This window comes from Lyngbya sp. PCC 8106 (assembly GCF_000169095.1).
Taxonomy (GTDB): Bacteria; Cyanobacteriota; Cyanobacteriia; order Cyanobacteriales; family Microcoleaceae; genus Capilliphycus.
The window spans coordinates 1-115,343 of the sequence record NZ_AAVU01000020.1 but is presented as its reverse complement, the minus strand read 5'-3'; the positions used below and the strand labels follow the sequence as shown (position 1 = coordinate 115,343).

At 40.7% G+C, this 115,343-nt stretch carries 98 protein-coding genes, 2 tRNA genes, 3 pseudogenes and 2 CRISPR repeat arrays (1 of these 105 running past the window's edge); of the genes and pseudogenes, 44 read left to right on the top strand and 59 right to left on the bottom strand.

Going from position 1 to position 115,343, the window contains the following annotated elements:
* On the top strand, positions 1-177 hold the 3' portion of the coding sequence (locus tag L8106_RS15100) for a hypothetical protein (RefSeq protein ID WP_039896392.1). The gene continues 60 nt to the left of window position 1, outside the view; the window shows 177 of its 237 coding nt (coding positions 61-237); its start codon lies beyond the left edge, outside the window; its stop codon occupies positions 175-177.
* On the top strand, positions 170-361 hold the full coding sequence (locus tag L8106_RS15095) for a PilT protein-like protein (RefSeq protein WP_009785205.1): 192 nt from the start codon (positions 170-172) through the stop codon (positions 359-361). The genes L8106_RS15100 and L8106_RS15095 overlap by 8 nt, the downstream gene beginning before the upstream one ends.
* An 11-nt stretch (positions 362-372) precedes the next feature.
* Here the strand turns inward: L8106_RS15095 and eno are convergent, their stop codons facing one another.
* On the bottom strand, positions 373-1,671 hold the full coding sequence (eno, locus tag L8106_RS15090; protein WP_009785204.1) for a phosphopyruvate hydratase: 1,299 nt from the start codon (positions 1,669-1,671) through the stop codon (positions 373-375).
* 355 nt (positions 1,672-2,026) lie between these two features.
* Positions 2,027-4,441 (bottom strand): phosphoketolase, encoded by a 2,415-nt coding sequence (locus L8106_RS15080; RefSeq protein WP_009785202.1) that lies wholly within the window; start codon positions 4,439-4,441, stop codon positions 2,027-2,029.
* A 381-nt stretch (positions 4,442-4,822) separates the two neighbouring features.
* Here L8106_RS15080 and L8106_RS15070 point away from each other — a divergent pair, with 381 nt between their 5' ends.
* The 7 genes from L8106_RS15070 to L8106_RS15045 all read left to right on the top strand — a co-directional run bounded on the left by L8106_RS15070 (position 4,823) and on the right by L8106_RS15045 (position 16,602).
* Positions 4,823-5,146: a histidine phosphatase family protein gene (locus L8106_RS15070; protein WP_009785200.1), complete on the top strand. Its 324-nt coding sequence runs from the start codon at positions 4,823-4,825 to the stop codon at positions 5,144-5,146.
* Positions 5,097-5,240, top strand: a complete 144-nt coding sequence (locus tag L8106_RS33715; protein WP_009785199.1) for a hypothetical protein — start codon at positions 5,097-5,099, stop codon at positions 5,238-5,240. The genes L8106_RS15070 and L8106_RS33715 overlap by 50 nt, the downstream gene beginning before the upstream one ends.
* 151 nt (positions 5,241-5,391) lie before the next feature.
* Positions 5,392-5,718 carry a hypothetical protein gene (locus L8106_RS15065; RefSeq protein WP_009785198.1) on the top strand — a complete coding sequence of 109 codons (327 nt, stop codon included), beginning with the start codon at positions 5,392-5,394 and terminating at the stop codon, positions 5,716-5,718.
* On the top strand, positions 5,715-6,926 hold the full coding sequence (locus L8106_RS15060; protein WP_009785197.1) for an acetate kinase: 1,212 nt from the start codon (positions 5,715-5,717) through the stop codon (positions 6,924-6,926). The genes L8106_RS15065 and L8106_RS15060 overlap by 4 nt, the downstream gene beginning before the upstream one ends.
* Positions 6,927-7,685: 759 nt before the next feature.
* Complete coding sequence (locus L8106_RS32225; protein WP_009785196.1) at positions 7,686-11,081, top strand: Ig-like domain-containing protein; 3,396 nt, start codon at positions 7,686-7,688, stop codon at positions 11,079-11,081.
* A gap of 57 nt (positions 11,082-11,138) precedes the next feature.
* Positions 11,139-13,961 carry an S-layer family protein gene (locus L8106_RS15050; RefSeq protein ID WP_009785195.1) on the top strand — a complete coding sequence of 941 codons (2,823 nt, stop codon included), beginning with the start codon at positions 11,139-11,141 and terminating at the stop codon, positions 13,959-13,961.
* Positions 13,962-14,250: 289 nt separating this feature from the next.
* The gene (locus L8106_RS15045) at positions 14,251-16,602 is read left to right on the top strand and encodes a CHASE2 domain-containing protein (RefSeq protein ID WP_009785194.1); all 2,352 of its coding nucleotides are present in this window, start codon (positions 14,251-14,253) and stop codon (positions 16,600-16,602) included.
* Here the strand turns inward: L8106_RS15045 and L8106_RS15040 are convergent.
* Positions 16,599-16,796, bottom strand: coding sequence for a hypothetical protein (locus L8106_RS15040; RefSeq protein WP_009785193.1), 198 nt, complete (start codon positions 16,794-16,796; stop codon positions 16,599-16,601). The genes L8106_RS15045 and L8106_RS15040 overlap by 4 nt on opposite strands.
* A 612-nt stretch (positions 16,797-17,408) precedes the next feature.
* On the opposite strand from L8106_RS15040, the gene L8106_RS15035 reads away from it, so the two are divergent.
* Complete coding sequence (locus tag L8106_RS15035; protein WP_009785192.1) at positions 17,409-17,981, top strand: DUF928 domain-containing protein; 573 nt, start codon at positions 17,409-17,411, stop codon at positions 17,979-17,981.
* Positions 17,982-18,107: 126 nt separating this feature from the next.
* On the opposite strand, the gene L8106_RS29655 is transcribed toward L8106_RS15035, so the two are convergent.
* From L8106_RS29655 to L8106_RS15025, 3 genes are all read right to left on the bottom strand, one after another.
* Positions 18,108-18,311, bottom strand: a complete 204-nt coding sequence (locus L8106_RS29655; RefSeq protein ID WP_009785191.1) for a hypothetical protein — start codon at positions 18,309-18,311, stop codon at positions 18,108-18,110.
* Positions 18,312-18,323: 12 nt separating this feature from the next.
* A complete protein-coding gene (locus L8106_RS15030; RefSeq protein ID WP_009785190.1) occupies positions 18,324-19,847 on the bottom strand; it encodes a ShlB/FhaC/HecB family hemolysin secretion/activation protein in 1,524 nt (507 codons plus the stop codon).
* 204 nt (positions 19,848-20,051) lie between these two features.
* Complete coding sequence (locus tag L8106_RS15025) at positions 20,052-20,276, bottom strand: hypothetical protein (protein WP_009785189.1); 225 nt, start codon at positions 20,274-20,276, stop codon at positions 20,052-20,054.
* A 255-nt stretch (positions 20,277-20,531) separates the two neighbouring features.
* Between L8106_RS15025 and L8106_RS15020 the strand changes: the two genes are divergently transcribed.
* Positions 20,532-21,581, top strand: a complete 1,050-nt coding sequence (locus tag L8106_RS15020; RefSeq protein ID WP_009785188.1) for a mannose-1-phosphate guanylyltransferase — start codon at positions 20,532-20,534, stop codon at positions 21,579-21,581.
* Positions 21,582-21,873: 292 nt separating this feature from the next.
* Here L8106_RS15020 and L8106_RS15015 read toward each other — a convergent pair whose 3' ends face one another.
* The 6 genes from L8106_RS15015 to L8106_RS14990 all read right to left on the bottom strand — a co-directional run bounded on the left by L8106_RS15015 (position 21,874) and on the right by L8106_RS14990 (position 26,708).
* Entirely contained in the window at positions 21,874-22,650 is a 777-nt protein-coding gene (locus L8106_RS15015) for a BMC domain-containing protein (RefSeq protein ID WP_009785186.1), read from the bottom strand.
* A 214-nt stretch (positions 22,651-22,864) separates the two neighbouring features.
* A complete protein-coding gene (locus L8106_RS15010) occupies positions 22,865-23,539 on the bottom strand; it encodes a carbon dioxide concentrating mechanism protein (RefSeq protein ID WP_009785185.1) in 675 nt (224 codons plus the stop codon).
* 38 nt (positions 23,540-23,577) lie between these two features.
* A complete protein-coding gene (locus L8106_RS15005; protein ID WP_009785184.1) occupies positions 23,578-25,242 on the bottom strand; it encodes a ribulose bisphosphate carboxylase small subunit in 1,665 nt (554 codons plus the stop codon).
* A gap of 86 nt (positions 25,243-25,328) precedes the next feature.
* Entirely contained in the window at positions 25,329-25,631 is a 303-nt protein-coding gene (locus tag L8106_RS15000; RefSeq protein ID WP_009785183.1) for a EutN/CcmL family microcompartment protein, read from the bottom strand.
* A 235-nt stretch (positions 25,632-25,866) separates the two neighbouring features.
* A complete protein-coding gene (locus L8106_RS14995; RefSeq protein WP_009785182.1) occupies positions 25,867-26,211 on the bottom strand; it encodes a carbon dioxide-concentrating mechanism protein CcmK in 345 nt (114 codons plus the stop codon).
* A gap of 185 nt (positions 26,212-26,396) precedes the next feature.
* The gene (locus L8106_RS14990; RefSeq protein WP_009785181.1) at positions 26,397-26,708 is read right to left on the bottom strand and encodes a carbon dioxide-concentrating mechanism protein CcmK; all 312 of its coding nucleotides are present in this window, start codon (positions 26,706-26,708) and stop codon (positions 26,397-26,399) included.
* Between the two features lie 1,057 nt (positions 26,709-27,765).
* Between L8106_RS14990 and L8106_RS14985 the strand changes: the two genes are divergently transcribed.
* Positions 27,766-28,740: a sodium-dependent bicarbonate transport family permease gene (locus tag L8106_RS14985; protein ID WP_009785179.1), complete on the top strand. Its 975-nt coding sequence runs from the start codon at positions 27,766-27,768 to the stop codon at positions 28,738-28,740.
* A 79-nt stretch (positions 28,741-28,819) separates the two neighbouring features.
* Here the strand turns inward: L8106_RS14985 and L8106_RS14980 are convergent, their stop codons facing one another.
* On the bottom strand, positions 28,820-29,134 hold the full coding sequence (locus L8106_RS14980) for a P-II family nitrogen regulator (RefSeq protein WP_009785178.1): 315 nt from the start codon (positions 29,132-29,134) through the stop codon (positions 28,820-28,822).
* 369 nt (positions 29,135-29,503) lie between these two features.
* On the opposite strand from L8106_RS14980, the gene L8106_RS14975 reads away from it, so the two are divergent.
* From L8106_RS14975 to L8106_RS14960, 4 genes are all read left to right on the top strand, one after another.
* The gene (locus tag L8106_RS14975; RefSeq protein ID WP_039896387.1) at positions 29,504-31,375 is read left to right on the top strand and encodes an NAD(P)H-quinone oxidoreductase subunit F; all 1,872 of its coding nucleotides are present in this window, start codon (positions 29,504-29,506) and stop codon (positions 31,373-31,375) included.
* Between the two features lie 103 nt (positions 31,376-31,478).
* Positions 31,479-32,996 carry an NADH-quinone oxidoreductase subunit M gene (locus tag L8106_RS14970; protein ID WP_009785176.1) on the top strand — a complete coding sequence of 506 codons (1,518 nt, stop codon included), beginning with the start codon at positions 31,479-31,481 and terminating at the stop codon, positions 32,994-32,996.
* A 96-nt stretch (positions 32,997-33,092) separates the two neighbouring features.
* Positions 33,093-34,298 (top strand): CO2 hydration protein, encoded by a 1,206-nt coding sequence (locus tag L8106_RS14965; RefSeq protein WP_009785175.1) that lies wholly within the window; start codon positions 33,093-33,095, stop codon positions 34,296-34,298.
* A gap of 89 nt (positions 34,299-34,387) precedes the next feature.
* Positions 34,388-36,133, top strand: a complete 1,746-nt coding sequence (locus L8106_RS14960) for an ABC transporter ATP-binding protein (RefSeq protein ID WP_009785174.1) — start codon at positions 34,388-34,390, stop codon at positions 36,131-36,133.
* A 54-nt stretch (positions 36,134-36,187) separates the two neighbouring features.
* On the opposite strand, the gene L8106_RS14955 is transcribed toward L8106_RS14960, so the two are convergent.
* The 3 genes from L8106_RS14955 to L8106_RS32220 all read right to left on the bottom strand — a co-directional run bounded on the left by L8106_RS14955 (position 36,188) and on the right by L8106_RS32220 (position 37,522).
* Positions 36,188-36,592, bottom strand: a complete 405-nt coding sequence (locus L8106_RS14955) for an alr0857 family protein (RefSeq protein ID WP_009785173.1) — start codon at positions 36,590-36,592, stop codon at positions 36,188-36,190.
* A 106-nt stretch (positions 36,593-36,698) separates the two neighbouring features.
* A complete protein-coding gene (locus L8106_RS14950) occupies positions 36,699-37,214 on the bottom strand; it encodes an HNH endonuclease (protein WP_039896385.1) in 516 nt (171 codons plus the stop codon).
* Between the two features lie 98 nt (positions 37,215-37,312).
* Positions 37,313-37,522: a hypothetical protein gene (locus L8106_RS32220; RefSeq protein WP_156803685.1), complete on the bottom strand. Its 210-nt coding sequence runs from the start codon at positions 37,520-37,522 to the stop codon at positions 37,313-37,315.
* Positions 37,523-37,693: 171 nt separating this feature from the next.
* Here L8106_RS32220 and L8106_RS14945 point away from each other — a divergent pair, with 171 nt between their 5' ends.
* The 6 genes from L8106_RS14945 (at position 37,694) to L8106_RS14915 (ending at position 43,638) form a co-directional block, all read left to right on the top strand.
* Positions 37,694-38,029 carry a hypothetical protein gene (locus tag L8106_RS14945; protein ID WP_039896383.1) on the top strand — a complete coding sequence of 112 codons (336 nt, stop codon included), beginning with the start codon at positions 37,694-37,696 and terminating at the stop codon, positions 38,027-38,029.
* A gap of 327 nt (positions 38,030-38,356) precedes the next feature.
* On the top strand, positions 38,357-39,829 hold the full coding sequence (locus L8106_RS14940; protein WP_009785170.1) for an ion transporter: 1,473 nt from the start codon (positions 38,357-38,359) through the stop codon (positions 39,827-39,829).
* Positions 39,830-40,308: 479 nt separating this feature from the next.
* Positions 40,309-42,135 (top strand): ABC transporter ATP-binding protein, encoded by a 1,827-nt coding sequence (locus tag L8106_RS14930; protein WP_009785168.1) that lies wholly within the window; start codon positions 40,309-40,311, stop codon positions 42,133-42,135.
* 59 nt (positions 42,136-42,194) lie between these two features.
* The gene (locus L8106_RS14925) at positions 42,195-43,391 is read left to right on the top strand and encodes a hemolysin family protein (protein WP_009785167.1); all 1,197 of its coding nucleotides are present in this window, start codon (positions 42,195-42,197) and stop codon (positions 43,389-43,391) included.
* Positions 43,392-43,465: 74 nt separating this feature from the next.
* Positions 43,466-43,547: transfer RNA gene (locus L8106_RS14920), tRNA-Tyr, on the top strand.
* Between the two features lie 19 nt (positions 43,548-43,566).
* A tRNA-Thr gene (locus L8106_RS14915) sits at positions 43,567-43,638 on the top strand.
* Positions 43,639-44,463: 825 nt separating this feature from the next.
* Here the strand turns inward: L8106_RS14915 and L8106_RS14910 are convergent.
* Entirely contained in the window at positions 44,464-45,597 is a 1,134-nt protein-coding gene (locus L8106_RS14910; protein WP_009785166.1) for an esterase-like activity of phytase family protein, read from the bottom strand.
* A complete protein-coding gene (locus tag L8106_RS14905) occupies positions 45,594-47,162 on the bottom strand; it encodes a TM0106 family RecB-like putative nuclease (RefSeq protein WP_009785165.1) in 1,569 nt (522 codons plus the stop codon). The genes L8106_RS14910 and L8106_RS14905 overlap by 4 nt, the downstream gene beginning before the upstream one ends.
* Before the next feature lie 199 nt (positions 47,163-47,361).
* Here L8106_RS14905 and L8106_RS14900 point away from each other — a divergent pair, with 199 nt between their 5' ends.
* The gene (locus L8106_RS14900; protein WP_009785164.1) at positions 47,362-48,555 is read left to right on the top strand and encodes an aminotransferase class V-fold PLP-dependent enzyme; all 1,194 of its coding nucleotides are present in this window, start codon (positions 47,362-47,364) and stop codon (positions 48,553-48,555) included.
* 230 nt (positions 48,556-48,785) lie between these two features.
* Here L8106_RS14900 and L8106_RS33710 read toward each other — a convergent pair whose 3' ends face one another.
* The 5 genes from L8106_RS33710 to L8106_RS31465 all read right to left on the bottom strand — a co-directional run bounded on the left by L8106_RS33710 (position 48,786) and on the right by L8106_RS31465 (position 52,117).
* A complete protein-coding gene (locus L8106_RS33710) occupies positions 48,786-49,193 on the bottom strand; it encodes a tyrosine-type recombinase/integrase (protein WP_009785163.1) in 408 nt (135 codons plus the stop codon).
* A 30-nt stretch (positions 49,194-49,223) separates the two neighbouring features.
* Entirely contained in the window at positions 49,224-49,961 is a 738-nt protein-coding gene (locus tag L8106_RS33705) for an Arm DNA-binding domain-containing protein (protein WP_009785162.1), read from the bottom strand.
* Positions 49,962-50,127: 166 nt separating this feature from the next.
* Entirely contained in the window at positions 50,128-50,589 is a 462-nt protein-coding gene (locus L8106_RS33700) for a transposase (RefSeq protein ID WP_232228491.1), read from the bottom strand.
* Between the two features lie 340 nt (positions 50,590-50,929).
* Positions 50,930-51,388 carry a transposase gene (locus tag L8106_RS33695; protein WP_009786392.1) on the bottom strand — a complete coding sequence of 153 codons (459 nt, stop codon included), beginning with the start codon at positions 51,386-51,388 and terminating at the stop codon, positions 50,930-50,932.
* 390 nt (positions 51,389-51,778) lie between these two features.
* On the bottom strand, positions 51,779-52,117 hold the full coding sequence (locus tag L8106_RS31465; RefSeq protein ID WP_083798416.1) for a hypothetical protein: 339 nt from the start codon (positions 52,115-52,117) through the stop codon (positions 51,779-51,781).
* Between the two features lie 1,611 nt (positions 52,118-53,728).
* Here L8106_RS31465 and L8106_RS14875 point away from each other — a divergent pair.
* From L8106_RS14875 to L8106_RS14865, 3 genes are read left to right on the top strand one after another with little or no spacing between them, the layout of a single operon-like run.
* Complete coding sequence (locus tag L8106_RS14875; protein WP_009785159.1) at positions 53,729-54,355, top strand: recombinase family protein; 627 nt, start codon at positions 53,729-53,731, stop codon at positions 54,353-54,355.
* Positions 54,356-54,385: 30 nt separating this feature from the next.
* Positions 54,386-56,017, top strand: a complete 1,632-nt coding sequence (locus tag L8106_RS14870) for a DDE-type integrase/transposase/recombinase (protein ID WP_156803688.1) — start codon at positions 54,386-54,388, stop codon at positions 56,015-56,017.
* A complete protein-coding gene (locus tag L8106_RS14865) occupies positions 56,007-56,258 on the top strand; it encodes a GTP-binding protein (protein WP_009785157.1) in 252 nt (83 codons plus the stop codon). Before L8106_RS14870 ends, L8106_RS14865 begins: the two co-directional genes overlap by 11 nt.
* A 28-nt stretch (positions 56,259-56,286) precedes the next feature.
* Here the strand turns inward: L8106_RS14865 and L8106_RS14860 are convergent, their stop codons facing one another.
* On the bottom strand, positions 56,287-56,661 hold the full coding sequence (locus tag L8106_RS14860; protein WP_009785156.1) for a four helix bundle protein: 375 nt from the start codon (positions 56,659-56,661) through the stop codon (positions 56,287-56,289).
* Between the two features lie 111 nt (positions 56,662-56,772).
* On the opposite strand from L8106_RS14860, the gene L8106_RS14855 reads away from it, so the two are divergent.
* On the top strand, positions 56,773-57,189 hold the full coding sequence (locus L8106_RS14855) for a hypothetical protein (protein ID WP_009785155.1): 417 nt from the start codon (positions 56,773-56,775) through the stop codon (positions 57,187-57,189).
* A 459-nt stretch (positions 57,190-57,648) separates the two neighbouring features.
* Here the strand turns inward: L8106_RS14855 and L8106_RS14850 are convergent, their stop codons facing one another.
* From L8106_RS14850 to L8106_RS14770, 13 genes and pseudogenes are all read right to left on the bottom strand, one after another.
* Entirely contained in the window at positions 57,649-57,885 is a 237-nt protein-coding gene (locus L8106_RS14850; RefSeq protein ID WP_009785154.1) for a hypothetical protein, read from the bottom strand.
* A gap of 325 nt (positions 57,886-58,210) precedes the next feature.
* A complete protein-coding gene (locus tag L8106_RS14845) occupies positions 58,211-58,498 on the bottom strand; it encodes a hypothetical protein (protein WP_156803684.1) in 288 nt (95 codons plus the stop codon).
* A 68-nt stretch (positions 58,499-58,566) separates the two neighbouring features.
* Positions 58,567-58,992: a hypothetical protein gene (locus tag L8106_RS14840; RefSeq protein WP_009785152.1), complete on the bottom strand. Its 426-nt coding sequence runs from the start codon at positions 58,990-58,992 to the stop codon at positions 58,567-58,569.
* Positions 58,993-59,138: 146 nt separating this feature from the next.
* Positions 59,139-62,150 (bottom strand): annotated as a pseudogene (locus L8106_RS31460) (Tn3 family transposase).
* A 60-nt stretch (positions 62,151-62,210) separates the two neighbouring features.
* Positions 62,211-62,792, bottom strand: coding sequence for a tyrosine-type recombinase/integrase (locus tag L8106_RS14810; protein ID WP_009785146.1), 582 nt, complete (start codon positions 62,790-62,792; stop codon positions 62,211-62,213).
* A 488-nt stretch (positions 62,793-63,280) separates the two neighbouring features.
* Positions 63,281-63,706: an ATP-binding cassette domain-containing protein gene (locus tag L8106_RS34240; RefSeq protein WP_255348891.1), complete on the bottom strand. Its 426-nt coding sequence runs from the start codon at positions 63,704-63,706 to the stop codon at positions 63,281-63,283.
* 258 nt (positions 63,707-63,964) lie between these two features.
* A complete protein-coding gene (locus L8106_RS14800) occupies positions 63,965-64,840 on the bottom strand; it encodes a class I SAM-dependent methyltransferase (protein ID WP_009785144.1) in 876 nt (291 codons plus the stop codon).
* Between the two features lie 53 nt (positions 64,841-64,893).
* The gene (locus L8106_RS14795; protein WP_009785143.1) at positions 64,894-66,660 is read right to left on the bottom strand and encodes an ABC transporter ATP-binding protein; all 1,767 of its coding nucleotides are present in this window, start codon (positions 66,658-66,660) and stop codon (positions 64,894-64,896) included.
* A 709-nt stretch (positions 66,661-67,369) separates the two neighbouring features.
* Entirely contained in the window at positions 67,370-68,500 is a 1,131-nt protein-coding gene (locus L8106_RS14790) for a patatin-like phospholipase family protein (protein ID WP_009785140.1), read from the bottom strand.
* 166 nt (positions 68,501-68,666) lie between these two features.
* Positions 68,667-70,049: a hypothetical protein gene (locus L8106_RS14785; protein ID WP_009785139.1), complete on the bottom strand. Its 1,383-nt coding sequence runs from the start codon at positions 70,047-70,049 to the stop codon at positions 68,667-68,669.
* Between the two features lie 18 nt (positions 70,050-70,067).
* Positions 70,068-70,754: a hypothetical protein gene (locus L8106_RS14780; RefSeq protein WP_039896417.1), complete on the bottom strand. Its 687-nt coding sequence runs from the start codon at positions 70,752-70,754 to the stop codon at positions 70,068-70,070.
* Between the two features lie 33 nt (positions 70,755-70,787).
* Positions 70,788-71,660 (bottom strand): hypothetical protein, encoded by an 873-nt coding sequence (locus tag L8106_RS14775; protein ID WP_009785137.1) that lies wholly within the window; start codon positions 71,658-71,660, stop codon positions 70,788-70,790.
* Positions 71,661-71,791: 131 nt separating this feature from the next.
* On the bottom strand, positions 71,792-72,232 hold the full coding sequence (locus tag L8106_RS14770; RefSeq protein WP_009785136.1) for a hypothetical protein: 441 nt from the start codon (positions 72,230-72,232) through the stop codon (positions 71,792-71,794).
* Positions 72,233-72,901: 669 nt separating this feature from the next.
* Between L8106_RS14770 and L8106_RS14765 the strand changes: the two genes are divergently transcribed.
* Positions 72,902-73,504, top strand: coding sequence for a Uma2 family endonuclease (locus L8106_RS14765; RefSeq protein ID WP_009785135.1), 603 nt, complete (start codon positions 72,902-72,904; stop codon positions 73,502-73,504).
* Here L8106_RS14765 and L8106_RS29650 read toward each other — a convergent pair.
* From L8106_RS29650 to L8106_RS14745, 4 genes are all read right to left on the bottom strand, one after another.
* Positions 73,476-74,681: an RNA polymerase sigma factor gene (locus L8106_RS29650; RefSeq protein WP_050779128.1), complete on the bottom strand. Its 1,206-nt coding sequence runs from the start codon at positions 74,679-74,681 to the stop codon at positions 73,476-73,478. The two genes, L8106_RS14765 and L8106_RS29650, sit on opposite strands and share 29 nt — an antisense overlap.
* Before the next feature lie 65 nt (positions 74,682-74,746).
* Positions 74,747-76,639, bottom strand: a complete 1,893-nt coding sequence (locus L8106_RS29645; protein WP_255348890.1) for a transporter substrate-binding domain-containing protein — start codon at positions 76,637-76,639, stop codon at positions 74,747-74,749.
* A gap of 18 nt (positions 76,640-76,657) precedes the next feature.
* Positions 76,658-76,960: a hypothetical protein gene (locus tag L8106_RS14750; protein ID WP_009785132.1), complete on the bottom strand. Its 303-nt coding sequence runs from the start codon at positions 76,958-76,960 to the stop codon at positions 76,658-76,660.
* A gap of 1,007 nt (positions 76,961-77,967) precedes the next feature.
* The gene (locus L8106_RS14745; RefSeq protein ID WP_009785131.1) at positions 77,968-78,873 is read right to left on the bottom strand and encodes a site-specific integrase; all 906 of its coding nucleotides are present in this window, start codon (positions 78,871-78,873) and stop codon (positions 77,968-77,970) included.
* An 86-nt stretch (positions 78,874-78,959) separates the two neighbouring features.
* Between L8106_RS14745 and L8106_RS14740 the strand changes: the two genes are divergently transcribed.
* The 3 genes and pseudogenes from L8106_RS14740 (at position 78,960) to L8106_RS14725 (ending at position 83,313) form a co-directional block, all read left to right on the top strand.
* Positions 78,960-79,442 (top strand): zinc ribbon domain-containing protein, encoded by a 483-nt coding sequence (locus tag L8106_RS14740; RefSeq protein ID WP_009785130.1) that lies wholly within the window; start codon positions 78,960-78,962, stop codon positions 79,440-79,442.
* 89 nt (positions 79,443-79,531) lie between these two features.
* A pseudogene (locus tag L8106_RS30575) lies at positions 79,532-82,511 on the top strand (Tn3 family transposase).
* A 43-nt stretch (positions 82,512-82,554) separates the two neighbouring features.
* Positions 82,555-83,313 (top strand): LamG domain-containing protein, encoded by a 759-nt coding sequence (locus L8106_RS14725; RefSeq protein ID WP_009785127.1) that lies wholly within the window; start codon positions 82,555-82,557, stop codon positions 83,311-83,313.
* 8 nt (positions 83,314-83,321) lie between these two features.
* On the opposite strand, the gene L8106_RS29640 is transcribed toward L8106_RS14725, so the two are convergent.
* Positions 83,322-84,383, bottom strand: coding sequence for a type IV pilin-like G/H family protein (locus L8106_RS29640; protein WP_009785126.1), 1,062 nt, complete (start codon positions 84,381-84,383; stop codon positions 83,322-83,324).
* Positions 84,384-84,487: 104 nt separating this feature from the next.
* Complete coding sequence (locus L8106_RS14710; RefSeq protein WP_009785125.1) at positions 84,488-84,739, bottom strand: hypothetical protein; 252 nt, start codon at positions 84,737-84,739, stop codon at positions 84,488-84,490.
* A 183-nt stretch (positions 84,740-84,922) separates the two neighbouring features.
* Here L8106_RS14710 and L8106_RS14705 point away from each other — a divergent pair, with 183 nt between their 5' ends.
* Both L8106_RS14705 and L8106_RS29635 read left to right on the top strand, forming a co-directional pair.
* The gene (locus tag L8106_RS14705; protein WP_009785124.1) at positions 84,923-85,372 is read left to right on the top strand and encodes an Hsp20/alpha crystallin family protein; all 450 of its coding nucleotides are present in this window, start codon (positions 84,923-84,925) and stop codon (positions 85,370-85,372) included.
* Positions 85,373-85,674: 302 nt separating this feature from the next.
* On the top strand, positions 85,675-86,493 hold the full coding sequence (locus L8106_RS29635; RefSeq protein ID WP_009785123.1) for a hypothetical protein: 819 nt from the start codon (positions 85,675-85,677) through the stop codon (positions 86,491-86,493).
* 111 nt (positions 86,494-86,604) lie between these two features.
* Here the strand turns inward: L8106_RS29635 and L8106_RS14695 are convergent, their stop codons facing one another.
* From L8106_RS14695 to L8106_RS14660, 8 genes are all read right to left on the bottom strand, one after another.
* The gene (locus L8106_RS14695; RefSeq protein ID WP_039896375.1) at positions 86,605-86,826 is read right to left on the bottom strand and encodes a hypothetical protein; all 222 of its coding nucleotides are present in this window, start codon (positions 86,824-86,826) and stop codon (positions 86,605-86,607) included.
* A gap of 45 nt (positions 86,827-86,871) precedes the next feature.
* Positions 86,872-87,093, bottom strand: coding sequence for a hypothetical protein (locus L8106_RS14690; protein WP_009785122.1), 222 nt, complete (start codon positions 87,091-87,093; stop codon positions 86,872-86,874).
* A 166-nt stretch (positions 87,094-87,259) separates the two neighbouring features.
* Positions 87,260-87,823: direct repeats of the CRISPR family, unit length 36 nt; unit sequence GTTTCCATTCAATTAGATTTCCCAGCGAGTGGGAAG.
* Positions 87,824-88,313: 490 nt separating this feature from the next.
* The gene (locus L8106_RS14685; RefSeq protein ID WP_009785121.1) at positions 88,314-89,816 is read right to left on the bottom strand and encodes a hypothetical protein; all 1,503 of its coding nucleotides are present in this window, start codon (positions 89,814-89,816) and stop codon (positions 88,314-88,316) included.
* A gap of 2 nt (positions 89,817-89,818) precedes the next feature.
* Complete coding sequence (locus tag L8106_RS14680) at positions 89,819-91,555, bottom strand: hypothetical protein (protein ID WP_232228489.1); 1,737 nt, start codon at positions 91,553-91,555, stop codon at positions 89,819-89,821.
* Positions 91,539-91,967 (bottom strand): hypothetical protein, encoded by a 429-nt coding sequence (locus tag L8106_RS14675; RefSeq protein ID WP_009785119.1) that lies wholly within the window; start codon positions 91,965-91,967, stop codon positions 91,539-91,541. Before L8106_RS14675 ends, L8106_RS14680 begins: the two co-directional genes overlap by 17 nt.
* Positions 91,968-91,970: 3 nt before the next feature.
* Positions 91,971-92,804: a type III-B CRISPR module RAMP protein Cmr4 gene (cmr4, locus tag L8106_RS14670; protein ID WP_009785118.1), complete on the bottom strand. Its 834-nt coding sequence runs from the start codon at positions 92,802-92,804 to the stop codon at positions 91,971-91,973.
* Between the two features lie 11 nt (positions 92,805-92,815).
* Positions 92,816-93,790, bottom strand: coding sequence for a hypothetical protein (locus L8106_RS14665; protein WP_009785117.1), 975 nt, complete (start codon positions 93,788-93,790; stop codon positions 92,816-92,818).
* Positions 93,766-95,373, bottom strand: coding sequence for a type III-B CRISPR-associated protein Cas10/Cmr2 (locus L8106_RS14660; RefSeq protein ID WP_009785116.1), 1,608 nt, complete (start codon positions 95,371-95,373; stop codon positions 93,766-93,768). The genes L8106_RS14665 and L8106_RS14660 overlap by 25 nt, the downstream gene beginning before the upstream one ends.
* A 390-nt stretch (positions 95,374-95,763) precedes the next feature.
* Here L8106_RS14660 and L8106_RS32215 point away from each other — a divergent pair, with 390 nt between their 5' ends.
* Positions 95,764-95,907, top strand: a complete 144-nt coding sequence (locus L8106_RS32215) for a hypothetical protein (RefSeq protein WP_156803683.1) — start codon at positions 95,764-95,766, stop codon at positions 95,905-95,907.
* Positions 95,908-96,094: 187 nt separating this feature from the next.
* Here the strand turns inward: L8106_RS32215 and L8106_RS33680 are convergent, their stop codons facing one another.
* Complete coding sequence (locus tag L8106_RS33680) at positions 96,095-96,277, bottom strand: hypothetical protein (protein WP_232228487.1); 183 nt, start codon at positions 96,275-96,277, stop codon at positions 96,095-96,097.
* 98 nt (positions 96,278-96,375) lie between these two features.
* On the opposite strand from L8106_RS33680, the pseudogene L8106_RS34460 reads away from it, so the two are divergent.
* Positions 96,376-97,242, top strand: a pseudogene (locus L8106_RS34460) (helix-turn-helix transcriptional regulator); the annotation flags it as partial.
* A 29-nt stretch (positions 97,243-97,271) separates the two neighbouring features.
* Positions 97,272-99,399: direct repeats of the CRISPR family, unit length 35 nt; unit sequence GTTTCCATTCAATTAGTTTCCCTAGCGAGTAGGGA.
* Between the two features lie 178 nt (positions 99,400-99,577).
* Here the strand turns inward: L8106_RS34460 and cas2 are convergent.
* Together cas2 and cas1 are read right to left on the bottom strand one after the other, a co-directional pair.
* Entirely contained in the window at positions 99,578-99,856 is a 279-nt protein-coding gene (cas2, locus tag L8106_RS14650) for a CRISPR-associated endonuclease Cas2 (protein WP_009785114.1), read from the bottom strand.
* 3 nt (positions 99,857-99,859) lie between these two features.
* A complete protein-coding gene (gene cas1 / locus L8106_RS14645; RefSeq protein WP_009785113.1) occupies positions 99,860-100,570 on the bottom strand; it encodes a CRISPR-associated endonuclease Cas1 in 711 nt (236 codons plus the stop codon).
* A gap of 61 nt (positions 100,571-100,631) precedes the next feature.
* Between cas1 and L8106_RS14640 the strand changes: the two genes are divergently transcribed.
* Complete coding sequence (locus tag L8106_RS14640; RefSeq protein ID WP_009785112.1) at positions 100,632-101,036, top strand: GIY-YIG nuclease family protein; 405 nt, start codon at positions 100,632-100,634, stop codon at positions 101,034-101,036.
* A gap of 493 nt (positions 101,037-101,529) precedes the next feature.
* Here the strand turns inward: L8106_RS14640 and L8106_RS14630 are convergent, their stop codons facing one another.
* Positions 101,530-102,180: a nuclease-related domain-containing protein gene (locus tag L8106_RS14630; protein WP_009785110.1), complete on the bottom strand. Its 651-nt coding sequence runs from the start codon at positions 102,178-102,180 to the stop codon at positions 101,530-101,532.
* A gap of 854 nt (positions 102,181-103,034) precedes the next feature.
* Between L8106_RS14630 and L8106_RS29630 the strand changes: the two genes are divergently transcribed.
* The 3 genes from L8106_RS29630 to L8106_RS14610 all read left to right on the top strand — a co-directional run bounded on the left by L8106_RS29630 (position 103,035) and on the right by L8106_RS14610 (position 111,000).
* Positions 103,035-104,129 (top strand): peptidoglycan-binding protein, encoded by a 1,095-nt coding sequence (locus tag L8106_RS29630; RefSeq protein WP_009785109.1) that lies wholly within the window; start codon positions 103,035-103,037, stop codon positions 104,127-104,129.
* 131 nt (positions 104,130-104,260) lie between these two features.
* The gene (locus L8106_RS14615; protein WP_083798414.1) at positions 104,261-107,260 is read left to right on the top strand and encodes a S8 family serine peptidase; all 3,000 of its coding nucleotides are present in this window, start codon (positions 104,261-104,263) and stop codon (positions 107,258-107,260) included.
* Between the two features lie 251 nt (positions 107,261-107,511).
* Positions 107,512-111,000 (top strand): AAA-like domain-containing protein, encoded by a 3,489-nt coding sequence (locus tag L8106_RS14610; protein ID WP_009785106.1) that lies wholly within the window; start codon positions 107,512-107,514, stop codon positions 110,998-111,000.
* A gap of 254 nt (positions 111,001-111,254) precedes the next feature.
* Here the strand turns inward: L8106_RS14610 and L8106_RS14605 are convergent, their stop codons facing one another.
* On the bottom strand, positions 111,255-111,485 hold the full coding sequence (locus tag L8106_RS14605) for a hypothetical protein (protein WP_009785105.1): 231 nt from the start codon (positions 111,483-111,485) through the stop codon (positions 111,255-111,257).
* A 231-nt stretch (positions 111,486-111,716) separates the two neighbouring features.
* Here L8106_RS14605 and L8106_RS32210 point away from each other — a divergent pair, with 231 nt between their 5' ends.
* The 4 genes from L8106_RS32210 (at position 111,717) to L8106_RS14590 (ending at position 113,860) form a co-directional block, all read left to right on the top strand.
* Positions 111,717-111,905 (top strand): hypothetical protein, encoded by a 189-nt coding sequence (locus tag L8106_RS32210; RefSeq protein WP_009785104.1) that lies wholly within the window; start codon positions 111,717-111,719, stop codon positions 111,903-111,905.
* Positions 111,906-112,302: 397 nt separating this feature from the next.
* On the top strand, positions 112,303-112,449 hold the full coding sequence (locus L8106_RS32205; RefSeq protein WP_009785102.1) for a hypothetical protein: 147 nt from the start codon (positions 112,303-112,305) through the stop codon (positions 112,447-112,449).
* Positions 112,450-112,583: 134 nt separating this feature from the next.
* Positions 112,584-113,132 (top strand): GUN4 domain-containing protein, encoded by a 549-nt coding sequence (locus tag L8106_RS14595; protein WP_009785101.1) that lies wholly within the window; start codon positions 112,584-112,586, stop codon positions 113,130-113,132.
* A 287-nt stretch (positions 113,133-113,419) separates the two neighbouring features.
* Positions 113,420-113,860 carry a hypothetical protein gene (locus L8106_RS14590; protein ID WP_009785100.1) on the top strand — a complete coding sequence of 147 codons (441 nt, stop codon included), beginning with the start codon at positions 113,420-113,422 and terminating at the stop codon, positions 113,858-113,860.
* Between the two features lie 16 nt (positions 113,861-113,876).
* Here L8106_RS14590 and L8106_RS32200 read toward each other — a convergent pair whose 3' ends face one another.
* From L8106_RS32200 to tnpA, 3 genes are all read right to left on the bottom strand, one after another.
* Complete coding sequence (locus L8106_RS32200) at positions 113,877-114,083, bottom strand: hypothetical protein (RefSeq protein ID WP_156803681.1); 207 nt, start codon at positions 114,081-114,083, stop codon at positions 113,877-113,879.
* A 125-nt stretch (positions 114,084-114,208) separates the two neighbouring features.
* Positions 114,209-114,379 carry a hypothetical protein gene (locus L8106_RS30565; RefSeq protein ID WP_009785099.1) on the bottom strand — a complete coding sequence of 57 codons (171 nt, stop codon included), beginning with the start codon at positions 114,377-114,379 and terminating at the stop codon, positions 114,209-114,211.
* Positions 114,380-114,485: 106 nt separating this feature from the next.
* A complete protein-coding gene (gene tnpA, locus L8106_RS14580; RefSeq protein WP_009782306.1) occupies positions 114,486-114,890 on the bottom strand; it encodes an IS200/IS605 family transposase in 405 nt (134 codons plus the stop codon).
* 54 nt (positions 114,891-114,944) lie between these two features.
* On the opposite strand from tnpA, the gene L8106_RS14575 reads away from it, so the two are divergent.
* Positions 114,945-115,316, top strand: a complete 372-nt coding sequence (locus L8106_RS14575) for a helix-turn-helix domain-containing protein (RefSeq protein WP_009785098.1) — start codon at positions 114,945-114,947, stop codon at positions 115,314-115,316.
* Positions 115,317-115,343 lie beyond the last annotated feature (27 nt).

Sequence of the window (115,343 nt, the reverse complement as noted above, 5' to 3'; positions counted from 1 at the left end):
ATGATAGAAACCTTTAAAACTATTAATCAACAGCAGAAACAAGACGATCGCCCACTAATAACTGACGCCACCAACCCCCTCACCCACGCTCAAAAAATAGTCAAAAAATATGCTAAAAATCGCAACCTAACAGAGGAACTCATTCAAGAACGCCGTCACGAGTCTATCCATGAGTAATGTGATTATGGATGCCTCTGCAATATTAGCATTTCTCAATCAAGAAAGCGGTAGTGAAAAAATAACAGACTTGATTGAAAATGCAAGCATTAGCACCATTAATTTATCGGAAGTGATTGCTGAGGAATTCTCCTCAAAAATAGAGGATGAGCATTGCCCATCCTACAACTTTAAGCCTGACTAAACTCTTAAAAATTAAGCGGTTACGGGGCGAGAAAAAGCTGTTTTTCCAGCATATTTGGCTTTGCTTCCCAACTCTTCTTCGATGCGAAGTAGCTGGTTATATTTTGCTAAACGTTCACCGCGACAAGGAGCGCCTGTTTTGATTTGTCCTGAAGCCGTAGCGACGGATAAATCAGCGATAAAATCATCCGGTGTTTCCCCAGAACGATGACTGACCATAAAGGTATAACCCGCAGCGCGAGAGTCACTAATTGCGGCTAAAGTTTCGGTAATAGAACCAATTTGATTGACTTTAACCAGGGTACTATTTCCGACACCATCGGCGATCGCTTTTTTGATAATTGCCGGGTTGGTCACAAAGGCATCATCACCGACAAGCTGCACCCGACTCCCCAATTTTTGGGTCATTTGTTGCCAACCTTCCCAGTCTTGTTCACCTAAACCATCTTCAATGGAAATAATCGGAAATTGATTCATCCAACTTTCCCAGATTTCGATCATTTCGGTGGAACTTTTCTTGCTATTATCCGATTTGTAGAATAAATAACTGCCGTCTTCTCGGTATAATTCACTGGTAGCCGGATCAAGTGCGATCGCCACATCATCGCCGGGTTTGAGTCCTGCTTTTTCTATTCCGGCTAAAATGACTTCAATCGCTTCAATATTGGCTTTTAAATTCGGCGCAAAACCGCCTTCATCCCCAACGTTGCTGTTGTAGCCTTTTTGCTTAAGAATAGACTTGAGCGCGTGATAAACTTCCGCCCCCATCCGTAAAGATTCGCGGAATGTTGGCGCACCCACAGGCACGATCATATATTCTTGAAAGTCTACGCTGTTATCAGCATGAGCGCCCCCGTTAATAATATTGAAGCAAGGAGCGGGTAATAGGTGAGCATCGTCACCGCCCAAATATTGATAGAGAGGGAGTCCTTTAGCGTTTGCTGCCGCCCGTGCAACAGCCATGGATACCCCTAAAATCGCATTGGCGCCCAGTGTAGATTTATTCTCAGTGCCATCGAGTTCCAGCATTTTATGGTCAATTGCGGCTTGATCGGCGCCATCCATGCCTTTGAGAGCCTTAGCGATAGTAGTATTGACATTCTCAACCGCTTTGAGAACCCCTTTACCGCCATAACGTTGTTTGTCACCATCACGCAATTCAATCGCTTCTCGAATCCCTGTCGAAGCCCCAGAAGGTACACCTGCTCGACCTTTGCTGCCATCGGCTAAGGTAACATCAACTTCTACAGTCGGGTTTCCGCGAGAGTCTAGAATCTCTCTAGCGTGAATGGTTTGAAGGGTGGTATCCATAATTTTAATTTTTTCCTCTATGTCAACTAAGAACGTTGAATTTTCCAGTTCAGAAGCTTTATTTTAGGGCTGAAACTCTCAATACTCCGGTTCATCAAGGCAATTTTAAGGTTTCCAACCCCAATAATGAGGCTGGAAACAACAGAAGTCAGGAGTTGGGAGGTGGGGAGGTGGGGAGGTGGGGAGGTGGGGAGGTGGGGAGGTGGGGAGAAGTCAGAAGTTGGGAGTCAGAAGTCAGAAGTCAGAAGTCAGAAGTCAGAAGTCAGAAGTCAGAAGTCAGAAGTCAGAAGTTTAGAATTCCCTTTTGCCTCTTGCCTATTCCCTGTTCCCTGTTCCCTGTTTCCTGTTTCCTAAATTAATAGGGCCATTTCCAGTTATCGACATCTTCCTTGTCTTTGCCGTTTTCAAAGGCATAGTTGAGGTTTTCGATAATGGCGTTTTTCATCCGTTCTTTGACGTGGGCCGCAGCAGAACCCAGTTTGGGAACCCGATCAATCACATCAATCACTAGGTTAAAGCGGTCAATTTGGTTTTTAATCGCCAGTTCCAGGGGAGTATTGATGTTACCTTTTTCTTTGTAACCCCGAACATGAATCCGTTCTTGCTTCGTGCGACGATAAGCCAATTTATGGATTAACCAGGGATAGCCGTGGAAGTTAAAGATTACGGGTTTGTCGGCAGTAAACAGAGTGTCAAAATCCCGATTTGATAAACCGTGAGGGTGTTCTGACTCCGACTGAAGTTTGAACAGATCTACAACGTTAATAAAGCGAACCCGCAGTTCTGGAAACTCCTCGCGCATGATGGCGGTTGCGGCTAACGCTTCGCGGGTGGTGATATCTCCACAACTAGCCATGACGACATCGGGAATATCGGGTTCTACGCCTCGATCATCGTTACTGGCCCAATCCCAAATCCCAATTCCTTTCGTGCAGTGTTTGACAGCATCCTCCATCGTCAAGTATTGCAGGTGCTTTTGTTTGTCTGCCACAATCACGTTGACATAATCTTTACTGCGGAGACAGTGATTTGCAACTGAGAGTAAACAGTTAACATCGGGTGGGAAGTAAATCCGAGTCACACTGGCACTCTTATTGGTAACGAGATCAACAAAACCCGGATCTTGGTGAGAGAAGCCGTTATGGTCTTGACGCCAAACCGTCGAAGATAACAAAATATTCCAAGAAGAAATCGGCGCTCGCCAAGGTACTTCTTTGGAAATATCCAACCATTTGGCGTGTTGGTTGAACATGGAGTCGATCACATGAGCAAAGGCTTCGTAGGTGTGGAAGAAGCCATGACGTCCGGTAAGGATATAGCCTTCTAACCAACCGATGAGGGTATGTTCACTCAACATCTCCATAACACGACCATCGGGAGACAGTTCGCTCCCATCGAGATCTTCTTCTTTGAAGTCTGCTAACCAGGTTTTTTTACTGACTTCGTAGATGGCTTGTAGACGGTTGGAAGCCGTTTCATCGGGGCCAAAGACTCGGAAATTGGTCATGTTGTTCCGCATGACATCCCGGAGGAATTCACCTAAAATTTGGGTGTTTCCCGCTTCTGACCGTCCGGGATCGCGCACTTCTACGCCATATTTCCGGAAATCTGGCATTTTGAGGTCTTTCCGCAACATCCCGCCATTGGCATGAAGGTTAGCACTAATTCGGCGGTGTCCAGTGGGAGGAAGTTCTCGGAGTTCGGGAATCAGTTTACCGTTGTCATCAAAGAGTTGATCGGGTTTGTAGCTGAGTAACCAATCTTCTAAAATCCGCAGATGATCGGGGTTTTTGCCGACATCGGACATGGGAACTTGGTGCGCCCGCCAGAAGCCTTCGACTTTATGACCATCAATTTTTTTGGGAGCTGTCCAACCTTTGGGAGTGCGGAGAATAATCATCGGCCAACGCGGGCGTTTGGCTTCTCCGGTGCGACGGGCTTCTTCTTGGATAGAACGAATTTGGTTAACGCAATGTTCCATTGTGGCGGCCATTTTTTGATGGGTGATACTGGCATCATCTCCATCAACGTGTTCAACCACGTAGGGCGTGTAACCATAACCGACAAACAGGCTTTCGAGTTCTTCTGGGGAAATCCGAGCCAAAATAGTCGGGTTGGCGATTTTGTATCCGTTTAGGTTGAGAATGGGGAGAACTGCACCATCACGGACAGGGTTGAGGAATTTGTTGGAGTGCCAAGCGGTTGCCAGTGGCCCGGTTTCAGCTTCTCCATCTCCGACAACTGCCGTAACAATCAAGTCAGGGTTATCAAAAGCAGCCCCGTAAGCATGGGAAAGGCTATAGCCTAGCTCTCCGCCTTCGTGAATGGAACCGGGTGTTTCTGGGGTGCAGTGGCTGCCAATGTGGCCGGGGAAGGAAAACTGCTTGAAGAATTTTCGCAGTCCTTCATAGTCTTCACTTTTGTCGGGATAGACCTCAGAATAGGTTCCTTCTAAGTAGGTTGGAGCTAATATTCCGGGCGCACCATGACCGGGGCCTGCCATTAAAATCACATCGAGATCGTATTTTTTGATCAGGCGGTTGAGATGGATATAGATGAAGCTCAGAGCGGTACTGGCGCCCCAGTGACCTAATAAACGCGGTTTGGTATGTTCGGGTCTCAGAGGTTCCTTTAGCAGAGGATTATCCATCAAATAGATCATCCCCAATGCGAGGTAATGACAAGCATTCCAGTAAGCCTGGGTCTTGCGTAACTCATCATCGTTGAGTGGATTGGTGATTTCTGTAGGAATGTTTGGTGCTGTTACCATAATGTCCTTATTCCTTGAGTTGTTGATTTTTTAGATGGATTTTACTGATCGAGGAAACTTGGGCGTCGTAGAATATCATTGTTTCAAATTGCTATTTGTAGATCATCAGTTGAAAGTTAGATATCCCACAGCACCAGCATTAAGGTTGTTGATTGATTCAACTGGTATTTGGACTGTGATCGCCTTATATGGGTCAATTAAAGTTCAATTTGTAACAAATCGCAAGGTTTTCTGATTTTCTTTATGTTTTAGCAAGAGATTATCAATGTTTAACCTCGATTTAATACTTTTTTAAAAATTAATTCTCTAAATCTTGCTATCTTTAAGCGTGTAGTCTAGTCTATCGCAGTTGTCTAGATCAATTTCAGCATCCATTTAAAGATGGAATTGCGAGACGGACTCAAAGAATTATACTATGGTAAATGGGAAGGTGAATGTCCAGAAACAGTTAACGAAAAATATCACGATGACTATGTTCGCTGGTTAACTGATCCGGGTTGGAATGCACCCACGGGCGGCGAAAAGGGAATTGATGTGTCTCGACGATCTTCTATCGTCATTCAGGAAATTGAAGCCCAGCACTCCACCGGGAATGTTTTGGTTGTTGCTCACAAAGCCACCATTCGCATTATGTTGTGTCGCGCACTGGGAATTGATGTTGGCCGTTTTCGCGATCGCCGAAGCCCTACCTGTCGGGGGAGTTAGCATCATTGAAATGGCAACACACGGGCCATTAATGCACTGTTTAGCGGATCGTTCTCACTTAGATCCTCATCTGCGTTCTGTCGTAGGCGGTTAAAATCAGTTGACAGTAATCAGTGATCACTCACCAGTTAATCGGGAACAAGAAATAGTTTTTTTCCAACCTCACGACTTCTAACTTAGCTTCCCCTACTCGATTAGGTCTGTTATAGTATTAGGCGCGAACCTTTTATTGAACGTCCGAATCAATGGCAGATAGTAAACCCCAACTTAATATTGATAGCTATTCTCCTTCTCTATTAGTTGCTAAGTTACATACCTATTTTAGAGATTTCTTAGATTATTATGAAATCGAGAAAGGCAGAGTTTTGAGTTCGATGGAAATGGTCGAAGATGAACGAAAACTCGAAAAACTGAGAGAAAAATTGCAGCAATTGAGTGAACAAGCCGCTTATATGGGAACTTTAAGTGATTCTTTATCAGCAGCCAATCGATTGTTACACGCAAAAGGAGTCGTTGTTGATCTAGAGTTGGACGATGAAATTTATAAGATCTATCATTCAACAGAACCATGAAAATCCTCGTACTCAATGCAGGTTCTAGTTCTCAAAAAAGTAGTTTATATAATATTGAGGGAAATCTACTTCCTCAGCAACACCCTGAACCGATCTGGGAAGCTAATATTGATTGGACAGCATCGAATGATTTCGGCACATTGAAAGTCAAAGCGAATAATACTAAACAGGAAATCACGTTAGACCCCAATAAACGAGTTGAAGGGATTTCTCAAATGTTGGAAACTTTGACTCAAGGGGAAACTCAAGTTATTGAGCAATTGTCGGAAATTGATGTTGTAGGTCATCGGGTTGTACATGGAGGTTCAGACTATTGTGAAGCCACCCGAATTACTTCAGAAGTTAAAGCCGAAATTGAGCGTTTAATTACCCTTGCGCCCAATCATAATCCGGCTCATTTAGAAGGAATAGAAGCGATTGAACAGGTGTTAGCAGATGTTCCCCAAGTGGCAGTGTTTGACACAGCTTTTCATCGTAAAATGCCCCAATCTTCTGCCGTTTATCCCATTCCCTATGAATGGTTTGAACAAGGAATTCGTCGCTATGGATTTCATGGAACCAGTCATAAATATTGCGCTCAACGGGCTGCACAGTTGTTAGATAAACCCTTAGAGTCACTACAGCTTATTACTTGTCATTTAGGCAATGGTTGTTCTTTAGCAGCGATTCGAGATGGAATCAGTGTAGATACCACAATGGGATTTACTCCGTTAGAAGGATTAATGATGGGAACTCGTAGCGGTTCAATTGATCCAGCAATTTTAATTTATTTGATGCGAAATCAGGGGTTTAATGCCGAGCAATTAGATCAATTATTAAATAAAAAATCAGGTATAAAAGGAATTACTGGAAAGTCGGGCGATATGCGTTATGTACTAGAACAGATAAAAAAAGGAGATGAACAAGCAAATCTGGCTTTTGAGATGTTTATTCATTATCTAAAAAGATCTATTGGTTCAATGTTAGGAAATCTGACCCATTTAGATGCACTCGTGTTTTCAGCCGGAATTGGAGAACATTCTGCCCCCGTGCGAGAAGCAGCCTGTGCAGGATTTGAATTTTTGGGCTTTAAAATTGATGTCGAAAAAGATGCAAAATCTCCCATTGATACCGATATTGCGACAGAAGATTCTCAAGTCAGAGTATTTGTAATTCACACCGAAGAAGATTGGGCAATAGCTTCTGAGTGTTGGCAAATGATGCAATAAAAATCTAATAAAAACAAATCTTTAACGCTAAATTTTCATACATTACCGAAGAAAAGTATTTGTGTGTTTTTACCGAGCCATGCTAACCATAATAGCTTAGTATTTTTTTTAGTTATTCAGTTCTAACAATATTATTTTGATCGCAATTTTATTAATATATAACAAACTACATTTGTAATTGCTAATAGGAGCTTAGTACATCTATATTGACCGTCAAAATAAAGGTTGTAGAAATCTTTAATTCTTGCATCTGGATGCACTGGAAGTCTTGAGAACCTATATAGAGTTTAAACTCCAGTTCGACCGCAAGTCAACCTCTATTCAAAAAAAATCTCGAATTTCCGAAAAAAAGTCGAGCAAGTTCAGAAAACGATATAGAACGCAGTTGACAAGGTTCACACACCGATAGCTAATTTCATGGAGGGATGACTTCAATGCAGTTGGGACAAATCTTGATTCGGAAACAGTTAATTTCGTTGAAAACTGAGTCTCCATAAGTCAACTTGACAGAACACCCGTTGTTTTAATTAATATTTATTAAGACTGTAAATTTTCTGTAACTTTTGTTGACTTCTTGATAACAGATTAGTATCCTATAGGGGCATTAAACAGATGACATTTTATAAGTTTTCCGCTCAAAATTAATTGGCAATTTACTCAAAAATCTTGAACTCATTATTCTAATAGCTACTCCGAATAGCCAAGGAGAAAGCTATTCAAAGTTTATCGTTATTTCAACTACTGGGGAGTTATGACTAAATGATAGAGATTAACGGGACACCAGGTAATGATAATCTACTGGGAACGGGTGAAGCTGATGTCATTTTTGCACTAACGGGGGATGACATTATCTCGGGTTTGGGTGGAGGTGATTCTCTATTTGGGTTTCGGGGTAATGACACTATAAATGGTAATGAAGGTAATGATACTTTATTTGGTAATCAAAATCTCGATCTTTTAATCGGAGATAGTGGAGATGATTGGTTGTTTGGGGGAAAAGAAGCTGACATAATCGAGGATGGTGAAGGAGAAGATCAACTCTTTGGTAATCTGGGAGATGATTTACTTCGAGGGGGTGCAGGTAACGATCAAAGATATGGTGGAAAAGCCAACGATACAGTAATTGGCGGTACAGGAAATGATCAAGTATTTGGCGATCGCGGTAATGATATTTTGTGGGGAATTGATGTCGATGCTATCAACCCAGGAATAGATGAAATAGATACTTTAACTGGCGGTTCAGAACCGGATATATTTGTTCTCGGCGATCAATCTCGGTTGTATTATATCGGTTCGGGAAATAATGATTTTGCCCTAATTACGGACTTTAATGTTTTAGAAGATCAAATTTCTGTTGGTAATAATCAAGTTATTTATACTGAAACTGTCCTAAATGAATTGGGGTTGGGAGTTGCAATTTCCAGTCAAAGTGGCGATTTAATTGCTTTTGTTCAAAATGCAACTGTTAATCAATTTATCACGGGTTCAAATGTAGTAGAACCTCCTCTAACTGAAGAAGCAATTCCTCGTCAAACGGAAGAACCACAGTTTCCTGAAGCTGTTCTCTCACCCGACCCTATAGTTACCCCAACTCCGACACCTGTTGTAATTACTCCAACACCAACACCTGTTGTAATTACTCCAACACCAACGCCAGACCCAATTACCCCAACTCCAACACCTGTTGTAATTACCCCAACTCCCACACCCGACCCAGTTACCCCAACTCCAACACCTGTTGTAATTACTCCAACACCAACACCTGTTGTAATTACTCCAACTCCAACACCTGTTGTAATTACCCCAACTCCCACACCCGACCCAGTTACCCCAACTCCCACACCTGTTGTAATTACCCCAACTCCAACACCTGTTGTAATTACTCCAACTCCAACACCCGACCCAGTTACCCCAACTCCAACACCTGTTGTAATTACTCCAACTCCAACACCCGACCCAGTTACCCCAACTCCCACACCCGATCCCGTTACCCCAACACCAACGCCAGACCCAATTACTCCAACACCAACACCTGTTGTAATTACTCCAACACCTGTTGTAATTACCCCAACTCCAACACCTGTTGTAATTACCCCAACTCCAACACCTGTTGTAATTACCCCAACTCCAACACCTGTTGTAATTACCCCAACTCCAACACCTGTTGTAATTACCCCAACTCCAACACCTGTTGTAATTACCCCAACTCCGACACCTGTTGTAATTACCCCAACTCCCACACCTGTTGTAATTACCCCAACTCCAACACCTGTTGTAATTACCCCAACTCCGACACCAGACCCAGAACCACCAATAAATACACCACCAATTGCTGATAATGACGACTACCCCAGACCTTTTTTTGATTCTTCAATTTTCGTTGATGCGGTTTCCGGTGTTCTCAATAATGATACGGATTCCGATGGAGATATTTTAACAGCAAGATTAGTTAATCAATCTATCAATACGGGTTTTGTGAACCTTAATCCCGATGGTTCCTTTAGTTATGAAAAACCCTATCCCGAGTTCTGGGGAGAACACACTTTCACCTACGTTGTTAACGATGGGAAAGATGACTCCGATGTTGCTACTGTTACGATTAATGTAGAACCACAAGAACAGACCAGACACCGAAATGGTTACTCTCATAGAGGTGAGGATCAGACACAAGTATATAGAACATTCTTTCTCACTAATGTCGGAAATAACGATCAAATTATTAACGATCAAGATGATAGTGATACAATAGGTTTCTTCTCAGAAGCAATTCAAAACTTTATCGCTTACGAGACGATGGAAGATGGTGGTCTTAGCACAGTTATAACGCTTGGGAGTCGTAGTTTTGATTATTCTGATGATCGGGGTCAAATTAATTTTGATGGAGAGACACAAATCCGAAATTTTGATCGTGATGGTAACATCATAGACGAATATGCTACTCTTAGTTTTGATGAGGAGGGATCGCCTATTTTTACCGGACTGAATATAGACATCGAAGATATTACTCCAGTAGATTTAGATTTGAGAGTTAGATTAGTTGAAAAAAATGATATAATTACCGAACTTGAGCTAACTGATGCTCAAGCAAATCCTATTGTTAAACTTGAGGACTCTTTTAAGGAAGAAATTATCGTTTATGAATTTCTTGAAAGCGGAACTGATAATATTGTAGAAGAACTCGTTTTGTCCACAGACTTCCCCAATGGAGAACCTCTACCAAATCGACCTATTAATTTTAACCAAGCAACTAACTCTCTAGAATATATTATTAAGCAAAACTTACTATTCCATACTGAGGAAAAGTCTAGTTTTACTCTTCGATTTTTATTTGATGACGAGAATATTATAAGTAAAGACGATGTAGAAAACAAGAGAGAAGAGTTATATCGTGATGCAAATAATTCGTTAGAATTTATTATGTTAGAAGAAGCAGAACTTCCGCCACATGAAGAAAAAGCGTATTCTCAAAGAGATGATGAAACAACTGTATTGACCACATTCTTGCTCACTAATAATGGATATAACTATCAAACTATTGACGATCAAGATGATAGTAATACCAGAAGTTTATTCCCAGAAGCAATTCAAGACTTTGTTACTTATAATAATGACAGTGGTATTCAGCTTGCTGCTGATGAGTACGATTCTACTCCAAGAATTAATTTTAATAGTGAGACAGAACTGGAGGAAGTTGGTACTACTCTGAGTTTTAACGACGAAGGAGAGCCTATCTTTACAGGAGTAGAGGTAGAAACAGAAATTACCCCAGTTGTAGATTTGAGGGTCAGCAAATTAATTGAACGAGATGATATCATCACTGAATTAGAACTACCCGATGACACTGAAATTGATGACTCAGTTATCGTTTATGAATTTCTAGAAACTGGAACTGAAACTGTCCTAGAAGAACAAAAACTGTTTTTGTTTACCAATGAGTTTCCGGACTTAGAAGAATTCGATAATATATTTACTGATAACGCCTTAGAGCAATCTGATAAGATTAATCTAGCAACCAACTCTTTAGAAAGTATTATCGAGGAGGATTTACTTAGCTTTGCTTTGAAGGAGAACGATGCAATCCAAGTAATTTTAGGAGAATTGACCCTCGATGAAGTACGTTCTAACGGTGAAAGCTTTGTTAATTCTGAAGATTAAATTAGATTGATCTTCAAGTGAGATTTTTTTATAGTCAATGTTCATTCTTTCTATGAGATGATGTTTCAAAACTTGATTAGGGGATTCTACTTAGAGCTATTTAAAGCGAGTTTACTGACGGTTTCACTAGCTTCTATTCCTGTTTCTGCACAAATTATTCCCGACAACACTCTACCTCAAAACTCCGTTGTCACTCCTCAAGGTAATATCCGACAAATTGATGGGGGAACGAGAAAGGGAAACACTCTATTTCATAGTTTTGAACGGTTCTCTGTACCAACGGGTGAAACGGCTTTTTTTAATAATGCTGTTGATATTCAGAATATTTTCTCTCGCGTTACTGGAAGTTCTATTTCTGAGATTAATGGGGTTCTCAAAGCTAACGGCGTTGCGAATTTATTTCTGATTAACCCCAATGGAATTATTTTTGGTGAAAATGCTTCCCTTAATATTGGCGGTTCGTTTTTTGCCACCAGTGCTGACAGTGTTGTTTTTGCTAATGGAACAGAATTTAGAACAACAAACCCCAACGCTCCACCGCTATTAATTATTAACATTCCTGTTGGCTTAAGGTTTAGAGAAAATCCCGGCTCAATTGTCAATCGTTCTCGCTCCACTTTCATTACAAGCGACGATATGGGTCAACAGATTACGACCAGAGGTTTACAAGTTCCATCCGAACAAACCTTAGCTTTGGTGGGCGGAAATGTACGCTTGGAAGGTGGAATTTTAACGGCTCCATCAGGAAAAATTGAGTTAGGAAGTGTAGCCGGAAATAGCTTTGTTGGTATTAATTATGAGTCGGAAGGATTTGCTATAAATTACAATAGAGTTGAGAATTTTCAAGATATTGGTTTGTCTGATTTAGCTGAAATAAATACCAGTGGAGAGCGAGGCGGAGAGATTCAAATTCAAGGTAGACAAGTGAATTTAACAGGTGATTCTGCAATGATTTCCTCTACTTTGGGTTCGGGAATGGGTGGAGATATTTTCATCGTTGCTTCTGATTCTATAACGATTGAACAACAGAGTGGCTTATTTGCTGAAGTCGGTCAAAATGCAACGGGTCGGGGTGGAACAATTACCATTGAAACAAGACAGTTAACGCTCACAAACGGGGCGCAAATTTCCCTGACAACCTTGGGGTTTGGTCAAGCAGGAAACTTAGCGATCGCCGCAACCGAATCAATTGATTTGATAGGAGAAGCGCCTGATAGAGAAAGCCCCAGTGGTTTGTTTGCGAGAGTGGAAGCGGGAGCAACGGGAAATGGAGGTAATATTAATCTCGAAACAAATCGTTTAACTGTTAGGAATGGGGCGCAAATTTCAACGGATACTTTTGGTTTTGGTAATGCGGGTGATTTATTTGTAAATGCTTCAGGAGTAGAGGTTGTTGGTTCTACGGTAGATGGTCGGTTTGCGAGTGGTTTATATGCTCAGGTGGGTGAGAGAGGTACTGGAAATGGAGGCAATTTAACGATTAATACCGATCAATTAATTGTCAGTGAAGGCGCACAAATTGGTACAATTGCTCGCAATACCGGACTTGCTGGAATTTTAACAATAAATGCTAATAATGCGGTAATTATAAGTGGAACTGCATCAGTTTCAGAACCCCAGGAAGACCAAAGAAGTGGGATTTTTATTTCGGCCGAGCCTGCATTTGAAGATGAATTAGGTAATTTAATTATTACCACTGCGGATGCTGGAGAATTAATTATCAATACCCCAGAATTAATTGTTGAAAATGGGGCGAGAATCTCTGCGGATAATTTTGGGACGGGCGGCGGAAGTAATGTTAACTTAAATATTAATCGGTTAATTATTCGAGATGGAGGGCAAATTGGGGCGGGTTCTCTTGTCGAAGACGGTGCTATTAATAATGAGCGGGGTTCGGGTGGAACGTTAACGGTTAATGCTGGTGAATCTGTAGAAATTACGGGTACAGATACCATTGGTTCAACTGTAGAAAATAGTCGCTTATTTACCTTAGCAGAAGGAACGGGAGATGCGGGTAATTTAAGCATTTTTACGCCCAATTTAACCGTTGCTAATCAAGGAGAAGTGAATGTGAGTGCGACGGGAACGGGAGAGGCGGGTAATTTAACCGTTGAAGCGAATTCAATTCGTCTGAATAACGGCAGTCTGCGAGCAGAAACCCGTCAGGGAACTCAAGGAAATGTTACAATTAATGCGCCCGATATTCAACTGCGTCGGGGCAGTCAAATCACTACAAATTCCTTAGAAACGGGTACGGGTGGAAATATTACGATTAATAGTAATCAGTTAGTTGCGATTGAAAATAGCGATATTTCTGCGAACGCTCAAGCGGGGTTAGGCGGTCAAGTTATTATTAATGCCGATGCCGTTTTTGGAACCCAATTCCGTACTCAACAAACGGGTGCGAGTGATATTACGGCAACCTCTGAACTGGGTGCAGAATTTAGCGGAACGGTTGAACTTAATAATGAAATTGACCCTGCTCAAGGGTTAATAGATTTACCTCAAACTGTTGTTGATCCAGCAGCGTTAATTGCTCAAGATCCCTGTAGACAAGGTGCTGAGAGTGAATTTGTGATTACAGGTCGAGGGGGATTACCTCCGAGTCCTCAAGAGATTCTACGCAGTGAAGAACCTTTTGTTTTCTTAATAGAATTACCCCCAGAATATGAGTCTCGCCGTAATCATTCATCCTCTCAGAAAAATCGAGTGCCGCGAAATATTTCCCCCAACCTCAATCAACCCGTTTCGAGTTTAGATATTGTTCCCGCTAGAGGATGGATACGAAATGAAAAAGGAGAGGTTATTTTAGTGGGTTATGACCCGACTCAAACGGGAGTTCAGCGTCAGCGACAATATTTAATTCAATGTCAGCCTTAAATCATCAAAGCTATTTGATATTTTTTGTACTTAATTATTAATGAATAAGTAAAGTTGCTTACTTTGAGGAGATGTGCATAGTTTTGTGAAATCAACCGTAATAATAGATGTAAACATTCTATTTACCTGCTAACCTAGAAATAACTTAATTTTGCGAGTCTGTAACGATCTTGGCGAATTGTGTCGTTAGTTGTCAAGTCACTTCAACTCACTAAACCCCTCTCAGTTGCCTGACCCGTTAAACCCAGAAATAGAATCAATAATTTAGAATTAAAACGCTGGAAAAAACGTGAATCAATCTGTTGTTATTAACTTTAGTGAAGGAAGCTGTCAAAGTGGTTTTTCAACGGTTGTGGCTCAGTTGTGGGAAAGTAATCGCAGCCTCAAAACTCAATGGACAGGAAGTTTACCCCCTGCTTTAGAACTTTTAGAACTTTATCAAAAATGGCGTTTATTATATCCGATGATGTATGACGCTTGTGGGTGGCGACAATCAGAAATTGAGTTTGAAGATGAGGAAGTTACTCAAGTTTCGGAAGCAGAATTTAAGGAAATTTGTCAGCAGTTAAGAACAGGTTTAAATCAATGGTTGAACTCAGGTTCATTCGGTAGAATTGAACGCCAGATGCGAACCTATCTGACTCCCGAACAACAAATTCGGATTATTATTCAAACAGAAGATACACAACTCCGACGTCTTCCTTGGCATTTATGGAACTTTTTTATTGACTATCCAGATGCCGAATTAGCGTTAAGTATTCAACAATTTCAACCGCCCATTCCTAAACCTCGTTCTCGAAAAAAGAAAGTTAGACTATTAGCAATTTTAGGGAATAGTCAAGGGATTGATGTTCAAACAGATCGCCAAGTTTTACAACAACTTCCCCAAACTGAAACAGTGTTTTTAGTCGAACCTCAACGTTCAGAATTAGATCGTTGGCTATGGGATGAACAGGGATGGGATGTTCTCTTTTTTGCCGGACATAGTTTTTCTCAAGCCGGAGATACAACAGGTAAACTAGAAATAAATCCTCAAGAATCAATTTCTATTGAACAACTCAAAAATGCACTCAAAGCAGCAATTAGACAAGGATTACAACTCGCTATTTTCAACTCTTGTGATGGTTTAGGATTAGCCCGTCAACTGGCTGATTTACAAATTCCCCAATTAATTGTGATGCGAGAATCGGTTCCGGATGGGGTTGCCCAAGCCTTTTTAACTCACTTTTTACCGACCTTTGCGAGTGGAAAATCCTTTTATCTTTCGGTGCGAGAAGCCCGAGAAAAGTTAGAAGGTTTAGAGACACAATTTCCCTGTGCTTGTTGGTTGCCTGTTATCTGTCAAAATCCGGCAACAATAGCACCCAGTTGGTCACAATTACGAGATGGAATCAAACCAGAAAAAGTTCCACCAAAAGTTAATATCTCTCCGCAAATTTTACTGACTGGCGTAAGTTTAACGGTAAGTTTATTAGTAATTATAATACGATTTTTGGGTTTTTTACAACCCCTTGAACTCAAAGCTTTTGATCAACTCATGCGATTGCGTCCTGATGAGGGAATGGATTCGCGGCTATTATTAATTACAATTACCGGGGCAGATGTACAAAGTCAACCCCCAAAAGAACGTCAAGCTACTTCACTTTCTAATCGTGCTTTAGAACAATTAATTGAAAAGCTAATGCAATATCAACCCCGTGCAATTGGGTTAGATATCTACCGAGAAATGCCGACTGAATCTGAGTCTAAAACATTGATTAATTATTGGCAAGGTTTAGATCGGTTAATGGGAGTGTGTAAAATTGGAGAAGATGCAAATGACCCGGGAATTGCCGCCCCAAAAGAAATCCCCCAAGACAATTTAAGAGAACGAGTAGGATTTAGTAATACAGCAATTGATTCTGATAATATTATCCGACGTCAATTGATTGGTCAAGCTTCTCCTCAATATTCTTTATGTCAAGTTGATACTTCGCTGAATTTTCGTTTGGCGTTGCGTTATTTAGCCGATGAAGAAATAACTGATGAAGTGACAAAATCAGGAAATGTCAAAATTGGAGAGGCAATTTTTCAGCCTGTAGAAACAAATTCTGGTGGATATCGATCTATAGATGCTAGAGGATATCAATTTTTGATTAATTATCGTGCAGGAAAGCAGATAGCACCCCGATTAACTTTAGCAGAGGTTTTAGTCGAAAATCGGCTCACTTCAGAATTAGTGAAAGACCGAATTGTTTTGATCGGAACGACGGATAAAACCTTTAAAGATTTCCATCGCACACCCTATAGTCAAAGGTATTTTCCAGATATTCCCGGTGTGGTTATTCAAGCCCACATGGTTAGTCAAATTATTAGTGCAGTTAAGGATAAACGCCCTTTAATTTGGTGGTGGCCTGAATGGATTGAATTAGTTTGGATTGTTGGTTGGTCTGGTTTAGCGGCGCTTGAAGTTTGGATGTTAAACTCACCAAAGAAATTGATGTTTGCAATTCTGGGAAGTTTAATTTTTATGTATAGTAGTTGCTTCATTATTTTGTGGATTTCTGGCGGTTGGATACCTTTAATTCCCTCTGCGATCGCTTTTATTTCCACCGTTACCCTGATTATGATAATTCGCCGACTATTTAAACCTCAAAATTAATCGATCACCCAAAAACCCTGTTGTCGCCAATACTGTTCACGCAAGGCTTTGTCGAGGTCGTGGGACTGAAGCCAACCTTTATTGATCAGCAATTCACCCAATTTTTCGGAATACAAACACTGAAGGTTCAGGGCTTGTTCGAGTTGAGTCGAAGAAATCAGCTTCTTCTTTAATAAAATTTCACCCAGTTTCATAATCTGTAGTCCAAGTTATCCTATATGGTTCATAGACTGAAACCTATCGGCTTATGCACTTTTTTTTACAAAAATTCAAATTCGGGGGTTGAGGAGAAAAACAGCTTCTCAGTCTTCAATGTATAACTTAGGTTCAATTTAGAGTTGATAGAGTTCATTGATTTGTCAAGTCACTCATTTTGACGACAACACTCGAATTTTTTGAACAAATAGAAGTACAGATTGACCCCAAAATCCGCTTTCAAATCCCACAATCAGGTTTTTTATTTAAAATAAATATTGTTGAATTATCAAGATATCGCTACACAGTCTAAGTTTAGGATCATCTGGCTTAGGTTCTTTCCTGTGACTGCATAAACTCAACAACTCCAACCTATGAAAGATTAGGGGAGTAAAGCGAGTTGACTGAATTGGCAAATTAACATTTAAAATTAAAGTTGATTTGTTGACAAAACTTTAACCCTCTATTACATTATGTTACCATTCTCCTGATCGGGTACATATTCCTAGAAAGAACTCTTAAACCCCCTAAAGAACACTCAGACCTAAAGTTCTCGACCACACTCAAGATTTCGTTATCCAAACAGAAGACTTTGATTTGGAGTCCCACTTATGAATTCTCAAAATTTTCAGCATCGACACCTGATATCCGCCTTTCTTTGTGTAGGAATGTTACTGGGTTCTAGCACTTTAGCTTTAGCAGAATCTTCTCCTCATGATCAGATCAAAGCGATGACTAAAGCTGATAAGTCTAAAACCAGTTATACCGATAGAGGTCAGCCTGGTGTTCAAACCGGACAAGCCAGTAGAGGAAGTTGTACATCGGGAATTAATTCACAAGACTTACTCGCTTATATTCCTCAAGAAACCGCAGAAGGACATCCCCATTTTCAGTTTGAGATTCCGTTTGCATCCACAACATTTCACTCGGTTGAATTTATTTTAGTAGCAGATAATGCCGAGAGAGAAATGATTTATGAAACTCAGCTTGCGGCGAATCAATTATCTCCTGAAGTTCAGATAAATTTACCATCAAACTTAAGCGAATTAGAAGTTAATCAAAGCTATAACTGGAAATTGATTGTCCATTGTAGTGACCCGACTAATGTAGTCAATATGCAGGATGCGATTTATGTCGAGGGTTCAATCAAAAGAGTTCAGTTAAACGCAGGAACAGAAAGATAAAGGTAGCAGGATCTCACTTAAAATTCCACAGGATTTAATCTAAGATTTTATTGAAAATAGAGGTGTTTACACGCCTTTTTTTATGCGTTTATTTGGTTCCAACTTATTCTGACTCTAAGTTTACCTTTAAAATCGATAATTAATGCTAAAATAAATTCCATCATCTTGAATATTATCCCCTCGATCTCGGAAATCCACTAAAGGAAAACCATAGTCAAGTCTTAAACTCAGTCCATCTAATCCGAAAAAGGGGTCCCATAAAAACCCAAAACCTGTACTCACTAAAAAAGTTTGACGAGGTAATTTATTCGGATTATCAACTTGATCCAAACTGAACCCATCTCAAAAAGGTGAAATTTGCATGATCGGATCACCCGCAGAATTTCGTTTTACTGTAATCCGATCTTCTATGGAAAAACGAAATCCATTATCCCCTGTACGCAAATTTTGTCGATAACCTCGAACCGATTTTCCACCCCCAATCACAAACTGTTCAGCCGGAAGTAAACTATCCGCCGAAAGTTGAAGATCGCCTCGAACAATAATCAAGTTATTTTGATCAACAAGTTGAACTCGTTGTACTTGTCCTAACCAACTAAAAAATCGACTATCTGGAATTGGAGAATCATTCACTGTCGCCTCAAAAACATCAATCCCAAAATTAAATTGCGATCGCAAAGACCAAGATCCTTCTGAGTCTCGTTTGAGATAATCTTGACCTAGTTTAATCACCCGAGTTCGGCTATTTCCATCTTCATCAGGGCCAATAACAAAGGGTCGCGGTACATCTTCAAACACAAAAGTCTGACCATTTTGAATTGCAAAACTTAACGAAAATGCTAATTCTTCTCGGGGATTTCTAATAATCGGTTGACGATACGCTAATTCATAACGGGCTTGAGTTCCGCGAATATCCAGTTCCTCAAAAGGATCTTGCGTGACTCGATTTCGGTTAGGAGAAACTCGTAATAAAATTGTGCCGTCTTTAGCATTAATCGGAACTCGATAAGCAAAATCATAAACATCTGTTCCTCCTGTGGTTGAACGAGAATAGGAACCTGAAACTTCATCTCCCAGTCCAGTCACATTCTGAAATCCTAAACTAATTCCTGTTCGTTCACCACCAACACTCGGAGGCGAATAATTATCAATATTGATCCCTCCATAAAATCGTCTAGCTTCCTCAACTCGGACAATTAAAATACTTTCTCCAACTTCTCCACCGGGACGTAAACTGGCTTCAACGTTATTAAATAAAGGATTGATTCTCAGTAACCGTAATTGATCCTCTAATTTCTGAACATTTAAGGGAACATCGGCACCCAATTCAATTCGACTGCGAATATAACTTGAATTTAACCGTCTTGTTCCTTCGATTTCAATATTAGATAATCGACCTTCTGTAATCCGAATTTCGATCACACCATTTTCTATTGTTTGAGAAACAGGTCTAGCAATAGAAGTAATATATCCTCGATTAATATACAGTTGAGTAATTTCATCTGCGACTTCTCGTAATTCTTCAATTGTGAGTTCTCGACCTTCAAAAGATTTAACAATCGGATCAAAATCTTCTGCGTTAAAGACTGTACTTCCTGTCACCTCAATTTGACGAACGAAAATTTTAATGGTTTCAGGTTCGAGTTCAGGTTCAGGTTCTATCGATTCTGAAGGATCATATTGGGCTAATGATGAAAATTTATAGAGTTGAGGTTTAACGTCCATTTCTCTAGAGTCCGAACTCCAAATATTCGCTGTTCTAAGGGGTTGAAAATTGCTCGGATATAAGCTAGAATAAATAGAGGGTTCAGACAAGGATAGGTATCCTAAAGTTGTAATTTCAAAAACAGATTGAAAGAGAGACATATTTGAATAATATCCCAGTTAATCATGAATCAATCCTAGCGTTAGCTCGACTATTTATAAATCAGAACATGAAGCCCTAATGATCATCTCTTTTTCAATCGGATTAAATCTTCAAAAAAAATCATAAAAAATAGTACCAAAATCAAATTAACTTGGTACTGAATGTCTATTATAGATAGGATATCATCTGATCGGCTGAACAGATTAAGAATGCTCTATTTGTTCAGTGCTACGTTCCAACATAGACTCCTGTAAGTGATGTTCATGTTGACGTTCTTTGGCTGTCAACTCCCGGGCTTGTTCGTTGGTTTCCCCTTCAACATGGTGATCAACTTCCTCGTGGGCGCGATTTAACATCGATTCATGGAGGTGTTCGTCATGTTGACGTTCTTTGGCCATCGACTCCCGGGCTTGTTCTTGCAGACTCATGGTTAATCTCTCCAACTGATGAGTGTGTTGAGAATCTCTAATTACACTTTGCCATGATTGCAGCCAAAATGTAGCAAAGTTAACAGAAAAAAATATTAACCGCTTGAAATTTTCCAGAAAAGTGACACAGAGACAACTGGGAAAGCCAGAAGGGACAAAAACTCAGCCATTGAGACTGTACTCATTCTCAAATAACTGACAACAGACAACGAACAAATTAAGATTGAATTATTGATATCCAAAAATTCGAGACGCATGATACCTGTTATTCTCGCTGGTGGTAAAGGTGAACGGTTTTGGCCGTTAAGTCGCAAAGATCGCCCCAAACAGTTTTTAAGCTTAGATGGCAGTGGTCAGAGTCTATTACAAACGACTGCAAATCGCTTGCTTTCTCTGGCTGAAGATTGGGATGGACTGTGGGTAGTGACTTCGACAATGCTAGCCGATGGGGTTCACAAACAACTTCCCCAATTACCTCAACAAAATATTTTAGCCGAACCCGAAGGCCGAGATACGGCCCCTGCGGTCGCCTGGACAACAATAGAAATTGCCCGTCGTCATGGAGAAGATGCTGTTATTGGATTTTTTCCCGCCGATCATTGGATTGGTGAACCGGAGATTTTTGAGAAGACTTTAAAAGCCGCAAAACAGTTAGCAGCAACTCAAGATGTGATTGTAACTTTGGGCGTAAAACCCAGTTATCCGGCGACAGGTTATGGATATATTGAACAAGGTGAAAAGTTAGGGGTATTTGATGATTTTCCAGCTTATAAAGTTGTCCGATTTACAGAAAAACCCGATCTGCAAACTGCCGAAAACTTTCTTGCAACGGGTAAATTTAGCTGGAATGGCGGAATTTTTGTCTTTCGGGCAGGAGTCATGTTACAGGAATTACGAACTTATGTTCCTGAGTTAGTCAAGGTATTGGAAGAAAAAGGCGCAGAGGCTTATTCAGAATTATCAAAAATTAGCATTGATTATGCGTTGATGGAAAAGACCCAAAAAACTTGTGTTTTCCCGGTCGAATTTGCTTGGGATGATCTCGGTGATTGGAATGCTTTAGGACGGTTACATGAAAGCAAAGATTCTAACGTTGAATTAGCGCATCATCTGGGAATGGATACGAAAGATTCTATTCTCTTTAGTCAGAATGAAGACGAAATTATTGTCACTCTGGGTGTTGAAGATTTGTTAGTTGTGCGGTCTGGCAATGTCACATTAGTTGCCAAAAAAGAACGAACTCAAGAAATCAAGCAACTGTTAAAGAAGTTAGCTGAAGATCCCAGTTTGCAAGAGTTTTTGTAAGTCGATTAAACTCAAAAATTTATAACAAAATCAGGGTGTATCTCATCATGCCAAAATTATAATTTTGTTGAAATGAGTAAAAAAGCCTTAACTCTACACAATTTCATTAGGATCAACTCCTAACTCTCGCAGCCGTTGAGCAAGTTTTTAGGCACGTTCTTGGGCTGCAACAACTTGTTCTTGGGCATTGGGAATTAATTCCCCTTCTAGGGTCATCCAACGTAACCAAGAACGGTCTAGGGTTTCATAACTCCCTTGCCAAATCACATAACTTAACCGTAAATCTCGATACTTATAAATAATTATGTTCTTCTTCGACGTATTGAGGAAGTTCTTCAAACTGGGGTAATTTAACCGTTTCTTTCTCTGTTTCTTTCACATTTACAGGTAACGTTAAAGGCTGACGTGTTTCTTCTATCCAACAACTCGCTAACGGCAAAGTTTGTTCTAAATCATCTAAAGGTCGAGGAATCACCATCACAGCATTTAATTCCCCAATCCGTTCAGCTTCTAGCATTCCAGCCTCAACCGCCACCGCCACATCCGCCACCGAACCGCGAATAATCGCCGTACATAAAGCCCCCCCAATCATTTCATAGGAAGCCAAATAAACCTCTGCCGCTTTCAGCATCGCATCACAAGCCCCGACCATCGCCGGAAAACCACGGGTTTCCACTAGACCCACGGCTTGGTTACTCAACCGACTGTGACCGCCACTGCTGGCTAATTGAGATAAACGCGCACTAATCGGTAAAACATATTCTAAATTGGGAAGGGGTCGGGCAATGACCAGAGACGAAACAAATTGGTTAAACTGTTTAGCGGTATCTGTTCCCGTCTCTACAGCCAACCGAACATCGGCAATGCGACCCCGTACAATCGCTGTACAGTAACCACTACCAATTTTTTCATAACCAACGAGATGAACACCTGCTGACTTCAGCATCATGTCAGCCGTCCCCACAATTGCGGGAAAACTGAGAGTTTCAACCAGACCCAAAGCCATATCCTGGTATTCGGGTCGCTTCATCTGTTGAGGGGAAGTAAATTTTTGCAGGTGTGCATCCATGAATCACGATTTTTGGAGTTTGGACTAGAGATTTCAGTTCAAGGGAGTTGGGCAAAGGGGTATAGGCGCACAGAGACACTTCACAATGATGCTGAAAATTTTGATTGTCTTGTCTGTTCTCCCCTTCACCCGATTAGCGTGTGTGCTATTCTCCGAGTCTGCGAAACCCACAGCCCGATGGCTAATTCCCTACCTCTCTCTATTTTACTAATTTTTAGGGAGAGCGATCAGTTGGGTTGGAGTTGTTGAGAGATCGACGATGGGGAAGTAGTGTGTTTAACAACTGATTGAGATGAACTTGTCCATACACAATGCTTGCAGTCGGGTTGGGGGATTTCTCTAAAGAAGTCGCCGTAGTCGAGTTTGAAACTGACGAAGTTTCCGGCGAGACTTCTGAAGATTCCTCTGACTGTGAATTGTTCAGGTGATCCGTTGAAGACGTTTGAACTTCACCCGGATCATTTTTCTCAGTTGGGGACGTTTGAACTTCACCCAAATCATTTTTCTCCTCCTCGGAAGAAGAAGAAAGGGTCACAGAACGAGATTCATCCCCAATAATTGTACCTGCGGGTACAACCTGTTTGGCGGTGATCACCGGATTAAGAAGCGTTGTTTCCGCTCCGATACAAGCTTTTGCCCCAATTGTTCCATGACCCACCACTAAAACCCCTGCACCAATATTCGCTCCGGCTCCAACTTCAATCTTGCCCTGGTAAGCATGAATAATTGCTCCCATCCCGATACAAACCCCAGTGGCAATCACAATTTGACTATCTGGATCAGCTTGTAGGATCACTCCCATTGCGATCGCAACACTGGGGTCAATTGTGACATCGCCACTCACGAAAGCAGAGGCATTGTTCAGGGGTTGCGGTGGCGACCTATACATTAAGTGTGAACCTCTAGAAATATCAGCAGCCAGTTGAGTTAGTTGGGTTTCTGGATAATTTCTTCCATCACCCGACGCTTGGCTTTGGGATCAATGCCAATTAAGCGTACATACTCACCGCTATGCTCTTGCATACAGGCTTCTAAAGCTGCTATCACCTCCGCATCGCGGGTTGACTCAATAGGAGCGCAACTCCGCCAAGAGCTAGTCCGGAAGTGGCGTTGATCAGCGTGTTCGGTGCCGATTTTGTGACCTTGAGCCAGTAAGCTGCGAATCGAGGCAATCGTCTCTGAACTGAGGCTACTATTTGCTGAACTCACAGACGCTGTAGGGCTATTGTAGGCAGCCACCCGAGAAGTCGGTGTAAAGGTTGATTTGGGCGTAGACTGAGCAGGCTTGCTATCAGGGCGTTGAATGATTTCTTCAGCAACGCGACGCTTGGCTTTGGGATCAATGCCAATTAAGCGTACATATTCTCCCGAATGTTCTTGGGCAAAAGCTTCAACTTGAGCCAGCACATCTGTCAGGCGAGTCGATTCAATGGCTGGGCCACTCCGCCAAGAGCCAGTCCGGAAGCGACGCTTATCTGCGTTTTCTAAGCCAATTTTGCAGCCTTGAGCCAATAATTGACCGATTTGTTCACTCAAGTTAGAACCTGTGCTGCTGGCAACTCCGGCACTGGGGCGGCTAGAGACGGGAGCCGCAGGCGAAGGTCTAGAAACTTTCCCGGTGGAGGAGGCTTGTACCGGGCCATCAGGACGTTGAATGATTTCTTCTAAAACCCGACGTTTGGCTTGAGTATCAATTCCCAATAGGCGAACATACTCTCCTGCGTGTTCTTTTAAGCAAGCTTCCAAGGCTGCAACGACTTCGTTGGGGTTGCTAGAGTCAATGGGAGTACAACTGCGCCAAGAGCTAGTCCGAAAGCGGCGTTGATCGGCGTGTTCACTACCAATTTTGTAACCTTGAGCGAGCAGTTGTTTGATCTGTTGAACAATAGAGGAATTGAGGCTGCTACTGCTGCCATTGTAACTATAATTCATTGAGCTTTGTCCATTACCATTACTTCTTTGACTGTCTCCTTCGTGATGAACCGAAGCGATGCAAGCTGCATTTTCTGAGCATTGATAACCTGCTTTCAGAGATTGGTTCACACCGATGACGTGAGTAGAAAATTTCAGGTCAGCGTCGTTGACATCGGGTAAGCGATCAGCTTGTTGTTGGTTGGTAATAATTGCACCGGAAGGCACATATTTACCGGGGGGAATTTCCACATCTTGAATCAAGGTGTGCATCATAATAATGCAGCCATCTCCAACTTTGGCGTTAAAGACGGTTGAGCGAAAGCCGATGAAACAATTATTTCCCACATATGCTGGGCCATGAATCAACGACAGATGGGTGATTGAGGTATTTTTACCAATCCAAACGGAGTAGGACTGACCATCATCCCCTTTAACTCGGCCTTCTTCTAAGCCATGAATCACCACTCCATCTTGGATATTGGAGTTTTCTCCAATGGAAAAGGGGAAACCTTCATCCGCACGGATGGAAGTTCCCGGAGCTACCAATACATTCGCTGCAATTCGCACATCACCGATGATGTTAGAAAAGGAGTGAACGTAGGCGCTAGAATCAATTTTCGGCTCGGCTAGGTTTTTTGACCAAGGAGTAGGAGGAGCCGCTAGACTACGGACTGCCATAATTGAATTTCTCCTAACCAATCTTTAAATTAGTTTTCTGTTGTTTACTGTGAAATTGATCGGAAAATTTAGCTCAGAGATTGAGACTAACGTTCCTGATCTTTTTTGCTGTAGAGCGAACGATTTCCCGCTGTAATGGTATCTATAATTGCTACTACAGCCGCGTCACTCGGACGAGTTTCACTTCCGGGAATTTGACGAGCTGCACTTCCCCGTGTGACGAGAACCCACTCATCAAAGCCTGCACCGACGAAATCGAGTGCTACTTCATATTCCGGGAGGGTTTCTCCGGCTTCATTAATGAATTGCAAGAGTAGAAATTTTGAGCCTCTCAAACTTGGCTCTTTTTGGGTACTCACAACAGTACCAATGACTCTGGCAATTTTCATGGGGCTTTAGGGGGAATGTGCTATTTTTTGGCGTTTCAATGATCAGCTCGTCAGCCGTGAAGGGTTTAGAGTTCAGCAATAATGCCATTAAATTCGGATTTGGACTGGCACGGGTGCAAGACCTTAAGAGGCTAAATGGAAAACACAGCAGAATCGACGGTCGAACTCTTTGTTTACCAGAATAATCTTTTGCGGGTCTTTCTCCCTATCTGTTTTTTCTAAAACGGACGGGTCTCTAGGGACGGTTGAGTGAGCGAATTCCACTAACACTTTCGCGGAACTGTTCTACGGCTTCGGTGTAACGAATGGGTAGAACGTATTCTAGGTTTTCATGGGGACGGGCAATAATATGAGTAGAGAGGACCTGACCCCCTTTAACTCGACCTTTTATAGATTCGATCGCGGCTCCGACGGAAGCTTGGACTTCTGAAACATCTCCTCGCACAATTACCGTTACTCGTCCACTCCCGATTTTCTCATATCCGACGAGAGTAACCCGAGCTGCTTTTACCATAGCATCGGCTGCTTCTACCACAGCCGGAAACCCTAAGGTTTCAATCATCCCAACTGCAATGGCCATAGTCTAACTCCTGATCTAACAATTCAATGAACATACCTTGATGTCGTACAAGACTGACTCACTAACCTGTTCCCTGGGAGGAATTTCACAACAACGTAACTTGCTGCTAGCGTCCTTGCTGGTGAATCTTGTACGACGACTGATGAGTGAAGCGAGTCCAGATGATTCTGAACTGCATAGTTGTTTTAGTAAGCCCGGAACTGTTCTACAGCATCGGTATAACGGATAGGCAGAACGTACTCCAAGTTTTCGTGGGGACGAGCAATAATATGAGTCGATGAGACTTCACCCCCATTGACACGCTTAACTGCCTCAATTCCTGCCGCGACGGAGGCTTGAACTTCAGAGACATCGCCTCTAACAATTACGGTGACGCGACCACTTCCGATTTTCTCATATCCGACTAAGGTGACTCGGGCGGCTTTCACCATTGAGTCGGCTGCTTCTACAACGGCCGGAAAACCTATGGTTTCAATCATCCCAACAGCGATTGACATCGTTTAACTCCTAATGAACACAAAAGCAGAACAAGCTGCGTATTTTTTTAGACCAATCGGTAGAATTACAACTAGAGTCGTCATCTATACGCTTCTAGAAGGCTTCTTACCTTTCTCCCTGATTAATAGAATAGGAGAATTGTGTCGCCCTTGACAATATAATTCTCTATTATTCTTGCTGATGAACTTAATTAAAATTATTAATAGGTAATATAAATTAATCTTTTATTAAAAAAGTTTACTTAAACTAAACTATTAGGCTTCTATGACCCGGCCTCCCCAGGGCTGTGCGCGTTGCCCTAAAACTTAATTTGTGGGGAGGGACCGGAGGTTGGGAGGTTGGGAGGGACCGGAGGTTGGGAGGTTGGGAAGTGGGGAGGTCGGGAGGTTGGGAGGTTGGGAGGATTTTTATTAATAAAAAGTGATTTTTCATCTCCAAAAATACCTCTCCCCATCACCCCATCACCCCCGTCACCCTATCACCCCATCAACCTCGGCAATTTTTAACTCGGGAAGCGAGTCATCCGCAAGCACGGCCAATTCCGAGGCGGTGAACGGATGACTGAGAATGAAACAGCCCTGTGACTCCCTCCCACCTCTCTAGAATTTTAGGCGTTCAGCAAATCAAACCCTAGATCCAGTTAAACTCAGTCTAGTTCTGTCTATCTGGTTGGTTCATCAGATCAACTCCGACTTCTGGCTTTGATCCGGTTGATTTCTGTTTGAGTGAAAACCAAGAACCACTCTCCAGAAGTTTTGTGGAAATGATCAAGATATTTCGTTACAAACTCTATATTACTTTACAAAAAAAATGGATTTATTGTGAACTCAGATCAAACCCGTGTATTGTCAGAAAAGAGTTCCTTATGGTAAATCTATAAAAATCCAAAAGCTGTTTATATACTTATTGTTTATTAACACTTTTTAACTTTTAGAGAAAAGCAGTAAAAATACCTAATCTTAGCAAAGTCGATTGTGAGCAAATACCCAGTTCAACGAACATTCCAAACAATCCCCTTGCTGAAGTGAGTTGTACATTTTTTGATCAAAATAACCCATGAATGCAAGCCTGATTCTTTCTAATATCCTCAATCCACCCGTTCTATTCTTTTTCATCGGGATGAGTGCTGTTTTTCTCAAATCAGACCTCGAAATCCCGCCACCGATACCCAAGCTTTTTTCCCTGTACTTGTTATTTGCAATTGGATTCAAAGGAGGACATGAAATTCACGAAAGTGGTTTGAATCTAGAAATCACCCTGACCTTACTCGCTGCAATCCTCGTTGCTGCTATCATTCCCATTTACTCCTTTTTTATTCTCAAACTCAAACTCGACATCTATAACTCAGCCGCCATTGCTGCCGCCTACGGTTCTATTAGTGCCGTTACCTTTGTGACTGCGAGTTCCTTTTTAAGCCGACTCGGAATTGATTTTGGGGGTCATATGGTTGCTGCCTTAGCCTTAATGGAATCTCCGGCAATTATCATCGGACTACTTCTGGTTCAACTCTTTGCCAATCGTTCAGAAACCGAGGAAAAATTATCAATCTCAGAAGTCTTACGAGAAGCCTGTTTAAACGGTTCAGTCTTCTTATTAGTCGGCAGTTTGCTCGTCGGAATGGTCACCAGTCAACAAGGTTGGGACAGTCTCAAAGGCTTTACAGGGGATCTATTCTACGGCGTTTTAACCTTTTTCTTGCTGGATATGGGGTTAGTGGCAGCCCGTCGCATTCAAGACTTAAAAAAAAGCGGCTCATTTTTAATTGGATTTTCAATTTTAATGCCCGTTTTTAACGCCATTCTAGGAATTTTAATCGCGGCTTTAATCGGAATGTCAAAAGGCAACGCTTTATTATTTGCGGTGTTGTGTGCCAGTGCCTCTTATATTGCCGTTCCCGCAGCAATGCGAATGTCGGTTCCAGAAGCAAATCCTAGTTTATATATTTCAATGGCACTCGCTTTAACTTTCCCCTTCAATATCGTTATTGGTATTCCGATCTATCTCGGAATTATCAATCAATTCTGGCGTTAGATTGCTCAATTCCTGGAATACTAACCCGTCTATAGTTTCACGAAAAAGGCGGGCTAGAAACTCAATCACTTTGATCTGATCACGAAGAAATACACTGAACAGAACGGACTTCCATCACATCACAGACATAACAAGAACCGCCAAACTTATTCAGGATTGGTCGAATTTCTTCAACAACAGTCTTGACCTGATCAGGGAGACAGTAGGAAATAATATAAACCTGCCCTCCCAAGCCCGTAACAGCAAGATCATCAGAGACTTCACCTTGCCGACTTTTGCTAAGTACATTTCGCAGAACAGTATAGTTCGAGACTCCAACTCGATCTAAAGTATCCAAAATTTTGTGCATTTCTACTGTATCAGAAATAAATTCTATTCGAGTTACCGGGTACATAATATTTACTCCATTTCATTAAGTTTTGATCAAGTTGATAGATATACACCTGATCCTATACCCTCATGTTCCAATCGATCCATTAATCCCCGGAAAAATTTTAAGAATTGGATTCGGAAAATAATCACAATCAAGATATCCTCAACTTCATTCTATTCGACTTTCTGAGATGGCTGTTCAAGAAGATTGACTCACTACTAAAATTCAAGTCAAGATTTTTCATCCTCTGTTCTTGAATACAGACTACTCCAATCGGCGTAAATTTCAACGAGAGTATAGACGAATACCCCAAGTAATGAGAGAATCATTAAATTAAATAATCAGCATTAAAAAAGCTTATTCTAGGAGCCATTTCCGGAAACATTATCAATGACTCAGTTCCTTCTACAAACGAGTTGGTGTATACCATTCTATGGATTAATCGGGGCGATCTTGACCCTACCGTGGGCAATGGGGCTAGTCCGACGTACAGGGCCAAGACCTGCCGCCTACATTAATTTATTGATGACAGTCTTAGCCTTCATTCACGGTTCACTGCTATTTAGAATCACTTGGAATCATCTACCCTTACATCTAACCTATACCTGGCTAACCGCCCCCGACTTAGATATCTCCTTTGTTGTGGAAATCTCCCCCTTAAGTGTGGGCGCGATGGAATTAGTAGCAGGATTGAGTTTAATCGCTCAATTCTATGCTTTAGGGTATATGGAAAGAGACTGGGCGATCGCGAGGTTTTATACCCTACTCGGTTTTTTTGAAGCCGCGATCAGTGGTATCGCTTTGAGTGACTCCCTATTCCTCACCTATGGGTTGCTCGAAATGCTAACCCTCTCAACCTATCTGCTGGTGGGGTTCTGGTACGCTCAACCGTTAGTGGTGACAGCCGCCCGTGACGCCTTTCTCACCAAACGAGTTGGGGATGTGTTGCTGTTGATGGGCGTGGTTGCGGTTTCCGCTTTATCGGGTAGTTTGACCTTTTCCGACCTAGAAATTTGGGCAGAAACCGCTCAGTTACAACCCCTAACCGCGACTTTACTCGGTTTAGCGTTAATTGCTGGGCCAGTGGGAAAATGCGCTCAATTTCCCTTGCATTTATGGCTGGATGAAGCGATGGAAGGCCCTAACCCGGCGTCAATTTTGCGAAACTCTATTGTAGTTTCAGCCGGTGCTTTTGTATTAATTAAACTGCAACCGGTTTTAGCTCTTTCTCCCATTACCGACGGTGCCTTGATCACATTGGGAATTGCCACCGCGATCGGGGCGAGTTTAGTGGCGATCGCTCAAATTGACATTAAACGGGCTTTTTCCCACACAACTAGCGCTTATTTAGGCTTGGTATTCATCGCAGTTGGCTTGCAACAAGTTGATGTTGCCTTATTACTGCTGCTGACTCACGCCCTCGCCAAAGCCCTGCTGTTTATGAGCGTGGGTTCAATTATTTTGACCACTAGCACCCAAGATATGACCGAAATGGGAGGGCTGTGGTCAAGGATGCCTGCGACAACAACGGCTTTCCTCGTCGGAGCGAATAGCATGGTTGCCGTGCTACCTTTGGGAATGTTTTGGACAATGCGGCGTTGGTTGGATGGATTTTGGGAAGTTCCTTGGTGGTTAGTTTTAATTTTGGTGCTGGTTAATGGTTTAACTGCCTTGAATTTAACCCGGGTGTTTGGTTTAGTCTTTGCTGGAAAACCCCAACCCAAAACTCGCCGTACACCGGAAGTTCCCTGGCCGATGGCTTTACCGATGGTGTCGATGACGATAATTAATCTGCTGGTTCCCCTGATGTTACAACAATGGCAATTATTATTAAGTTGGTCATCGTCTTCACTGGAAACTTCAGCCTCTAGTTTCAATGAACTCATTCATCAAGCTGCCGTTCCTTTGTTATTAATCTCCGGTGTCATTGGGGTGGCAATTGGAGCTGCATTTTACTTCGATGAGGTCACGAAAAGACCCGTTCGGCTCCCCTGGAAATCGGTACAAGAACTGCTCGCCTATGACTTCTATATTGATCGACTTTATGGTTTAACAGTGGTCTTGTTAGTGAGTCGGATTTCGGCGATTAGTGCTTGGATTGATCGCTATATTATTGATGGCATCGTGAACATTTTAGGGTTAGCAACATTAGGAAGTGGTGAAGGTTTAAAATACAGTATTTCTGGTCAGTCTCAATTTTATGTTCTGACTATCACTATCGGAGTCGGTTTGTTGGTTATTTTAATGTTGTGGCAGTTTTAGACTTTGTTTACTGTTCAATTGAAGCACTCACGAATAAACTTCTGTCTTCTCTTTTTTGCTTTCTTGAATACCCAAATCATCAACAAAATATCATCAAGATTCCATGCTAAGTGTTTTCATTTGGATACCCCTGCTCGGTGCTACAATTATTGGATTTTGGCCGGAATTGACTGCTAAACAAGCTCGTCAAGTTGCCTCTTTAGTTGCCGGAAGTTTGTTTATTTGGTCACTGGTTTTAGCCCGTCTATTTAACCCAGATATTCCCGACTTACAAATGAGTGAGTTTATTCCCTGGATTGAACCCTTGGGATTAAACTATTATTTGGGCATAGATGGTTTATCATTACCTTTAATAATTCTCAGTGGCTTGTTAACTACAATTGCCATTTGGAGTACAGAAGCTAATATTAGTCGGCCTCGACTGTACTATATCTTAATTCTGTTTATTGCTTCGGGAATTGCCGGAACATTTTTGGCTCAAAACCTGCTGCTATTTTTGTTATTTTATGAAGTTGAACTCATCCCGCTTTATCTGTTGATTGCGATTTGGGGTGGGAAAAAACGGGGTTATGCAGCGACTAAATTTTTAATTTATACAGCGGTTTCGGGGATTTTAATCTTAGCTTCTTTCTTAGGAATTGTGTTCCTGACTTCTGCCCCCAATTTTGATTTAGAAATACTCGGTTCGGGTTCTTTAGGAATTGCTGCTTTACCGATGACAACCCAATTAATTCTATTAACTGGAATTGTGATCGGGTTTGGAATTAAAATTCCTTTGGTTCCCTTTCATACTTGGCTACCTGATGCCCACGTGGAAGCGTCTACACCGATTTCTGTCTTATTAGCCGGAATTTTACTCAAGTTAGGAACGTATGGTTTATTACGCTTTGGTGTGGGATTATTTCCTGATGCTTGGAATATTGTTGCCCCTTGGATGGCGAGTTGGGCAGTTGTGAGTGTATTGTATGGGGCTTTCTGCGCCATTTCCCAAACCGATATGAAGAAAATGGTTGCTTATAGTTCTATTGCTCATATGGGTTATATTCTCCTCGCATTTGCTGCTGCTACGTCGTTGAGTTTACTCGGATCTGTAGTGCAAATGGTGAGTCATGGTTTGATTTCGGGGTTGCTTTTTTTCTTAGTGGGAGTGGTTTATAAAAAATCAGGAAGTCGGGATTTGAATGTGTTACGTGGACTGCTTAATCCTGAACGGGGTTTGCCTTTAATTGGCAGTTTAATGATCTTAGCAGTAATGGCGAGTTCAGGAATTCCGGGTTTAGTTGGATTTATTTCTGAATTTATTGTGTTTCGCGGTAGTATTGCAGTTTTTCCGGTACAAACTTTATTGTGCATGATTGGAACGGGTTTAACTTCGGTTTACTTTCTAATTCTGATTAACCGAGTCTTTTTTGGACGTTTATCCGATTGGGTGGTGAATTTACCGCAAGTTCAATGGCGTGATCGCATTCCGGCTATTGCTTTGGCGATTATTATCACGATTTTGGGGATTCAACCCAGTTTGATGATTAACTTAAGTGAAAGTACAACAACGGCTTTAGTGAGTCTTTCGGCGACTGTTGCTAAGGCTTCCCAAATTAATCAATTTAAAATATTAAAATAGAGGACTGGATTCAAAAGTTTTGAAGTTCAGCCCTCTAAAAGCTTGTCATCATAACGACAAACGATTAACAACAAACAAACAACGAAAAACCAGCTTATGACCAGTACCACATCTCAACCAACTTTACACCCACTCGAAGAATACATCCAACGACTGCAAACAGGTGATGCCCTCCTGTCTGACTACCCAGAAAATGTAGTCGAAGTTGTTGGTATTCTTAAAAGTTATGGTGTTGTTTTAGATGCCTACTCTCGTAATCTAATTTACATTGCCGACAATCAATTCTTGGTATTCTTTCCCTTTTTTAAATATTTCAACGGAGAATTTACGCTGTCAAAATTGATACAACATTGGGGACATGATCGGATTAACTACGAATATGCAGAATATTGCATGAAAGCGATGATGTGGCATGGGGGCGGTGGGCTAGATGCTTACTTAGATTCTCCCGAATTTAAACAGCGTGCAAACCAAGCTATTCAAGGGAGATTTAAAAACAATCCGTTAATTTTAGGACTCAATAAACTCTTTCCTGATTTTCTCACCGAACAAATTCGTCAACTGTGTTATTACAGTGCGTTAGGTCAATTTTGGCGAGTGATGAGTGATATGTTTATCGAACTTTCTGATCGCTATGATCGCGGAGAAATTCAATCGATTCTCCAAGTTGTTGAGCATATTTTAAACGGTTTAGTTGCTGATGCGAGTAAGCCAATTACTTACAGTGTAAAACTTCGCGATTGCGTTTATGAGATTATCCCCGAATCTGTCGGATTAACCTTTTTAATGGATACCGCAGTTCCCTATGTAGAAGCGATTTTCTTCCGAGGAACACCATTTCAAGGTGTGGTTTCTTATAATGCTCAAGTCCATCAAATTCCCACAGACCAAAAAGAATTTACCTACGGTGCATTATACGCTGATCCGCTTCCGATTGGCGGTTCAGGAATTCCCCCCACGCAGTTAATGCAAGATATGATTCACTATTTACCCGATTATTTACATGATATTTATCGCAGCAGTTGTCGGGGAGAAGATGATTTACGGGTGCAAATTTGTCAGAGTTTTCAAAAGTCAATGTATTGTGTGACAACAGCCGCAATTCAAGGGTTAGCACCCTATCCACTTGATAGCACCGAACCCCAACAACAGCAAGCTAACTATGCTTATTTAGAAGGCTGGATGGATCGATTTTTAACCTCTCGTTTGTTGGAAGTCAACCAACCCACTTCTCGATCTTGTCGGCTTTTTCAGGAGCGTTCAACTCACGGTACTGAGTCAGTCTTTTGTCAAGATCTGTAAATGTTTGTACAATTGTGAGAGATGGTAAAAGGATAACTGAACAGTAGATTTATATCCTTGAATCAAGGATAATTATTTAACGGGTTGACATGGCTTACTCAAGACTGCAAAAACTAGCAAGTTACATTCGACCGCATTGGAAACAAGCGCTACTCGGAATTTTTGCTCTATTGGTTGTTAACGCATTAGGGGTTTATATTCCTCTCTTAATTCGGAATGGTATTAATGACTTAGAAATTGCGATTGATTTAACTCCAATTATCGGTCTAGTTTTCTTGATTTTGGGACTGGCTTCTTTAATGTGGGTGATTCGGATGGCTTCTCGTATCCTCCTTTTTGGGGTAGGAAGACAGGTTGAATTTGACCTCAAACAAAATATTTTTGAACATCTGTTAACCCTAGAACCTGCTTATTTTTCTAATAGTCGAATTGGCGATCTAATTAATAGAGCAACCAGTGATGTTGATAATATTCGTCGCTTGTTAGGGTTTGCAATTTTAAGCTTGGCAAATACTGTATTTGCCTATGCTTTAACGCTACCTGTGATGTTAACGATCAATGTAAAATTAACACTTTTATCAATCTCTGTTTATCCTCTAATGTTGATTTTAGTGCAGGTTTTTAGTGATAGAATGCGAGATGAGCAGATGCACGTTCAGGAGAAGTTATCCAATATCAGTGATTTAATTCAAGAGGATATGAGCGGGATTTCTTTGATTAAAATATACGCTCAAGAAGAAAACGAACAGCGAGCGTTTGAACGATACAATCAAGAATTGTTTTCCGCAAACTTAAGTTTAGCGAGAACTCGTAATATTCTCTTTCCTGTTTTAGGAGGATTGGCGAGTTTAAGTTTATTAATTCTTCTTGCAGTTGGGGATAAATCTATTGCTCAAGGAGAGTTAAATGTTGGGGATTTTGTCGCCTTAGTTCTCTATATTGAACGATTAGTCTTTCCCACAGCATTACTCGGATTTACAATTACGGCTTATCAACGGGGAGAAGTAAGTATTGATCGCATTGAAGCCATTGTGAGTGTTAAACCTAAAATCCATGATCATCTTGATCCGATTCCGTTATCAACTCCCGTTAAAGGTTGGCTGACTGCTCGTGATTTAAGCTACTCTTATCCAGGAGAGAAAACCCCGGCTTTAGATCGGGTTAACTTTACCATAAAACCCGGTGAAATGGTAGCAATTGTGGGGCCAATTGGTTCAGGAAAATCAACCCTCGCCAACGCTTTACCCCGATTATTAGATATTGAGATTGATAGCATTTTTCTCGATGGTCAAGATATTACCCAATTGCAACTCTTTGAGTTGCGAAATGCGATCGCTTATGTTCCCCAAGAAAGCTTTTTGTTTAGTACCACGATACGGGAAAATATTCGCTATGGGAACCCGCTAGCAGATGCTTCTGAAATTGAAACCGCAGCGAAAACGGCTCAAATATATGGAGAAATTCTCAATTTTCCCCAACAGTATGACACCATTGTCGGAGAACGAGGAATTACCCTTTCCGGCGGACAACGACAACGAACAGCCTTGGCTCGGGCTTTATTAGTTGATGCTCCCGTGTTAATCTTAGATGATGCACTTTCCAGCGTGGATAATCAAACCGCAACCGAAATTTTACAGAATTTAACCACAGGAAAACAACGAAAAACAGTTGTATTTATTTCACATCAAATGTCAGCCGCAGCCAAAGCCAATCGCATTTTAGTGATGGATCAAGGACAAATTGTTCAAGAAGGAAATCACGAGCAATTAGTACAACAAAAAGGATTATATCAGTCCCTTTGGAATCAACATCAATTAGAGGAATTGTTGATTTAGTTCGGAACCAGCCTAATTTATGATCAGGGCAATTGATCAATTGCCCCTACTGTCTTATTCTCCGGCTTCTTTCATAACAGATGCACCAGTATAGGCTTCTTTCCACAATCTAAACAGCAGATCTTCTGTGTATTCTCCTAAAACCGTGATGAATATTCCATTTTCTACATCTGCATCTAAATCAGTGGTGATCCAAGTTCCAGTCAAACTTACTTCTACCGACTCACTATCTGCGATACATACAGCGATCGCATCTGAGTTGTGTTGCGACAAAGTATCCTCTAACAAGGGCAACATCGGCAAATGACGGGGAAGGAGGAATGCAGCAGAACTGGGTTCAACCAGAATGCTGTCACCGACTCGCATGGCTAACTTGACTCGCAGCGAGACAAGCTGTTCTGGAGATTGAGTCAAATACTCCAGATGAAAAGCGGTTTCAGTGTAGGTTAACTTTAGCATTGGTAATTTCGTCCCCTCTCACTGCCTGTTTCTACATATAGCTCGTCATTTGTTGGTTATGCGCTTTGATCAAAACGGACAGATCGAGCCTAACAAATGAGAATGATTATTCAAGTTGATGACCGCGCCAGAACTGTTCAGCAAAGGCAACTACCGGATGTAAGGGGGCCTTTGCTGGGGTGCGGAGCGACATTTTTGCTTCTTCTGGGGTGCGATCGCCTTTGAGCGAGTTACATCGTTCACAAGCTGCCGCTACATTATCCCAGGTATGGGTTCCGCCCTTAGAACGGGGAAGAATGTGATCAATGGTTAAACGTTTGGTACTTCCGCAATATTGACATTTATGATGATCTCGACGCAGAATTTCTCGACGGTTAACGGGTGGCACTTTCCAGAGTCGTTCATTGCCTGCGATCGTCAAACGGATGTGTTCGGGAACGTGCAGCACAATACTTGGAGAACGAACAAACCAACCCGAGTCTGTTTTTGTGGCATCTAGAGGTTCCGCTTTACCAGTCACTAACAGTGCGATCGCCCGTTTAATATCGATCCGACTCATTGGTAAATAATTTTTTGAAAATACCACGACAGATTGCCTTAATACATCAGTAGTGCTGGTCACGGCTTTCCTCCATGATGATTAATATTTAGAACTTTAAACTACAAACCCCGCCTAGAGAGTGAGTTCAGCGGGGGTAGCAACAATTTTTGCTTTTTGTTTTATTGGGGTACTGCATTCTCGTCTGCGTACCTCCCCCTGGGTTTATATTGATTGGATTCTGCTTTAATGAGCAGGCTTCCTAGATTTAAAGAATGATTCACCCATTTTAAAAAATCTCGATGGATTCCATCGCCACAATGATCATAACGCTCTTTTGTTGCGATCGCGGAGCGTGCCGTTAGGCGTATCGCCTGGGAAACGCTTTGCAAAAGAGTTCTCCCACTGCCAAAGAAGTTGGGAGCAAAAACACCAGTTAATCGAGTCGGGGATAATATCACCAGAAGGCTATACCTCCATCTTTAAACTCACTATTTTGAATCTGACTTTGTTTATACTACACTAAGTATTACAGCACTGTCTACCTTTTTGGAGGAAAAATCATGTATACCTTACCTCGGACTTCAACGACTGACATGGAAGTAACCAGCATCCGTTTGGAGCGGGAACTCAAAGAGAGATTAAAAGATCTGGCTAAAAACCAAGGCTATCAGGCGTTGATTCGAGATATTTTATGGAACTATGTCCAGCAAAAATCGGGCGAGTATCGACCTCAATTTTCGCGAGAGGAGATTCGAGCTAGTTTATCGGCGACAGCACAGCAGGAGGAACGTTGTGTCCTCACGGGCAAAATAATTCACCCCCAGGAACCGATGTTATTAGGACTGACGAGTAATGGGGATATGGTGCCTTTGAGTCTAGACAGTTTAGATGATTAACTCGATTTGAACAAGGCTCTAGGTCGTATTCTCAGAGTTTTGTGGAGACTCCCCGTAGAAGGCTCGGGAGTTAAGGCTTCTACGGGGATGAATGTAGAATTATGAAGCGCGAGATTTATTGAGGTGAGTACAAAGATCTGTATTGTCCTCTCCATTCTCCCATTGTCAGAATTGATCATTGATCACTCATAATTTGTAGGATTCCCCCCGGCTTTTAGGTGATTAACTTATAATTCATAATTCATAATTTGTATTCCTTTTACCATTTACTATTGGGATAGATAATATAGAGAGTATCAGTATTTTTTTTGGGGGGGGAAAGAGAACGTGAAGCAATCTAGCTACTGGAAGCCCTTTTTACAAAATCTCAAACACAAGCTTAAATCTAAATTTCAATCTAAACTCCACAGTTTACAAGCGAAATTAAATCGTTTTTTCCGAAAATCTATTGTTGATTTTAGTCTCGCTATACTAATCACTTGTTCTGTGGGATTAACCCTGATTGGATTATCTCAACCCAATGCTTTTCCCTTAACAGGAAGAATAGAAACGATTCAACAATTCATCACTGCAATTTTTGCGCTGGAGTTAGGATTACGATGGATTGCAGCTTCTTCTAAACCGCGTTTTTTCCGAAACTATTGGCTGGATATAATTGCTATTTTACCCCTATTACAAGTTTTTGGAATCCCTTCAGTTGTTCAACTCTTAAGGTTATTGCGGGCGTTGCGATTATTTAGCCTGCTCATTCACTATACGAATATGTTACCGTTAAACCTAAAACGGCGTACTCCTGAATACTTTCTGATTTTTGAACTGTTGTTTCTAACAGTCTTATTCGGGAGTATGATTATGTTAGGTTTTGAGCGAGGAAATAATTCGGGAATCGAAAGCTTAGAAGAAGCACTGTGGTATAGTCTTTATTCTCTGTTTTCTGGTGAACCTATTGTCAGCCCAATCAAGTCTTTAGGTGGACGAATGATGACAGTGGGTTTGATGTTGATGCACATGACTTTATTTGTTGTTTTTACGGGAACTGTCTCAGCGTTTATGGTTGACCAACTTCGCAATGAAAATACACTGATGGAACTCGATCAATTAAGTGATCATACTATTATTTGTGGGTGGAATCGCAAAGCTGAAATTATTGTTCGGGAATATAAGGCTTCTGGAAAAAACAAAAATATACCTGTAGTTGTGATTGCATTTGTTGATAATGAACATACAATCATTGATCCTGCTTTAAGATCAATTGTACGGTTTCTCAATGATGATTTTACCAAAGTGACAGTTTTAGAAAAAGCAGGTGTTAGACGAGCTAATACTTGCATTATTCTCTCCGATAAAAGTCATGGACGCAGTGAACAAGATGCAGATGCCCGCACGATTTTAGCGGCTTTAACTGCTGAGAAACTCAATCCTAATGTTTATACTTGTGCTGAACTTATTAATCGTGAATATGCTTCTCATCTTGCATTGGGGAATGTAAATGCTTATGTGGTGAGTCAAGAACATAGTGCTTTTTTACTCGCTCAAGTTGCTCTCAATCATGGATTAATGGAAGTTTTTGGAGAACTTTTGAGTTATCAAGGCGGTAATCATTTTTATCGAATTCCATTAAAATCAGAATGGATAGGTCGAACTTTTTTAGACTTATTTATTCATCTGAAACAAGTTCACAATGCGATTCTAATTGCTGTTGATGAAAGCAATGGAGGATCTTCTGTCAATCCTAATGATTATACTTTCAAAGAAGATGATCAAATTATTTTGATCGCTCAACATGATATTCACTTGTGATCATCTCGACTCTGACTTCGGGAAACAGGAGTTGAGCATTTGATCACAAAGAGAAGTCACACAGAGAACAAACTGGACAATTTTTAGATCTCAGTCAATCTGGAAATGAAAAACTACAAAATGATTTAACTTTTTCGATGATCGGTGACTGCAACAATTTGCTAAATTAAAGGTAGAGTTGGGTAAAAATTTCGATGTCTGACTTAAATCGTGGAATCATGAAGTTCAAAGGAGCCGATAGCCCTGTTGTGGTATTGGCTTCTTCTATCGTTGTCTTGGGAGGAATCGGTTTTCTAGTCGCTTGGGCGCTTCAAACCGCCTATTCCTTCTAAAATCACAAAATTATAAATAGATGTAACCCAGTGGTGAACACTTACCTGTGAAGCCAAGGTGCAAGATGCGACCGCTTCGCATCTTTATTTTTTTGAGTATATGTAGTATAATTGTATTATGTTGTCGAGTGCATTGTAACCGGACTTATGGCTACCTTTCGGGACATCTGCAACTATTATCGGCAATATTTACCGTTGTCGATTTTCAGTATTGGGGCTTCCTCTCTATTTGAATTGGTAGATTTGGTGGTTCCCTATGCAATTGGTCAAATTTTAAACGTTTTATCCAGTCAACCTCTTGATGGTCTGATGCAAGGCGTTGTCAGTGCGATCGCGAATTTGACTGGAAATCCAGTTAACAGTCAACTCTCTCTGATTGTACTATCAAGTCTAATTTTTGGGGTAACAGTAGTCAAAGCTCCTATTCAACCGTGGTTAGGACTGTGGTTTCATTGGGTGATTCCGTTAAAAGCACGGCGAGATCATCATCGCAATGCTATCCGTAAAATATTAACACTTCCCCTAGAATTTTACGATGAAAATAACCCTGGACGAGTGGCCAGTCGTGTAGCAAAAGGAATTGGTAATCAGACTTGGACTTATCCTGAAATTGCAGGTCAATTCATTCCAAAATTGGCAAGAGTTTTGGGAATTTTTGTCGTTATTTGGCTGATTCAGTGGCGGATTGCATTACTGTTTTTAACTTCGTTTATTTTTATTTTAGGCTGGACTTTAAAAACTCTAAAACATCTCACGGATTTAGAAGAAGTTATCGATAGTCATCAGGAAAATACCGAAAGTCGCAACTCGGAGGTGATTACCAATATTAAAACCGTGAAAGCTTTTGCCACAGAAGCCCAAGAATTAAAACGACAAAGCACTCGTTTGGATCGAGAATTATTCATGGTAATTCATCGAATTCATAAAGGCTATGTCACACTCGGAACCTATCAAACTACAGTTATTCAATGTTGTTTGTTTGTGGTTTTAGGGTTTTTATTAGCGGCGACCGTAGGCGGAAAAATTTCTCTGGGTTATTTTGTTACGGCTTACACCTTAGCAAGTATGGCTTATTCAGAACTCACGCCGATTAGTAACCTCGCCGAAGTTTTTGCCCGTCGTTATGCTTCGATGGTTCGTTTTCACGAATTTCTACAACTTCCAGAAGGTCAAGATGGTGTTGTTCTCAGTGCCAATCCGAAAGAAAACGAATCTACACCCAATTATCAGTTTACTGGAAAAGTAGAATTGTCTCATTTGACTTTTGGTTACAGTCCGGAAAAACCTGTTTTGCAAGATATTAACTTGCTGATCGAACCCTATCAAACCGTGGCATTAGTTGGACGTTCGGGTTCAGGAAAATCAACGTTAGTGAAGTTACTCTTTCGGTATTTTGAAGCAAATACAGGGAAAATTTTAATCGATGGTGAAGATATTCGCAGCTTAAATGTTAGTGGATATCGTCAACGATTAGGGATTGTGCATCAAGATGTCGATATCTTCAATGGAACGTTACTCGAAAACCTCACCTATGGAAATCGTTTAGCGACTGTTGAGGAAGTAGAAGAAGCTTGTCGCATTGCGAGAGCGGATGAATTTATCACTCATCTTCCCAAAGGGTATTATACGATTGTCGGGGAACGAGGCGTGCGTTTATCTGGAGGTCAAAAACAGCGTCTCGGAATTGCGCGAGCATTGTTAGTGAATCCCGATGTGTTAGTGTTTGATGAAGCGACATCTAGCCTTGATTATGAATCAGAGCGCGCGATTCAGTTGGCGATGCACAATATTTTGGGAACTCGAACCACGATTATTATTGCTCACCGTCTGAGTACCATTCGAGAAGCCGACAAAATTGTAGTGTTGGATCAAGGTAAAATTGTTGAAGTGGGAACTCACCAGGAATTGTTGAACCAACAAGGAATTTATCAACGTTTACACTCGCTGCAAGAAACGGGAGAATTGTTTGACTGATAGTCTGCTTTTTCCATGATGTCCTAAAATCAAAACAGTTCTGTATAGCTTACCCCGTTGTGATTGCCGCATCCACTTCTGAATACCTGCTCGCCGCTTCTGAAACTACGCCTCTGCTGGGAAATGTTTGGGTCGATGCTGTGGTGCTGGCTTTGATGCTAGCACTTTCAGCCTTCTTCTCCGGTTCAGAAACAGCGATGACTGCTTTAGATAATCTGAAACTACGGGTTTTGATTAAAGAGCAGGGTGATCCAACGGGGATGTATACCCTGGTTTTGGAGAATCGAGCCAGATTTATTACGACGTTGTTAGTAGGGAATAATCTGGTCAATAATTTCTCCGCAATTCTCACCAGTAATTTGTTTGCGTTGTGGTTAGGAAATGCGGGTTTAGGCGTTGCGACTGCGGTGGTAACGTTTCTGTTGCTGATTTTTGGCGAAATCACACCGAAATCCCTGGCGATGAGCAATGCGTTGGCTTATTTTAAGGTGATTGTTCAGCCGATTTACTGGCTTTCGATTATCCTGGCTCCGGTGATTTACTTGTTTGAAGCGATCGCTCAACGGGTGATTCGTTTGTTTAACCGAGGTGCGAGTCAACCGAGTTTATCGGTTCAGGAATTGCGCCTGATGATTGAGATTTTGGGAGGTCGGGGTCAACTCGATTGGCAAAAACATCAATTGTTGAACAAGGCGTTGATGATGGATTATTTGATGGCGCGAGAAGTGGTTAAGCCTCGGATTGAGATGCGAACTATTTCCCATCAGGCGACAATACAGGAAGTGATTGATTTGTGTCTGGAGACGGGGTATTCGAGGATTCCGGTTCAGGGAGAATCAAAAGATGAAATTGTTGGGATAGTTCATCTCAAGCGAGCGTTACAAATCTTGCGATCGCCGGATCTTAATCTGGCTCAAGGGGTTGCAGAAGCTATGAGTCCACCTGTTTATGTTCCAGAAACTAAACGAGTCGGTGATCTGCTCAAGGAAATGTTACAGCAGCGCCTTCACATGACGATTGTTGTTGATGAGTATGGGGGTACTGTCGGTTTGGTGACGTTAGAAGATATTTTGGAGGAGTTGGTCGGCGAAATTTACGATGAGAGTGATTTTCCGAGTCGCCCGACCCGAACTCGACATTCTGGATCTTCGGCGACTTCACAAGCCGCTAAACGCTCTAAAAATCCTCAGAAACCTTCCGCACCGCCTCGATCTATCTCTCGCAAGCGATCGCCGTCTTCTGAAAATCCCAACTAAACGCTCAACTTTTTTTTCTAAACCCCTTGCTTTTTCTGAGCAATGCTGCTACATTTGTTTATTGTAGAATAAATGGGTCGATGCCCGAGTGGTTAATGGGGGCGGACTGTAAATCCGCTGGCTACGCCTACGCTGGTTCAAATCCAGCTCGGCCCACCTCAAATTTCTAACTTTTGCCCGTGTGGCTCAGTGGTAGAGCACACCCTTGGTAAGGGTGAGGTCACGAGTTCAATCCTCGTCACGGGCTTTTGTTCTAATGCCTTATAACTACGTTGTTTTAAGTCTTTAACTCAATCTGAGTTATTAACTTTTTACCCAATAATTACCCAATTGACTAAAGCTTAACTGGAATAATGGGTAACTGACCATCAACTCTGTTATATTGACTCACTCACCAATAAGGGTATTTTTAAAAAACTGTCAAACCCAACATTAAACCCCTAACCTGAGTTCTCTATCCTACTAACGTCGCTCGTTCTGTCAAGGACAAGCCATTCGGTGCTAAAAGCATCCTTGACATCTGTTCTGTAACTTATTCAACTTCTGGAATCTCCTCTGAAGTGGAATCAATATTGAATGGCGATAAATCAGCATTGACCCTTCGGCTACGCTCAGGGTCAACACCGCTTGTATACTCGCACGCCGAAGTGAGTGGAGTCGAGGTGTTGAAATCGTTGTTAAGTGAGTTGTTCATGGAATTATCCTTGGCTAGCTCCCGATCGTATCGATTTATTCGTCAATATGACTAGAAAATCTATTGATCACGAAAATCGCAAAAAGTGAAGCTGAATTTGGGATCGATGGAAAAATACTTAAAATTGCTTTTTTTAAAAAAACGAAGTCTAATATGTTACTCTTTTAAAGAGCGAAAATTAATTTGGGAAAATGCTTTGAGAAGGAAAAATCTGTGATCAGCCTTAAAAGCATTGCTATAGAGGGCTTTCAGTTAATTTAATTCAACGAAATTAATTTGGTAAAACGAAAAATAAAGTGATACTCGACACAAATTGAACCCTTATAATCACGTTGTTTCAAGTGTTTACTCAAACTTGAGTTACTTAAAATTTACTCATTATTTACTCAGATCTTCCATCTCTATAGCCAAGGTGATAATTTGGGTGAACTGTAGGGAATTGAAGTTATTATCACTAATCAAAATTAGCGATCGCCGACCATCAGACAGTATTGAACCCCAGGTTAAGCCTTCGATATTGTCTAAAGGAAGGTTCAATGTATTCAAATTCAATAATAGGGTTTTGCGAACTGGAGATAAATCTGCAATTTCACCTTGAAGGCGATCTATTCCCTGAATGCGATCGGCTGCATCTAAAGAGAGTTTAAACAATTTTATCGTATTTCCAATACCGAGTGCAAAAGAACGTTCTAAAGCCAGTAAATGATCTTCATCCCAGGCTAATAGATCCACTAAACCATTAATCTGAAAATTGCTTGGGAAACGGGGTGCGGTGACAATGGGATCGGTAATGTAGAGAAATTCCTGATCGGGCTGACCCGTCTCTATATTATATCTTAAAATTCGACAAGGACTTCCTGCTGTTGGACTTGCAGTTTTTCCATCCTGAACCAGTGCATTTTCTGTTGCGGTAAAGAGATAACGTTGATCAGGAGTTAGGGTTAAACTTTCTAACGCTAAATTATTGCGAATTCCCCATTCTTTTTCCTTAACAGTAGCCCAAAATTTATCAGGAATTGGAAAGCTTCTGAGTTCTTGTCCGTCGAGGGAAAATTCTTTGATAAAAGGGGGTTGCGATCGCTGAACATCTCCTTCTGAGGAAATCAATACACTATTCCCTGTAAATGCAATTCCTTCGGGATCTAAACTCATTGCAGGAAAGGGTTCACCGAGGGAATTGAGCAAGGTTATTTCATCAATAATTTCAACACCATCTGGAGAAAGGGTATCTGAACTCAAGTCAATTTTCAGAGTGTAAAACCGAGCGGGTGCTTTACTGCTGCGATCATCAGAAATTGCATAATAAACTTGTTGATCGGGGTTGTAAGTAATTCCTGATAATCCTCCAACTTCAGTTTGTTCAAATAAAAACCCGGTTGGAAAAGTAACTTGTCCGATTAAATTAAACCTTGTATCTGTGGCTAAAATCATCTTTGATGGATTGATCAAAATCGCAATGAAAATTAACAATCCACAGATTAAAATCAGAATAGAGTTTGCTTTTGCATTCATGTATTTTGAATGTTAACGGATGATTGATCAACATTTTCTAAGAAATTAGTTAACCATTCTTTAACGTGAAAAGTAGCTTGACAATCATCTTGATTATAACGGACAATCGTATCAAGTAAAGTGCGATCGCCGATTTTTAGCCATTGTTCATACCAGTAAACACACTGAGCGCCATTTGCATTGGGATCATTCCACTCAAACCCCATCCAACGTGCAATCGGTTTTAACGCATAACTTTCGACGGGAAGTGTAACTAATTGAGTCACTTGTTGATGAATATCAATTAGACGTTTGAGTAAAGGTTTCCACAGATAATCTGGTGTATTATATACTTTCGCTAATCGCTTAATTGTTTGGGATTCATAGTCACAAAAATGAAAAATAGGTGCAATCGGATAAGTCCAAACTAAGTTTAAAAACTCAGACCAAATTCTTTCTTCTTCGGCTTGAGTTTCAGCTAAAAATGAATAGATTTTTTGAGTATTATTCCGTCTGTCTACCACTAACACACCATGAAGATAATCTAAGTTTAACTCGGGTTGTGCTTCTATATCAAAATAGAGTTCAATTGGTGAACGTTGCAGCACATTGGGTAGATAATTTATAACCGATTTGACTGGATTTTGTTCAAGTTTAATCTTAATAAATTTGCCATTGTCAAGAGCTTCTGGAGAAGAACGAAGAACTGCTTGATTATTCAAAGTCGCTCCTGCTTGCTGAATAATTTGCGACGCAATACCTTCATTAAACTCAGGATAATTTAGCAAAAATTCTAGAGAAGTTTCAGCGAGAGAATCAACTGTTGTGATATTTAAAGTTTGTAAGCGACTATAACGACTTGGGGTTACACCCGGAAGTAAAGAAAGATGATTTTGAGATTGAGCGCTAGCATAACACCGACTGTACCACTGACATAAATTACATTTTTGACGAGCAATAAAAACTTCCGGTTCTTGCTGTTTTTGCAGTATTTCAATACAGTCTGTTAAAATTTCTTGCATCTGAGGAATGCGCTGATTTAAGTTAACATCATAGACCCGTTTTGTCCTTAAAATTAACCTAGATTTTTCTGGCTTACCCCCTTGAACTTCAGCTAAAACATAAGCATGAAATGCGGCAATTATTTGATAATCAAGCTTCGGACGTTTACCGAGTCTAATATCAGTGGGAATATACATCCAATCGCCAAAATTAGACTGTCCGGAATGTTTGACCAATAAATCGGGATAACTGAGTAAAATAACTTGAGAGGAACTTTCGATAGACTGAATATTTTCTATGGGTTCTTCACTAAAAAGCAATACGCCTTTATGAATTCGTTCAACCCCTTGTTTCATCAAGTCTAGCGTCGCTTGTGCGCCCAAAAACCAGTTTCTTTTCGGGTAATCTGGTTGCTGATAGCTTTGATCGGCTAAAATCGTTTGCTGAAAATCAAAACTATCTTGCATTAACTTGAGTAAAAAATCACTTGGGGGATCTTTTTGGCTAAAATCTCCATAAACATCAAGATAGGTGCGTCTAGAACACCGTTGGTAGAACAAAAGTTTTTGGTCGGTAATCAACATGAAATCTGAGTTGAAGTGACAAAAATAGCAGGCGATTTGTAGAAGATCGGGAAACGAACAGGAAGCAAGACGGTAAATCACAACTTCCACTCCTGAAGCGATTCTCTCTCCTATTCCTTATTATGGGTTAAATCTAGCTTTGTGGTATACGGTAGGAAAGACAGTAACAGATGATGACTTACGACCGATTGAACTAATTATGACGAATTTGACATTAGAAACTTATCGACAACAGTTTCCCGCTTTAGCAAACAAAGCCTACTTTAATTATGGCGGACAAGGGCCACTACCTCAGATTTCTCTCGATGCAATTTATCAATCCTACGAACAAGTTCAACAAAAAGGGCCATTTTCGGGGAAAGCGGGAGGTTGGGTTACTGAAGAATCAGCCCAGATGCGAGACTGTATGGCGCGTGAGTTGGGGGTGAGTGCAGAAACGATCACTTTGACGGAAAATGTGACTGTAGGCTGTAATATTGCCCTGTGGGGAATCGATTGGCAACCGGGAGATCATCTGTTACTGTCGGATTGTGAGCATCCTGGTATCATTGCGATTATTCAAGAACTGCAACGACGTTTTCAGGTAGAGGTATCGGTTTGTCCGTTGAGAGAAACTTTAAACCAAGGTGATCCGGTTTCTGTGATTGAAACGCATTTACAACCGAATACTCGTTTATTGGTGATTAGTCATATTTTATGGAATACGGGTCAAGTTTTGCCATTGGGTGAGATTGTTAAATGTTGTCACAACCACCCGCAAGGGAAGGTTAGAGTGTTGGTGGATGCAGCTCAGTCGGTGGGGGTTTTACCGCTCAATTTAACCGCGTTAGGGGTTGATTTTTATGCGTTTACAGGTCATAAATGGTGGTGTGGGCCGGAAGGAAGTGGTGGGTTGTATACGAGTCCAGATGCTTTAACCACTCTTTCTCCGTCTTATATTGGTTGGCGTTCGATTCAATACGACAAAACCGGAACTCCGGTGAATTGGAAACCGGATGCGAGACGGTATGAAGTGGCGACTTCTGCTTATCCGTTGTATGCAGGTTTGAGACGTTCAATTGCGCTTCATCACGAATGGGGAACGACTGAGGAACGTTATCAACAAATCTGTGATCTCAGTCAATATTTGTGGCAAGGGTTATCGGAATTGTCTGATGTTTATTGTTTACGAACTTCACCCCCAGAAGCTGGTTTGGTGTCGTTTCAACTGACAAATGGTTTAGTTCATCAAGCCGTTGTTGAGTCTTTGGAAAAGCAGAATATTTGTGTGCGAACGATTTTAAATCCTGATTGTATTCGCGCTTGTATTCACTATTTTACCGATAAATCTGAAATTGATCGATTGGTTACTGCGATCGCCACTCTCAATTCTTCACCGACTGAGTTAATCTAGAGCCAATTAGGTATCGAGCCTAGCGAGGTGTTGGTTAAAACCCCTGTTTTTTCCCCGTTAGGCGATAAAGCTGGCGGTCGGATTTGAACCCACAACCTTCCGATTACAAGTCGGTTATCACTTTTGTCTTCAATCTCCTTTCAGTTAAAGCTTTCAGAGACTAGAACCTTCTGGGTGTAGCTGGGTTTCGCTCCAAATTCACTCCAAAAGGTTCATTGATGACCTGAGATTTAAAGTTCAGGGACGGATAGTTCCGCTCTGTGACCTGCATAGTTCTGGTAGATGATTTCAGCGCTGTTACCTACCCACTTGCCAACATCCTTTGCATCTTGTCCTTTTTCAAGGCAAAGGGTGATGAATGTATGTCGGGTTTGATAGGGCTTTCTGTACTCAATTTCTAGACTCTCAAGCACTTTGACCCACGCTTTGCGGAATGAACTTGTGCTAAATACCTTGCCTTTGGTTGAGGTCAATACAAAGCTGTTGCCAGACAGTCGGCTTGATTGAATTTCTCTCAGTAGCTTTTGCAGTTGGTTGTTACAGGGAAACACCCGCTTGCTCTGGGTTTTGAGTCCGTTGCATTTTTCCTTTCCTCCAACCGCCGCTACAATTGCATTTCTGAATGTGATTTTGCTCAAGTCGTCTGAGATGTCATTCCAAGTCAGCGCTCACGCCTCACTCGGACGACAGCCCACATAAAAACAGAAGGCAACGTAACAGTAATAATGGAGACTTTGGGAGCGGGTTCTAAAGGCTTCTATGATTGCATCTCGCTCAGAACAGGTAAACGGGTTGATGTCGGTTTCCTCATCCTCTGATTTCTTGATCCGCTTTTTGGCTTTGCCTGCCATCCCTTCAAATGGCGATCGGTTTAGCTTGACCCGTTTGGATTCAACCGCCCACTTTAAACAGGCGTTGAGTTGAACCATTAACCGTCTGCAAGTGTCTGGCGTGAGGGTTTGGCTTGCCCAATCAAATAATTTTTGAGCATAGCCAGCGCTTTCTAGGTCTGGGTTTGTCTCTGCGAAAGGCGATTGCTGGATATGATGCAACATCACTAGATAATTGCCTCTCCAAGTTCCCGGTCGGACGCTTGAACGTCTAATCTCTATGTACTGTTTGTAGAGTCGTGCCAGTGTCTCTGTAGTTTTCAGCCGCTCAATTGCCACAGCTTTCTGAGGGTGATATCGCTCAAGTGTGGGGTCAAAGCGCTCGTAGATGATATCCGCTTCAATCTGTCGGGCTTTTGCCTCTGCAAGTTTGCGGTTGTCTGGGTTGTCTTGTAATCCCAAATAGAGATACTTCCGCTTACCTTCAAATAGGAAACGGGGAAGCGATAGCCGCAAAACTCCCTTGCAAGATGACACTCCGACCCGACCTTTGCGGCGTCTGGATTGATTTTGCATGAGTTGTTTGAGGTTATGCCCGAGTCAGTCGATTTTCTGGGTAGAGCAAGTCTTGAGTTCCTATTCCCGGGTCAATTTGAATGATGTAATTGTGGATTTGCTTGCTGTCTGGGCCGTTGTATTTCTTGATCAAAGCTCTGTAGCCCTTGTATTCTCCATCAGTCAATTACCCCGACCCGCTAACGCTGAGGTCGGGGCTTGTATCTGGACTCCACCTCAACTCTAAGAATCTTTGCAGATTCTTAGCTTTGGTTTCTTCGTCCGACACATCGGGGGATACTGACAAAATCCCCGTACTTGCCCAGTCTTGCCGAACAAGCAATGTTCTCATGGCTACATTTCGCGCTCCCACCAAATCAGCATGGAGTGTATAGCCACAACACTCACATTTAAAAGTTAGACCCTGATTGGGTCTATTTTTTTTGGAGATATATCCACATCTGGGACACATCTGAGATGTGAACTGGGCTGGTACTTTTACAGCTAAAGACTGATTCAACACCGCCTTGTAGTCAATGAAGGAATGAAGTTCAGCAAAAGACCACTTCGCTTTATTGCGATTAGCCTTGCGCTGCTTCTTACTCGCTTTTTTCCCAGATTTAGAACGAGTTCGTTCTCTAATGTGCAAAAGATCCTCTAATCCAATTAAGCTGTGAGGTTGAGTAATCTGTTTACTGATTTGGTGGTTCACGTCAGAGGTAAACCGTCTCTCTCTGCCAGATAACGCAACTAATCTGCGCGAGGGCTGACCGAGTGCCTTTCCTCTGCAAGGATTTCCTGGTTTTGTGATAGCGATTAGCTTTATGTCTAATCGCTTTACCAGAAAAGAACTGACTGCTGTTGTCTGTTTTGGCGGACACAGCTAAAAAACGTTGCCCGACATCGATACCTTGCACCTGTTTAATGGTGTAGGGGTCGATATCGGGCAAGTCTATTTCTAAGCTGACTAACAAGTAATAGGTTCTCGATCAAGCAGTATAGTAGATTTTGGCGGAACCAATTTTTGCTCCCTGTTTAATCCAGTCAATGTGCTTGTTGTAGCCAGAATATTTAACAACAATGCGACCTGACAGGGTAACTAAACTCACCTGATTATCTTTTTTCCAGGAATAATCTCGTTGGTAATTGAGGGTGCAGGTTCGGGAAGAAAACTTGCAAGGGTGATCTAACCCCTTAAACAGTTTCTTCGTCTTCCCGTCTTTAATCGCTTGCTGGTTTTGTTTGAATTTTGTCCACTGCGTTTTGTAGGTTGCACCGACTTGGCGAGGGACGTTACACGACATCTGGGCAGGAAGCTTAAATAAATCCCTGATGTCGTAATAGACGAGTTTCTGGAGTTTCGTTCCATTACTCAGTTTGTTGTTGGCGTAGGCTACCCGAGAAGCGTAGCTCAGTGCATCCCGATAAGCCAAAGTGACCTGTCTCACAGCTTCTTTTTGCTCTGGAGACAGGTCTAATTTTCACTTGGCGGTCACAACTTGCTTCACAGATAAACCTTCACGAAATGTTTTCTAGCTTAACGAAGGTGAAGCTGAATTGTCAAGTAGCAATTTTCGGGGCATCGAGTCCCTCAATTGCTGCGCTATTCCTCCCCACGCCGTTTCGCTACGCTTCACTGAGCGTGGGGACTCCCGCGCTTTCGTTGATCACAGCATTGTCTCCTTCCTTGAACTTGCGTACGGACAGGGCGTAGATGTATCCACCTCTGCGGCAAATCCGTTCTGCATCCTCAACTCGTTTGAGCAGTGCCTCTACCTCGTCTGGGTGATTGGGGAAGTGACTGAATAACTCCTTCTGGCTAACACGCTTGTGAGAAATTAAGCCTTCTCTGAGGTAGTTCTTGATTTGGTTACGGGTTGGAGGGGTTTTGGTTGTTGAGGTAGTCTTGCCAGTTCAATTATTGATAGTTTTGGTGGTGAACTGGGACGTGGTGAGTAACTGTTGCGAGTGAAGGATGAGTCTGGGCGTTCAGTGGCGTAGAAGTGATCACCGTCTTTATCGGCCCTAGAGGTCTTTATCCATCCAGTAGCGGGGTCAAACCCTCGTTTACAGACCGTCAACTCTCCCAAACTGTAGCACCAATCGGGTTTACCACAGTGAGGGCAGGGATTGTCTTTTGTGGCGTGCTTAAGCTGTTCGGAGGCAACCATTACCATTAGCGATTACCTCCTTTAATTTTAGAAAGGTCTTTACCTTTAAATGATTCTGAGTTATGATTCATACCTAGATATGATTGGGGTTTAGGTTGACTTGTTGTGACCTGAACCCTTTAACTTTGTGGAGACTCTGACCCTCGGTGCTAGTTGACTAGATCTTATAGAAGATGTCAACATCACAATATATTTAGGTATTTAATTGTTTGGGTCTTTTAATGAGTCTCTACGGCTGTTAAAGGATTCAAACCTTTTTTTTAGGGTACTAGGAAAGACCTGTTTTAGCCAGAGAAAAGTCTTAAGTTTATTATTGACTTGCTCTTTTTCTATATATCAACAAAAGAGCAAGTTCCTTAACAGAAAAAGCATAAAATCCACCTGCAATCGGAATTAAACCAGTGCGTTCGCGATTCGGAGAAGATTCAGCATTAAAAGTTATTCCTCTACCCCGATGAGCGACAATCCAGAACTTCCCTCTGTTCCCCCTGTCGTTCCGCTTCCTCCTGCGGTCAGCTTCTTTGACATCTGTGGCGGTTTGGGAGCATTACAACGCATAACATAAATCTTAGCGGCATCAGGGGTTAAAGATGCCCCCAATTTATGCCCAAGTTGAGTTCCTAAATCTGCTGAAGAAATTCCAGCAGCACTGGCTAAGTCGTAAGTCTTCCATCCATATTCAATAAATTGAGTAACTGAAACTTAGACGACGATATCTTTGATTTTGCCTCTTAAAACGCGCATAATTTGCGTAAAAAAAAGAAAGGATGTTTTTACTTTAAGAGAAACTAAAGGCTTTCTTCAAGGCAGTTTTCGGCGTTTTAATCCAGAGTTACTTTACATCCAAAGCTATAGCTTTGGATTTTAATAACGTGACCAAACAGATTCAAATAAATTTAATCACATTCGGGTCAATCCAATCACATTCGGGTCAATGCAAACACATTCGGGTCAATCCAAACAGGTTTGGGTCAATTCAAACAGGTTTGGGTCAATGCAAACACATTTGGGTCAATTCAAACAGATTTGGGTCAATTCAAACAGATTTGGGTCAATTCAATCGCATTTAGGTCAATCCAATCACATCCAAATCAATCCAATCGCATTTAGGTCAATCCAATCACATCCAAATCAATCCAATCGCATTTAGGTCAATCCAATCACATTCGGGTCAATGCGGGTAGTTAAGTTTTTCATGGGTGTTATCCTTGAAAATTCTTAAACGAAGGCAGAAGACCGGAGTTCGCGCTGCCTCCTGCCCTCTGCCTTCGCTAATTGTAGTTGCTTGCAAACAAGAACGCTCATGCTCGCAAACAAGACAATTTCCTGCTCACATTAGCTGCAAATATAAATGGCTTTATGCTCAGATTGTTTTGCAAATAAGCCCACATTATTGCAAATTGCTCACAAACAAGATTTAATGCTCACATTAAGTGCAAATAGGCTATAATCTATACTCAACGGTTATTACAGTCACTTCCAGAGCGTCAACCTCCCCAAAGTGTCCAGTTAAGACCATCCTTAAAATCGAACGCATATGTTTAGTCTTTTGGGTTTAAACTAGACAATATCCGTTTGATTAAATAGCAAACAGGGTTTTCTCCGAAAATGTAAGATATGGTCACTTATGCTTACTTGCGAGTCTCAACTGACCACCAAGACTTGAACAATCAACGTCATGGTATTTTCGAGTATGCCAATATTCGGAACTTGGGTTCTCTCAAATTTGTTGAAGATGCCACTTCCGGAAGGATTAAATGGCAGTCGAGGGCGGTGGGGCAATTGCTGACTCAAACCGCCAAAGCAGGAGATGTGGTGATTTTTGCAGAAATCAGTCGGATGGCCCGTTCAACCTTGCAAGTTTTGGAAATGCTGGAATGCTGTATGCAACGAGGCATTAGCGTTCATATCGCCAAACAGCAGATGGTACTCGATGGCTCAATGTCCAGTCGAATTACAGCCACCGTTTTAGGTTTAGCCGCAGAAATTGAACGAGAATTGATTTCCCTGAGAACAACCGAAGCCCTCGCCAAATGTAAAGCCGAAGGACAGAAATTGGGACGACCCAAAGGGCAAAAGGCTGTACATCTAAAACTTGATGAAAAAGAAGCCGAAATCCGAGGGTATTTAGCAAAAGGAATTAGCAAACGTGCCATTGCCAAATTAGTTGAATGTTCTCCCTCAACCCTCTACCAGTGGATGGAACGGCGGCACATTCACCCTCGAAAAAAATCTAGAGTATGAGGGAAGAAAAAGTTGATGCCCAGACGAAAAATCCCCACAGAAGCATTAGTTGACTTACAACGACGGTTAGGGTTACATCCCCCTCGATGTGCAGAACGACGGGCTTTAATTCAAGAAACTGCCCACTTCTACGGAGTCTCAGAAGACACCGTTTATCGAGCATTAAGAAATCGAACCCCAGTCCAACCCGCCCACCGAACAGATAAAGGTCAGCCCCGTGTGATGTCTGCATCGAACCTGAAACGATACTGTGAAACCATTGCGGCTCTGAAAATTTGCACGTCCAACAAAAAAGGTCGTCACCTTTCCACCAGTGAAGCCATTCGTCTGCTGGAAGAACAGGGACTGAACACCCCCACAGGTTTTTTACAACCCACAAAAGGCTTACTTAAAAGACAAACCGTAGACCGTTACCTCAAACAGTGGGGCTACGACTACATCCGAATGACCCGACAACCAACTGCCGTTCGGTTTGAAGCCGAACACAGCAACGACTGTTGGCACTTTGACTTGAGCCAGTCTGACCTCAAACACCTGAAAAATCCCATTTGGATAGAACCCGGACGGGGAAAACCCCTGTTAATGCTCTACAGCGTCGTCGATGACCGCAGCGGGTTGGCTTACATGGAATATCACGGAGTCTACGGAGAAGATGTCGAAGCCGCCCTCCGGTTTCTGTTTACTGCCATGTCCCCAAAAAACGATAAAGATTTACCATTTCAAGGCATTCCTCGAATGCTCTACATGGATAATGGGCCAATAGCGCGTTCTCAAGTCTTTCAAAAAGTGATGAATCTTCTGGGCGTTGAAGTTCGCACCCACCTTCCGAATGGCAAAGATGGACGGAGAGTAACAGCCCGTTCCAAAGGAAAAGTAGAAAGGCCCTTTCGCAGCGTCAAAGAAATGCACGAAACCCTTTATCACCTCAAAGAACCCGAAACCGAACTGGAAGCAAATGAGGGGTTAATGAAATTTCTGCATTACTACAACAGCAAACCTCATCGCAGCGCATACCACTCCCGCCTGGAAGATTGGTTGGCGAACCTTCCCCCAGAAAATATCCGTCAAATGTGCAGTTGGGAACGCTTCTGTACCTTCGCCCGCGAACCCGAACGCCGTCAAGTAGGAATTGATGCTCGTGTGAGTGTGGATGGGGTTTGTTATCAAGTAGACTCCGACTTAGCAGGAGAGACGGTGACGCTGTGGTGGGGGCTATTCGACAATGAACTCTACGTCGAGCATCAAAACCAACGCTATGGCCCCTATACTCAGATTGGTGGCCCCATACCCTTGCATCGTTATCGTCATCTCAAGAAAACTCGCACTCAAACCCGAGCCGACCGCATTGAAGCTTTAGCCAAACAAATATCCCTTCCAAATTCTATTAATGGTTTGAAGACTTTCTCAAACTCTGTGGAAAAAATTGAACTGCCTGTCCAACCGTTTGTAGACCCGGACCCTTTTCAAGAACTAACCTTTGCTAATACTATTGCAGCCAAACTTGCCATTGCTGAATACTTAGGCTATGCCCTGGCAAGATTAACTTCAGAACAAATGGCAGATGTTGATGAAATTTTAGCTCAAACCCTAAATCGAAAAGAAGTGATGGCAAAAATCAAGGGTTACTTCCAAACTTCATCGGAGCGTCACAATGCAAGATGAAGTAATCAACTTTTTCCAGTTTCAACAGACCTTTGAGTATTTAGGATACTTTGAAACTCCTGAAAATAATCAACTGATGAAAAGTCTCAAACGAGATTTGAGTCGAGGAGGATTAATTGTACTGTCGGGAATTGTCGGCAGTGGAAAAACCACATTATTATTGCAAGTTCAACGGGAATTAAAGCAAGAGGCTAAAGTGGTAGTTTCCCGTTCGATATCTGTAGATATTAATAATGGATAATGGATAATGGATAATGGATAATTATTTTTCAGCAATTATCAATTGGTAATTGGTTGTTTGATTTGGCTGTTTTGACAATACTTGTCAGAAGTTTTAAGAGTTCTATACAGTCTTGACTAATTGAGTTAAATCCTCTGACATCGATGTAATCTGCTTGATGTAATAGCTCTAACCAATATAGAGTTTCATTGGCTTCTTTCAGAGCAATAGCCATTTTATGTGCAAAGTCGGCACGACTTTCAGCGTGTTCAGCTTCACGCACCAAAGCTCCAATTGCCGTACCACTACGAAGTAACTGTTTTGATAAAACATACTCTTGTTTGTCTTGATTAAGATACTTTGACAATTTAACAATTCGTAATGCAAATTCAAATGACTTTTCTTTAACTACATTATTTTTCATAATTATCAATTATCCATTATCAATTATCCATTATAACGCCGACATCCGAAGCTGAGAATGACCTCAACAGCCCGTTCTTGAAGAATTGGGGGGAGAGTCCGCAGTATTTTTATGTTGGAGGGAATAAAAAACTGCAAGCGAGAGTATGTTGAATGGTTGTTGAAAGAAGCGACACAGGAAGATGTGGAATATCTGGAGTTAATCACAGAAGATGCGCTGGACTTACTGGTGAGCAAGCTGGTGACACCGTTGCAAGTTAAACAGTATCTAAAGCAAGCGTTTGAACAAGCTTTTGAAGTGGGTCAAAAAGTGGTGACTGTTGATGTGGTTGAACAAGTTTTAGTGGAAAGTTTGAACAATTTAGAACCGCAACTTATGCGTCAGGGTTATAACTTAAAAACATTGTCTCAGCTTTTGCAAGTGAAGCCGGGAGAAGTGCAGTCTTTTCTAAATGGTCAGCTTCCGAAAAATCAAACTCAAGAATTTATGGACAAAATCTTGCAGGCGGGAATCCCCCTCTCCAGTTAGCTTCTGAAGGTGAGACTCAAAGAATTTTCAAAGGTTATAGTCTATTTGCACTTAATGTGAGCATTAAATCTTGTTTGTGAGCAATTTGCAATAATGTGGGCTTATTTGCAAAACAATCTGAGCATAAAGCCATTTATATTTGCAGCTAATGTGAGCAGGAAATTGTCTTGTTTGCGAGCATGAGCGTTTCTGTTTGCAAGCAACTACAATTAGCGAAGGCAGAGGGCAGGAGGCAGAGGGCAGAAGGAATGCAGTTAAATTAATGCTTCATTTCAAGTGTGTGTTCGGGTTCCAGTATTTATCCAGTCCTCTGCATTTTATCTCGCTCTCTGCATTTATCTAACCCTCTGCCATCTGCCATCTGCCATCTGCCTTCGTTCACCCATCTGCCTTCTAAAATAATTGGAGATGTTGAAGAAATGGATAATTTTAAATCTACAGAATTGGATGAAGCTTTTGCTACTCCCGTTGAACGTCCCGAATTTCTTTGACTAATTCTTGAGTATGTTCATCAGTGGCTAGCCTTCTCATAATGGAAGTATCACCGCCCATGAGTTGAACAACCTCTTGTTTGAGTTTGGCAAGAGACTGTTTGTAATCTTCCCCGTCCTCTAGTTCAACTCTTAAAGACAATTTGGCTGATTCGTAGTTGCCTAAATTGGCATTTAATCCGAACTCAATTTCTTTAACTTTCATTGCCGTTACCCATTGCTGAATAATACACCATTCTTCAAAAAAAGCCGCTCAAATGGGGTCAGTTGATCGTCTTTCGACTGACTCACTTCTTTTTTGGGTTTTTCAGATTTACTCATTTCCTGACTCCACTAATAATCTGGAAAATTAACAGACCAACTGTATGAGATACAATGCTCAAAGCCTTTTTTGAAGTTAGCTAATTATATTGAATCATACTTATGATTGTGAAGACAACGCCAACACATATAAGCGTGGCTAAAATACTTCCAACCACAGATTAAGTTGTCAATAATGATGTTGGGATGATACCCAATTTTCAAGAGTCTCATGGTTTGTCCTTCATTTCCTCTAACAGAGTTAACAATCTCATAACTGTGACTGTTTTCTGTTCGTTAAGTTGGCGATTCAGGTGATCAGATACGCGGTCAATTGTGCGTTGACTTTCCCAGTGTTCAGCGTAGTCAACTTGAGTCATAGCCCCAACAAAAATCCCACCAGTAAAACCTATAATCACCTTGATTTCCGCAGGTATCCAAGATGTCTCAAGTACAAAGAATGCCATCCCACCAATCATCACACTACCGACTATGTTTTTTGCTCTAAGTCTATTCATTGCGCTTAGATATTCTAAACTCATTGACTGGATAAAAAGGGGCTGTTTAGACCCCTTGCAATTGTGTTCTAGTTGTGGTCGTGTTCGTCCACCAGTTTGGGTTCAATCACTTCTGAGAGAACGGGTGTGTGCTGTAAAGGTTCAGGTTCAACAGTCGGTTCAGGTTGTCGGTTGCCTTTGTTGAAGAACTGCTCAATTTGGGTCAACAGGTCATATTGAATTTCCTCTGTCTGACTGGTTTCCTGTGCCGTGATAAAATCGGTCAAGATATTTATTTCTGAGTCTACCCGTTGCCGTTCACTGATAGCAATGGGTTTGTTTTTGTGGTTAGTATCATAGGCTAGGACTGCACAACCGAGGGCGGTTGATGATGCCATTGTCTTCCAAAAGATGTCAACGTTTGGGGACAGTGAAAGGACAGATAACAGTCCGGTACAACCTAGCCAGAAGCTCACCCGTCTATCAACACGATCAGGAATTGAGATTAAAGCCATGAAATACTTACTCCTGTAATCGCTGCAAGCACTACAAAAGCGGTCTTAACTTGGTGGAAACGGGACTTATTAGACTCAGCGTAATAGGGGTAAGGACAAGATACGCGCAAAATTTATCACAATGTAAAGTTGTGTAACAAAATTACTCAGAAGCCTAAATTTAACTTTTCATCTAGTGCTTGTGGAATCGTATCGAGAGCAATTAGATAATCGCCAAAACGCTTAATATGACTGGTTAAATAAGGACTCAAAGCAGCTATTTCTTCACGCTCCCAGAAAAAACCTTCTTTTCTTAGCTGAAGCAAAACCTCAGTTAAATCAACCACATTATGGAAAATAACAGCATTAGCTACTAAATCACCGTACTTAATCGTCTTCTCTTGCTGTTCAGGGTCATTACTAGCAATCACCCCTTCCCCTCCAAAGCAAAACCATTTAGAAAAGCCATTATAAGCTTCTACTTTATTAGTCATTGCTGTAATTTTTTGACGTAACTTTTGGTCAGAGATGAACTGTCACAAAAAAACAGTTCTAATAACTCTGCCTAACTCTCGAAACGCTTGATAAAGTTTATTCTTCCGACTATAGTTTGCCAACTTTCGTAACAACATATCCGCCGAAATTTTGCCTGATTTAATAGAAAGAACCACTCGCCATAAATCTGACCAATGAGTTTTGATAAGTTGCCAATTAATTACCCCTTTAAATAGAGAATAAATCTGCTGATCAACTGTCTCCTTCTCAGGACGATAAAAAACTAAATCTTGCCAATTTCTAATGCGAGGCATAAGTTGAATACCTAATAAATATGATCAAGCAAAAACAGGAGTAGACTGTCCTTGAGTATCAGCATGAATAATCGAAGGTTGAATTTCCGATTTATGCTTGAGAAGTCCCTCAATAATATATACAGCTTCCCAAGTTCCACAAGGAATAAAATGACCGCAGCACGCGGTCACAGGCAAGCACCGGAATTCAATTCCGGTGAACCTGTGACTAAACAGAGCTATATAACTATCAGCAACATGATGATAAGCAATCCCACCATAACCACCATAGCGAATATGATATTCCGAAAGTAAATTTTGCTCGTAGAGATCATATTTAGTTCCATCAGCAGCAGCCGTCGTACCATCTCCCCATAACTTAGTTAAAGGCATCATATTGTAGCGATTGATAATATCAACTAGAGCAGCATTGAGTCCTTTTAAACTAATATGTCTCTGATTAACAAAAGTGATCATTCTTGACGTAACAACGCCTCTCATCTGACGTGCCGCTTGCGCCGCTCCTAAATTGCATCCATAAGTAAAAGTGGTTAATAAATAGCGTTCTGTAGACCGTTCTAATTTTGAATCAGAACCACTCATTGGACCAAAATGTCGAGTAAAATTTGTCCAATAGTCCACATCTCTAAGAATATCAATTAAATTACGCTCTGGCATTCTTTCAGAAATTACAGCCTCTAAGTTTTTGAGAGAAGCACTCTCACGATTAGCTAATGGACGTTTTAAAACAGGTTCTCCTTGCTCGCTAATAACAACAGATGTATTGTTGGGATAGCCTAGATCTATTTCCGATGCTGTTTGGGTTAATGAATTTTTTAGATTCTCGACAAAATTTTCAGCCTGAGTAGGAAAGCCTAATTGTTGACAATATGCTTCAACCAATGGCTGACAGTCATTCCAAGAAAGTAATTGTTCTCGATAATCAGCATAAGCCCCACTGTTCAAGACACAAATATCCCCTGACTTTAGTTCAGTAGCTACATAAGAAAAAATACAAATCTCGAAATGGCGACGCATCACTTTAGTGACATCCTTAGATTGAACTATCACTAACTTTTGCCATTGCTGTGAAATAAAAGATCAATCAACTTCCGTTCCTATCCACTCACCTCGGCGATGGGAATTAGACAGTAAAACTTCCACGGCTTTTACCAATTTATCGTCACTACTGGTAGATTCTATCTTCAGGAACTTAAATAATCGAAAGAAGGCACTACGATGACTTTTATAAAACCGCCATAATCAAGGAAAATAATTATTCCCTTGATCAGCATTAATTTCTTCACACTCAGTTAATAGTTGTTCAACTCCTCCCGTTTGCTTGAAGATAGTTTGCAATTGCTCTAATGGTTTTGAATCGGGGACATCTTCATTGAAAACTACTAAAACATCGGTGAGGACAGATACTAATTTTTCTGTAGTTATCTGCTGTCTTTTTCTGATAGAGTCTAATTCCTCAATAGCCAGATTATGGATTTTTTTCATCTGCTTGAGGAACATTTATACTAGGTAATCGCGAGTCTGCACTTGAGCAGAATAAATGAGGCAAAGAAGTAAGGTTAATTGCTTATTTAGAGTAATATCTTTCATCTCCGAAGCAGTAAGAGCTTTAGCTTCAGAGGTAAAATGTTTGATTTTCGCCCTAGTTAGTCCTTGAAGATAGGGAGCGATTTCTCCCAGCGTTTCTAACCAAGTTAAATGGACAATTAAATCATTAAGATGATTTCGACTTGATTTTTGAGGAAGTTTTTTCAGGTCATTATAAGGACTGCGTTCAACGGCTGCGTAATTATCTAATAAATCCTTTAATCGCTCGATATCTTCAGGATTAAGCTGACTAATTACCTGGGAGAATATCTGTTGGTTTACTTCTTTTCTGAGATGATTAACTAAACGGTCTAAGGTATTAAAACCAGGAAGTTCATAGCGTTCTTTGACAACCTCTTCAATGGCTACATTGATTAAATCGGCTGGATTATCCATCCTTAATGCTGATTCAGTGATAACTGCTGTGATTAGAGCCTTGCCTTTTTGATTAAAAGGACTCACCTGGAGATAGAAGCGAATCGCTTTTTTATGACGGGATAAAGTTGGTGGATATTGATAGCTAAAACTTCTATCTTCAAGAAGATCCAGTACCGTCCGAATCTGGTTGATCATAGCAAGAGGGATGTCCGTTATTTGGGGGAAATAGCCTAATCTCTGAAATACTTTGAGTAAAACTAGCAAATTAAAATAGTTTTCTTCCCCAGCCGTAACTTTTAAGGCGAATGCTATCTCTATCCTCGTGGGAGTGTAAATTTTATCGAGTTCATTGACGGTATAGTACCGTTTGAATCTGGGATAAGCTGTGCGTTCAATTGATGCCACGAGTGAGAAAAAAGATGGTTATTTTCAGTTTACAGGAGTATTGTTATCGCTCTTAACCGCTCAATCTGTCCAAAAAGATTCAAATCTTTGGGGGGACATCTGCGTGTAGCGGACTGTATGGTGAATGTTCTTATGTCCTAAGTAGTCTTGAATCGCTCTGGTATCATGTCCAAGTGAAGCAAGATAATAGCCACAAGCATGACGCAGTTGATGAGGATAAACAGATTCTTTAAGTCCGGCTAATTCTCCGGCTCTGGCGATAATGTGACGGATAGTTCGGGTGGAGAGGGGGGCTTTGCGCTCGGAGACGAACACATACTGAGTTTCAGGATAATCTCGTTTAATCTGACGTAATGACCTCAATTCAGGAGCGCGTAGGGGATGAGTGCTATCATGCCCGTGTTTTACTCTTATAATCTCTATATAGCCGTCGTTCAAATCAATTTGTGACCATTTCAGAGAAACTAACTCTGCGGTGCGAAGTCCATGCCGAAACATTAGTAAAATAATGGCTGCATCTCGAACTCCGTGTCTTCCAAATGAATGCGCTGCTTTGTGAATTGCTTCCACTTCCTTGGGACGCAAATATTCCCGCTCTCGCTTTGACGCTACTTTTACAGGGGGATGAGGGTGAGAAACCATCTTTGCCGAAAAGGGAAGTTGGGGTGGTTGGGTAAGAATAGCTGAAAGCTTTATGATCTGTTTCTCCCTTCATTATACATTGCCTAAATTGAACCCAACTAGGCAATGTTTGAAAGACATAAATACATGGCTACTTTACACAACTTTACATCGTGATAAATTTTGCGCGTATCTTGTCTTTACCCCTCACAGAGCGGACAAGACGATAATCATCATCTTTAAGGGAAAACTTTCCTTGAAGATCTCGTTTGCGTTTCATCTTTTCTTCCAAGTAATACATGGAATAAGTTTAACATGAGTTAACCATGTATTACTTGGTTAACCACTTGCCATCTTTTTGCTAAAATTCCTTTTTATACTTCACTTTGAAATACGCTTAGATTACTTTCGCCAACAGTATCTTCGCTAGTTTTACCCCTATTTACGAAGGTCAAACGGTGATGAAGCTGCTATTTGACTAACTGGGCGAGTTACTTAGTTGTGAGTCATTAAACACTTGTAATTTCTATACTATTGGAATTTCCTGTATTCATTTGCTGCCAAAGCGTGGCATAAACTCCTTCTTTTTTCAACAATTCTGTATGATTACCGCTAGCAACAATCGTGCCGTTTTCTAACACAAAGATTTTATCCGCACGCAACGCTTGAGTAATGCGATGGGTAATCATAATAATAGTGCGTTCTTTGGCAAGGTGGTCAATCGTTGCTAGGATACCCGCTTCGGTTACTAAGTCAAGGGCGGATGTCGCTTCATCTAATATCAAAATAGCAGGATTTCTGACTAATGCTCTGGCGAGGGCGATTCTTTGGCGTTGTCCTCCCGATAGTTGTCCGCCTCTATCACCAACCGGAGTATCATAACCTTGGGGTAAAGTGAGGATAAATTCGTGAATTTCTGCATTTTTAGTGGCAATTTCGACTTCCTCAAGCGCAGGATTAATAGGATGATATAAGAAAGAGGGATCGTATCCGGATTGACTTAAATCCTGGAAATAAATTTAAAAACTTAACTAGCAATATCGTCCTCACTTCTAACCCCTTTCCTTCAAGGACTAAAAGGAAAGGGGAGTAACAGTAAAAAGGAGTTATTAACGGCATTTTAGACCCCTGAAAATCGCTAGATATTGGGTTTTATGCCGTTATTTAACCTTTTTAAAAACTGTAAAGGCTTTTTAGACCTTTTCTTTCTCATACCTAACGAGAAGTTGCCAACAGTAAATATCAGGATCATCATGTCCGATCATCTGTTGAAACATTTCAGCAAAAGGTTCGGAATCTAAGAAATCAATCTCCATGCTGAGTCGCTTCATGCCTGCTTCTTTAAAAATGCGATTCAACCGCAGAGGAGTATAATAAATCTGTGCATTTTGCCACTCGGCATCCCAAACTTTATTGTGAGCAACGTCAACAAAACCTTCCGTCATACAGTGGGCGTGTTGTCGGCTGAGATAGCAAATTTCTACATAACACAGCGTACTTTGGAAAAATCCGTAAATTTTGCCTCCGGGTTTAAGAACCTTGGAGAATTCGTAAATCATTTTACGATTAATTTCATCGTCACCAGACACCACAGAATTAACGATCAAGACATAATCAAACTTTTCTGCTAATTCTGGTTTTTTTTCGGTAAATTCAGTGGAATCAACCATCTCGAAAACAATTTGTTGATCGTTCAGTCTGGACTCACCCTCAGCTTGTTTCCATTTTTCAAGTGCTTTTTCAATTCCCACCTGGGAAAAGTCTGTGCAGTAAATTTGTCCAATTTGTGGACAAGCCTCTAACAAGGTTTTCTGAAGATAAATTTCCGAACCACAACCGGGAATTAAAACTTTGACTTCTGGAGAATTGGGAATATTAAAGCTCGGAGATTGATGGGAGGGACAGACTAACATTTCGCAGATTTTGAGACTGGGAGTCAGACTGAATGCACTTTTTTCATAGTCTTGGTGAATTTCATCCCAAACTGCTTTTTCTAGGTCTGGAGACTCGGCAGTAAGGGGATGAGTGGAAGGAATTAACCATTTGCGATCGCCATTTGTATTTGTCATTGTATTCAACTCCAAAATTTCAAGTAAACTTTAAGTAAATGTCAAATTTGCAACTAAGAAAGAGCAAGTTCTGGCAAGTTGTTGCTGCCTTGATGACCCTGTTGCCAAAGTGTTGCATAGAGTCCCTTTTCTTTCACCAAGTCGGTATGGCGACCCGATGCAACAATCTGTCCGTTTTCGAGGACAAAGATTTTATCGGCACGCAACGCTTGAGTAATACGATGGGTAATCACAATTACGGTGCGTTGTTTGGCGATGCGATCAAGGGTGGCGAGAATCCCCGCTTCTGTCGCCAGATCGAGGGCGGACGTGGCTTCGTCAAGAATGAGAATAGCGGGATCTCTCACCAACGCTCTGGCGAGGGCGATTCTTTGCCGTTGTCCTCCCGATAATTGTCCGCCTCTGTCGCCAACCGGGGTATCGTAACCTTGGGGTAAAGTTAAGATAAAATCGTGAATTTCTGCGGCTTTGGCTGCGGCTTCCACCTGTTCATTACTAGCTTCTAAATATCCCATGCGAATATTTTCTCGTATAGTCGTATTAAACAGAATCACCTCCTGAGAAACTAATCCAATTTGAGAGCGAAGGGAACGCACTGTAGCATGGCACAAATCAATTCCATCCAACAAAATGCGTCCTTTATCGGGGTCGTAAAAGCGGGTTAGTAAGTTAACAATTGTACTTTTGCCAGCCCCACTCTGTCCGACAAACATCACATACTCGCCCTGACGAATTTTCAGCGATAGATTTTTCACCCCGACTCTTTCGGCAGAATAATTAAAGGTGACATTCTCCAAATAAATTTCTTCGGAAAAATGCGGTAAGGTAACAGCATCTTGTGTATCTCGAACTGTTGGAATTTCTGAGAAAATCTCGCTGATGCGTCGTAAGGCAGCTACGCCATCAATAACAATCGGAAGCGATCCTGTAAAGGCAAGAATATTCAGATTTAACCCCAACAACAAAACCTGATAAGAAACCAGGGTTCCAACTGTCATGGAATCGTTGAAGGTCATCACTGCACCGATACTTAAAATTGCAAGTTGGGTAAGAACAAAAAGAGTGATAGGAATTCTTTGGACCAAGTAGGATATAAATACTGCCCCAATATAAACCTGTTTCAAGTCATCCAAACGATCCGAAAAATCCTGGGAAGCTCGACGTTCCATGCCAAATAATTTTACAACAGATTGGGAGAGAAGATTTTCTTCAACAATATTGGCAAGTTCTCCTTCCTTTTCTAGTAAATAATAGCCTTTGGAAGTGGCAATCTGGGCAAGGGGAGCCGGGGCAATGATACAGATAGTTAAACCAATACAAGTAAAAATAGCTAATTGCCAGTTGAGCAAGAAAAGAAAAATCGAAGCAAACAGGATATTACTAATTTCTAAAACAACAACGGTTAGCCCCATCGAAATCAAACCATTTTCTACTTTCTGAACATCAGAAATCAAACATTTAACAAGATCTCCGGCTGAACGTCGCCCAAAAAACTCCATCGACAGGCTTTGAAGATGATCGAATAACGAGCTACGAATATTGTTGATAATAACAATACCTAAACGCGCTCCTAAGAGGGTTCCGAGTAAACCAATAGCAATGTAGAAAATAGCACCAATGCCGAACAGCGAGATGATAAAAATTAAAAGTTTGTAGTTTTGAGGAATAATTGCTGCATCGACAATAAATTTTAAACTAACTCGCAATACCGAATCAAAGGCGGCATCAAAAATTAAACAGCAAAACATTAAAATAAATTGCCATCGGTAGGAGCCAATGTATTTACTGATTGTTTTGATAAACCAAATAAGCTGCTGCATGACGGGTTAATAGGAAAAATTATGGTGGTTTTCGATTGTGATTTTCGCGGATCTAATCTGGATAGCTTTTTGGTCGGTTGGCTGCTACTCAACCCATTGAAAAAGTTCATAGATCCGCTGCCGAATTTTAAGCTTAAAAAACTCTAAACCCGGAATCCCTTGATATGAAAAAGGGAATTATACAAGCCATATTTGGGAAACAATGTGAATAAATTATCTGCCTGTTTTGTTTCAAGGATTGATAAAAAATCGGCGGCTGCTTGGAGTTGGGGAGTGGTAGTTGCTATTTCTTTAGCGTTCATCATTTTCACCTTTTGGAAGTATAGTATGTACTGCAAACAAGTAAAGCGAACTTAAAATCGAATCTTTTGTTATTTGGACGAAAGATAGGTTTTTTATCCCTCTGATTGTTCGATGGATCTTCTCTCAATTATCAGGGTTGAAAATACCTATTCTAATTCTGTAAGTCACCCTCGGAATTAATTACTGTTATTAAATCGGACGGGTCAAAGACTAAAAACAGAATATGATTCGCCGCAATGGTCTACACATAAATATCACCTCCTTTTTGTTATGATTTGACTTTTAAGGGCTATACTTCGATATTTTATCAAGGTTTTAGTTACGGTGGGCAAGCCGACCTGCTACTTATTGATTGATGGGCAATGCTCACCGTTAACAATCGTCTTCTTTTCCGATATCTTAATGCTTAATTCGATTCGATAAACTGTTCAATTGCCTCTTGAACTGAAACCCATTGATTCTTATAATAGACTTTGCCGCATTCAAGATAGCATTCAGCCGCCTCTATCAGTTCAGGACAACTGTCAGGATTATCGATGTCTTCGTTGACTTTTTTCTCCTGCTTTTTATGCTCGGCAATATATTTGTTATAGGGTTCCTCTAACTTAGCCAAGGTTTGACGCAGACGACTGGGCTGTCGTTCTCCTTTAAATCGCTCGTTTAAATCGAAATCTAAACGTAAATAATGCCCCTCTGCACTTTCCAGGATTTGGCAACAGATAGCTTCAGAAATTTGGGCAGCAGGATTCATAAACATATCCGGCAGATGCCTAGCCCAGCCCAGTTGTCCCCATCCTTTGATGTCTTCATATTTGAAAGCCTTAGTTGTATTGCCAGTTCCAATGGAAAGGACAGCAATATCGCTTAAGTTTAATCCGTTCTTTTTTTCAATATACAATGCCTGGGTGATCGCCATTAACGCGGGGTTATTAGCTGATACTCCACCATCAATATGGGGCAAACTTTGATCCGCATTATAGGGAAGTTCATAAGGGGGGAAAAACGTGGGTGCTGAGGCTGAAGCCGTGCAGATTTTCCAGAGTTCAAGGTTGGAGTACCATGCAGTAGGATCGCTATTATTAAACCAGGTTGTGTTTCGCGAATAAACGTCATAAGCAGGAATCAAAATATGAGGTTTAGTAATCTGACCAATTTTCACATTTTTACCCAATTCTGGGTGTTCTAACTGGTTCTCCAAAACTTTAGCTAAACCCCGCTCTCCCTGTTCGTGTGGATAAAACACATGACTTCCCACCGCTTGACTTACTATCCGCCATTGTCGCTGCTGACGTACAGAGTCTAGGAAGATATTTTTTCCTTCATCCTTGTAAAGATTAATCATCTTATCGGTGTCCATCTGACAGGCAATTCCCGCAGCCAGAATTGAGCCAGTGGAGGTGCCAGAAGCCAAGTCAAAATATTCATGTAATTTATGTCCCTTTTTTTCTGTTAGTGTCGTCTGTACTGCCCGTAGAATTGTGGCAGATAAAACTCCACGAATGCCGCCGCCATCTAAGCTGATAATTTTGAAAGTCATGGTATACTCCCCGATAGGTTAATTGTTAATTGAACTGTGCCTAACTTGAGGTTAGAATTTTATTGAAGAACGAAATCTGAGTTGTCATATTTCTTTTTTACATCTTCTTTAAGGTGATCGCCCAGGTGAAGACTTGAATTTTTAGAGTTAAGAGAAGGGGTTAGCATTACATAGGTGTGTAATATTGCCCGAACCAGTATCCTAAACCCAATAAACTCAGCCCAACCAACAATGCGATCGCGATTTTGGTGAAATTCATCGGTTTTTCTGGCAAAGTATCTGTAACTTTGATCAAACTTCCCGGCTGATTAAATTTATCGAGTAACTGATTAACGTCAGCTTGGTTCTTCACCACTAGATCGAGACCGAGCCAAATATATTGGAAGTTATAAAGATTTGGCTGTTTTTTCACCCCACCCAACTTGGCAAACAACGCATCATTAAAATAAGTGGTGTCGGTTACGGCTTGGTTATGAAAGGCAATTAAGGGGGGATTGTACTTTTTGTTGGAAAGGGAAAAGTAAATTTTCTTCTCTTGACTCGCGATGCAGTCAAAATTAGATTTTTGTTGCCAAAATGCTTTGTTAACCCAAAATTGTGGCTTAACAATTTTGTCATCAGATCCATGCAAAATCCCAACAGGAATATCACTCAACTTATTTCCAATTTTAGCGATGCTGATCGGATTTGCTGCAAACGGCACTTGGAACAGTTTTAAAATCCAGATCACTGTTAGAGGAATGCCCATATCGGTACTGGGCGCAGGATCGGCAGTAATAATTTGTTTGGGTAAAAACTTTTGTTGATTTTCCTCAAGATAGATAGGCCAACTCAATGCTAATAATCCTCCCAAAGAATGACCGAATACATAGAAATCAAACTCGGACGGAGCGATAGTGAGATTATTTTCGGATAACTTTTTCCAACCTTTATCGGTAATATAGATCGCTTGTTTAATCCATTCTACTGGACTATGTGCCAGACTAAAGCCAACGGTTGAAATAAGCTGAGTAAGATGCTTTCCATAGCGGCGATTTAACAATCTAATCACCAAAATTAACACGACTAAGGCTAAGGAAAGGCGAAGGTACTTGAATGGAGTCGGTTTGACCAGCTTACGGACAATCGGACCAATTTTATTTCGGCGATATTGCGGTAAAGTCTCCTCTATCTTGAATTTGTTCCATTTTGAAATTACATCAGTCAAAATGTTAAACCAAAGGGATAAAGGAGCTTTTTCTTCCCTGATTTTATTTGTTAGCTCGTCTGGATATTGGCTTTTTTGAAAGTCCGGAAAAACCACGTAATACCCTTGTTTAGCCAAAAATTCTAAATGCTCTTGATAAAATTTTGGCAAACACAAGGCAAAGCCGTGTAAGTAAGCAATTAACTTCAGTTTTCCTTCGGCATCACGGTAGGGAATATTAGGAGCAAAAATTTGGATAAAATTCCCTAACTCGTGACTGCCCGATTGGTATATTGTGTAGCCGTCTTTTGGGATAATATGCTGCCACTCGAAAGCAGCGTCTGAAGTTTTATGATCTGCCATAATTCTATCCTTTTGTGTTTATGTTTGAGCAGGTTGATTGTAGAGAACCTGTACTTGCTGCTCCGTTAATAGCAAACTGAAAGCCATGATTAATTCAGATGCGCTAGCGGGAAGAGTACCTACAAGGGATGAAGGCAGAGCATTGCCAATTAAGGCAATTAATGCTCCTACAAATAACCACGACCATTTCAGTCTAACCCAGATGCCAATACCAATTAGTACCATGAACAAACTAACGACAATGGTAATGATTGGTGGACTACTCGGATTAATCGGGGTATAACGCAAAATTCCGGCAAAAAAGGTTGGCTCTAATTGGAGTTTCATATAGTTAGTGATGACATCTACTCCAGCCAGTGCGAATGCAATTACCCACGATAAAACTCGTACTATTTTAGTCGCCCAAGCTGCGCCAGCACGGTGAGCTAATTCAACACCAATTACGATTAAAAACGGCATAATTAAGTAGTGCAAGAGAAAGCGAATCATACTGATACTTTTTAACAAATCTCCTGCACCAATAAGGTTTCCCATTGCCAGAATCAAGTTATCATAGCTAGTGCTGGCTAGTAATAAAGACAACACAGTTATCGCTACAACAGATGATTGCCGCCGCAGACGAATTCCCCAATCTAGTAATATCCATTCCATTAGAGCGATACTTAGATGTCCGAGGGGATTAATGATGAGTAAAATGTTATTCATCGTTAATAATTCAACTCTCAAGCTCACCATAATTTACGAATTTTGAGGTACTAATATTTGTTGTTTGCTAGGGCTGGATTTCTCAAGGCCTTTGCTGTAAACTAGCCAAGTAAAAATAGCGACTCCCGCTTCGGTCCCACCCAAATCATGGAGGATATGAAATAAAGCATTGAAAGCCATTTGCGGGTCAGTATCAGGATTGCCTCCATACTTGTTTAGGAGAAAGAAAAATGTTAAGTTAACTCCAACGGAAAAAAACGGAACCAGAAGAATTTTCCAATCTTGAAGGAATTTATAGCCTCGATATGTCAAGACAGCAAAAATCAGCGTTAGTAAAATATAAATGGGAATTTTAAATTGATCGTTGCTGGCTTCGGAACCCAAATGATACAAAATAGAAACACCTAACAAACTGATCGCAAAAACAACGTTGATTAAATTAGAAAGAGTAGTGGTCTGCTTGACTAAACCATCCGACCACAATGCAAATGCTGAAATCAAGAAAAAGTAAAACATGAAATTCAGCATTGTAAAATCGTTTTGATAATACCAGCATTGGGTAACGTGCCAACCAATTTCTGAGGCGATCGCTACCATAATAAATGCTAGACCAAGCTGAGATGCAAAGATGCTTCTTGATGGCCATTCCAATCTTTTTAAACTTTCATAAAAAATTTTCATCGCCAGAGGGATGAGGGCAAAAGTAAAAACGTGGGTGATAATTAATGCCAGTTTCCAGCCGCCAGTAATACAAGTTTGAGGCAGATTTGTTGAAGGCTCCCCAATTCCCGGTAATGTCGCTAGAATATAACCAAATCCAGCTAAACCAATTAAGAAGCAGATGGCGATCACCGCTAAGTTAAGAGTAAATATTTTACCACTCGGGCGGGGTTGAAAGTTTCTCATGGATTTTTAAGTTGTTTTGTCAACTTTTGAAAAATGATATTATTTTTCGTACTGAGAGGGGTTGGGGGATTGAATTAAATATCTCGCCCTCTCGTAACTGGAATCAAAATGAGGTGCTTTTTAGGAAAAAATTAAAAGATTAAATCAACACTAAATGGAGCGTTAGGATTGGGACTAAAATCACGTCCTTCGGCTTGATATATTGTTAGACCTTCTTGTAAAACAGCCGATCCACCACATTCTTTAATTAAATCAGTACCCTTCTGGACTTTAAGATTTTGACAGCCGAATTCTCTTTGCCCATCAGGACCAGTAATTATAATACTCGTTACCGTTCCCGTTTCACCCTCGGGCAATGAAACAATTGCAGAACGAATTATCTCTGTTTGTTTCACACTACCCTGTTTGTTGACGTGCAATACTCCGTCATGCACCATAACACTTTTTTCTACTGCCTGAGTAAAATTCTCTGCATCTGCCATTGCTACAGTCGGGAAACATAATACCATCAATGAAATAGCTAAGACACAAACATTAACCAAGCGAAGAGATTTTTTCAGTAAATTAACCATGATTATCCTTGATGAGTTTGTTGCTGATTCTTGATAAAAAGTTGGGGTGAAAAGTGCGGATAGATGCCAGTTTTTAGACGAAGCCACAAATTGAGCTAATCACCCAAGTTGCTTGTTAGTATCCTAAGTTTGTTTGCTCCCTCAAAGTCCCCCAGAAAAAAGGGGGGACTTTTATTGATTTTCCACCGGGTGGGGATAGGAGAGAGCAACGTTTAGGCGGATTTTTAACTGGCAATATCTAACTGAATTATCCGCACTTTCGGGTTGTTTTCTAAGCCAAATATCAATTTGATTTGGCTTGAATTTTTAGAGGTATCTTGTCAAAGATTACTACTAAAATCGTAGGATATACCGCATATTTTTTTCCTTTTTTACTTACAATTTGAGCTTTTTTTGACTGAAACACAATCACGAGTGACGTAAAATATGTTCAGTCTGGATTGGAACTTTTCTTGTTCCATTAGTAAGACGTTTACCGATGCTAAATTGTGAACTCTTCAACCGGATAAATTTTTGAAAGTCCCTGCACCTCGTCAAATCACTTTCAAGATGGATACTTTTTCCCGCAGAGGCAGTCAGACATTTCCAGGCATCCACTAGCACATTAGGATTATATTGGCAAGTAAAAAGTAGCATGGTATAATCACTACCACTATTCAGGCTAACTGTATGGTTACAAGTCCTTTGACATTAAATTTAGATACCGTTCACCTCACAGACGAACAGTTCTATCAGTTATGTCAAAATAACCGTGATTTGAACTTTGAACGCACCGCCAGAGGAGAATTAATTATTATGCCACCCGTTGAAGGCGATAGCAGCAATCGGGAAGCGGACTTAATTATCGATTTGGGAATCTGGAATCGGCAAACTAACCTGGGTTATACCTTCAGTTCCTCCACTGTATTTAAGTTACCCAATGGCGCTGTTCGCGAAGCGTGGGCTACGCCCATTCGTTCTCCTGATGCCGCTTGGATTCAACGGGAACGTTACTCAGCACTCACAGCCGAACAAAGGCGAAAATTTTTCCCTATTGCACCCGATTTTGTGATCGAATTAAGGTCAGCAACCGATGATTTGGAAACCCTACGCCAGAAAATGCAAGAATATATGGACGCAGGAGTAAAACTGGGATGGTTGATTAACCCCCAACAGCAACAAGTAGAAATTTATCGCCCAGAACAAGACGTGGAAGTACGAAACCTTCCCACAGAATTATCCGGTGAAAATCTATTAACAGGATTTAGCTTGAATCTATCCCCATACTTGTAGAAATCCGGGATTTTAACGTTGTAAAACCCCCACTGTCTGCCCACATCTGCCAGCACAGTTTGCCCCTGAAGTTCCCAAATTTAGTGGGATTTTGAACTTCAATTCTTCTCCTCAAAGTTAGCCAGGGGGTTTCTTTAGGAGCGTATGACATACGCCCTAACTTCAAAGATTGCTTACGCCTATAATTTAGAGATTTTGTCCATTCAAATTTTACAATTGAAAAAGTCGCTCTTTCACGGTATTTAAAATCCGGTGCGCTCGTGCAACTCAATTCCCGAGTAAATTTTCGTTGGATTTCTACTGTTCGCAAAGCGTGGGCTACGCTCATGTTTTGAATTGGAGACGAATGAGAAATAGGTTTTTTCTCTACTTCATCTACAGGCTTTTCAATAAAAATAGGTTGATTGTGTTCAATAGAAGATGCTGTATCTGAGGAATTGTCATCCGCAATAATCAGTTCTTTTTCTAACTCGCCAGATGAGACAATATTTTCAGTTTTAACAGGCTTTTCTAACTTTTCTTTCTGAGATTTTTTGATTTTTAGAGATGGAACGCTTTGTTCTCCTCCCTCATACTCCTGCAACTGTTCTCTTAAAGTTTTTCGGGCTTGAGAAATGCGTTTGCGGACATTATCGTAAGAAATATTCAGGTGTTGGGCAATTTCTTGATAAGAAAGTTCTTGGTCTGCAAACAGAACAAAAACTTCGCGCAGTCTCGGCGGTAAATTTTCAATTGCATTTCGTAAAAATTGCGCGGTTTCTCGGCGCGTAGCACTGAGAAAAGGAGTTTCTTCTTGACTGACCCATTCTTCTTGCTGTGTTGAACAAACGGTATCTAAAGACTCGATTTTTTTTGTATTTCTGTTATGTTGTCGATGAATATCGATGCAGAGGTTATAGGTCAGTTTGGTCAACCAGGCTTTAAAGTTATCAATAACAACAGTATTCTGTTTAATTTTTTCCCACGCTTTTATTATCGCTCGACTGAGGACATCTTCAGCTTCGATAGAATTGCCATTCATCCACTTAACACAGCAACGAAACAGGTAATCTCGATGCTGTTCAAACAATTGCCAAAAGGCATTAATTTCGCCCCGAGAAAGGCACTGTAAGAGTTGCTGTTCTTCTGTTGGGTTTGGCAGAGAGTTAATAGCGGCTTGCATCACTATAATTTCCATTGAAAGACAATCTTGAGGGTTAATTTTTGTAAGGGTGATTGATAAACCACCCCAACTCAGGGAAATTAAGCAAAAGGAACGGAGAACAAAGTGCCGCCCTCGGTATAAGGCAGAATACCCTCAAGCTCAATACCCGGGAAGTTTCGCTCTGTCATCTCCCTGTAGTTCCCCACTGCTGAAATTGCATTCAACGCAAAATCATTCGGCAAACCCAAACTTTCTCCGACATTTCCTTCTACTCCTAAAAAACGGCGAATAACCGGGTTTGAACTCTCAAGTTCTGCCGTCACATTTTCCGAAGTTAAACCCAGTTCTAACGCTTCCGTAACCGCATAAGTAACGCCAGAAACCACATCTTTCCACTGGGATTGATTCTCATCCACCACCATTGCTAAAGGTTCCTCTCCCAAGACTTCTGGAAAGGGCTGATGCTGGCTTCGTTGCTCTACGGGTAAGGTCAGAAGACTGGAAATAATCAGACCCCCATCTCCCGTTATCGCATCTAATTCCCCATTGATATAACTGTCAAATATGGTCTGAAAATTATCCAAAGCCACGACTTCCGCATTAATGCCTGCCGCGCTCAACTTTTCTTGTAACCGAGTCTCAGAAGTTGTACCCGCACTGACACCAATTCGACCCCCTGCAAGCTGTTCCAAAGTAGTAATTCCACTGGCGGTTGGAGTGACTACAAATTGAGCATCGTAAGTATTAATCGGCGCAAAATCTACCCCCAACAGCGCATCCCGTCTAAGATTGTGAGTTGCATTTCGACTCGTAACATCAACAACACCATTAGCAACATCACTAAAGCGCTGAGAACCTGTTGTTTGAATCACAAATTCAACCGCGTTGGGGTCGCCAAATAAAGAAGCAGCCAGCGCCCGACCCAAATCAACATCAAACCCGGTTAAATTACCATTTTCCTCTGCAAAACCGAGTCCTTGGGCATCATTCCTCACCCCAACCCGCACAAAACCCCGGTCTAAAACTTCTTGTAAAACGTTGCGGTTATCGTTATCCACCAACGGCACAGTTACTTTATCGCTACCGGAAAAAGGAGGATAATAAACCAGACCTCCCGGTTCGACAAACATCAGTTCATTGAGATTTCGGGGTAGCGCAGTTTCATCGAAATTCCGATTATAAATTTCTTCGTAGTTTCCAACTTGTTGAATGATATTCAGCGCAAAATCGTTATCAATTCCCAGGGATTCTCCCAAATTCCCTGACACGCCCAAAAAGCGTTTGATGTCGCTATTCCCATCCAGAAACTCATTCACATTCTGAGAATTAATCCCGAAGAATTCCGCTTGAATGGGAGCGTTAACCACCCAGCGCACTACATCGGCAAATTCTGACTCATTTTCGGGTACAATAAATGCTAACGGTTCTTTGCCAATATTCTCCTCTAAAATCACTTGATTTCCCGGATTAGATAAGGTGGGAATGCGATTGCTGAGAACGCCGCGATTAATGGAAACTGAACCGATTTCACCCGCATCGTAGGCGGCAAACAGGTCATCTTGAGACGGAAATGTTTGGATGTTTAAGGTAATTCCGGCACGTTGGGCGGCATCTTCTAAATTTTGTTGAGAGCGGGTTCCTGCTAATACGCCCACAGTCGTTTCTTGCAACTGTTCAACCGAATTAATTCCGCTATCGCCCCGCACCAAAACCCCTTGGGTGTCGAAGAAAACCGTAGGGGAAAAGTCTACTCCTAAAGTGGCATCGCGGAGAACCGAATGGGTGGGCAAAGTGGCGGCAATATCGACGGTTCCACTGGCAACGCTGTTAAAATCTTCCCCCGCTTCAACCACCACAAATTCTACAGAATTGGGGTTATCAAATAAAGCCGTAGCCAATGCGCGACTATAATCAATTCCCATCCCACTAAAAGAACCGTCCGCTTCTTGGTTGCTAAAGCCAATGGCATCATCGTTAACAGCAACCCGCAGAAAACCCCGGTCTAAAATTTATTGAAGTTGGGAACCTTCTCGCGTTTCACTGCCAACAGATGCCCGATTTTCTGAGGCTCCAAATAAGGCATAATGTTCAAAACCCGTCACAAAATTACCGTTAGTAACTGCCTCGGTTACATCGGGGTTAAAGTCGAGATAAAACTGTTCGTTAAAGGGAATTTGTGGCGTTCTACCTTCGTTGAAACCAAACTTTACCCAGTGTTCATAGCCGCTTCCTAAGCGTCCTTCGGCAACGGCTTCGGCAACATCGGAATGTTGTTGGAGATAGGTATTTTCGTCGAAATTGAGAGTAGTCATAATTGGGTTAATTTTCTAAATGAATGCACGAAACAGTTTGACTGCAACGCGCCAGATAGAACCTCCGGAACGTGGGCAATCAAAAATTAGTACGTTGATGTAGATCCTGATTAAAATACTTAGCGAGAAAACCTGATACTACTTCTCCGTGAAGATGCGCTTAACACAATCTGGTTAACATAAACCCCATAACCGATGAGGGACAATGATTAACTGCTTGTTGACAAAGAAATGTATGAGCTTTTCTATCAATTTGTTCACTACACATCAATATAACTTTCTTTCCTCAAAAGTGTATCCGTGAAACTACGGAATTAGCTCAGTTTATATCTCCGTGTTTTTACGGAGTTGTTAAATAGACAGTTTGGCGTGTACGGAGATACGATTCGCGTACTGCTATATTGACCGCAGACTTTGCCGAAAAGAAGACAAACTCAGCCTAGTTGAACAGGACATAGTTTGACTCCAATCTGAAAACCGCTATTGATAAAAATTATTTTGATGCTTCGCCAAAACTTAGAAATTTTATCTGCAACTCCATTCGTTTTTGATACACCTGAGCGCGTTAGCATTTCCCAACTGCATCCTTTTCTCTATCATGGCTTCTCACTCCCCCCTCTGTCAATCGGAGATGATATTTGATCATCATCTTCCCACTTGGGCTAATGCTAGAGAAGCTGTTATGAAGTGCCAACGAACTTAAAACACTGCTGTACTCGCTTTTTAAGCACTTCTTTACAGAAGTTGACACAGTACCGATTAATACGGGTGTCGGAACTTTTTCATCAAATCGGGACTAAATTTAGGCGTAGAAATAGCGAAGCTGACACGAACCGCAAAGTAGCGAGTGAAACAATTGCCAGGTCATGGTTACAGCCCCTTTTTTTCTGAAAACCAGCCCGGACTCTAGGACAACACTCAGTTAACCACGGCAGAGTATAGTCACTACTCTCCCAAACATCGCCTATATGCTCAAAAATATATGATTTGTGTAGCTTTAATTTAATTTAATAAGAAATCTCTGATTCAGCAGAAGTCAAAATCTTTAAAGCCTTTTGTGCAACAACTTCAGCTCGAAGCGAAGTGACTTTTTGATATCTTAACGTAGTCTGAATCTTTTCATGTCCCATCAACGCTCGTAACTCTTCAATAGACATTAATCCCACTCTTTCTGTAGCAAAAGTGTGTCTTAAATCGTGAAGCCTCGCACCTTTCAAAACAAAACTTTGCGCCGTCAAATCACACCAATTACTATCAACTCGGCGATCAGACAAGCGCGTCACTTCTTGAGTAAATGGATTTCGTGCAGTAAATAACGCAGTAGAACCTGTATCCCTATAATACTTAATGTATTTATCTAAAACTTGTGCTGCATCCTCACTATAAAAACACCATCGTTGTTTGTTCCCTTTACCCACCACCTGAAACTTGCGAACGATAGTATCTACTTGTTCTAAATCCAGTGCCAAAACTTCACCAATTCTAGCCCCTGTGCGATGCAACAACCGGACAATAGCGTGCAAACGTACATCCTGAGAAACAACTTTATACAACTCTACAAGCTGCAAATGATTCAAATAACGAATGACTTCATCCGTACCATGCTCTCCTTTCTCCAATAATGGCTTGCGGCGAGCCAAACCAGCAATCGGATTACTTTTAAGATAACCAAAAGCCACCCCATAGTTGAACAGCGATTGAATAATTGCTTGATGTCGATGGTGAGTATTGATTGATAAATGTTCCAAGCTTTGCAAATAGTCACAGATGACCTGACGGCTAATAATTTCTACAGGCTTTCGCCCATGAAAAGTAAGCAGTGGTATTAACGCCGTCTCATAAGAACGTCGCGTACTTTTAGCCAGACCGGGACGCTCTAAAAACTCTGTCGCTAGTTGAGCTAAAGTAACCATTAAAAACCAAACTTTCCGGAAATCACAGTTCGGCTAGTGTTTTTCTGCTCTAAACACTTAATTTCCGGAAAAACTTAGATACTATCATGTATACTTTTGACGGCTCAATCGCTCCACAGCCCCAAGAATCTCTAGAAAACTACATCAAAAGGCTGCGAACCCGTCTTTCGATGACCCAACAGCAACTAGCCGCCGCCGCCGGAATTCATGGACAGAGCCTGGGCAAGCTGGAAAGAGGGAAAACACTTCGTCTCAACCAGAAAACCAAAAAGGGGCTGGCTATCGCCTTAAACATTCCAGAAGAATACCTAGATGCCGTTGTTTCTGGAGTACCTGTAGAAGGCGTACAGAAGAAACAATACTGTCCCAAGTGCTGGAAGGGAGGTACTAACCCAGACCCGACATGGACAATGCCAAAAGCCAAGTATTGTTTGCTTTGCGGCACTCAACTACGTTCTGGCTGTGTTAGCTGCCAGGAGCCTATCGCATCGTTCAAACATAAATTTTGTCCCCACTGCGGTACTCCTTACGCTGAGTCGAACAAGTCCCCTCTTAAAAAATTCAAATGAATACCGGGGTCTGTTTTGTTATCAAACTAAAATTCTGTTAAATTGGGGAGCGGTTTACATGAAACGCTGCTTGGGAGTCAGAAGAATTAATCGAACATTTCACCCTACTTGAGGGAGAAAGGACACTGCTAGCCAATAAAACTGGAGCCACGCGGCTTGGTTTCGCCGTTTTACTCAAATGCTTTTGTAAAGATGCTCGGTTTCCTGTTAAAAAGCAAGAAATTCCTAAATCCGTCATATCCTACATCGCTCTTCAAGTAGAGGTATCAGCCTCCCAATGGCGCGAGTATAAGTGGAGCGGACGCACCATTGAATATCATCGAGCGCAGATTCGTAGCTTTTTTGGGTTTAGGGAAGCCACCGTTGCTGATTTTAACTCTCTGAGCGAATGGTTGAGCGAAAACGTGCTTACTTTTGACCGCAACGAACAGCATTTAACCGAAATCGTATATCAACGGCTAAGAGAGTTAAAAATTGAACCGCCCACTAGCGAGCGAATTGAGAGGTTAATTCGCTCCGCACTGCACAGTTGCGAACAAAACTTTTGTGCCACGACTTCTGCTCAAATTTCGTCAGAAACGAGAGCGAAAATTGATGGGATTTTAAATACAGATAAAGCCTTAGAAGAACAAGCTACCCCATCTCAGACCTTTGATTTCAATCATCTGAAAGCCGACCCGGGTCGTGTGGGGCTTGAGAGTTTGCTTAAAGAGATTGATAAGTTAGAAACTATTCGGCAATTAGAATTACCAGAAAATCTATTTACTGAGATTTCTCCCAAAATTATACATCACTACCGACAACGCGCTTCAGCCGAACCTCCGAGAGAGTTGCGCCGCCATCCTGACCCAATTCGCTATACGTTAGTTGCAGCATTTTGTTGGCAGAGAAGCCAAGAAATTACAGACAGTTTAGTTGAATTGCTGATTCAAATCGTACATCGCATTGGTATCCGTGCTGAACGAAAGGTAGATAAAGAACTAATTGCCGACTTCAAGCGAGTCAGTGGAAAAAACAATATTTTATTTCGGATGGCAACTGCTTCTCTAGAACATCCAGAAAAATCAGTACAAGATGTCATCTATCCGGTAGTTAGTCCATCTACTTTAAAGAATTTGGTCAAAGAGTTTAAGTCGAGCGGCCCTACTTACCGAGAGCGAGTTTATACGGTGATGCGAGCTTCTTATTTGCACCATTATCGCCGCATGGTGCCACAAATCCTTGAAGCTTTGGAATTTCGCTCGAATAACGAACTTTACCAACCTGTTATCAAAGCGCTAGAACTCATTAAAAAGTATACGGATAGTTCTCAACACTATTACTCATCAGAGGATGAAGTTTTTGTTGATGGAGTGCTTAAAAATAGTTGGCGGGAAATTGTGGTGGAAGTAGACTCATCTGGAGTTGAAAAAATTAACCGGGTCAATTATGAAATTAGCGCGCTTCAAGCATTAAGAGAGCAACTGCGTTCCAAAGAAATTTGGGTGGTTGGCGCCAAACGTTATGGCAATCCCGAATCCGACTTACCCAAAGATTTTGAGGTGCAACGGCAGGTTTATTATCAAGCTTTGGGGCAGCCCACTGATGCTGAAGCTTTTATTAGTAACTTACAGCAGAAAATGACTCGGGCTTTAGAGCAATTGGATGCTAAAATCCCCCAAAATCAAAGGGTAAAGATTTTGACTAGAGAGAAGGGTTGGATTTCGGTTTCTCCGGTTGAACCTCAAGCAGAACCGTTAAATTTACAACGGCTCAAGGGAGAATTAATTTCCCGCTGGCCGATGACCAGTTTGTTAGATGTTCTGAAAGAAACGGATTTGCGAATGGGGTTTACGGAACAGTTTCACAGTGTAGCTCCGATGCGAGAGTTTGGACAGGAAAATTCTACAAAGACGGCTATTACTTTGTTTGTTTGGATTAGGAACTAATACCGGGCTGAAGCGGATTAGTTGTGGAGGAACTGGAGAAAACTATCCCGATTTGCTCTATGTCAAACGGCGTTATATTCATAAAGAAAATTTGCGAAATGCCATCGCACAGGTAGTTAATGCTATTTTTCAAGTGAGAATGCCGACAATTTGGGGTGAAGGTACAACCGCTTGTGCAAGTGACTCGAAAAAGTTTGGGTCTTGGGATCAGAATTTGATGACGGAATGGCATATCCGCTATGGTGGGCGAGGGGTAATGATTTACTGGCACGTTGAGCGGAAATCTGTTTGTATTTATTCTCAGTTGAAAACTTGTTCTTCTTCTGAGGTGGCGGCGATGATTGAGGGTTTGTTACGCCATTGTACGGATATGAAGGTGGAAAAGAATTATGTTGATACTCATGGCGCGGAAGGCGCCATCAGGCAAGCACTGGATTTCAAATCCAGTGAACCTGATGGTCAGAGTGAGGTAGCTTTTGCTTTTTGTCATCTGTTAGGTTTTCAGTTGTTACCCCGTTTGAAGAGAATTCACAAACAGAAATTGTATCGTCCGGTGGCAGGTCTTGGTAATGCTTATCCGAATTTACAGCCGGTGCTGACCAGACCGATTAATTGGGAATTGATTCGCAATCAATATGACCAGATGATTAAATATGCGACGGCTTTAAGATTGGGAACAGCGGAAACTGAGGTGATTTTAAAACGATTTAGTCGTTCTAATATTATTCATCCGACTTATCAAGCTTTGGCTGAGTTGGGAAAGGCGATGAAGACGATTTTTCTGTGTGAATATCTTAGCCGGGAGGAGTTGCGTCAAGAAATTCATGAAGGGCTGAATGTGGTGGAGCAATGGAATAGTGCAAATAGTTTTATTTTTTATGGTAAAAATAGTGAAATCGCTACGAATCGGTTGGAAGACCAAGAGATAGCGGTGTTGTCATTGCATTTGTTACAGATTTGTTTGGTGTATATCAATACGTTGATGATGCAACAAATTTTGTCAGAGAAAGATTGGTTGAAATTGATGCAAAAGGAAGACTGGCGAGGGCTAACTCCATTAACCTGGAGTCATATCAATCCCTATGGAACTTTTCGGCTGGACTTGGATGAGCGGTTATTGATTGACCCGGTGGTTTCTTGATATAAAAATCAACTAATCGCTAAAATCCTTGCACAGAAGATGTTTGACTTGCTACTTTGCGGTTCGTGTCAGCTTCGCTATTTCTACGCCTAATCAAACAACAAGTTTTGCACTCTTGTTTGATGGAGTTGATGACTATGTTCAGATTCAAAACCATAATACGATTAACACAATTGGTAGTGGTGATTTTACGTTTTCAGCAATGGTCTATGCTTTAGAAAGTGAACAACGTCTTCATCCTCAAATTCTGTCTAATCGTGCTAATGAACAAAATGGATTTCTCTTTGGGTTTCATGGTCGTTGGAGAGGAAGCCAGAATAAAATTCCTTTTGTTCAATATAATCAGACAAATTGGATTGACTATCCGAATCAGCCGAACCTTCTTGATAATCAATGGCATCACTTTGTCGCCCGTAAAAAAGGAAATAATCTTACCTATTTTGCCGATGGAAAAATCATTGTATCTTTTACAAGGTCTATACTTGAAAACTACAATATTGCTTCTTCACAGCCTCTCTTAATTGGTTGGGATAGGGCTAATTCATCTGCTACACATTTCAAAGGAAAAATTGATGAAGTCAGTATTTGGAATCGAGCATTAGGTGATGCAGAGATACAGTCAGAACTACTGCAATCTATTCAGGGAAATGAATCAGGACTGCTGAGTTATTGGTCTTTTAATGAAGGTTCTGGCAATTTAGTTAGGGATTACTCGGGTAATGGTAATGATGGAACTATTTTTGGAGCTACATGGACAACTGGATGGGCTTCTGAAATTAAGAATAAACAAAGTTCACAATAATTTCTTTCCTACAGCGAACGGGAACCAGATGGACATTGAATTTCATCATTAGCTGTTGGACGTTTCGGAGTCGGGGGCGGAAGCTTTGAAGGTTCTTCTGTTTCACAAATTTGAGTAACGGTAGTCTCTGAGTCGTTTTGATTCACAACAAATATAACCGCAGTAAAACTGGTTAAGTCCGAGTGTTTTGATGTTGCCGTTGCTATTGCGTTTCGTTGGTCTGCTCCCACGACAATCTGATAAGTATAATTTTCGGTTTCGGCTTTGATTCCAATTCCTAATTCTCCAATGCTTGTCCCAAATCGGTTTTTTTCTGAGTAATAAACTTCCTGTGCTTTATTAATCGCGCTGATATACTGCTTGGCTTCACTCTCTTTCATTCTGTTAGTAGCCCCAGGAGGTTCAATCCGGGTAAAGACTTGATCGTTGGGAGGTGAAGGCATTTTACAGGTTTCTAGTCTTTGCATTAGAGAAAAAATCCACCAATCTCCTCCAGCAAAGGCTATACCTCGAAATCCGACAAAAGGCAGATATCCTTCTGGAGATGACAAATCAACTTCTGTGTTGTCATAATCCCATGGTACGCGCTCAAGAAAACGCTCTAGTAAGTCAATAGAGGTTTCGTAGGTAATTTTCTCTGAGTTGGCAGGCCCACCAAGACTTTCCCAAATGCGCTTTTGGACGCTGAAACCAAAATGACCGTTTGAGTGCTTAATCCAAAGTTTATCAATAGTCTTGAGATCTTTACAAGGAAATCTAACGATGAAATTTTCGTCGATTGCAAGATTAGCCTGTCCCGCAGCTATGAGCATCACTTGCCAGGTTTCTTCATCAGCTTCTCGCCATTTTTCTTGTGATAAGAGAGTTTTTAGTCTACTGTAGTCAACTTGACCTGACGGTAGCACCATTGGATAGTCAGACTCGGTGATTCTGGGTCTAGGGTCAGGAGAAGAAATTGGAGCTATCTCTGAAGAAGGGGTAGAAGTTGGAGATGAACTTTGAGTGCGTAACGAACATCCAACACTTGTCAGCATTAAAGTTGCAATTAGAGGAGCTAAGTAACTAGGCATAATGTAATATCTCAACGCATTTTTAATATACCTAAATCCATTCTTGATAAATAGTCGCACAAATGAGTGGCACCTAATTCTCCTCCACAAACACTAACTCCCCATCAACATACTTTGTCTCTGGCGGCGCCCAATTTTCTTCGGGGGTCACAATGCCAGGGATTATTGATTATTCCATCTATTTCAATAGATTCACCCAATCCAAGAAAGTCTTTGTAGAGTATGGCTTCGGTTTCAGGGTCACGTTCAAAATCATCACAGGTTTCATCATCCGGCCCAGTTGGATGAACAGCACAGACTAAATGGAAGTCCCAGGCGTAGTAACGGCAAATGTAGCAGTCATCAATTCGGGGCATTAATTCTAGTTTACCTCAATCAATTGTTCGGTTTTCTGCATTTTATCAACGGTTTTTAAGGGTGAGGAAAATAATCTATTGCGGTACGGTTCTCTCCAATTTCACCTGCTAAATTGTTGTTGCATCATAGTGAATGTAATCAATAGTTATTCATTTATTCCACATTAAAGGAGAGCAATTAATATGATGTTAGCTTACAATCCCTTTGCTGAAATGGAAAGAATGCAACGTGAATTTGACCGGGTTTTAAACTCCCAAGTAACCTCCCGTTGGACTCCGGCAATTGAACTGCAAGAAACTCCCGACAGCTACGTTCTCAGAGCGTTCCTCCCCGGTTTGGATAGCGAAGCACTCAACATTGAAGCAGCCAAGAAAGCGATCGCCATCTCCGGTAAAACCAACCGTCCCGAACTGGATGAAGGTCACAAATATCTTTACTCCGAATTTCCGGCTGGTGAGTTTCGTCGGGTTGTGAATTTGCCCGAAGCGATCGCACATACCGAAGTAAAAGCGGACTACGCCGACGGTGTTCTAACCTTAACCATGCCCAAAGCTCCCGAAACTGTTAACCGTGTGGTGAAAGTAAGTTTGACTAATGTTGAACAGCCTCAACTGAACGAAGCGGATCAATAATTGATTCCTTTATAAGAATGAGAGCCTCGGCAGTGCCGGGGTTTTTTTGTGTTAACTATTTGGTGGAACCGGATTATAAATTAACTGCACTCGCTGTTGAGTTTTTACGTTGGGGCAGAGAGCATTTTTCTATAAAGATTTAGGAGCTTGAATCGGGGTGAGAGCTTTACATTTACTCCAGTTTTGTGAAGGAGTCTTGTAAAGATTTGATAAAGCTTTCGGAAAATTAGATCGACGGGGAGAGATGCAGTTATTTTAAAGACGGCGTGTTGAAACTCTATTGATTTTATAAGGAGTAAAAAATGAGCTTCCGTCTGAACACTACGGGAATTGTTTCTGCAATTGTCATGTTAGCCAGTTTCGGGCTTAATATCCCCAAAGCAACGGCAGAAACTTTTGACTTTAGCATCACCTACGACACCGAATTCAACTTTGTCCCCCTCGAAATTGCTTTTCCCGATGTCGTGCCGCCGGATTCGGTTAACATAGCGCCGCTGCTCGACGAGTTACCGCCAGATTTTCAAGCCGCCTTACCGGAGGATTTCCCCTCGGTAATCGAAAACCCATCTTTCATATTCATATCTGGCGGCGGTGTGAGTCAAGAATCCGATCCCCCGTTTGGATTAACTAGCTTTACCTCGGGTGGCTTTAGTCTGGGGATAACATTGGAGTCCGCTCCCAATCCCGTAACCGGAGAACCCATACCCCTCAGCCAACTGATTATTACTCGAGCCAATCCAAATGACTTTAATCTGGATTTACCAACTCCGGAGTTTTCAGACATTTATTCCGGTGACGAAACCGATAATGTATTGTTGGGTTTCTCAGATACTTTTGCCATTTTTAACATTTTTAGCCCCACCGAAGGCATCGCCGACAATCGGGGGCGAGTTACTATTGTTGGCGGCGAGGGTGTATTTGAGGGTGCTGACGGTGAAGCCAGTTTTATCGAAACTAGCACGTTCAATCCCAGTAATCTCAGCGGTATTCTGGTGGGTGAAGTTCCCATAGAATTCTCCGTCGAGACTCCCCAAGCCGTCCCCGAACCCACAGCAAATGCAACTTTAATAGGTTTGGGAATTATTGGTGCTGGTATTCTGCGGCGTCGCTTTTCCAAGTAGGTTTTACCCTCATCAAGAAATCAAATGATAGTCCCATTGCCGGGGCTTTTTTATTGGCTGAATCTCCACAGTATTTCTTATTCGCGCAGAACAAAAACTTTTCTAACTGATTTAGAAACCCCATAAGAAATTATCGCTTGGAAGAAATATAGAGTCTAACTCTGAAATCGGAGTTTGTCCTATTGATATTGTTCCACCTGGAGCGGACAATGAACCCATATTAGTGCTTGATTCGGTACTCTCAAGACTCGTTTTGTCAGCAGAGAAGTTTTGTAAAACTTTAACTCCTGAAAGATTGGCGTTATAGAGAATAATGTATGCAACTGATTCCATTGTCTTAATATTGATTGAATAAGTTTACTAGAGATTGATAAGCTTTTAAAAAACTCTTGATTCAAAGCTTGGGTTATAAAATACTGGAAATTCACTCAAGACTTCTCCAGTTTCAGAAAAACTCACCGGATCTTGAACAACTGCAATCGGCGCTCTATTTCCTAGAGTATAAACTTCAGAAGCTTCAAAGGTTTCTAGAACTTCAATTTCATTGTTAACAACGGTGTGGTCGTAGGATGTTAATCTAATGCGGATTTTTTCATTCATGGGTCTAAGGCTTTAACGATTGAGCTTTAGTTAGGTTTAACATCGATTAAATTGATACGCAAGTTACAGCAGTTGGTTAAAGTCCCTTTTAAAACAACTTAATTCCAAATTAATACATTCATAAAAATTTAGGAGAGATGTTTATTCTCTCCCTTTTTGGTTGCAACTTTCCATTCAATTAGATTTCCCAGCGAGTGGGAAGAACGAAACAACGAATGATTTTCAGTTGATGCTAGTCAGATAGTTTCCATTCAATTAGATTTCCCAGCGAGTGGGAAGTTCCAAGAACCATGCTTCTCCTTGGAAACCTATGATTGTTTCGTTTCCATTCAATTAGATTTCCCAGCGAGTGGGAAGAAAAAGTCATGCTATGACGGTTTCATTTTGACCAACATAGGCTTGGTTTCCATTCAATTAGATTTCCCAGCGAGTGGGAAGTATTTTCAAAGAACCACGGTGAAACGCTGATTAAGTTTCCATTCAATTAGATTTCCCAGCGAGTGGGAAGGATACCCTTGTCTACGCTCCTCATGACACACTAATGTTTCCATTCAATTAGATTTCCCAGCGAGTGGGAAGCAGTCCCGTAAACTTTTCTCAAGAAATTGGGGATTTTAACGTTTCCATTCAATTAGATTTCCCAGCGAGTGGGAAGGATTTACGGGGAATCCAGTTCTGGGAATGAGGAGTTACAGTTTCCATTCAATTAGATTTCCCAGCGAGTGGGAAGAGTTCGTCTGAGGAGCCTTACTGGGCGCGGGTTTCAGACTACAAATCGACGCACCCCCAAAACTTTAACTTGTAATACGTTTGAAATCGTAATTAATACAGACCTCAAACAACTACCAGGTAAGGCATCGACGCAGGTCAGCGAAAGAATAGGCTTTTCAGCTATCTGTCGAGGTGTGTCGATTTAAGTTTAACACACAAGAATTATTTTGTAAAATCCCTACTCTGTAAACTTTTCAACCTTTAAACCCTTCATTTTTTCAATCAACAGGAAAAATTAGGATTTTGTATTTTTTTTCAATTTAACTATTACGAACTGGTTGTTTTACTTCTTGGCTATCCTTAATCTTACCATCTTCTTAATTCAATGCGGAGTCGGACTTGAGAACAGTTAAACCCCAGTTGTAGAGGGACTCAACCAGACTTTGTTCAGAAATTTGCCAGTTTGAAGGACAAACCATTAGCATTGTTTCTACAAAGCGAGTAGGATATTAGGACAATTTTCTTAAAGTTTGAAGTTCATAACGCTCAATTGCATCCACCAATTCCTTATGTACTTGATTCATCAAACTCGCTGATTTTAATGAAACAAAGTTTTGTTCAGAAACAAAATTTAAACAACCTAAAACTCGTGATTCCCACTTTTCTCTACTATTTGTCTTCCAAGCCTGAAATACATCTTCTTCCTGCAAACCACGCAAGGAATGAAAAGTAAAATTCCTTTCATCTATTGTATTACTAGCAACAACTTGAATATCTTGGTTTTGATTCCATTGATTTTGTAAAGATACTTTTAGTAAAGCAAATAAAGATTTACCAAACAAACCTACGTTATTATAATCATTTTTATTTTCATTGAACCAAGCTCGTAAATTTGGAGGTAGATTTGCATCATGGATATATGCTGTATTCGGTTGATTGCGATTAGAGTATCTAATTTGAGTTTTATATTTGTCTAATGCCCATTCTTTAATCAACCCTTCTACAGCCCGAAAGCTGTGAAATAAAGCCTCAATAGTGTTTCCCTGTCTTAAACGAATTACTCCTAAATAAGCAGCTTCATAACCAGTCCACCACCAGTTATTTAAACGGTCTTTTGCAACTTCTCCCCTTGCCTTACCAAATTCTTCAAATTCAGCAAAGTTCCACTGTACAGCCATTGCTAATAAATCACGGATTTCTAGCGATAGTGGATCGGACTGCCAGTAAGGTTTTAAAATACGCTTTACCCCCAAATAATCATAACGCTTTAACAGAGCTTTTGCTTCTTGAACTTGCATTCCCTGTAAATAAGTAGAACTTTCTATTATCTCTGCCTTTTTCTTTAATTCTTGTTCAAATTCCTTGCTGACTAAGAATTCAACTTTCTTACCAAACTTTGCTAAACTTTGAAATTGAACAGCCGAAGAAATAGCTGGAGTTCCCGCCTGATGACTAACATAGACAATTGCACTTTTATCAACATCTAAACTAGACAAAGCTTGCTGAACTAGCAACAGTGCTTTATCCCAATTATCTAATCCCTCATCTTTTGATTTAGGTTTCAACTCTAAATAATCAATCGATTTAACTCTTGGAAAGTTTTTCTGAAAATATTCTGCAAATATCGGCTTGAGAGTGCAAGTATCCTGCCAATACGGGCTTTTCTCTATTTTCCTGTCTTCCTTATCAACAACTACTTCCTGATTCGTCAAAATAACGATGATTCTATCAGGATATGTTTTACCTTTCTCTAAAAGCTTGCTTGAAAAAGCATCTAGCAATGGAAAATGCAAATCCTCATAATATTCCTCTGTTAACTGCGTTCCATAAACTATACCCATCGCTCTAGCTGGTACGATAAAAGGTTCATCATCATCCGTATGTGGGGGTCTTGTAGGTAGAAACTGACGTTTATTAAATTGACCTCTTACTTTTCTAAAGAGAGTCCCCCAGTTTTCATCAGTTTTCAGCTTCACATCGCTGCTGCCAGTTGTGACAATCCAAATATTCATAATTATTCTTTTGTTGGTGAAAGTTTTATAAATTCGTTAGTAGTATGCAAATATTCAAGAAAAGTTTTAGTTGATGCCGATTCATCAGGGAAAATCGTCAGCAATTCCACATACTCTTGCCTTTTTTGCTTCAATTCTCCAGCTTTAGTTTTGACATAGCGAGGATACATTCGATGCCAAATACAACCAATCTTATTGAGTTTTCCTGTTAAACTCGTTTGTTTAATAGACTGACTTCCTGAGTAGGAGCCATGAAACCAATGAATTGCCTTGCTGCTTTTGTTGTTCTCAGCAATTCTTCCCCACACTTCGACCTTTTCTGGATGCCAAACTTCGCGCCAATCAGTAATGTAACAATTCGGTTTTAACTTATTAACTTTCAACCATTCTATTGCTCTCTCCCGACCCTCTGCCAGAAATTTAGCAATATTTTTTAGGTCATCAGTAGCTGCCGTGACATACAAATTATTTGAACTGTTGTTAAACTCCCAGTGACAGCCGATTGCTGGTTTGTCCCCTTTGTTAAAATATTCTGGGAAAAATAAGTTATGGTTAACTCGTCGCCACGATTTGCCAAAACCACCGAGTAATAAAGAAAATTTAATTAAGTATGTGACAAACCTTTTTAACACCTTCTCAGGGTAGGTATTATTTAACCATAGTAAATCTAACGTTCCAGCTTGTAAATCATAAGTTGGCATGATTACGACTTTGTTAGCGTTTGGCTTATATCGGTGTTCGCCAAAATCAAGCTCCTCAGCAGTAAAATTAACTCCTAACTGCCCTACAATTGCCTGTATATCATCCCGTCTTTCAGAAATTCCTCCCCAAAGTTTTTTTGTTAATAGTTGTGCTGTATTGGCATCAGTAACCCCCGCCAACAACCGCAAAGTATGCCCCCGTAGGGCAGCTTTAAACATATTGGGTCGAAATTCTGGGGTTTTATTCAGCAGTTGGGATCTTAATCCATAACCACTCAAATTGACAGAAAGCAACACTCGATCTGTGCTTTCTACCTCTACCATGCGACCGTAACCTGCACTTACTCTAGAACCAATTCCTTGCCCTAAAGCTTTTTCCCAAATTTGCCAAATATCATCCCATTCTTTTTTATTAAGCGCTGTATTACTAGAGATACCAAATTTTAATTGGCATTGATAAAGCGAGATTTGCACGTTAGCACTGGTAACAGCATTCTCCATCACTTGGCGCTTTTGCTGAGAGTGAACAACATCAATTAAACGCTGTTTTTCTGCCCAGTACATATCAGAGGGAATGCCACCGTGAAAGCGCAAAATCCCCGGTTTTGTAGTTTTTTGTCCGTCTTGTTTTACTTCTCCTCCACAATAATCTTCTCGCTTTTCTTGAGGACAAACTCGCCAGAAAGCTCCTTTCATGGCAGAACCAGGATAAAAGGGTAAACCTTTCGCACCAATTATGGGCCGAATTATGTCTTCATCCTGTCCACAATTTGTCACTAACCGCCAGCTAATTGTGTATTGTTTTGTTTCTACTCCCTTTCCAAATTCAGGCATTTTTACGGGTGATTTAGTTCTACCTCGCTTCCAAATAGGAATACTTTCATCGGCACTTTCAGGGATGGGAGGGCAGCCTTCTAACCATTGTTCTACCCACTGAGAAACTGGGCCAGCATCACCTGCGTATTGGATTTTTCCCCTTCCTTCTAATTGAGACTGAAACATTAAAGGAACGCGATCGCTATCACTCATCTTCTTCATCTCCAGAATTGCTGTTAACATTAGTAGGCTTATACCGTTGAGTCCACCAAACCATACTGTCACAAAGTTCAGTCAGCACAGCTATAGCAACTTTGCGCTGTTCTATGGGAAAATCCCACAATTTATTTGCCATAACTTTAATAGCTGCTGTATCGTCATAACTGACATCATCATTGGGAATGGTAACGCCAGCATTTTCCATAACTTTTACTAGCGCTTTCCAAGTATCTTGCCAATAATCGGCTTTATCTTTCTCCTTAACTAACCGAAATTGTTCTCCCCAAAATCGCTCTAAACCGTAAGCAACAGCAACACGCATTTTGTATGCTTGATTTCGAGCATCTTTCTTGTCGCGGTATTTGAGAACTAAATCGTGAGCTTGCTGGTCTAAATTGAAAGATTCCCAACCCATAAATTATACCTCCTTTAAAGTTAGATAACAATGACCAAAGCCAATTGACTCTAAACCACCAAGATAAATATCTCCACTAGCAGATTTATTAAGAGGTTGCCATTTCTCTTGACTTTCTTTGAGAGCAATTGGAAATACTAAAATACTCCCTTCTGGCAAGGCTTCCGTATTGAAGAATGCACCTTTCTTTGCTTTCTTCTCTTCTTTATCTAGGGCAACTCGACTCTGACGATATAATGCCATATCGTGAATCATGGCAATTTCATCATCAGCAACGACAACAGCAGGCAATTCTTCTCCTAAAGGAAACCAAGTAGATAAATCCTCAGTTTTGTCAATTGTTAAAAAGCCAAAATTGAAAAATAGCTTTGGTTTACCATTTACGTCCAGAGGTTTTAAGGCTTGAGAACCTGTATAATTAGCTGGTAGTTTTGCTGTTTTGAGTAGCTTGCCATCTTCTAAAGTCACATAGTCTCCCGCAATTCGCTGATAACGTTTTAACAAACGAGGACAAGTTACCCAAACAATAGGTTGACCTGGACAAAACACTGGCAACCATAGCAGTGAAGCATATTCAAACTTAACTAAAGACTCAGTGGTGCTGTCTGGTTTTCCTCTTTCAGCTTCTTTCCCATACCACTTGTTAGCTTCAGCTTCTCCGAAAGTACGATACACTTCTGACCGCAATCTTCCTCGAATCGAGCTACCAGGAATAATGCCAGTCTGGGTAAATTGATCACGAAAAATTAAATTTAAGTTCCCGCTTTCTTCACCTGCCGTTGCACCTACATGAACAGGAGCAATAGTTTCAATAATACCGTAAGCTTTCTTGTACATTACTCAACTCCTTAAATTTCAATTGGCAAACACAAGCCGCATCCAACTTGTTTCAGGTTAAAACCTTCTTTGGGAAACCAATCTTCGGGAAATTCCCACCAAGTTTTACCTAAAGGTTCTCTAAGAAGATAAACAGTTCCAGGCGGGACTGCATAGCGTCCCCGTCCCATTTGCCCTTTGGTACGGTAGCGATAAGCTATTGGTCTATCTGTCAGCATCTCAGGTCGTTTTTTAGAGAAATCTTCATTTTTGGGATAGCGCCATGAAAATTTGTTAGAACCCCAAACTCCAGGCGTAATTAAAGCAAACGCTTTCTGAATTGGCTGACGCAGAAGTTCTGTGATCGGACTGTCATCAAGTAATTCAATACTGTTTATTTCAACCAAATGATTTTCACCACCAAAGCGATACCAACCCTCTGCTAAAGAATGAGTTGAGAGATAAACTAGACAATACCCATCATCCATCTGCACAGAATTTTCCAGAAATAAACCATCTTTAGCTAAAGTACAGCGCTCGTCATCTTTGGTTCTGGGATGCAAGATAGGAACGTATTTCCAAGGAATATCGGCAACATCACCATTTTTTTTAATGATAGCAGGCTTATCTTCCCAGGAATTAACTGTTTGCCAGCGATAATCTGGGTCTAAATCTTCAGATTCACGAGTCCACTTTCCTGATGCAATTTTCCATTCATCCACGCCTTTTTTAGCAATGATTTTATGCCAAGGAATGGGCAAGTAAAAGTATTCTGGATCGTCAGATTTAGCCCAGAATGGTCCAGCAACAAATAGATTATGTCTAAGTTCTTCTTGAGAAGTATAAGACTGAACTTTATTGGCACTGAAAAATAAACCGGATAGAGTAGCGGCTTCTGGAGGAAACTTAGCACCAGAACGTCCAACCAAGTTTTCAGGTGATAAAAACCCACCAGCACTACCGTACATAAATCCTAAAGGACTTATAGTGATGATATATTTGAACATAGCTGCCATCCCACATTAATTAAGTCGCTAATCCAGTAAATAATTTGTTTAGACTGTTCTGAATTTTGGTAATCTCCGACAATGTGTTTCCAATTTTGTTCTAAATTATCCCGCTCTTGAAAATAAAGTTGAAAGAGAGATAAAGCCAATCGGTCATCTGGGTTATCTTCCTTATAGTTAAAACTAATAGCATGACGGGCTTTTAGTTGAGCTAAATCATTATAAACATGAGTCCAATTCGGTAAAAATTTTGGATCTTTGTCTTTGGATAACCATTGATGATAAGTTTTACCATTGCGATCACAATACTGTTTTAAAATGTGTAAATAATCCCAAGGACAAGTCCATTCTACATACTGACCACTATTAAAAACTACCCGAATTGTGACCCGATTGCGCCCTAAGTTTTTCGCTTTTTTTTCTGCTTCTCGACAGTGTTGAAGTACATCTCGCTGCGGGACACTGTGACCAGCCCAAACAAAACCTACACTTAAGTTAATATCTTGGCCATGCTTTTTCCATTCTTCAGGTAATCCCATTAACCAATCTAATGCCTCTATAGGCTCCGGTTGCTTTTCAGGTTTGCTACTGTAAATTATTCCTAAGAAATCATCGCCACCTGCATAAACAACGCGCCCTTTTTCTTGTGGGAAATTATTCATAAATTCTTTTCCCCAATTTCGTATGGCTTCACTGAATTTTTTTAAACCTTTATCTCCCTCTTTTGTAGCGATTTCTTGAAGTTTTTTGCCTACTTTATCGCCATCTCCCATAAACCAACCAGTCCACTGTCCAACTCCTTCTTCTGGCATCCTAATCAAATCGCTAAATCCTTGTTCATTCCCTTTTTTGGGCAAAGTTTCCATATCAAGGCTTTTAGCAATATCCTCACGAGTTACTAATCGCTTAACTAATTCGAGAATGCTCAATCTTTCATTAGGTGCCAGAAATTTTCCTTCAGGCTTGCCATCTGGAGGAAGGTTCTCTAAAACACAGGAGAGACGCTGATAGAAATCCTTAAGTTCAGCTTTTTCTATATCTGATAGTTGTCTCCCTGGATTAGAATCTTCAAAACCTAAACGTGGCCAGGCAATTGCCTCAGAACCCGTTAAACTAGAACTATCTCCAATCCAATTAATAGCAGTCCAATCTCGCCGCAATTTACGAGTTTCTAAATCTTTCATTGCATCTTCTATAGATTCTCCATATCCCCAAAATATCTCCCAACTGTATAAACCACATCGCATCCATTCAAGTTCCCAATAGTATTTTTCTTGAGCAGGTATTTTTTCTTCTATCCAAACTCGACATTTTTCTAAGATTTTTCTCCATTCGTATTGAATAGTATTTTTTACGTCATTTCGAGAAAACTTACCTTGAGTTAGTATGCGATTTGGCATTCCTTTTTGAACACTAATTAAACCGGGCGAAATGATATCTAAATTTAGTGTATGAGCTTTATCTACAAGCTTGTAACTTAGATAAGACAGAATTAGTGAAGCTCCAAATAAGTCTCGAAGCTTGCGCGACTTTTCAATAAAGCCCTGAACAGGTGCAAAGCTAATAGCTGTGAATTCAGTCATAGATGGAACCTAATTGACAAGTGAAGGAGAATACAAGGCAATTTTTCAGAGCGGGGTCATGAAGTAGACCCCAGATTTTGGCTTGCCAGTATGCTGACACGATAAGATGACCTCAATGAGTTTAAAAATTGAATAAATACTTTCTAAAACTTTGGGACAAGGAAGCTCAAATGCGAAGTGAGTTTTCTGCTTTCAGAGATAAGCTTTTGCTCCGTAAGTTTTTCTTCTTCTAAACTACCAACATTTGCACCCACACTACAATGTGGAAATTACTGATATTTCCTACTTTCCAAGAGATAATTTGATACAACTCACCCCTCGGTTTTCACTGATAAACCAGAAAATATTAGTTCTCTAGTAGAACGGATTTACTTTTTTACAAATCTGCTTATGTTTATCTACGGTATCGGCAACTTTCTTAACAGTTTGCTGCTGTTCTTTGGTCAGGGGACACTTCAACTCGAACTTTCTGTTCCCGGAGTTGGATTTGTCGCTCATCGGTTTGTTGCCTCTCGTCTACACTTGCTATCTTAGGCTAGGTCTTTGTTGAATATTGAAGAAAAGACTACATTCAAGACAAAAAGTTTTATTGGCTGAAACGATTAGCTAGATTAACTTTCAGCATTTATTTTGATTATTTTTTAATATTGGCTTTTTCAAGACAGCGAACAATTTTCTCTGTTAGCATCTGAAAGCCCCATTTCTCATTTATTTCAAGGATTTACGGTAATGCCGAAGAAACCAACCCTTCATCCCTATTCCGACCAACTGGCTTTTGAACGGTTAATCCTGTTAATTGCGACCATCCTACAATATCCGGGTGTGGGCAACGAAGAACTTGAAGGACATGACGGTTGTGGTGATGCTTTGCTAGCGGTGCAGAAACGGCTATGGGAAGTGGCACTTCGCTACGGGGTGAATTTTCCTGAAGGGTATCCCTCCACCTCTAACTTACGGAAAGACCTACAAACCCTGCGTCGTTACGGTTTACTTCAGCCAAGGATGTACCGTTGGGGATATTATCTCGGTTTGGCTGTCCTCGACCAAAAACAACTTCGGTTAGCCCTACAGGCTATTGCCTCCCAAGCTAGTTATCTCAGTGATTCGCAAGCCAAACAAGTTTACCAAATTCTCGAAAAACGCCTGCGGGGTTTGGATGATGACCTCGGCGGGGAACTGTTTTATCCGGTTCGTCAGCAGCTAAATCGGGCGATCATGTTTACTGACCCGGAAGAAATGGTAGAGCAAGGACAACGAGAAGAAACGTTATTTCACCACCTTGATATCGTGGAGCAAGCCATCCTGGGAGGTACTGCCATTGAACTCTCGCGTCGCTACGATGTCTATGGTCACGAACGGGTCGGAATGGAACAACTATGGCCATTGCAGCTTGTCTTTTATAACAGTGCTTGGTATCTGCTTTACGAAGATTGTCAAAGGCATCATCTGGCTATGGGAAGAATTGACCGCTTTGGAGAATATTGTCGGGTTCTTGATACTCCCCGGCGCTCTCTTTCTATCCAACGCCAACGCCTCGCCGATGCCCACAAACTACTTAATAATGGTTGGGGTTTGTACCTGGGAGATACCAAAGAACAAAAAGATGAACTGTGCGGACGTTTGCAATTAACTTTAATTCATGTCCGGTTTTTTCAGCCAGTTGCAAAGATTATTCTTGAAGGCAGTCGCCGCCATGCGAAACAAGAACTTGCTCCTCAAAAAGATGAGCAGGGAAATCTTCAGTGTGTTGATTATTACGTTAAACTTCCACCCCGCTCTCATAACGAATTTCTACTCTGGATAAAAGGTTATATGGAGTCTGTACAGGTGATTGCTCCTGCATTTTTGGCAACACAACATTTGGAATCCGCTCTTAAGTTGCTTGAACGTTATCAAACTTCTGTTAGCAATTAATTTACCTAGCGAGTAGGGAGATACAAACGGACGATCTGCGCTTTTCTATCTAGAAGTTTCCATTCAATTAATTTCCCTAGCGAGTAGGGAGATAAATCTGTCAGGGGTAATCCTTCCATCTATTTAGTTTCCATTCAATTAATTTCCCTAGCGAGTAGGGAGCAAAACTTTAAGAGTTCTCGATCAACAATAATGGAAAGCATAGTTTCCATTCAATTAATTTCCCTAGCGAGTAGGGAGTTAACTGAACTAACCCAATTAGGATTTATTTTAGGTAAGTTTCCATTCAATTAATTTCCCTAGCGAGTAGGGAGAAGGAGAAAATTATGTTTGATAATTCTGCAAACAACAGTTTCCATTCAATTAATTTCCCTAGCGAGTAGGGAGAATCCGCCGAGGAAAATCATTCTCCTTCCTATCATTATGTTTCCATTCAATTAGTTTCCCTAGCGAGTAGGGAGATGCTGAAGGCAATACTTGCTCACCATTTGAGTTTTCTTGTTTCCATTCAATTAGTTTCCCTAGCGAGTAGGGAGCAATTTTTAGCTGAACTAGACGACTGTTATTTAAACGTTTCCATTCAATTAGTTTCCCTAGCGAGTAGGGAGCGCTGTACGCCTGTTTTCTCTTTCCTTTGGTTTGCAGTTTCCATTCAATTAGTTTCCCTAGCGAGTAGGGAGACTTAAAGGATCTTCATTATAAATATATTCACAGTACCGTTTCCATTCAATTAGTTTCCCTAGCGAGTAGGGAGCCCTGATTCAAAATCTACACGAACAGGTGTGGATGGTTTCCATTCAATTAGTTTCCCTAGCGAGTAGGGAGCTTTAAATAATTTCCTAATTTCTCAAATTTATAAGTAGTGTTTCCATTCAATTAGTTTCCCTAGCGAGTAGGGAGCTATTTTGACTGGGACGGTCGGTTTACATCAGACCTGTTTCCATTCAATTAGTTTCCCTAGCGAGTAGGGACTGAGTTTATAGAGCAATACAGGAAAGGATCAGACATAAGTTTCCATTCAATTAGTTTCCCTAGCGAGTAGGGACGGTCTCTCTTACAGTGTGTAAGTAACACCCTAGAGGCTGTTTCCATTCAATTAGTTTCCCTAGCGAGTAGGGACTCACTACAACTGCAATGACGATATCCAGTCTCTTAGAGACTTGTTTCCATTCAATTAGTTTCCCTAGCGAGTAGGGACTAGAGAGTTAGCCGTCCTTATTTCGACACAAGGATAATAGTTTCCATTCAATTAGTTTCCCTAGCGAGTAGGGACATATTGTAATATTACAGGCGATAAACAACAAAAAACATTAGTTTCCATTCAATTAGTTTCCCTAGCGAGTAGGGACCTAAATATCAAGGTCAGGAAAGAGGGCTAGCCTTTACCCGATAAGTTTCCATTCAATTAGTTTCCCTAGCGAGTAGGGACAAGCCCATCCTCAAACTGCCCAGCAAAATACCCTTTAACCAAGTTTCCATTCAATTAGTTTCCCTAGCGAGTAGGGACGTAGACTTAGGATTTATTGTTAAAGAAGACAACGAGGTTTCCATTCAATTAGTTTCCCTAGCGAGTAGGGACGCGGGGTAAAGTTCGCAATACTGTCGATGCGTTGTACGTTGAGTTTCCATTCAATTAGTTTCCCTAGCGAGTAGGGACACGACTGCCAAGACAGCGTATCAACTAAAGCTAAAACAGCAGTTTCCATTCAATTAGTTTCCCTAGCGAGTAGGGACTTCAAACAGTTAAAAAGGATCTTTTTTCAGTTCTTTGTTTCCATTCAATTAGTTTCCCTAGCGAGTAGGGACATCTGAGCGAGCGACACAAATCTGTGAACTCAAGGGTGAGTTTCCATTCAATTAGTTTCCCTAGCGAGTAGGGACACTCAGTGTTGCAGTCTAAACTTCTACCCGAATATGTTCGTTTCCATTCAATTAGTTTCCCTAGCGAGTAGGGACCTCTATTCTCCTTTAATCCAGTACCAAACTTTAATAGTTTGCCACAAGTTTCCATTCAATTAGTTTCCCTAGCGAGTAGGGACTTCATAACAAAAGCGCAGTCGTCGCAATAGTCATAGAGGTTTCCATTCAATTAGTTTCCCTAGCGAGTAGGGACTCCTCTCTATTAAAACCCTTATCCAGTCGGATGTCTAGAGGAGGTTTGCGAGGCTCACCAAAATCGAGCCAATTTTTGTCTCACCCGAACGGGATAAAATCGCTGAAACTAATACGGAGTATACTATCGAGGCTCCCAACGAAATCTCGTCAATACAGCCATTTTTCCTGAGCCTCGCTAAACAATTATTGAACGGGGAGCTTCAGCAACAGGTTGACCTACGCCCCAAGCTTCAACTTGATTCCAAGTGTGTCCAGACAGGGGATAGAAGCGAATGCGGTCTTCCTGCAAATTCACCCGAAGTTTCATCCGTTTTCGCAACTCATTGTATTTATGGGGAGTTAGAACGCATTCAAAAACCGAGTATTGAACTCGCTTTCCATAACCTTCGAGCAGATTAGAAACCCGTCTTCGGCGTTGGTTACTGGGAATGTCATAAGCTACAACATACAGCATAATTTAACGGTTCAGGTAAGGTTGATATTGATTAGCCGAATCATAAACAAACCGCTTAAAGACTTTAACTTGTTGGTTAATTAAATCCCAACGAGGTTGAGAATCTCCCGAATTACTAGACACTTTTTCTTCCATCCGCAATACAAAAGCCTTTAAATATTTGACTCGTCCTGAATTATTGAGATAACAGCCACCGTTGCGATATTCAAAATCGGCTTCAGCATTAACTATTTTTCGGTTAATCAAATACAACACAAGAGAATCAACAATCGGTGCGCGAAATTCTTCTATCAAATCCGAAGCCAAAGCTGCATGGCGTTCACTAGCTTGATGCAAACACCCAAAGTAAGGATCGAGTCCCTGAAGTTCAATCAAACTATAGATGTGATTCCATAGGACTTGATACCCAAAACTTAATAAAGCGTTGGTCGGATTTCCGGGTGGACGTTTAGAGCGTTCGGTGAATACAAATTCTGAATTGCTGATAGAAGTTCCAAAGGCCTTAAAATACACAGCCGCTCCCGCTCCTTCTAAGCCCATCAATCGTTCCCAAGTTTCGGAGTTTCTTGCCTTCTCTGTCAAGTAATTTAAACTCTTAATCGCTAAATCAAGAATTTCAGAAGGTTTACGGCGATATTGACGTTGCAAAAGGGTTCGAGAATTCTTCAGTTTGGCTTGCACAATTTGACAGGCAACTAATAATTTATCCTTCACCGAAAGTTGTTGGATATTTGACCATCAGCAAACCGTTCTCAACAGTCCACCGCCTCAACAAATGAGTTTGTTTGACCTCAAGCCCAATCACTGCGACCCCGAACAAATTAACCCGTTTACCCTGAGACTTGAGCATCCAGAATTTTTCACCAGACCCGATGATGGCAATCGCACTTGTCTCTATTTCGTCATAGATAATACCTTGCCCTTGCTGCTATACGTTGGGGAAACCAAACAAACCCCGAAGGAACGTTGGCCAGGAGTTCACGACTGTCGAGAATATATTGAGAATTATCTGGCTCTAAACTACCAATATCAGATTAAAACCTTTGTGGGAATCGGCTTTTGGTGGGATACTCCGATTGATAGGAAGGCACGGCAACAGTTAGAACAGAAGTTAATTCAACGGTGGAAGTCGCCATTTAATAAAGAGTGTTGGAAATGGTGGGGGAAGCCGTTTGGGTAGGTTGTTCTAGAGAATTATTCGATAACAATAGAGTTGTTTTATCGTCAAAAAGCCATCGATATTAGATTCATTATAAAGGTTAGGGTAACAATCACTCCAACTATTATTAATGATGTTATCATTCCAGCATATATCAGGTAAAAATGCGTTTTGAACGCTAATCCGATAGCACCCGAACAATTCAGATTTTGGAAAAATAGCGGAGCGAACAAAACTGGAATAAAGTAGAAGTGTATCAGTACAAAGCAAATTACCCCTCTCCAAAACCACCCAGTTGATTTGTAAAACCGAAGGTGATTTTTCCAGATAACCAATCCGAAAATTATTAAAATTAGAATACCAATAATTAGAAGAAATAGTTGAGAGTCCATAATTTAACAAATTTTAAGTTTTTCGAGAATGGCTAACAAAAGGTGTGCTTATTTCTACATCAACTCAATCCATGACTTTTATGAAAATCCAGCCATCTGGTCTGGAATTGTTGTGGAAAACTTCAACTAGCAACATCAAAACCATCACTGTCTTCTAATTCCCGCAGAACAGGAAACCGCCCCGACCCGAACAAACACAGCACATCCTGGGCGCGAGTCATTGAAACGTAAAGTTCCCGTCTGGCTTCAGCTTCATCACCAACACCGAACTGTTGAACCCAAAGAACAATCACGGCTTTGAACTCCAAACCGAGTGCTGACTTAACAGTAATTAACCGAACTCCGGGGTGACGGCTGCTGTAATTGCTGGTCATTATCGCCCCAACGCCAATAGGAAACGCCAGCTTTCCTTGATAATCTCCATCATCCTGACAGAGAATTGAATAACCTTTGAGCTTGTTCATCAGAGCGTCTTGATAACCCTTCCCCTGCCTCAGTGGGGACTGTTGGAGTTCAATCTGTCCGCCGGGTTGTTCAATTTCAAAGTTTTGGTCACTAGCCCGTAAAATCTGACTCGCACTCCAACCTTTCACCTCAAGAATTAATAGTCCCAGTGTTGGCCCCCAAATAATGAAATCGGGATACAAACCTTTAACGTTGGGTTCGTAATATACATAACAATCATCGGGTAATTCATCTCTGAGAGTTTGAAATAATCGCTTCTCTCCACTACTGGCTTTTGAAGGCGTACAATCTGGAACCATTAACGCCATAGTTGCTCCCTTAATTGATTTTTAAAACAATAAAAGATTGATTCATACTTCTAGATTACGCCCAATTGGAAGCCAGCCACATCAGGGAATATGCGGATTTTAAAAACTGTAACGGCTCATAAAAAAACCCTGACCAATCAAGCCAGGGGTTACAAAATGGTTACTGCTAATTAAGGAGTTTCAGCCGAGTTAAAGAGAGAGCATGACTTTCAGTTAAAAACTACTATATTGTTTAAGGTTTGAGTAAACTGTTGGTGGCAATTCAGATGGTTTGTTTTTCATCTTGTTTTTAATATAAACCCAGACAACCTTAAAAATCTACGTGGAAATTACGGAACTTTTGAAAATTAAAAAGTTCATCGTTCTCCGTGAAATTACTGAGAGTTGAGAATGATATTGGCTAGAGAAGATATGACCCCAAGGGCAACCCCGTGATTTGACTTGGCAATTCCCTCTCCATGACGCTCTAATCAAGTCCAGCCTCCGAGTCGGTTCTGTTGGACTCACCTTCAATTTGTAATGATTAAATCGGCAACCTGTACTTTGGGTTAGGTAAAAAACTAACCCATTGGTTAGTACGTTTCTTGGATATCTCTCTGTAGTCTGGTTTTACTGTGGGAAATTAACTTTGCAGACAGGTCGATAAATGTCCAAATATCTTGAAAATTGCTAATGCTTGAAAAATTCATAAAAATTGGGTGAAAAGTTCGGGGAATCCCCGAAGTCAAATCACTTCCCAAATTGCTCAAACTCAAGACTGACGGAGATTAAAGCTGGAGAACTTGCTATTTGCTTGGGTGCAGTTAATCTAAATATTCTGAAGATAACAAAGAATACAAGCAGGGGGAAATCCAATGGATACTCTATCGTGCATCTATATTTGGTTAGCCTGGGAAGAACAGTCAGAGGTTCCGAGTATTGAGCTTTCCTCTGTTCCCGGTTTACTAATTTTGATTTTGATTCTCTCTCCTTTAATAGAGTTACATCCGGTGATCACGGCTGAAGTCTTGAGAAGGGGAAATTACAGTCAAAATGTCGTTACATTGCAGAAGGATCTCAAGCAAGCCTATTGTTTTCCAGGGGATCTTCGCAGCACGGGCTATTATGGACAGACCACTGAAAAAGCGGTGAAACAACTCCAACGAATTCATGCGCTACAAGTCGATGGAATTGCTGGAAAGCAAACCCGCAGTGCTTTAGAAGCCTATAAAACTTGCTTTCTCAAATATAGAAGTCAAGGGGAGGAAGTAAAAAAGCTTCAGCAACAATTGAATAATTGGGGGTTTTCCGCAGGAACAGTGGATGGGATTTTTGGGAGAAAAACTCGTGCGGCAGTGATTCGTTTTCAAAAATATCAGGGTTTAAAGCCGGATGGTATTGTTGGCCCGAAGACAACACAAGCTTTGTGGAAACCTCGAACTCAAGTTTCGCAAACCCCGACTACAACTATTGAAAACAATAATCCTGCTGAAAATGATAATCAAGCTTCGGAGACACCTGAAACTCCAATCTCGCAAACATTCGCTACAGTTGCTCAAAACGATAACAACGAAACAGCCCCACTCATTACCTGGAGTACAAGTTATTTTAGTCCCCAATATCCACCCGAAAAGCGCTGCGACATTGTGTCTAGGAAATTAACTTTAGCAGTCAAAGCAAAAAGCGGAAGCTTACAAAATATAAGCTGCAAGATTGTACCTCAACCATTATCTAATGAATCAACTTCTGAAGTTACTGCAAATAGTGAAGGTTTACAAAAACTACTCCTGACAATTGGCACTGTTAACAGTTTGACTGTTATTTGTTCTGTCGATACCGAACAAGAAGCTTGTAATAGCGATAATATGCTGTTCACCCTAAAACCTGAAAATGCAAGTAGAACAGACGAAGTTATAGCTCAAATTTTGAACTTCAGTGTTACGGGTTCTGGTCGCCCCATACAGGAGTAAAACAGACGACTAGATATTGGATTAGATCCACTTAATCAGATTGAAAATGCTAAGACGATCAACAGTTAATCTGAGCCTCACCTTCATGTACAACCTATAAGAAAAAACTCTATATAACTAACACCAAAACCATGTTTAGAAGAAATGAATCGTCCGAAAGAAATAGATCATCCAGAAGAAAAAAAGTTTTCATAGTAATTGCCATCTTTTCTTGCATATTTGCTTTGACTTTACCCCTAATTTTAAGAGAAATCCAATCCAGCCCACCGAAACCATCCATTGAAGTGGATGGATCGCTCCGAATCATTGAGAGCAGTTTGCCAGGATGCAAACAGGGATATTACGACGTTAGGGGTCAATTCAATAAAGATTTTACTCAGTTCACTCTCAATGAGGCGAAGGGAGCAGAAGGATGTTTTAGTTCTGTACCCGTGCAGTTGTTTACCGTACCAGGATTGAAGAGTGGAGGAAAACCCATAGAATTTAAAAACAATGCGGGGCCTGGAGGAAATCGAATTACAGGTGAGGTTTCACGGGTTGTGGGTTCTTTCACAAGTAAAATTAATTATCCAGATGCAGGTGATAATACCTTTGCTTTTCTGGCATTAAATTCAAAGAATTTAAAAGTTCGTGGTTTTTCTGAAGAAGATGAGTTGTCTCTAAAGGGACAAACAGCGTCAGAGACTAAAGGATCGGAAGCCTTGCCTGAACGTATTCCTAATCCTGTTACAGAAGACCAACTGAAGAGAGACACTCGTCCAGACAGTGATACCAGTGGGCTAGTTGTAGTTCAAAATCAATTGGAAGTTGTTTTTTCTGATGATGCCACAGTTGAAGAAATTCAAGCTGCAATTAAAGCAACGGGAGCAAAGATTATTAGTTCTACTCCAGGAGTGAGTGTTGTAACGCTCGAAATTCCAAATACAGGAGACTTAAATGGGATAGATAGGGTAGAGAAAATCTTATCAAACTATCCATTTGTTGTTACAACTGTCCCTGTCATTATGGACGAAGCTCCACAAAGTTCAATTAATGAATTTCCAGAACCAAGATCAAAAACTTTATCACCTTTCTCTAAAGCAGTAGGAAATCTTTTTGGTTTATCTCATCAACTTATATCTAAAAGCTCGTCCCAAAATTTGCAGACTAACAGTACTGCCCAGAATTATCCTAAAGAATTTATTCCCCAATATTTAAAGGTAACGAAAGCCGTGATCTTGGAAAATGATAATATAAATTATAAAAGACCAATTCAACTAGGTTCTAATCCACCCAATCTTTTTGTAGTAGATTACTTCTCGGAGCCAATGAATCAGGATGTTAATCTTCGCAACCCAGTTCATAGACAATCGATGGGATTTGTAATCGCTCAAAATTATAAACAAGGTTTTGATTGGATTCAAGACCAGTTCAAAAGATGGTTGAATTTACCCCAAAGCAATGATGAAAACTTGTTTAATATATACCAACCTGTTAAAGAATCATTTGATTTATTTCAAGGCGATGAACAATTGCTTTCTATATACCAATCTTCTAAACAATTGATCTCTAAAAAATTGTCATATTCATCCAAATTAAGTGTTGATAAAATCTTTAAAAATACGGAGGACATTATAAAAGACCAACTAAACCACGAAAATATTGCCTTCTTTAGCAGTATTTTTCCCCATGATACAATACGTGATTGTTCTATACCCCTATTTATCAGAAAAAAGCCAAATTGTAAAGGATGGATTGATTATTTTAAAAATATGTTTTACAGTAGAGTTTATTTAGTTGTAAATGGACTACAAAACCATAATTGTTTTCTAGCTCGTTGGATTGTAAATGAGTTAGAAGATATAGCAGATAAAGTAAAAAATAGTCATGGTTTTCTAGTGAGTGGTATTATGGCAGCTCGGTCAAATGGAAATAATATCATTGGAATGTATCCCAGCCAAAATGCACCAATTTTTGCTCTTAATGCCAAACGGATCTGGGAGGATAACCTTCTACAGATACTTAAAGAAAAGAAGGGTAATCACGTTGTGAATTTTTCCGGAGGAATAAACAGCGTATCAGCTAGTGAAGAAGATAAAATAAACAGAAGAAAGAGTCAAGCCATAAGCTCAGTAAATAAAATACGTGATCGAAACTTAGAAAATAGAGTTTTATTGGTTCAATCTGCTGGAAACGATAATAAGATGAAAAATAAGAAGCGTCGTGAACTATTAAGAGGTGAATATAACGGTAAGTGGGCATCAGCAGGTCTGCTAGAGGATTTGAACAGAGGAAAGATTTCGCCTCTTAAAAACGTTCTAGTTGTAGAATCTCTAGATGTAACAGGGAAAGGATGTTCAGTAAAGCAAGATCCTGATAGTGATGAACTTAAAGCATCTTGTGGTAATGGCGATTATGCTCCCACATCTAATATTATTTCTAACCAGAAATTAGCTGTCCGAGCATTTGGAGAAACAACAACAAATTGCCCACTCGATATTAGTAAAAAAGGTTTTCCTGCTTTGACTAGCGGAAATAGGATAGAATGTAAAACAGGTGGTGGAACCTCATCTGCTGCACCTCAAGTTGCTGGATTAGCCGCTTGGTTGTGGAGCTGGGACTCCACTCTCACTGCTCCTGAATTAGCCGATTTGATTAGGAAAACTCAAGATAATTTTCAACTACTAGATGAAAATGGTGAACCCAAGTTTGACAGTAAAGGCAAACCTATAATGTCAAGTGTTACCGCAATCAACGTCGAAAAAGCTCTAAGTGCAATACGGGAGCGTTTAGGAGTGTCATCAAACGATGAGTTAGCACTATTAAAGGAGCAAAAAGTGTCATCAAAGTTTGAGTTAGAGGTATTGCAAAAATACAAACAGCAATTTATCTGCGTAAACACTCAAGAATTTTCCAAAGCAAAGTTTGAAGAACAATCTACCGAGGGGTTATTGACGGGGGAACTTTTAAAAGAAATGGCAAAAAATCAGGAATCGTGCGTTAATCAAAATGAAATTGGGAATGTAGACTTGTCCAATCTGACAGGAGTTGTTCATACGATAGAAAGACAGGGCAACCGAGTGATTTTAGTGGTGGGGGTGGGGTTGCGCTCTGAATACAATTATAAAGATAATATTGAGCCTTCAGAATAAATTTTAACAAACACTATACCATAAGCTGTTAAGCATTTAGATTGGGGTATCGAGCATTCCTGAAAGTCAATAGAGAATAGAAGACGGGGAACAAACATATTACAGTTTAAATGTCGAACAGCTTAATAACTTTTTACTTAGTTTAACTATCTTCCAAAAACTTTTTGACAATTAATTTATTGAATATGGTAAACAATTTTACAAAACTAGAAGCCTATCTGTAACATTAAAGTACATTAGCTTGAGGAAAAATGACTTATCCAACTCGATCTAACTTTAACTATCAAATAGGAGGAAGTCTACCTCCAGACTCGCCAACCTATGTAAAAAGACAAGCCGATGAAATCTTTTATCAAAAACTAAAAGCGGGGGAATTCTGCTATGTTTTCAACTGCCGTCAGATGGGTAAATCTAGCTTAAGAGTTAGAACAATGCAGCGACTCCAAAGCGAAGGGTTTGCTTGCGTGTCGATAGATATTACCGGAATAGGAACGTCTGATATTACGCCGGAACAGTGGTATTTAAGTGTAATTGATGAGATAATAGATAGTCTAGAGCTTTATGAAATTTTTGATTTAGAAGACTGGTGGCAAAGTCTTCACTCTCTGTCTATCATTCACAAATTTAGTAAATTTTTTAGCGATAAACTTTTACAACTTGCCTCTCAAAATATTGTTATTTTTATTGACGAAATTGATAGTATTATCAGCTTGCCGTTTAATATTGATGACTTTTTTGCCGTGATTCGGGACTTCTACAATAAACGCGCCGATGAACCCATTTATAAACGTCTAAATTTTGGCTTATTAGGTGTCGCAAAACCAGAAGATTTAATTCGAGATCAGCGGCGAACACCTTTTAATATTGGTCAAGCCATAGAACTCTGCGGCTTTCAACTTAACGAAGCAGAACCGCTCAAAACTGGGTTTATTTCTAAAAGCCAGAATCCCCAAGCAGTGTTAGAAGAGGTGCTGTATTGGACAAGCGGACAACCCTTCTTAACGCAGAAAGTTTGTAAACTTATTATGGAATCTTCATCCGAAATCACGCTCGGAAATGAAGCGAAGTGGGTAGCGGAATTGGTACAGAAGAAAATTATCAATCAATGGGAATCTCAAGATACTCCCGAACATTTACGAACCCTACGTGACCGACTATTATACTGTAGCAGAAAAAGCACTGGATGTTTATTAGGACTTTATCAACAAATCCTACAAGATCAGGAAATTTCTGTCGATAATAGCTCCGAACAAATGACTTTGCAACTCACGGGATTGGTGCTAAAAACACAGGGAAAACTCCGAGTTTATAACCCTATTTATCAAGCTGTTTTTAACCTAAACTGGGTAGAAGAACAACTGGCTAAATTACGACCCTACGCCGAAACTTTGAACGCTTGGGAGAAATCTAATCGCCAAGATGAGTCCCGGTTGTTGAAAGGGGAAGCATTAGTTGAGGCAAAAAATTGGGCAACGGGAAAAAGCTTGAGTAACCAAGATTACCAGTTTCTTGCAGCAAGTGAACAACTTGATAAACAGGAAATTAAAGCCGCATTTGAAGCAAAGTTAGCCGCAGAAAAACAAGCTAATGAAATTTTAAAAAAAGCGAAAAAAAAGGCTTCTCTGATTTTAGGAATTACAATCGCCATATTGAGTTTATCTTGGGGAATCTCGGCTTTCTACTTCAAAAAAGCTAATGATAATCTAAACTTAGCAGAAATTAAAGTGTTAACTTCTCAATTTAAAGTGTTATTACTTTCCAATAATAAACTTGAGGCTTTAACAACTATTGTACAAGCGGGGAAAAAAGTGCAGAAGGCTCCAGCACCTCTTGCACTTAAAACACAGATTAAAGAATATATTCAGCAAACAATTCGTGATATAAAAGAATATAATCGACTAAATAGTGAGGGTTGGATTGTAACTGTGAGTCCTGATGGTCAAACCATAGCTTCAACAGGAGCAGATAATAGTGTGATTTTATGGAGTAAAAACGGCAAACTCCTGAAGATTATAGAAGGACATAAGGATAATATTGTGAAATTAAAGTTTAGTCCTGATGGCGAAATTTTAGCTTCTGCAAGTAAAGATAACACCATTATACTTTGGACTCCAGACGGCAATTTTATCAAGAAAATTACAGGACATAGTAAAGAAGTTACTGATATAAGTTTTAGCTTTAATAATCAGATGATTGCCTCAAGTAGCTATGATAAGACGGTTAAGCTTTGGAATCAAAATGGTAAATTACTCAAGACATTAGAAGGACATGAAGATGCTGTCTATGAAGTAAGTTTTAGTCCTGATGGTGAAATTTTAGCTTCGGGGGGTGCAGATAACAAGATTAGATTGTGGGATATTAATGGTAAGTTGCTCAAAGTCCTGGATGGACATCAAGACTGGGTTTCGAGCTTAACTTTCAGTCGAGATAGTCAGATGCTTGTTTCAGGAAGTTCCGACAGTACGGTTAAATTATGGAATCGTAATGGTACTCTCCTTAAAACTCTTTCCGGTCATACAGATACAATTTGGAGTATAAATTTTAGCTTTGATGATCAAACTTTGGCTTCTGCTAGTTCTGACAATACAATTATTCTTTGGCATCGCGATGGAACACAACTCACAACTCTAAAAGGACATACTGATAGAGTTACGAATCTTAGTTTTAGCCCAGATAACCAAACAATTGTATCGGCTAGTTTAGATAAAACAATTCGGTTCTGGAAATATGACAATCCTTTACTCAAAACTCTTGGGGGAGAGAACAAAAACATCGGACATCAAAATCAGATAACAACTGTTATTTTTGACTCCACAGGTCAGACAATTGCCTCTGCCAGTAAGGATGGGACAATTAAGTTGTGGAGTACGGATGGTTCTTTACTCAGAACTTTTTCTGGACATCGGACAACCGTTAAGGAAATTGCTTTCAGCCCAAATGGTCAGATGATTGCTTCTCCGAGTGAGGATGGGACAATTAAGTTGTGGAGTACGGATGGTTCTTTACTCAGAACTTTTTCTGGACATCAGAAGGATGTTAATAGTGTTAGTTTTAGCAAAGATGGTCAGGCTTTTGCCTCTGCTAGTAGTGATGAAACAATCAAGCTTTGGAAGTTAAATGGTCACTTATTGGTGACATTCAAAGGACATCAAACATCAGTTAATGATGCTATTTTCAGCTCTGATGGCAAGACTCTTATCTCCGCTAGTAGTGATGGCATTATAAAAATTTGGAACCTTAATGGTCAGTTACTAAAAACACTATTTGGACACGAAGAACATATTTTTAATCTCAGTGCTAGTCCGCACGATCCTATTTTTACTTCTGCTAGCAGTGACAACACACTGAAAATTTGGAATAATGACGGGACTCTTATCAAAACTCTTAAAGGACATAATTCTTCGGTATGGAGTGGAAATTTTAGCCCAGATGGACAATTCATTGCTTCTACAAGTGCCGATAAAACTATCAAAATCTGGAGTCTAGATGGAACTCAACTCAAAAGTATCCAGGATAATAGCTTTGCAGACTGGGGAGATGCTTCCTTTTCTCCTAACGTTCAGATGATTGTCTCAGCTAGCGATAATACCGTCAAACTTTGGAAACTTGATCTGAAAGACTTAGCAAAGTCAGCACAAACAATGAATAACCTTGATACTCTTTTAGAAAAAAGTTGTGACTGGTTAAGTGAGTATTTTGATTGCTTTCAATTACAAAAAAAAGAGAATAAACTCTTTTGACTAAAGTTCCCCCAGATAAAAAAATAGAATTCTTCTGTCTAGATATACGTGAGTATATTTCCCCGGACATTGATCGCCGTAACTATTATAACATAAGAATTCTATGCGTGTTTGAGTATATTTATAGAAGAAAACTTCAGTCTTAAGAAATTACTGACATTTTAAGCTGTTACTAATTTAGATTACAGATATCCGGCAAGCGAGACGCTTGCACTACAAAAATTTCAGACTTATGCCTGATGTTATTTAAGTGATTAACATGTTTTCTCATTCTCTTTACAATCATTTGAATCTGGTGAATCATCAGACTCTTGATGACAAGCATTTAAAACCATTACACTAGAAAGAATTAAAACAATTAATAAAAAACTATGAATTTTGGTTTTTTTAAAAAATATTGCTAGCCCAAAAAAGGTTTTATTAGTCGAACCTTCTTCATTGCTTTTGACTGCTTTGCCTTCTGCGAAAACTTGATTCTCGTGCATAGATTTATCCCTGATAAATTTATCCGCAATTCTAACTTTTCAAGATACCTTTTGGTTTTAGGATTAAGTGTATAAATTTATACTAAACTTCTAACAGTGATTCTACCTCCCAACAATTGAGAGAATTGATTTTACTGAAAGGTGATAAAACAACCATACTTGGATAAGCTTTAAAAATGCACTAGCCCATCGGTTAGTTTTTTACCTAGCCTAAAGTACAGGTGACTCTCTATGAACTCGGGGCTTATGCTCTGGGGAATTATGTCTCAGTCTCCCAGTCAGATTAATGAAGCCTTAATAAGTGATTATTTATTCAACTCAATAAAAACCTTAGCCTATCGGGGGTTGAGTAGTCGGTTCAGTAATTCTACGGAGAACAAGCTATTTTTTGATGCTTTTAAAATTATCAAATATCCGTAATTCTCCCGTAGATATCTAAGGTTATTCGGCTTATTGTTGAACATAGGAACAGAATTCACTTCTCTCATTCGAGTAACTAATCATGGTTGAACTCATTCTTAATGCTCTACTATTGCTCATTACAGGGTTCATTATCTGGAAAACTCACCTCTGGTTTTTCAAATCATCCGCATGGTTTTGGAGAGGGATAATTTGCGCTTTGCTAATGGGATTCTACTTTATTCCAATTTTCTTCGCACCGCTATTTTTCGAGGGTCTAGATTGGTTGAGTGCCATCGGACTAGCGTTCAAAACCAGCTTTTACTTCACACTAGCTGCAATTCCTGGACTATTAGCAGTATTAGGAATAGTCGTAGGTCTGTTTCAACTTGGGATAATTGCTCCAACGTCACTATAAATGACTGCTTTTAGGTTGTTGGTACTTCGTGACAGCTTAATCAGCGCCAGCGCCCGTTTGATGATTGGTTGGTATTTTGGCGGTGATCGCTTTGAGGAAGAAGGAGAATTTTTTCGGGTAACGGTGGATGATGCAATTTATCGTTAACTGATAAGAACTTGAGGCAGCTTGTGCTGAATTGTACAGGAATCTGGGACGCAATAATCGGTTTTCATAAAGTCGGCGGCGGGTTCAGATATAAATCTAGAACAAGTTTGATTTACTTGCGAGAGGAAAAATTAATGATAAACGATACGGATGTACTGAAAGTCGATTATTCACAGTTGGAGGAATTACTCAGGTTGGGGAAGTGGAAAGAAGCAGATTACGAAACGGCTCAAGTCATGCTAAAAGCAGCCAAGCGGGAGAAAGAAGGTTGGCTGAATATTTATGAATTTAAAGAATTTCCCTGTTCAAATCTGCAAATGATTGATCAACTTTGGGTAAAATACAGCGACGGGCGTTTTGGGTTCAGCGTGCAGAGGGAAATTTATCTTGAAAAATGTGGCGGTAAACTGGGTGAAGACTATCTTTGGAATGTGTATGAAGATGGCGGAGTCTTGAATGATTTCTACGACCAGGTGGGATGGCAAGACAACAAAGAGATAATATACGATTACAATGAATTAACTTTTGATATCTCAGCCCCTCGGGGACATCTCCCTTTTGGGTTTCGCTGGTACATTACTGGTGAGCAACGGAAGTCCGGCTGCAAGCGAGTTTACATGGGGATTAATCCGCATTTTTATTCTTCTGATATGATACCGAAGCTTATAGCCTGTAATATATAAGCAACTCAGGCTTTTGTCAATCCCCAATTTTGCATTAATTTTTCAGAATTTCATCGACTTTTCTGCAATTTGATACCTGGCACTCGACTGCTGTGTGTAAATTTAAGCTGTTTATTGCCAAAGATGCGGCGGAGTGACAACTTTTGCAGAAACAGGCTAGAAGCTGCAATATTTTAACGACGAAAAACTATTGAGTTTTAGCTGACAACGTTATACAAAAAAAGCTATTCATTAATAAAAAACTATTGTTTCTAGAAATAGCCAAAAATCTAATGAGTAATCCCTTTATGAACAGAACAGAAATCTGTGGACAAGCTGGAGTAAACATCTGCAATTTACCCTCGGCAGCAAAAGGCAAAGCATCCATGCAGTTGCGGGAGAATTGTCTTTCTATTAAAGTCCAAATAGACAAACATCAGGAATCTAGCGAAACAGTTTTACCATTTTCTAAAATTAATGGCGTAACGATTAATATAAACGGGCAGAGTTTTAATGAATTTTCCGGTAAATTTTCCTGGATACTTGTTTGCTTTGTAAACCTTGTTTTTTTTCCGAATCTATATAGACTTTATATTGTTTTGATGCTTTTGAATGCTATGAACATTTTAAAGAGACAAACTTGGCTTACCGTTTCCTCAAATGATCAAAAATATTTTATCTTTTTTAATCAATCAGAAATCATTCAATATAGGCAGTTTGCTCAAACCCTATTGTCGAAAATCAAATAATTTTTTTACCCAATCATTATTTTAGCACAATGCGCTTAGAAACTACCATGAAGTGCCAACTGAAATTAATTAACTGTATTAGAGGTAAAGCCGCGATCGCATTTTCAGGAATGGTGAAATTTTGAATATTCAAAATCATAACTATTGAGTTTAGGCGATCGCAATACATCAGAGATGGCTCAAAGATAGGTGTAATCCCGACTACTCTAGATGTCCAGTGCATCCAAACTCTACAGTTTAGAGGAGAGTTGCGTTCAGAATTCCGAATTGGAGAGTAAAATTAAAGAGATGATAATGAATCAACACCCACCATTGGGCGCATTTTGAGAAAAATCTTGCCCCCGAAACTTAAGGATTGAGATTTAAGATTATCTTGGTATCAACAAGTTGACCGTTACTGAGAATTCGTTCACCTGTGACCCAAACGTTCTGGGGCGTAAACTGATAGAACCGTCTGGGAGAATCACCCAAATAATCGGCGGCTGTTTTATTGTTTGCCTTTTTAGTTCGTTCACCCACCCATCTAATAATCCGTTGAGCTAATGGCGACAGCCCCGCGTTCTATCGAAGATGAACGTCGGGAAGGATAGCCCGACAAATTAAGGACTCGATGTCCGAAATTTTGTCAATTAGGAGTTTTTTGATTCTCAACATATTCTTTTAATTGTGAAACAGTTACACCTCCGCAACTAGCAATAAAATATGATTCATTCCATAAAACTGACTTTCTATAAACATCAGCTAATTCTGGAAATTCAGTTCTTAAACGACGACTGGTTATAGATTTTAAGTTACCTACAAACTTAGGTAATTCTAATTGTGGGTAATATTGGAAAAGCAAATGAATGTGGTCTGTTTCCCCATTAACTTCAATCATCTGACAATCCCATTTACGGCGTTCCCATATGATGGTTTGAAGTCGCTCTATTATAGCTCCTGTAAACACTTTACGTCGATACTTAGTTGTCAAAACCAAGTGGGCTTTTAAGTCTGATATTGCTCTCCCGCTAGAGACAAAATCATCTTTCATGTTGTCACCGTGCCTGTTTTATGTTACAGTCATTGTAACAGGTCGAGGTTTACCATGATAATTTCTTACCAATATCGTTTAAAACCTAATTACGAACAACGTTGTCGTCTCAACAGTTGGCTAGAAAAATTAAGGTGTCAGTACAATTATTTGTTAGCTGATAGATTTGATTGGTGGGAAAACAACAGAAATTACGTTAATTCTTGTCCTTTAGTTTGTAGTATTGCTGAACCTAGAGAACAACCAGAATACTATAAACAAAAAAGATCCCTTGTTCAATTAAAACAAGAGCGACCTTGGTATAAAGACATCCATGCTCATGTTTTGCAAGATATGGTCAAACGAGTCGATCTAGCTTTTAGTCGTTATATCAAGGGAGATAAAATGGAAAACGTAGCGGTAAGCCTCGATTTAAAGGAAGAATAGATATCGAACAATTGGGTTTCCTTCTAT

Bases quoted from the DNA above. Each gene is read 5' to 3' on its own strand.
- L8106_RS15095 (WP_009785205.1), top strand. From the start codon at position 170: ATGAGTAATGTGATTATGGATGCCTCTGCAATATTAGCATTTCTCAAT.
- eno (WP_009785204.1), bottom strand. From the start codon at position 1,671: ATGGATACCACCCTTCAAACCATTCACGCTAGAGAGATTCTAGACTCT.
- L8106_RS15080 (WP_009785202.1), bottom strand. From the start codon at position 4,441: ATGGTAACAGCACCAAACATTCCTACAGAAATCACCAATCCACTCAAC.
- L8106_RS15070 (WP_009785200.1), top strand. From the start codon at position 4,823: ATGGAATTGCGAGACGGACTCAAAGAATTATACTATGGTAAATGGGAA.
- L8106_RS33715 (WP_009785199.1), top strand. From the start codon at position 5,097: ATGTTGGCCGTTTTCGCGATCGCCGAAGCCCTACCTGTCGGGGGAGTT.
- L8106_RS15065 (WP_009785198.1), top strand. From the start codon at position 5,392: ATGGCAGATAGTAAACCCCAACTTAATATTGATAGCTATTCTCCTTCT.
- L8106_RS15060 (WP_009785197.1), top strand. From the start codon at position 5,715: ATGAAAATCCTCGTACTCAATGCAGGTTCTAGTTCTCAAAAAAGTAGT.
- L8106_RS32225 (WP_009785196.1), top strand. From the start codon at position 7,686: ATGATAGAGATTAACGGGACACCAGGTAATGATAATCTACTGGGAACG.
- L8106_RS15050 (WP_009785195.1), top strand. From the start codon at position 11,139: ATGATGTTTCAAAACTTGATTAGGGGATTCTACTTAGAGCTATTTAAA.
- L8106_RS15040 (WP_009785193.1), bottom strand. From the start codon at position 16,796: ATGAAACTGGGTGAAATTTTATTAAAGAAGAAGCTGATTTCTTCGACT.
- L8106_RS15035 (WP_009785192.1), top strand. From the start codon at position 17,409: ATGAATTCTCAAAATTTTCAGCATCGACACCTGATATCCGCCTTTCTT.
- L8106_RS15030 (WP_009785190.1), bottom strand. From the start codon at position 19,847: ATGTCTCTCTTTCAATCTGTTTTTGAAATTACAACTTTAGGATACCTA.
- L8106_RS15025 (WP_009785189.1), bottom strand. From the start codon at position 20,276: ATGAGTCTGCAAGAACAAGCCCGGGAGTCGATGGCCAAAGAACGTCAA.
- L8106_RS15020 (WP_009785188.1), top strand. From the start codon at position 20,532: ATGATACCTGTTATTCTCGCTGGTGGTAAAGGTGAACGGTTTTGGCCG.
- L8106_RS15015 (WP_009785186.1), bottom strand. From the start codon at position 22,650: ATGGATGCACACCTGCAAAAATTTACTTCCCCTCAACAGATGAAGCGA.
- L8106_RS15010 (WP_009785185.1), bottom strand. From the start codon at position 23,539: ATGTATAGGTCGCCACCGCAACCCCTGAACAATGCCTCTGCTTTCGTG.
- L8106_RS15005 (WP_009785184.1), bottom strand. From the start codon at position 25,242: ATGGCAGTCCGTAGTCTAGCGGCTCCTCCTACTCCTTGGTCAAAAAAC.
- L8106_RS15000 (WP_009785183.1), bottom strand. From the start codon at position 25,631: ATGAAAATTGCCAGAGTCATTGGTACTGTTGTGAGTACCCAAAAAGAG.
- L8106_RS14995 (WP_009785182.1), bottom strand. From the start codon at position 26,211: ATGGCCATTGCAGTTGGGATGATTGAAACCTTAGGGTTTCCGGCTGTG.
- L8106_RS14990 (WP_009785181.1), bottom strand. From the start codon at position 26,708: ATGTCAATCGCTGTTGGGATGATTGAAACCATAGGTTTTCCGGCCGTT.
- L8106_RS14985 (WP_009785179.1), top strand. From the start codon at position 27,766: ATGAATGCAAGCCTGATTCTTTCTAATATCCTCAATCCACCCGTTCTA.
- L8106_RS14980 (WP_009785178.1), bottom strand. From the start codon at position 29,134: ATGTACCCGGTAACTCGAATAGAATTTATTTCTGATACAGTAGAAATG.
- L8106_RS14975 (WP_039896387.1), top strand. From the start codon at position 29,504: ATGACTCAGTTCCTTCTACAAACGAGTTGGTGTATACCATTCTATGGA.
- L8106_RS14970 (WP_009785176.1), top strand. From the start codon at position 31,479: ATGCTAAGTGTTTTCATTTGGATACCCCTGCTCGGTGCTACAATTATT.
- L8106_RS14965 (WP_009785175.1), top strand. From the start codon at position 33,093: ATGACCAGTACCACATCTCAACCAACTTTACACCCACTCGAAGAATAC.
- L8106_RS14960 (WP_009785174.1), top strand. From the start codon at position 34,388: ATGGCTTACTCAAGACTGCAAAAACTAGCAAGTTACATTCGACCGCAT.
- L8106_RS14955 (WP_009785173.1), bottom strand. From the start codon at position 36,592: ATGCTAAAGTTAACCTACACTGAAACCGCTTTTCATCTGGAGTATTTG.
- L8106_RS14945 (WP_039896383.1), top strand. From the start codon at position 37,694: ATGTATACCTTACCTCGGACTTCAACGACTGACATGGAAGTAACCAGC.
- L8106_RS14930 (WP_009785168.1), top strand. From the start codon at position 40,309: ATGGCTACCTTTCGGGACATCTGCAACTATTATCGGCAATATTTACCG.
- L8106_RS14910 (WP_009785166.1), bottom strand. From the start codon at position 45,597: ATGAATGCAAAAGCAAACTCTATTCTGATTTTAATCTGTGGATTGTTA.
- L8106_RS14905 (WP_009785165.1), bottom strand. From the start codon at position 47,162: ATGTTGATTACCGACCAAAAACTTTTGTTCTACCAACGGTGTTCTAGA.
- L8106_RS14900 (WP_009785164.1), top strand. From the start codon at position 47,362: ATGACGAATTTGACATTAGAAACTTATCGACAACAGTTTCCCGCTTTA.
- L8106_RS33705 (WP_009785162.1), bottom strand. From the start codon at position 49,961: ATGCAAAATCAATCCAGACGCCGCAAAGGTCGGGTCGGAGTGTCATCT.
- L8106_RS31465 (WP_083798416.1), bottom strand. From the start codon at position 52,117: ATGGTAATGGTTGCCTCCGAACAGCTTAAGCACGCCACAAAAGACAAT.
- L8106_RS14875 (WP_009785159.1), top strand. From the start codon at position 53,729: ATGGTCACTTATGCTTACTTGCGAGTCTCAACTGACCACCAAGACTTG.
- L8106_RS14865 (WP_009785157.1), top strand. From the start codon at position 56,007: ATGCAAGATGAAGTAATCAACTTTTTCCAGTTTCAACAGACCTTTGAG.
- L8106_RS14860 (WP_009785156.1), bottom strand. From the start codon at position 56,661: ATGAAAAATAATGTAGTTAAAGAAAAGTCATTTGAATTTGCATTACGA.
- L8106_RS14855 (WP_009785155.1), top strand. From the start codon at position 56,773: ATGTTGGAGGGAATAAAAAACTGCAAGCGAGAGTATGTTGAATGGTTG.
- L8106_RS14850 (WP_009785154.1), bottom strand. From the start codon at position 57,885: ATGAAAGTTAAAGAAATTGAGTTCGGATTAAATGCCAATTTAGGCAAC.
- L8106_RS14845 (WP_156803684.1), bottom strand. From the start codon at position 58,498: ATGAATAGACTTAGAGCAAAAAACATAGTCGGTAGTGTGATGATTGGT.
- L8106_RS14840 (WP_009785152.1), bottom strand. From the start codon at position 58,992: ATGGCTTTAATCTCAATTCCTGATCGTGTTGATAGACGGGTGAGCTTC.
- L8106_RS14810 (WP_009785146.1), bottom strand. From the start codon at position 62,792: ATGGTTTCTCACCCTCATCCCCCTGTAAAAGTAGCGTCAAAGCGAGAG.
- L8106_RS14800 (WP_009785144.1), bottom strand. From the start codon at position 64,840: ATGACAAATACAAATGGCGATCGCAAATGGTTAATTCCTTCCACTCAT.
- L8106_RS14795 (WP_009785143.1), bottom strand. From the start codon at position 66,660: ATGCAGCAGCTTATTTGGTTTATCAAAACAATCAGTAAATACATTGGC.
- L8106_RS14790 (WP_009785140.1), bottom strand. From the start codon at position 68,500: ATGACTTTCAAAATTATCAGCTTAGATGGCGGCGGCATTCGTGGAGTT.
- L8106_RS14785 (WP_009785139.1), bottom strand. From the start codon at position 70,049: ATGGCAGATCATAAAACTTCAGACGCTGCTTTCGAGTGGCAGCATATT.
- L8106_RS14780 (WP_039896417.1), bottom strand. From the start codon at position 70,754: ATGAATAACATTTTACTCATCATTAATCCCCTCGGACATCTAAGTATC.
- L8106_RS14775 (WP_009785137.1), bottom strand. From the start codon at position 71,660: ATGAGAAACTTTCAACCCCGCCCGAGTGGTAAAATATTTACTCTTAAC.
- L8106_RS14770 (WP_009785136.1), bottom strand. From the start codon at position 72,232: ATGGTTAATTTACTGAAAAAATCTCTTCGCTTGGTTAATGTTTGTGTC.
- L8106_RS14765 (WP_009785135.1), top strand. From the start codon at position 72,902: ATGGTTACAAGTCCTTTGACATTAAATTTAGATACCGTTCACCTCACA.
- L8106_RS29650 (WP_050779128.1), bottom strand. From the start codon at position 74,681: ATGGAAATTATAGTGATGCAAGCCGCTATTAACTCTCTGCCAAACCCA.
- L8106_RS14750 (WP_009785132.1), bottom strand. From the start codon at position 76,960: ATGACTACTCTCAATTTCGACGAAAATACCTATCTCCAACAACATTCC.
- L8106_RS14745 (WP_009785131.1), bottom strand. From the start codon at position 78,873: ATGGTTACTTTAGCTCAACTAGCGACAGAGTTTTTAGAGCGTCCCGGT.
- L8106_RS14740 (WP_009785130.1), top strand. From the start codon at position 78,960: ATGTATACTTTTGACGGCTCAATCGCTCCACAGCCCCAAGAATCTCTA.
- L8106_RS29640 (WP_009785126.1), bottom strand. From the start codon at position 84,383: ATGCCTAGTTACTTAGCTCCTCTAATTGCAACTTTAATGCTGACAAGT.
- L8106_RS14710 (WP_009785125.1), bottom strand. From the start codon at position 84,739: ATGCCCCGAATTGATGACTGCTACATTTGCCGTTACTACGCCTGGGAC.
- L8106_RS14705 (WP_009785124.1), top strand. From the start codon at position 84,923: ATGATGTTAGCTTACAATCCCTTTGCTGAAATGGAAAGAATGCAACGT.
- L8106_RS29635 (WP_009785123.1), top strand. From the start codon at position 85,675: ATGAGCTTCCGTCTGAACACTACGGGAATTGTTTCTGCAATTGTCATG.
- L8106_RS14695 (WP_039896375.1), bottom strand. From the start codon at position 86,826: ATGGAATCAGTTGCATACATTATTCTCTATAACGCCAATCTTTCAGGA.
- L8106_RS14690 (WP_009785122.1), bottom strand. From the start codon at position 87,093: ATGAATGAAAAAATCCGCATTAGATTAACATCCTACGACCACACCGTT.
- L8106_RS14685 (WP_009785121.1), bottom strand. From the start codon at position 89,816: ATGAATATTTGGATTGTCACAACTGGCAGCAGCGATGTGAAGCTGAAA.
- L8106_RS14680 (WP_232228489.1), bottom strand. From the start codon at position 91,555: ATGAAGAAGATGAGTGATAGCGATCGCGTTCCTTTAATGTTTCAGTCT.
- L8106_RS14675 (WP_009785119.1), bottom strand. From the start codon at position 91,967: ATGGGTTGGGAATCTTTCAATTTAGACCAGCAAGCTCACGATTTAGTT.
- cmr4 (WP_009785118.1), bottom strand. From the start codon at position 92,804: ATGTACAAGAAAGCTTACGGTATTATTGAAACTATTGCTCCTGTTCAT.
- L8106_RS14665 (WP_009785117.1), bottom strand. From the start codon at position 93,790: ATGTTCAAATATATCATCACTATAAGTCCTTTAGGATTTATGTACGGT.
- L8106_RS14660 (WP_009785116.1), bottom strand. From the start codon at position 95,373: ATGACTGAATTCACAGCTATTAGCTTTGCACCTGTTCAGGGCTTTATT.
- L8106_RS32215 (WP_156803683.1), top strand. From the start codon at position 95,764: ATGTTTATCTACGGTATCGGCAACTTTCTTAACAGTTTGCTGCTGTTC.
- cas2 (WP_009785114.1), bottom strand. From the start codon at position 99,856: ATGCTGTATGTTGTAGCTTATGACATTCCCAGTAACCAACGCCGAAGA.
- L8106_RS14640 (WP_009785112.1), top strand. From the start codon at position 100,632: ATGAGTTTGTTTGACCTCAAGCCCAATCACTGCGACCCCGAACAAATT.
- L8106_RS14630 (WP_009785110.1), bottom strand. From the start codon at position 102,180: ATGGCGTTAATGGTTCCAGATTGTACGCCTTCAAAAGCCAGTAGTGGA.
- L8106_RS29630 (WP_009785109.1), top strand. From the start codon at position 103,035: ATGGATACTCTATCGTGCATCTATATTTGGTTAGCCTGGGAAGAACAG.
- L8106_RS14615 (WP_083798414.1), top strand. From the start codon at position 104,261: ATGTTTAGAAGAAATGAATCGTCCGAAAGAAATAGATCATCCAGAAGA.
- L8106_RS14610 (WP_009785106.1), top strand. From the start codon at position 107,512: ATGACTTATCCAACTCGATCTAACTTTAACTATCAAATAGGAGGAAGT.
- L8106_RS14605 (WP_009785105.1), bottom strand. From the start codon at position 111,485: ATGCACGAGAATCAAGTTTTCGCAGAAGGCAAAGCAGTCAAAAGCAAT.
- L8106_RS32210 (WP_009785104.1), top strand. From the start codon at position 111,717: ATGAACTCGGGGCTTATGCTCTGGGGAATTATGTCTCAGTCTCCCAGT.
- L8106_RS32205 (WP_009785102.1), top strand. From the start codon at position 112,303: ATGACTGCTTTTAGGTTGTTGGTACTTCGTGACAGCTTAATCAGCGCC.
- L8106_RS14595 (WP_009785101.1), top strand. From the start codon at position 112,584: ATGATAAACGATACGGATGTACTGAAAGTCGATTATTCACAGTTGGAG.
- L8106_RS14590 (WP_009785100.1), top strand. From the start codon at position 113,420: ATGAACAGAACAGAAATCTGTGGACAAGCTGGAGTAAACATCTGCAAT.
- L8106_RS32200 (WP_156803681.1), bottom strand. From the start codon at position 114,083: ATGCACTGGACATCTAGAGTAGTCGGGATTACACCTATCTTTGAGCCA.
- tnpA (WP_009782306.1), bottom strand. From the start codon at position 114,890: ATGAAAGATGATTTTGTCTCTAGCGGGAGAGCAATATCAGACTTAAAA.
- L8106_RS14575 (WP_009785098.1), top strand. From the start codon at position 114,945: ATGATAATTTCTTACCAATATCGTTTAAAACCTAATTACGAACAACGT.